101 protein-coding genes, 1 tRNA gene, 1 pseudogene and 1 riboswitch (1 of these 104 cut by a window edge) are annotated in these 113152 nt (G+C 65.6%); of the genes and pseudogenes, 41 read left to right on the top strand and 62 right to left on the bottom strand.

Going from position 1 to position 113152, the window contains the following annotated elements:
* Window positions 1–623: the 3' portion of a septum formation family protein gene (locus DFO58_RS00675; protein ID WP_147407163.1), read on the top strand. It extends 28 nt beyond the left edge of the window; only the last 623 of its 651 coding nucleotides appear in the window; the start codon falls outside the window, past its left edge; the stop codon is at window positions 621–623.
* A gap of 104 nt (window positions 624–727) precedes the next feature.
* Here the strand turns inward: DFO58_RS00675 and clpB are convergent, their stop codons facing one another.
* Window positions 728–3319 (bottom strand): ATP-dependent chaperone ClpB, encoded by a 2592-nt coding sequence (gene clpB / locus DFO58_RS00670; protein ID WP_120989083.1) that lies wholly within the window; start codon window positions 3317–3319, stop codon window positions 728–730.
* A gap of 147 nt (window positions 3320–3466) precedes the next feature.
* On the opposite strand from clpB, the gene DFO58_RS00665 reads away from it, so the two are divergent.
* Window positions 3467–3970 carry a DinB family protein gene (locus tag DFO58_RS00665; RefSeq protein ID WP_120989082.1) on the top strand — a complete coding sequence of 168 codons (504 nt, stop codon included), beginning with the start codon at window positions 3467–3469 and terminating at the stop codon, window positions 3968–3970.
* Between the two features lie 246 nt (window positions 3971–4216).
* On the top strand, window positions 4217–5401 hold the full coding sequence (locus DFO58_RS00660) for a TerC family protein (RefSeq protein ID WP_047119863.1): 1185 nt from the start codon (window positions 4217–4219) through the stop codon (window positions 5399–5401).
* Window positions 5402–5495: 94 nt separating this feature from the next.
* Here DFO58_RS00660 and DFO58_RS00655 read toward each other — a convergent pair whose 3' ends face one another.
* Window positions 5496–5894, bottom strand: coding sequence for a YccF domain-containing protein (locus DFO58_RS00655; RefSeq protein WP_181728127.1), 399 nt, complete (start codon window positions 5892–5894; stop codon window positions 5496–5498).
* A gap of 142 nt (window positions 5895–6036) precedes the next feature.
* Between DFO58_RS00655 and trmB the strand changes: the two genes are divergently transcribed.
* Together trmB and DFO58_RS00645 are read left to right on the top strand one after the other, a co-directional pair.
* Window positions 6037–6894, top strand: a complete 858-nt coding sequence (gene trmB / locus DFO58_RS00650) for a tRNA (guanosine(46)-N7)-methyltransferase TrmB (RefSeq protein ID WP_047120874.1) — start codon at window positions 6037–6039, stop codon at window positions 6892–6894.
* A 56-nt stretch (window positions 6895–6950) separates the two neighbouring features.
* Window positions 6951–7583 (top strand): GNAT family protein, encoded by a 633-nt coding sequence (locus DFO58_RS00645; protein ID WP_342352854.1) that lies wholly within the window; start codon window positions 6951–6953, stop codon window positions 7581–7583.
* A gap of 66 nt (window positions 7584–7649) precedes the next feature.
* Here DFO58_RS00645 and DFO58_RS00640 read toward each other — a convergent pair whose 3' ends face one another.
* From DFO58_RS00640 to dnaK, 4 genes are all read right to left on the bottom strand, one after another.
* Complete coding sequence (locus DFO58_RS00640; RefSeq protein WP_120989081.1) at window positions 7650–8078, bottom strand: helix-turn-helix transcriptional regulator; 429 nt, start codon at window positions 8076–8078, stop codon at window positions 7650–7652.
* A gap of 107 nt (window positions 8079–8185) precedes the next feature.
* Complete coding sequence (locus DFO58_RS00635) at window positions 8186–9154, bottom strand: DnaJ C-terminal domain-containing protein (protein WP_047119866.1); 969 nt, start codon at window positions 9152–9154, stop codon at window positions 8186–8188.
* Between the two features lie 86 nt (window positions 9155–9240).
* Window positions 9241–9813 (bottom strand): nucleotide exchange factor GrpE, encoded by a 573-nt coding sequence (locus DFO58_RS00630; RefSeq protein ID WP_047119867.1) that lies wholly within the window; start codon window positions 9811–9813, stop codon window positions 9241–9243.
* 13 nt (window positions 9814–9826) lie between these two features.
* Window positions 9827–11677, bottom strand: coding sequence for a molecular chaperone DnaK (gene dnaK / locus DFO58_RS00625; protein ID WP_113607499.1), 1851 nt, complete (start codon window positions 11675–11677; stop codon window positions 9827–9829).
* Between the two features lie 251 nt (window positions 11678–11928).
* Between dnaK and DFO58_RS00620 the strand changes: the two genes are divergently transcribed.
* Window positions 11929–12159, top strand: a complete 231-nt coding sequence (locus DFO58_RS00620; RefSeq protein ID WP_047119869.1) for a PLDc N-terminal domain-containing protein — start codon at window positions 11929–11931, stop codon at window positions 12157–12159.
* Between the two features lie 98 nt (window positions 12160–12257).
* Here DFO58_RS00620 and DFO58_RS00615 read toward each other — a convergent pair whose 3' ends face one another.
* The 3 genes from DFO58_RS00615 to DFO58_RS00605 form a co-directional block, all read right to left on the bottom strand.
* Window positions 12258–12728, bottom strand: a complete 471-nt coding sequence (locus DFO58_RS00615) for a small multi-drug export protein (protein ID WP_113607500.1) — start codon at window positions 12726–12728, stop codon at window positions 12258–12260.
* Window positions 12729–12944: 216 nt separating this feature from the next.
* Window positions 12945–14498, bottom strand: coding sequence for a DEAD/DEAH box helicase (locus tag DFO58_RS00610; RefSeq protein WP_120989080.1), 1554 nt, complete (start codon window positions 14496–14498; stop codon window positions 12945–12947).
* A gap of 313 nt (window positions 14499–14811) precedes the next feature.
* Complete coding sequence (locus DFO58_RS00605) at window positions 14812–16971, bottom strand: MMPL family transporter (protein ID WP_120989079.1); 2160 nt, start codon at window positions 16969–16971, stop codon at window positions 14812–14814.
* A 110-nt stretch (window positions 16972–17081) separates the two neighbouring features.
* Between DFO58_RS00605 and DFO58_RS00600 the strand changes: the two genes are divergently transcribed.
* The 5 genes from DFO58_RS00600 to DFO58_RS00575 all read left to right on the top strand — a co-directional run bounded on the left by DFO58_RS00600 (window position 17082) and on the right by DFO58_RS00575 (window position 23433).
* The gene (locus tag DFO58_RS00600) at window positions 17082–17552 is read left to right on the top strand and encodes a MarR family transcriptional regulator (RefSeq protein WP_047119873.1); all 471 of its coding nucleotides are present in this window, start codon (window positions 17082–17084) and stop codon (window positions 17550–17552) included.
* 74 nt (window positions 17553–17626) lie between these two features.
* The gene (locus DFO58_RS00595; protein WP_113607503.1) at window positions 17627–18250 is read left to right on the top strand and encodes a LysE family transporter; all 624 of its coding nucleotides are present in this window, start codon (window positions 17627–17629) and stop codon (window positions 18248–18250) included.
* Between the two features lie 163 nt (window positions 18251–18413).
* Entirely contained in the window at window positions 18414–18863 is a 450-nt protein-coding gene (locus DFO58_RS00590) for a low molecular weight phosphotyrosine protein phosphatase (protein WP_286163387.1), read from the top strand.
* The gene (locus DFO58_RS00585) at window positions 18850–20877 is read left to right on the top strand and encodes a chorismate-binding protein (protein ID WP_146956049.1); all 2028 of its coding nucleotides are present in this window, start codon (window positions 18850–18852) and stop codon (window positions 20875–20877) included. Before DFO58_RS00590 ends, DFO58_RS00585 begins: the two co-directional genes overlap by 14 nt.
* 792 nt (window positions 20878–21669) lie before the next feature.
* A complete protein-coding gene (locus DFO58_RS00575) occupies window positions 21670–23433 on the top strand; it encodes an alpha/beta hydrolase (RefSeq protein ID WP_286163386.1) in 1764 nt (587 codons plus the stop codon).
* A gap of 447 nt (window positions 23434–23880) precedes the next feature.
* Here the strand turns inward: DFO58_RS00575 and cls are convergent, their stop codons facing one another.
* Entirely contained in the window at window positions 23881–25377 is a 1497-nt protein-coding gene (cls, locus tag DFO58_RS00570; RefSeq protein WP_047119878.1) for a cardiolipin synthase, read from the bottom strand.
* A 192-nt stretch (window positions 25378–25569) separates the two neighbouring features.
* Here cls and DFO58_RS00565 point away from each other — a divergent pair, with 192 nt between their 5' ends.
* Window positions 25570–26445: an aminodeoxychorismate lyase gene (locus DFO58_RS00565; protein WP_047119879.1), complete on the top strand. Its 876-nt coding sequence runs from the start codon at window positions 25570–25572 to the stop codon at window positions 26443–26445.
* A gap of 6 nt (window positions 26446–26451) precedes the next feature.
* Here the strand turns inward: DFO58_RS00565 and DFO58_RS00560 are convergent, their stop codons facing one another.
* Window positions 26452–28776: an ATP-binding cassette domain-containing protein gene (locus DFO58_RS00560; protein WP_120989076.1), complete on the bottom strand. Its 2325-nt coding sequence runs from the start codon at window positions 28774–28776 to the stop codon at window positions 26452–26454.
* On the bottom strand, window positions 28773–29393 hold the full coding sequence (locus tag DFO58_RS00555) for an ECF transporter S component (RefSeq protein WP_053798630.1): 621 nt from the start codon (window positions 29391–29393) through the stop codon (window positions 28773–28775). The genes DFO58_RS00560 and DFO58_RS00555 overlap by 4 nt, the downstream gene beginning before the upstream one ends.
* A gap of 64 nt (window positions 29394–29457) precedes the next feature.
* Window positions 29458–29576: riboswitch (TPP riboswitch) on the bottom strand.
* 74 nt (window positions 29577–29650) lie between these two features.
* Here DFO58_RS00555 and DFO58_RS00550 point away from each other — a divergent pair.
* Window positions 29651–29902 (top strand): DUF4235 domain-containing protein, encoded by a 252-nt coding sequence (locus DFO58_RS00550; RefSeq protein WP_047119882.1) that lies wholly within the window; start codon window positions 29651–29653, stop codon window positions 29900–29902.
* Between the two features lie 65 nt (window positions 29903–29967).
* Here DFO58_RS00550 and mnhG read toward each other — a convergent pair whose 3' ends face one another.
* Genes mnhG through DFO58_RS00520 form a run of 6 tightly spaced genes read right to left on the bottom strand, consistent with a single transcriptional unit; the run spans window position 29968 to window position 36303 of the window.
* Window positions 29968–30375 (bottom strand): monovalent cation/H(+) antiporter subunit G, encoded by a 408-nt coding sequence (mnhG, locus tag DFO58_RS00545; RefSeq protein WP_047119883.1) that lies wholly within the window; start codon window positions 30373–30375, stop codon window positions 29968–29970.
* Window positions 30375–30641 carry a monovalent cation/H+ antiporter complex subunit F gene (locus DFO58_RS00540; RefSeq protein WP_047119884.1) on the bottom strand — a complete coding sequence of 89 codons (267 nt, stop codon included), beginning with the start codon at window positions 30639–30641 and terminating at the stop codon, window positions 30375–30377. Before DFO58_RS00540 ends, mnhG begins: the two co-directional genes overlap by 1 nt.
* A complete protein-coding gene (locus tag DFO58_RS00535) occupies window positions 30638–31270 on the bottom strand; it encodes a Na+/H+ antiporter subunit E (RefSeq protein ID WP_082123963.1) in 633 nt (210 codons plus the stop codon). The genes DFO58_RS00540 and DFO58_RS00535 overlap by 4 nt, the downstream gene beginning before the upstream one ends.
* Window positions 31271–31283: 13 nt before the next feature.
* The gene (locus DFO58_RS00530) at window positions 31284–32885 is read right to left on the bottom strand and encodes a Na+/H+ antiporter subunit D (RefSeq protein WP_047119885.1); all 1602 of its coding nucleotides are present in this window, start codon (window positions 32883–32885) and stop codon (window positions 31284–31286) included.
* Window positions 32882–33331, bottom strand: coding sequence for a Na(+)/H(+) antiporter subunit C (locus DFO58_RS00525; protein ID WP_047119886.1), 450 nt, complete (start codon window positions 33329–33331; stop codon window positions 32882–32884). Before DFO58_RS00525 ends, DFO58_RS00530 begins: the two co-directional genes overlap by 4 nt.
* Entirely contained in the window at window positions 33328–36303 is a 2976-nt protein-coding gene (locus DFO58_RS00520) for a Na+/H+ antiporter subunit A (RefSeq protein ID WP_120989075.1), read from the bottom strand. The genes DFO58_RS00525 and DFO58_RS00520 overlap by 4 nt, the downstream gene beginning before the upstream one ends.
* Window positions 36304–36527: 224 nt before the next feature.
* Here DFO58_RS00520 and DFO58_RS00515 point away from each other — a divergent pair, with 224 nt between their 5' ends.
* Window positions 36528–37865 carry an MFS transporter gene (locus DFO58_RS00515; protein ID WP_120989074.1) on the top strand — a complete coding sequence of 446 codons (1338 nt, stop codon included), beginning with the start codon at window positions 36528–36530 and terminating at the stop codon, window positions 37863–37865.
* 60 nt (window positions 37866–37925) lie between these two features.
* Here DFO58_RS00515 and dcd read toward each other — a convergent pair whose 3' ends face one another.
* Window positions 37926–38507 (bottom strand): dCTP deaminase, encoded by a 582-nt coding sequence (gene dcd / locus DFO58_RS00510; RefSeq protein ID WP_047119889.1) that lies wholly within the window; start codon window positions 38505–38507, stop codon window positions 37926–37928.
* 177 nt (window positions 38508–38684) lie between these two features.
* Between dcd and DFO58_RS00505 the strand changes: the two genes are divergently transcribed.
* A complete protein-coding gene (locus tag DFO58_RS00505; RefSeq protein ID WP_183043071.1) occupies window positions 38685–39554 on the top strand; it encodes a M15 family metallopeptidase in 870 nt (289 codons plus the stop codon).
* Window positions 39555–39557: 3 nt separating this feature from the next.
* Here DFO58_RS00505 and DFO58_RS00500 read toward each other — a convergent pair whose 3' ends face one another.
* Complete coding sequence (locus DFO58_RS00500; protein WP_120989072.1) at window positions 39558–39896, bottom strand: hypothetical protein; 339 nt, start codon at window positions 39894–39896, stop codon at window positions 39558–39560.
* 238 nt (window positions 39897–40134) lie between these two features.
* Window positions 40135–41841, bottom strand: a complete 1707-nt coding sequence (locus tag DFO58_RS00495) for a fumarate hydratase (protein WP_113607518.1) — start codon at window positions 41839–41841, stop codon at window positions 40135–40137.
* A 110-nt stretch (window positions 41842–41951) separates the two neighbouring features.
* Between DFO58_RS00495 and DFO58_RS00490 the strand changes: the two genes are divergently transcribed.
* The 8 genes from DFO58_RS00490 (at window position 41952) to DFO58_RS00455 (ending at window position 48899) form a co-directional block, all read left to right on the top strand.
* Window positions 41952–42437: an SseB family protein gene (locus DFO58_RS00490; protein ID WP_120989071.1), complete on the top strand. Its 486-nt coding sequence runs from the start codon at window positions 41952–41954 to the stop codon at window positions 42435–42437.
* A 92-nt stretch (window positions 42438–42529) separates the two neighbouring features.
* Window positions 42530–42600: transfer RNA gene (locus DFO58_RS00485), tRNA-Gly, on the top strand.
* 64 nt (window positions 42601–42664) lie between these two features.
* Window positions 42665–43594 (top strand): AEC family transporter, encoded by a 930-nt coding sequence (locus DFO58_RS00480; RefSeq protein ID WP_053798636.1) that lies wholly within the window; start codon window positions 42665–42667, stop codon window positions 43592–43594.
* Between the two features lie 130 nt (window positions 43595–43724).
* A complete protein-coding gene (locus DFO58_RS00475; protein ID WP_047119894.1) occupies window positions 43725–44531 on the top strand; it encodes an amino acid ABC transporter substrate-binding protein in 807 nt (268 codons plus the stop codon).
* A 75-nt stretch (window positions 44532–44606) separates the two neighbouring features.
* The gene (locus DFO58_RS00470; protein WP_120989070.1) at window positions 44607–45272 is read left to right on the top strand and encodes an ABC transporter permease subunit; all 666 of its coding nucleotides are present in this window, start codon (window positions 44607–44609) and stop codon (window positions 45270–45272) included.
* Entirely contained in the window at window positions 45259–46032 is a 774-nt protein-coding gene (locus tag DFO58_RS00465; protein ID WP_120989069.1) for an amino acid ABC transporter ATP-binding protein, read from the top strand. The genes DFO58_RS00470 and DFO58_RS00465 overlap by 14 nt, the downstream gene beginning before the upstream one ends.
* A gap of 46 nt (window positions 46033–46078) precedes the next feature.
* Window positions 46079–47815: a helicase HerA-like domain-containing protein gene (locus DFO58_RS00460; protein WP_120989068.1), complete on the top strand. Its 1737-nt coding sequence runs from the start codon at window positions 46079–46081 to the stop codon at window positions 47813–47815.
* 61 nt (window positions 47816–47876) lie between these two features.
* Window positions 47877–48899 (top strand): hypothetical protein, encoded by a 1023-nt coding sequence (locus tag DFO58_RS00455; protein ID WP_120989067.1) that lies wholly within the window; start codon window positions 47877–47879, stop codon window positions 48897–48899.
* A 33-nt stretch (window positions 48900–48932) separates the two neighbouring features.
* Here DFO58_RS00455 and DFO58_RS00450 read toward each other — a convergent pair whose 3' ends face one another.
* The 11 genes from DFO58_RS00450 to DFO58_RS00405 all read right to left on the bottom strand — a co-directional run bounded on the left by DFO58_RS00450 (window position 48933) and on the right by DFO58_RS00405 (window position 60596).
* Window positions 48933–50186, bottom strand: a complete 1254-nt coding sequence (locus DFO58_RS00450) for an MFS transporter (RefSeq protein ID WP_231735908.1) — start codon at window positions 50184–50186, stop codon at window positions 48933–48935.
* 197 nt (window positions 50187–50383) lie between these two features.
* Complete coding sequence (locus DFO58_RS00445; RefSeq protein WP_120989066.1) at window positions 50384–52291, bottom strand: NHL domain-containing thioredoxin family protein; 1908 nt, start codon at window positions 52289–52291, stop codon at window positions 50384–50386.
* A gap of 176 nt (window positions 52292–52467) precedes the next feature.
* Window positions 52468–53208, bottom strand: a complete 741-nt coding sequence (locus DFO58_RS00440) for a hypothetical protein (RefSeq protein ID WP_120989065.1) — start codon at window positions 53206–53208, stop codon at window positions 52468–52470.
* Window positions 53201–55285: a cytochrome c oxidase assembly protein gene (locus DFO58_RS00435; RefSeq protein ID WP_286163384.1), complete on the bottom strand. Its 2085-nt coding sequence runs from the start codon at window positions 55283–55285 to the stop codon at window positions 53201–53203. The genes DFO58_RS00440 and DFO58_RS00435 overlap by 8 nt, the downstream gene beginning before the upstream one ends.
* A 98-nt stretch (window positions 55286–55383) precedes the next feature.
* Entirely contained in the window at window positions 55384–56550 is a 1167-nt protein-coding gene (locus DFO58_RS00430; RefSeq protein WP_120989064.1) for a Dyp-type peroxidase, read from the bottom strand.
* Window positions 56543–57112, bottom strand: a complete 570-nt coding sequence (locus tag DFO58_RS00425; RefSeq protein ID WP_047119904.1) for a copper chaperone PCu(A)C — start codon at window positions 57110–57112, stop codon at window positions 56543–56545. The genes DFO58_RS00430 and DFO58_RS00425 overlap by 8 nt, the downstream gene beginning before the upstream one ends.
* Window positions 57113–57207: 95 nt before the next feature.
* Entirely contained in the window at window positions 57208–57792 is a 585-nt protein-coding gene (locus DFO58_RS18375; RefSeq protein ID WP_183043070.1) for a copper resistance CopC family protein, read from the bottom strand.
* Between the two features lie 50 nt (window positions 57793–57842).
* Window positions 57843–58451, bottom strand: coding sequence for a hypothetical protein (locus DFO58_RS18370; RefSeq protein WP_183043069.1), 609 nt, complete (start codon window positions 58449–58451; stop codon window positions 57843–57845).
* 141 nt (window positions 58452–58592) lie between these two features.
* Entirely contained in the window at window positions 58593–58877 is a 285-nt protein-coding gene (locus DFO58_RS00415) for an HU family DNA-binding protein (protein WP_047119907.1), read from the bottom strand.
* Between the two features lie 272 nt (window positions 58878–59149).
* Window positions 59150–59434, bottom strand: coding sequence for an HU family DNA-binding protein (locus DFO58_RS00410; protein WP_047119907.1), 285 nt, complete (start codon window positions 59432–59434; stop codon window positions 59150–59152).
* A gap of 169 nt (window positions 59435–59603) precedes the next feature.
* Window positions 59604–60596 carry an SDR family NAD(P)-dependent oxidoreductase gene (locus DFO58_RS00405; RefSeq protein WP_053798647.1) on the bottom strand — a complete coding sequence of 331 codons (993 nt, stop codon included), beginning with the start codon at window positions 60594–60596 and terminating at the stop codon, window positions 59604–59606.
* A 134-nt stretch (window positions 60597–60730) separates the two neighbouring features.
* Between DFO58_RS00405 and DFO58_RS00400 the strand changes: the two genes are divergently transcribed.
* The gene (locus DFO58_RS00400; RefSeq protein ID WP_047119908.1) at window positions 60731–61342 is read left to right on the top strand and encodes a DnaJ family domain-containing protein; all 612 of its coding nucleotides are present in this window, start codon (window positions 60731–60733) and stop codon (window positions 61340–61342) included.
* Window positions 61343–61402: 60 nt separating this feature from the next.
* Here the strand turns inward: DFO58_RS00400 and rpsN are convergent, their stop codons facing one another.
* From rpsN to DFO58_RS00355, 9 genes are all read right to left on the bottom strand, one after another.
* Entirely contained in the window at window positions 61403–61708 is a 306-nt protein-coding gene (gene rpsN / locus DFO58_RS00395; RefSeq protein ID WP_047119909.1) for a 30S ribosomal protein S14, read from the bottom strand.
* A gap of 3 nt (window positions 61709–61711) precedes the next feature.
* Window positions 61712–61882 (bottom strand): 50S ribosomal protein L33, encoded by a 171-nt coding sequence (gene rpmG, locus DFO58_RS00390; RefSeq protein WP_022874359.1) that lies wholly within the window; start codon window positions 61880–61882, stop codon window positions 61712–61714.
* Between the two features lie 2 nt (window positions 61883–61884).
* Window positions 61885–62121: a 50S ribosomal protein L28 gene (rpmB, locus tag DFO58_RS00385; protein ID WP_047119910.1), complete on the bottom strand. Its 237-nt coding sequence runs from the start codon at window positions 62119–62121 to the stop codon at window positions 61885–61887.
* Window positions 62122–62451: 330 nt separating this feature from the next.
* Entirely contained in the window at window positions 62452–62952 is a 501-nt protein-coding gene (locus DFO58_RS00380) for a MarR family transcriptional regulator (protein ID WP_053799457.1), read from the bottom strand.
* Between the two features lie 287 nt (window positions 62953–63239).
* On the bottom strand, window positions 63240–64031 hold the full coding sequence (locus tag DFO58_RS00375; protein ID WP_047119911.1) for an ABC transporter permease: 792 nt from the start codon (window positions 64029–64031) through the stop codon (window positions 63240–63242).
* Window positions 64032–64958 (bottom strand): ABC transporter permease, encoded by a 927-nt coding sequence (locus tag DFO58_RS00370; protein ID WP_047119912.1) that lies wholly within the window; start codon window positions 64956–64958, stop codon window positions 64032–64034.
* Window positions 64955–66094 carry an ABC transporter ATP-binding protein gene (locus DFO58_RS00365; protein WP_113607530.1) on the bottom strand — a complete coding sequence of 380 codons (1140 nt, stop codon included), beginning with the start codon at window positions 66092–66094 and terminating at the stop codon, window positions 64955–64957. The genes DFO58_RS00370 and DFO58_RS00365 overlap by 4 nt, the downstream gene beginning before the upstream one ends.
* Window positions 66091–67314 carry a spermidine/putrescine ABC transporter substrate-binding protein gene (locus DFO58_RS00360; RefSeq protein ID WP_113607531.1) on the bottom strand — a complete coding sequence of 408 codons (1224 nt, stop codon included), beginning with the start codon at window positions 67312–67314 and terminating at the stop codon, window positions 66091–66093. Before DFO58_RS00360 ends, DFO58_RS00365 begins: the two co-directional genes overlap by 4 nt.
* A gap of 16 nt (window positions 67315–67330) precedes the next feature.
* Window positions 67331–68560 carry a spermidine/putrescine ABC transporter substrate-binding protein gene (locus DFO58_RS00355; RefSeq protein ID WP_120989062.1) on the bottom strand — a complete coding sequence of 410 codons (1230 nt, stop codon included), beginning with the start codon at window positions 68558–68560 and terminating at the stop codon, window positions 67331–67333.
* A 220-nt stretch (window positions 68561–68780) separates the two neighbouring features.
* On the opposite strand from DFO58_RS00355, the gene DFO58_RS00350 reads away from it, so the two are divergent.
* From DFO58_RS00350 to DFO58_RS00335, 4 genes are all read left to right on the top strand, one after another.
* Entirely contained in the window at window positions 68781–69248 is a 468-nt protein-coding gene (locus DFO58_RS00350; protein ID WP_053799458.1) for an Lrp/AsnC family transcriptional regulator, read from the top strand.
* Complete coding sequence (locus DFO58_RS00345) at window positions 69245–70624, top strand: aspartate aminotransferase family protein (RefSeq protein WP_113607533.1); 1380 nt, start codon at window positions 69245–69247, stop codon at window positions 70622–70624. The genes DFO58_RS00350 and DFO58_RS00345 overlap by 4 nt, the downstream gene beginning before the upstream one ends.
* A 108-nt stretch (window positions 70625–70732) precedes the next feature.
* Window positions 70733–71785, top strand: coding sequence for an XRE family transcriptional regulator (locus DFO58_RS00340; protein WP_047119918.1), 1053 nt, complete (start codon window positions 70733–70735; stop codon window positions 71783–71785).
* A 91-nt stretch (window positions 71786–71876) separates the two neighbouring features.
* The gene (locus DFO58_RS00335) at window positions 71877–73805 is read left to right on the top strand and encodes an acyl-CoA dehydrogenase family protein (RefSeq protein ID WP_120989061.1); all 1929 of its coding nucleotides are present in this window, start codon (window positions 71877–71879) and stop codon (window positions 73803–73805) included.
* Window positions 73806–73824: 19 nt separating this feature from the next.
* Here the strand turns inward: DFO58_RS00335 and DFO58_RS00330 are convergent, their stop codons facing one another.
* Entirely contained in the window at window positions 73825–74565 is a 741-nt protein-coding gene (locus tag DFO58_RS00330) for a glucose 1-dehydrogenase (RefSeq protein WP_047119920.1), read from the bottom strand.
* A 234-nt stretch (window positions 74566–74799) separates the two neighbouring features.
* Here DFO58_RS00330 and DFO58_RS00325 point away from each other — a divergent pair, with 234 nt between their 5' ends.
* Window positions 74800–75438: a TetR/AcrR family transcriptional regulator gene (locus tag DFO58_RS00325; RefSeq protein ID WP_120989060.1), complete on the top strand. Its 639-nt coding sequence runs from the start codon at window positions 74800–74802 to the stop codon at window positions 75436–75438.
* A 746-nt stretch (window positions 75439–76184) separates the two neighbouring features.
* Here the strand turns inward: DFO58_RS00325 and DFO58_RS00320 are convergent.
* Together DFO58_RS00320 and DFO58_RS18090 are read right to left on the bottom strand one after the other, a co-directional pair.
* Complete coding sequence (locus tag DFO58_RS00320; protein WP_120989059.1) at window positions 76185–78041, bottom strand: HNH endonuclease signature motif containing protein; 1857 nt, start codon at window positions 78039–78041, stop codon at window positions 76185–76187.
* Window positions 78042–78167: 126 nt separating this feature from the next.
* Window positions 78168–79697, bottom strand: coding sequence for a PucR family transcriptional regulator (locus DFO58_RS18090; protein WP_053798656.1), 1530 nt, complete (start codon window positions 79695–79697; stop codon window positions 78168–78170).
* A gap of 122 nt (window positions 79698–79819) precedes the next feature.
* Between DFO58_RS18090 and DFO58_RS00305 the strand changes: the two genes are divergently transcribed.
* From DFO58_RS00305 to DFO58_RS00295, 3 genes are all read left to right on the top strand, one after another.
* Window positions 79820–81322 (top strand): CoA-acylating methylmalonate-semialdehyde dehydrogenase, encoded by a 1503-nt coding sequence (locus DFO58_RS00305; protein ID WP_047119922.1) that lies wholly within the window; start codon window positions 79820–79822, stop codon window positions 81320–81322.
* Window positions 81323–81327: 5 nt separating this feature from the next.
* Entirely contained in the window at window positions 81328–82692 is a 1365-nt protein-coding gene (locus DFO58_RS00300; protein WP_120989058.1) for an aspartate aminotransferase family protein, read from the top strand.
* Between the two features lie 148 nt (window positions 82693–82840).
* On the top strand, window positions 82841–83299 hold the full coding sequence (locus DFO58_RS00295; RefSeq protein ID WP_052772469.1) for an HtaA domain-containing protein: 459 nt from the start codon (window positions 82841–82843) through the stop codon (window positions 83297–83299).
* Window positions 83300–83357: 58 nt separating this feature from the next.
* On the opposite strand, the gene DFO58_RS00290 is transcribed toward DFO58_RS00295, so the two are convergent.
* The 4 genes from DFO58_RS00290 to DFO58_RS00275 form a co-directional block, all read right to left on the bottom strand.
* A complete protein-coding gene (locus tag DFO58_RS00290; RefSeq protein ID WP_120989057.1) occupies window positions 83358–84170 on the bottom strand; it encodes a shikimate 5-dehydrogenase in 813 nt (270 codons plus the stop codon).
* 156 nt (window positions 84171–84326) lie between these two features.
* Window positions 84327–84530 (bottom strand): CDGSH iron-sulfur domain-containing protein, encoded by a 204-nt coding sequence (locus DFO58_RS00285; RefSeq protein WP_047119925.1) that lies wholly within the window; start codon window positions 84528–84530, stop codon window positions 84327–84329.
* A complete protein-coding gene (locus DFO58_RS00280; protein WP_047119926.1) occupies window positions 84527–85555 on the bottom strand; it encodes an iron-containing redox enzyme family protein in 1029 nt (342 codons plus the stop codon). Before DFO58_RS00280 ends, DFO58_RS00285 begins: the two co-directional genes overlap by 4 nt.
* 136 nt (window positions 85556–85691) lie before the next feature.
* Window positions 85692–86804: a YbdK family carboxylate-amine ligase gene (locus DFO58_RS00275; RefSeq protein WP_053798658.1), complete on the bottom strand. Its 1113-nt coding sequence runs from the start codon at window positions 86802–86804 to the stop codon at window positions 85692–85694.
* A 304-nt stretch (window positions 86805–87108) separates the two neighbouring features.
* On the opposite strand from DFO58_RS00275, the gene DFO58_RS00270 reads away from it, so the two are divergent.
* Entirely contained in the window at window positions 87109–87600 is a 492-nt protein-coding gene (locus DFO58_RS00270; protein WP_047119927.1) for a hypothetical protein, read from the top strand.
* Window positions 87601–87633: 33 nt separating this feature from the next.
* Window positions 87634–89073, top strand: a complete 1440-nt coding sequence (locus tag DFO58_RS00265; protein WP_053798660.1) for an NAD(P)/FAD-dependent oxidoreductase — start codon at window positions 87634–87636, stop codon at window positions 89071–89073.
* A 7-nt stretch (window positions 89074–89080) separates the two neighbouring features.
* Here DFO58_RS00265 and DFO58_RS00260 read toward each other — a convergent pair whose 3' ends face one another.
* Both DFO58_RS00260 and DFO58_RS00255 read right to left on the bottom strand, forming a co-directional pair.
* The gene (locus tag DFO58_RS00260) at window positions 89081–90055 is read right to left on the bottom strand and encodes a cation diffusion facilitator family transporter (protein WP_120989056.1); all 975 of its coding nucleotides are present in this window, start codon (window positions 90053–90055) and stop codon (window positions 89081–89083) included.
* On the bottom strand, window positions 90052–90495 hold the full coding sequence (locus DFO58_RS00255; protein ID WP_053799459.1) for a transporter substrate-binding domain-containing protein: 444 nt from the start codon (window positions 90493–90495) through the stop codon (window positions 90052–90054). Before DFO58_RS00255 ends, DFO58_RS00260 begins: the two co-directional genes overlap by 4 nt.
* A gap of 328 nt (window positions 90496–90823) precedes the next feature.
* On the opposite strand from DFO58_RS00255, the gene DFO58_RS00250 reads away from it, so the two are divergent.
* Both DFO58_RS00250 and DFO58_RS00245 read left to right on the top strand, forming a co-directional pair.
* Complete coding sequence (locus tag DFO58_RS00250; protein ID WP_053798661.1) at window positions 90824–91042, top strand: DUF2188 domain-containing protein; 219 nt, start codon at window positions 90824–90826, stop codon at window positions 91040–91042.
* Window positions 91043–91209: 167 nt separating this feature from the next.
* Window positions 91210–91668 (top strand): hypothetical protein, encoded by a 459-nt coding sequence (locus DFO58_RS00245; RefSeq protein ID WP_053798662.1) that lies wholly within the window; start codon window positions 91210–91212, stop codon window positions 91666–91668.
* Between the two features lie 57 nt (window positions 91669–91725).
* On the opposite strand, the gene DFO58_RS00240 is transcribed toward DFO58_RS00245, so the two are convergent.
* The 4 genes from DFO58_RS00240 to DFO58_RS00225 all read right to left on the bottom strand — a co-directional run bounded on the left by DFO58_RS00240 (window position 91726) and on the right by DFO58_RS00225 (window position 96339).
* The gene (locus DFO58_RS00240; protein ID WP_120989055.1) at window positions 91726–93138 is read right to left on the bottom strand and encodes an aldehyde dehydrogenase family protein; all 1413 of its coding nucleotides are present in this window, start codon (window positions 93136–93138) and stop codon (window positions 91726–91728) included.
* A gap of 30 nt (window positions 93139–93168) precedes the next feature.
* Window positions 93169–94599 (bottom strand): APC family permease, encoded by a 1431-nt coding sequence (locus DFO58_RS00235; protein WP_047119933.1) that lies wholly within the window; start codon window positions 94597–94599, stop codon window positions 93169–93171.
* Window positions 94600–94710: 111 nt separating this feature from the next.
* On the bottom strand, window positions 94711–95640 hold the full coding sequence (locus tag DFO58_RS00230; protein ID WP_047119934.1) for a helix-turn-helix domain-containing protein: 930 nt from the start codon (window positions 95638–95640) through the stop codon (window positions 94711–94713).
* Window positions 95641–95745: 105 nt separating this feature from the next.
* Window positions 95746–96339, bottom strand: coding sequence for a TetR family transcriptional regulator C-terminal domain-containing protein (locus DFO58_RS00225; RefSeq protein ID WP_047119935.1), 594 nt, complete (start codon window positions 96337–96339; stop codon window positions 95746–95748).
* Window positions 96340–96469: 130 nt separating this feature from the next.
* On the opposite strand from DFO58_RS00225, the gene DFO58_RS00220 reads away from it, so the two are divergent.
* From DFO58_RS00220 to DFO58_RS00205, 4 genes are all read left to right on the top strand, one after another.
* Window positions 96470–98392 (top strand): primary-amine oxidase, encoded by a 1923-nt coding sequence (locus DFO58_RS00220; protein ID WP_120989054.1) that lies wholly within the window; start codon window positions 96470–96472, stop codon window positions 98390–98392.
* Entirely contained in the window at window positions 98367–98834 is a 468-nt protein-coding gene (locus tag DFO58_RS00215) for a hypothetical protein (RefSeq protein WP_147407162.1), read from the top strand. Before DFO58_RS00220 ends, DFO58_RS00215 begins: the two co-directional genes overlap by 26 nt.
* 358 nt (window positions 98835–99192) lie before the next feature.
* Window positions 99193–100638 (top strand): FAD-dependent oxidoreductase, encoded by a 1446-nt coding sequence (locus tag DFO58_RS00210; protein ID WP_047119938.1) that lies wholly within the window; start codon window positions 99193–99195, stop codon window positions 100636–100638.
* Between the two features lie 37 nt (window positions 100639–100675).
* Entirely contained in the window at window positions 100676–102166 is a 1491-nt protein-coding gene (locus tag DFO58_RS00205) for an aminobutyraldehyde dehydrogenase (protein WP_047119939.1), read from the top strand.
* Window positions 102167–102175: 9 nt separating this feature from the next.
* On the opposite strand, the gene DFO58_RS00200 is transcribed toward DFO58_RS00205, so the two are convergent.
* Genes DFO58_RS00200 through DFO58_RS00190 form a run of 3 tightly spaced genes read right to left on the bottom strand, consistent with a single transcriptional unit; the run spans window position 102176 to window position 105618 of the window.
* Complete coding sequence (locus DFO58_RS00200; protein WP_052772472.1) at window positions 102176–103294, bottom strand: CDP-glycerol glycerophosphotransferase family protein; 1119 nt, start codon at window positions 103292–103294, stop codon at window positions 102176–102178.
* A 20-nt stretch (window positions 103295–103314) separates the two neighbouring features.
* Window positions 103315–104295 carry a zinc ABC transporter substrate-binding protein gene (locus DFO58_RS00195; protein WP_183043068.1) on the bottom strand — a complete coding sequence of 327 codons (981 nt, stop codon included), beginning with the start codon at window positions 104293–104295 and terminating at the stop codon, window positions 103315–103317.
* A 45-nt stretch (window positions 104296–104340) separates the two neighbouring features.
* Window positions 104341–105618, bottom strand: coding sequence for a YibE/F family protein (locus tag DFO58_RS00190; RefSeq protein WP_120989051.1), 1278 nt, complete (start codon window positions 105616–105618; stop codon window positions 104341–104343).
* A 151-nt stretch (window positions 105619–105769) separates the two neighbouring features.
* Here DFO58_RS00190 and DFO58_RS00185 point away from each other — a divergent pair, with 151 nt between their 5' ends.
* Entirely contained in the window at window positions 105770–106948 is a 1179-nt protein-coding gene (locus DFO58_RS00185; RefSeq protein ID WP_183043067.1) for a CPBP family glutamic-type intramembrane protease, read from the top strand.
* Between the two features lie 86 nt (window positions 106949–107034).
* Here DFO58_RS00185 and DFO58_RS00180 read toward each other — a convergent pair whose 3' ends face one another.
* From DFO58_RS00180 to DFO58_RS00160, 5 genes and pseudogenes are all read right to left on the bottom strand, one after another.
* The gene (locus DFO58_RS00180; RefSeq protein ID WP_047119942.1) at window positions 107035–108165 is read right to left on the bottom strand and encodes a hypothetical protein; all 1131 of its coding nucleotides are present in this window, start codon (window positions 108163–108165) and stop codon (window positions 107035–107037) included.
* Window positions 108166–108304: 139 nt separating this feature from the next.
* Entirely contained in the window at window positions 108305–109414 is a 1110-nt protein-coding gene (locus DFO58_RS00175; RefSeq protein WP_113607540.1) for an NADH:flavin oxidoreductase/NADH oxidase, read from the bottom strand.
* Between the two features lie 82 nt (window positions 109415–109496).
* Window positions 109497–110852 (bottom strand): magnesium transporter, encoded by a 1356-nt coding sequence (gene mgtE / locus DFO58_RS00170; protein ID WP_120989049.1) that lies wholly within the window; start codon window positions 110850–110852, stop codon window positions 109497–109499.
* Between the two features lie 419 nt (window positions 110853–111271).
* Complete coding sequence (locus DFO58_RS00165; RefSeq protein ID WP_047119945.1) at window positions 111272–112681, bottom strand: L-serine ammonia-lyase; 1410 nt, start codon at window positions 112679–112681, stop codon at window positions 111272–111274.
* Between the two features lie 177 nt (window positions 112682–112858).
* Window positions 112859–113152: pseudogene (locus DFO58_RS00160) on the bottom strand (serine hydroxymethyltransferase); the annotation flags it as partial.

Below are 113152 nucleotides of genomic sequence, written 5' to 3'. Positions count from 1 at the left end.
CCGCACTGCCGCCGTTGCGCCCGGAACCGGAGAAACCCAAGCGTCAGATCGGGCAGTGGTTCCTGCTGGCCGCAGCCGTCATCGCCTTAGCAGCTGCCGTGGTTTTCGTAGTGCTCAGAATCATTGATCCGCCGCCTTCGCCAGAGGCGAACAACGTGCAGCGCAATGAGGCACCCGGCCTGGACGGCGTCATCGCCGAGGGCATGCCGCCGGAGCAGCTGGTGCTCGGCGACTGCTTGCGGGGTTTCACCACGCCGCTGGATCCGCAGACCGTAGTAACCTGCGATTCCTCCCATAACGCGCAGCTGATCGGCACCTTCGAGCTTGAGGGCGCCCCCGAGGCACCCTACCCCGGCGCGGACGAGCTGCTGACCCAGTCCGAGGACCTGTGCAAGTCGGTCTCCTTGGACCCAAGCGCGGGAATCGACTCCACCTGGACTTACCACTTCTCGCGGCCGTCGAAGGCCACGTGGGAAAAGGGTGACCGGTTGGTCTCCTGCTTCCTGAGCCTGACCGACGGCAACGTGCGCAGTTCGCTGCTGCCTGCCTCGGATGAGCCGGGAAGCTCCGCTTCGAACCCGTCCGAGGACAAGACCAGGGAAACGGAAAACGCCAACGCCTAAGTCGGCTCTCGGCGCTGCTGGGCCGATGCCGCAGGATACCGGAATGCGGTGTGAAGACCACGAGGTCTTCACACCGCATCCCTTTTGTTCACGGCCCGTGAAGGCTAGCTGTCGGCGCGTCCTACGGTCAGCCGGTCCTTGCCCTCGTCCAGCGTGACCGAAACGGTGTCCCCGTCCTGGACCTCGCCGGCAAGGATTTCCTTGGCCAGCCGGTCGCCAATCTCACGCTGCACCAGACGGCGCAGCGGGCGGGCACCGAAGGCCGGGTCGTACCCGGTCAAGGCGAGCCATTCGCTGGCGGCCGGATCCACGTCAAGGGTCAGTCGCCGTTCGGACAGGCGCTCGGAGAGCTGGTCGATCTGCAGCTTGACGATGTTGCCCAGCTCGTCGATGCTCAGCGGGTCGAACATGATGACCTCGTCCAGGCGGTTCAGGAACTCCGGCTTGAACGAAGCGTTGACCACGTTCATCACCGCCGCCTTCTTGGTCTCGGCATCCAGGGTCTGGTCCACCAGGAACTGGGAGCCCAGGTTGGAGGTCAGGATCAGGATGGTGTTCCTGAAGTCCACCGTACGTCCCTGCCCATCGGTCAGCCGTCCGTCGTCGAGCACCTGCAGCAGGATGTCGAAGACCTCGGGGTGGGCCTTCTCGACTTCGTCGAGCAGGATCACCGAGTACGGCCGGCGGCGCACCGCTTCGGTCAGCTGGCCGCCCTCTTCGTAGCCCACGTAGCCCGGAGGGGCACCGACCAGTCGCGAGACCGCGTGCTTCTCCGAGTACTCGGACATGTCGATGCGCACCATGGCGCGCGGGTCGTCGAAGAGGAAGTCGGCTAGGGACTTGGCCAGCTCCGTCTTGCCCACGCCGGTGGGGCCGAGGAACAGGAAGGAGCCGGTCGGACGGTTCGGGTCGGCGATGCCTGCACGGGTGCGGCGCACCGCATCCGAGACCGCGGCCACTGCCTGCTTCTGGCCCATCAGGCGCTGCCCGATGATCTCCTCCATGTCCAGCAGCTTCTGGCTTTCGCCCTGCAGCATGCGCCCGGCAGGGATGCCGGTCCAGGCGGAGATCACCTCGGCAATGTCATCCGCGGTGACCTCGTCGGCCACCATGGTGTGCTCCTTGGCGCCATGCGCTTCGGCGGCCGCGGCGGCGTCCAGTTCCTGCTGGAGCGTCGGGATCTCGCCGTAGAGCAGGCGCGAGGCCTTCTCCAGGTCGCCTTCGCGCTGGTACTTCTCTGCCTCGGAGCGCAGCTCATCCAGCTTGACCTTCAGGTCGCCGACCCGGTTCAGGCCTGCCTTTTCGGCTTCCCACTGCGAGTTCAGGGCGTCGAGCTTCTCCTTCTTGTCGGCCATGTCCTTGCGCAGGGCCTCCAAGCGTTCCACTGATGCGGGATCGGTTTCACCGCTCAGCGCCAGCTCCTCCATGGTGAGCCGGTCGACTTCGCGGCGCAGCTCGTCGATCTCCTCCGGGGCGGAGTCGATCTCCATGCGCAGGCGGCTGGCTGCCTCGTCGACCAGGTCGATGGCCTTGTCCGGCAGCTGGCGCCCGGAGATGTACCGATTGGACAGTGCGGCGGCGGCAACCAGCGCGGAGTCCGCGATGGACACCTTGTGGTGCGCTTCATAGCGTTCCTTCAGGCCGCGCAGGATGGCAATGGTGTCATCCACGCTCGGCTCCCCCACGTACACCTGAGCGAAGCGGCGCTCCAGCGCCGGGTCTTTCTCGATGTTCTCGCGGTACTCGTCCAGAGTGGTGGCGCCGATCAGGCGCAACTCGCCGCGGGCAAGCATCGGCTTGAGCATGTTGCCAGCATCCATGGCGCCTTCGGAGGCGCCAGCGCCGACCACGGTGTGGATCTCGTCGATGAACGTGACGATCTGCCCGTCAGAGGACTTGATCTCTTCCAGAACCGCCTTCAGGCGCTCCTCGAATTCGCCGCGATACTTGGCACCGGCAACCATGGCACCCAGGTCAAGGGAGATCAGGGTCTTGCCGCGCAGCGATTCCGGGACGTCCCCGGCAATCATGCGCTGGGCCAGGCCCTCGACCACGGCAGTCTTGCCGACACCGGGCTCGCCGATCAGTACCGGGTTGTTCTTGGTGCGGCGCGAAAGCACCTGCACCACACGGCGGATTTCACGGTCGCGTCCGATGACGGGGTCCAGCTTGCCCGCACGGGCCAGCGCCGTCATGTCGGTGCCGAACTTCTCCAGGGACTGGAAGGTCGCCTCGGGGTTCGGGTTGTCGACCTTGCGGTCGCCGCGGATGGTGGGCAGGGTTCCCACCAGCAGGTCGCGGGTAACTCCCATCTCGCGCAGCGCCTCGCCGGTCTTGGTCTGGTCGCTGGCCAGTGCGATCAGCAGGTGCTCGGTGGAGACGTAGGTGTCACCCATTTCCGTCGCAGTCTCCTGAGCGTTGTTCACCACCTGCAACAGCTGGCGGGAGAACTGGGCCTGGGCCACCGAGGAACCGGAGCTGGAAGGCAGCGCCTTGATCAGCGAGCTCGCCTTCACCGAAAGCGCGTCGACATCCAACCCTGCAGTCTTCAGCAGTGCCACCGCAACCGAGTCACGCTGGTCCAGCAGCGCCTTGAGCAGGTGCGCAGGTTCAATCTGGGGATTGCCTGCGGTCGATGCGTTCATCCCGGAGGCCGAGAGAGCCTCTTGGCTCTTGGTAGTGAGTTTGGTGTCCACGCGCTTCCTTTCGTTTGTGGGTGAACCTTTAAACTTGAGTGTACTTAACTCAACTCTTGTTTGACAGGGGTTATTCCGTTTTCGCCGAACAATTTCAAAAAAAGTTTTTCCTTGTATTCACCGAGCCGACCTGCGAACAATGGAGCTATGGCTAACCCGAACTCACCAGAGCTTTTCTTCGCCGAACACGATGAGCAGGTCAAGGCCTTCATCGACCAGCATCGGGCGATGCTGCTCGATTGCCTCGACGGCCTCACCGAAGAGGAGGCCAGAGTGCAGCTCGTGCCGTCGCGCACCACGCTGCTCGGGCTGGTCAAGCACGGAACATTCGTCGAGAAGGTCTGGTTCCGGGAGGCTCCCACCAGCAGTTCCCGCTCCATCTTGGGTATCGCCCCGAATCCCGATGAGTCGTTCAAGCTCGAAGAGGGCGACAACATTGCCAGCGTCATCGCCGAGTATCGCGAAGAAATAGCGCACACCCACCAGGTCCTGGAGGGGACGACCGGCGCAACGGTCTTCCACGGGAACAAGCGGGGGCCGCTGCCCCTGCGCTGGATCCAGCTTCACATGCTGCGTGAACTGGCGCAGCACTGCGGACACGCGGACATCCTGCGCGAACAAGTCCTAGCCGCGCGAAATGCCTCTCCCTAGGCCCGGCGATGGGCGGCTCCACCGGTCGAACAACCACCGCCGGTCAACGCACCGCACATGCCTGAACTTTCCCTGAGGGCAGAACTCAAGATAGAGTTGATCCCACGTAAGGGAGTATTCACAAGCGTTTGATCCGTCAGTACGTAAGACACAGGAGTCTTGCCGGGTTCTGCGGCCAACCATTTTCCGTTGGCGAAGAGACTTACTTGGATGGCTTGTACCCAACTTACGAAAGCAGGAATCCCCATGGGAGTTTCTCCTTTGATCTGGGGCATCACGATTGTCGTGATCCTCGCACTTTTGGCATTCGACTACTTCTTCCACATCCGCAAGGCGCACGTTCCGTCGTTGCGTGAAGCGGCCATCTGGTCGAGCATCTACGTCGGCCTCGCTTTAATCTTCGGCATCGTCGTATTCATTTTCGGCGGCGTGGACATGGGCGCTGAATACTTCGCCGGCTACATCACCGAAAAGGCCCTCTCGGTCGACAACCTGTTTGTCTTCCTGATCATCATGGCCAGCTTCAAGGTGCCACGCGAGGACCAGCAGAAGGTGCTGCTGTTCGGCATCGTGTTCTCGCTGATTGCCCGTACCGCATTCATCTTCGTCGGTGCGGCGCTGATCAACCAGTTCGCCTGGGTCTTCTACATCTTCGGCCTGATCCTGCTGCTGACCGCAGGCAACCTGCTCAAGAAGGACGACGAGTCCGACGAGGCGAACAACTTCATCATCCGTCTGGCCAAGAAGCTGTTCCACACCACCGACGAGTACGACGGCGATAAGCTGTTCACCAAGATCGACGGCAAGAAGGTCTTGACCCCGATGCTGCTGGTCATGGTGGCCATCGGCGGTACCGACATCCTCTTCGCCCTGGACTCGATCCCGGCAATCTTCGGCCTGACCCAGAACGTCTTCATCGTCTTCACCGCGACCGCATTCTCCCTGATGGGTCTGCGCCAGCTGTACTTCCTGCTTGACGGCCTGCTGGATCGACTGATCTACCTGTCCTACGGCCTGGCTGCGATCCTGGCGTTCATCGGCGTCAAGCTGATCCTGCACGCGCTGCATGAGAACAACCTGCCGTTCATCAACGGCGGCGAGCACGTATCGGTCATCGAGATCACCACCGGCCTGTCGCTGAGCGTGATCATCGGCGTCCTGGTAGTCACGGTCCTCGCCTCCCTGTTCAGCAAGGCCGGCAAGGCGCAGACCGCCGTGAACAACGTACGCCGCCATGCGAACAACTACACCGACCTCTCCTACACCGCGGACCAGGCCGAGCGCGAGCGGATCTACACCGAGCTGCTGGAAGAGGAAGCCTACGTGAAGTCCATGGACAAGAAGTACCGCGACAAGGTCAAGGACATCGACAAGATCCGCGACGAAATCACCGAGGCGCACCGCCAGCACGACGAGTACCTCAAGAGCTAGCAACGGCATCTACCGCCAATACGGACCGGGGCTGCCCTTCCACGTGGAAGGGCAGCCCCGGTCCGTTTAATCCGTGCGAGCCGAACGGCAGGCGCTAGCGGCGCATGGTCCCGATGTAGTAGTCCGAAGCGACCACCACCTTGCCCAGCGGCATCAGGGACACCGGGATCATCTTCAGGTTCGCGATGCCCAGCGGGATGCCGATGATCGACACGAACATCGGGATGGCGGTAAGCACGTGGCCGATGGCGATCCAGATGCCGGCAAAAACCAGCCAGATCACGTTACCCAGCGTGGAGAAGGCTCCCACAGCGCCGCGATCCACGACGGTGCGGCCGAAGGGCCACAGCGCGTAACCCGCGATGCGGAATGAAGCGATGCCGAACGGAATGGTCACGATCAGCAGGCAGCAGATGATGCCAGCCAGGACATACCCCAGTGCCAGCCACAGGCCGCCGAAGAGCAGCCAGATGATATTCAGGATTCCCCGCAATAGATCAGTCATGGATCCAGTCTTCCCCATCGACTCCCCCGGGCGCCATGGGTGACAGCCCGGATTTTCCCCTGAAACCGTGGCCAATCCCCTACTCTCCCGGGAAGAATCGATGCGGTGCGCTCGGCTAGGATTAATGATCATGAGCGATTCGAGCGAAGAACAGCGTCAGGCCGCGGCCCCGACCCCCAAAGACCCAGCACTTTTCCGGGCCGAACCGGTCTCTTTTGTCCGCCGCGGCAACCGCCTGCAGGGCCGCCGAGCCAGCGCCTGGGAGCGCAATGCCGAGCAGTACGTCATCGAGCCTCCCCGCAAGATCGCCGACACCTCGGTAGCCGATGATTTCACCCTCGACCCGGATCAGGCATTCGGCCGCGTGGCGCCGCTGATCGTGGAGATCGGCACCGGATTGGGCGAATGCATCGCCAACGCCGCCAAGGACGACCCCGAGCGCAACTACCTCGCCGTGGAGGTCTACCGCCCCGGGCTGGCCCAGCTGATGCTCAAGGTCGAGTCCTTCGGTATCGAGAATGTCCGCGCCGTCCAGGCCAATGCCCCCGAGGTGCTGGACGTGATGCTCGAAGAGAACAGCGCCGACGAAATCTGGATCTTCTTCTCCGACCCCTGGCACAAACCGCGCCACCACAAGCGCCGCCTGATCAAGGCATCGTTCCTGGACAAGGTTTCCCGGGTGCTCAAGCCCGGCGGAACCCTGCGCCTGGCCACCGACTGGTCCAACTACGCCGAGCAGATGCGTGACGCGCTCACCGCCCACCCGGATTTCGAGAACCAGTTCCCGGGCAACCTTGCCGGCGAGGAAAGCAACCTGACCAAGGTCCGCCGCGAGGGCATGGAAGGCTTCGAGAAGGAACCAGAGTTCACCGACGAGCTCGGCGGCTGGGCCCCGCGCTTCGAACGCCGCATCCTGACCAGCTTCGAGGGCAAGGCGCTGAAGGCAGGCCGATTGGTCTTCGACTTGGCGTACACTCGCGTCGGCTAGTGCACGACCTGACATAAAGTCCGGCAATGGCTCATGTCCACCCTAAACTGGTGGCCATGAGCCATTCGTCATTAATCCCGGCCTCCGAGTTCTCCACCGCGCCCGCCATGGAATTCGCCGGGGTGAGGCTGGAACAGCTCGCCGCCTCGCACGCGCCGGACTTGGCCGAGGTAGTGGCCGCCGGACGCCTCGACGAGGACTGGTTCGCGACAACTCCCCCGGCACAGCAGGTGGAAGCCAATATCGCCCAGCGGCTGGACTCCCAGGCAGCCGGAACCATGGCCCCCTTCGCCATCATCGACACCTCCGCCGGCAAAGCCGTCGGCGCCACCGCCTACCTGAACATCGATGCCGCAAACCGCCGGGTGGAGATCGGATCGACCTTCCTGGCCGTTGCGGCGCAGGGCACCGGCATCAATCCGGCAGCGAAATACCTGCTGCTGCGCAGGGCATTCGAAGTGCTCGGATGCTACTCGGTCGCGTTTTGCACGCATTGGCACAATGAGGCTTCCCGCGCCGCCATTGCGCGGCTGGGCGCCAAGCAAGACGGCGTGCTGCGCAACCACAAGTACGATCCGGCGACCGGAACCCTGCGAGACACCGTCGTCTTCTCGATCCTGCCCCACGAATGGCCGGCGGTGCGCACCCAGCTGGAAGCCCGGCTGCGCCGCCACGGCCGGCTCGGATAGAGACAGAAAATCCAGCCGCGCCGGGATCTGGCGGGCTGGATTTCTAATGTCTTTCAGGCGGCAGGCCTACCTGCCGATAGCGCGGCGCACCGGGAACAGCGATACCGCCGGTTCGGGCCGCGAGGGGCGCATGCCGCGGGCCAGCGACACCACGTCGCCTGCGACGGTGCCGGCGGCGAAGATGCGCGATTGGCCTTGGCGCACGTAGTCCAGTTCCGCGCGCAACTGGGTCACTTGGCCCTTAAGGCTAGCCACTTGGTTTTCCAACTCAAGGATCCGCTTGATGCCTTCCAGCGACACGCCATCCTTGCTCAGCGCCTGAACCTGGCGCAGCAGGGACACGTCGTGCTGGGAATAGCGGCGCTGCTTGCCCGACTGCCGGCTGGGCGAAACCAGGCCGATGCGGTCGTACTGGCGCAGCGTCTGGGGGTGCATGTCGGCAAGCTGTGCGGCGACGGAAATGACGAAGACAGGTCGCAGGTACTCCCCGTTCACGGTACTTCAACCACCTTTCTGCCTTGGTTGTATCTTGAGTCTATCGACGGGGCCGGAGGATGTTGGCTCCTCCGGCGCCGGCGACGGGTGATCGGCGGGTGCCGATCCTAGAGCTTGGCCTTCGAGGCCAGGTCCGCCCGCGGGTCCTCGCCCTCGGTGGCTGCGGCGAAGTCCTCAACCGCCTTCTTCGCGGCATCCGAGAGGTTCTGCGGAATGACCACGTCGAGCACGATCAGCAGGTCGCCGGTGGCCTTGGAAGTCTTCACGCCGCGGCCCTTCAGGCGCAGCGTGCGGCCCGAGTTGGAACCTGCCGGAACCTTCACCGCGACCTGTTCCCCGTCGAGGGTCGGGACGTGGATCTTCGCGCCCAGTGCGGCCTCGTCGAAGGTCACCGGGACGTGCACGCGGATGTTGTTGTCCTCGCGCTTGAAGAATGGGTGCTCAGCGACCTTGACCTTGACGATCAGGTCTCCGTTGCCGGCGGCGCCGGCTTGGCCGCGTCCGCGCACGCGCACCGACTGGCCGTCCTTGATGCCGGCCGGGATGCGCACGTCGATGACCTCGCCGCTCGGCTCGCGCAGCCCGATCTTCGTGCCGTTGATCGAGCCGGCGAAGGAGATCGAGGTGTTCGCGGTGCGGTCCGCGCCCTTGCGCGGCGGAGCGGCCTGGCCGCCGAAACCGCCGAAGCCGCCCGCTCCCCCGAACAGGTCGGAGAAGTCCGGCTGCCCGCCACGCTGGCGTGCCCCGCCTCCCCCGCCGAACAGGTTGGAGAAGATGTCCTCGAACCCTGCGCCGCCGCCCGGAGCTCCGCCCGGACCTCCTGCTGAGAAACGTGCTCCCGAGCCCATGGCACGGATGGCGTCGTACTGCTCGCGCTCTTCCTTGTCGGAGAGGACCGAGTTGGCTTCGGTAATGTCCTTGAACTTCTGTTCGGCGGTTGCATCACCGGCGTTGGTGTCAGGGTGGTACTTGCGCGCAAGCTTGCGGTACGCCTTCTTGATATCCGCGTCCGAGGCGTCCTTGGAGACGCCGAGGATCGCGTAAAAATCTTTGTCTATCCAGTCCTGACTTGCCATCAGGGCCTCATCCTTTCTATGACAATTCGAAACTGCCCACTGGCGAATACTCGACAGTGGGCAGTTTCAGTTGTGCTAGCTAGTTGCTATTCGCCGGTGGCGACCAGTACCTGGGCAGCGCGCAGGATGTTGCTTCCCTTGCGGTAGCCGGTACGCAGCACCTGTCCCACATGATCGGCCGGGACCTCCGGCACCGCCTGGCGCAGCAGCGCTTCGTGGACGTTCGGGTCGAATTCGACCCCCGCCTCGTTGATGCGCTCCAAGCCATGCTGGGCCAGGATCGAGTCCAGCTTGTTGGCGATCGATGCGAAGGGGCCATCGGCCAAGTCGCCGTGGGCGCGTGCCGCGTCGATGTCGTCAAGCACGGGCAACAAGGTGGAAAGCATGCCCTGCACGGCGTTTTCACGCGCCACTGCACGGTCGCGCTCCACGCGCTTGCGGTAGTTGACGTACTCGGCCTGGAGGCGCAGCAGGTCGTTGCGCAGCTCGGTGACGACCTCGCTGACCTCGTCCTGCTCCGCGTCCACGGAGTCGCCGGCCTCGTTCAGGATCGCCTCGGCCTGGCCCAAAGCGTCAGCAGTTGGCTGCTGGTCAGCGGCCTCTGGCTGGTTCTCCGGCTCCTGGCCGGAGTTTTCGTTCTGGTTGTTTGCCTCGGACATATTCCTAAACTCCCTACTTCTTGTCGGCTTCGTCTTCGTCGATGACCTCGGCGTCGACGATGTCTTCATCAGCGTTCGGCGCATCCTGCTCGCCGGCAGCCGCGCCTTCGGCCTGGGTGTTGGCGTAGATTGCCTCGCCCAGCTTGGACTGCGAAGCCTGCAGCTTCTCGAACGCGGCCTTGACCTCGTCGTCGTTGTCCTGCTTCTCCAAGGCGGCCTTCAAGGCGTCGACGTCGGCCTGGACCTCGGACTTGACCTCTTCAGGCAGCTTGTCCTCGTTGTCCTTGATCAGCTTGTCCACCGAGTAGGCGGCCTGCTCGGCAGCGTTGCGGGTCTCGGCTGCCTCGCGGCGTGCCTTGTCCTCTTCCGCATGCGCTTCGGCTTCCTGCACCATGCGCTCGATGTCTTCCTTCGACAGCGAGGAGCCGCCGGTGATGGTCATCGACTGCTCGGTGCCGGTGCCCTTGTCCTTGGCGGACACGTGCACGATGCCGTTGGCATCGATGTCGAAGGTGACCTCGACCTGCGGGATGCCGCGAGGAGCCGGAGCGATGCCGGTCAGCTCGAAGGTGCCCAGTGCCTTATTGTCGCGGGTGAACTCGCGCTCGCCCTGGAAGACCTGGATCGATACCGAAGGCTGGTTGTCCTCGGCGGTGGTGAAGGTCTCCGAACGCTTGGTCGGGATCGCGGTGTTGCGCTCGATCAGCTTGGTCATCACGCCGCCCTTGGTCTCAATGCCCAGGGACAGTGGGGTGACGTCGATCAGCAGCACGTCCTTGCGCTCGCCCTTCAGCACGCCGGCCTGCAGGGCTGCGCCTACGGCGACAACCTCATCCGGGTTCACGCCCTTGTTGGCTTCCTTGCCGGCCAGGTCCTTGACCAGTTCGGCAACGGCTGGCATACGGGTCGAACCGCCAACGAGGATCACGTGGGCGATGTCGGAGATCTTCACGCCGGCTTCGGCGATGACGTCCTTGAATGGCTTCTTGGTGCGCTCCAGCAGATCTGCGGTCAGTTCCTGGAACTTCGCACGCGAGAGGTGCTCGTCCAGGTGTACCGGGCCCTCAGGGGTGACCGACAGGTACTGCAGCGAGATGTTGGTGCTGGTAGCCGAGGACAGTTCCTTCTTGGCCTGCTCTGCGGCTTCCTTCAGGCGCTGCAGTGCGATCTTGTCCTTGGACAGGTCTGCGCCCTTGGCCTTGGCCTGGGCCAGCAGCCAGTCGACAACACGCTGATCCCAGTCGTCGCCGCCCAGACGGTTGTCACCGGCGGTCGCGCGGACCTGGATGGTCGAGAAGCCGTCGTCATCCTTGCCAACTTCCAGCAGGGAGACGTCGAAGGTACCGCCACCGAGGTCGAAGACCAGGATGAGCTCGTCCTCGTTGCCCTTCTCCAGGCCGTAGGCCAGAGCAGCAGCAGTTGGCTCGTTGACGATGCGCAGCACGTTCAGGCCCGCGATCTCGCCGGCCTCCTTGGTGGCCTGGCGCTCGGCGTCGTTGAAGTATGCAGGAACGGTGATCACCGCGTCGGTGACCTTCTCGCCCAGGTACGACTCAGCGTCGTTCTTCAGCTTCATCAGGGTACGCGCCGAGATTTCCTGGGCGGTGTACTTCTTGTCATCGATGGCAACGGACCAGTCGGTGCCCATGTGGCGCTTGACCGATGCGATGGTGCGATCGATGTTGTTGACTGCCTGACGCTTGGCGATATCGCCGACCAGGACTTCGCCGCCCTTCGAGAAAGCAACGATGGACGGGGTCGTGCGGTTGCCTTCCGCGTTAGCGATGACGGTTGGCTCACCACCTTCGAGCACGGATACGACAGAGTTGGTGGTTCCAAGGTCAATACCTACGGCACGCGACATAATGGCTCTCCTTTGCCTTGTCTGAAAAAAATCCCAACGCTGGGGGCTTGGGCCCCCATTGAGCGCTTCGGACTCAAGTTTACTCAGCCGGTTTCGACTGTCAAATTAACTTGAGTGAACTCGACTCAACTTTGCGCTCTGTCTTATTCAACGGGCGGGGTGGCAGAATAATTCCCATCAACCGAAAACTTTTTCAGACCACTCCTGACAGTCCGGTCACGAAGCGAAAACTACAGATCAAAGGCGGAAGAATGGCACGAACCAAAAAGAAATTCTCCGAGCTGTCCCCCATTGCACGGGCAGCTGCCATCGTTGCGGGCGTGATCGAGGTTGCCTTATTCGCCGCCGCGCAGATCGACATCTACCGACGCAGGCCCGAGCAGATTCACGGAAGCAAGGGATTGTGGGTGGGGTTGTGCTTCATCAACATTCTCGGTCCGCTGAGCTATTTCAGGTTCGGCCGCAAGAAGCCGCAGGACTAATCTCCGCCTCCAAGATGGCACAAGCCGGAAGGAGCCCACGCACTACTGGTGCGCGGGCTCCTTCCGGCTTTGCTTTGCAGCGTGCCGAGGGGAACGAATTATTTGGTCAGCAGCGGCATGCCGAGCCCTGCCAGGACTCCGAAGATCACTCCCCACAAGATGATGGAAATGACCTGCCAGAAAATCACTTTCTGCTTCGATGCGCCGAAGGACACCAGCGCCGCCGAGGTGATCTGCGAGGGAAGCATGGTCTGGCCAACCAGGCTGACCCCTGCAATGCCGAACTTGTCGAAAGCCCTGCGGATCTTTTCGTATTTCGGCTTCTTGCCCTCCTTGCCTTGGCGCACCTTGGAGCGTACGGCATGGGCGCTGTTGACGAACAAGAGCATGGAAATGCCGTTGCCGAGCACCGCAACAAGAATCCCGACCGCCGGCGGCAGGCCCATCAGCACTCCGATGACGGACCCGAAGTAGGACTCGACGAAGGGAATAGCCGAAACCAGCGCGACCGCCAGCCACTGCAGCGGCTCGGGGCAAGCAGCGACAAAATTCTGCAGTGATTCAATCATGGTCAGGTGCTCCTGGCTAGGCGAAATAGATATTTCCTCTACTTCAAGACTAGGTTGGAGGACTTCACCGACCGGTCATCCGCCGGGGCTAAACTTTCGGTCTAGTCAGTGCGCTCGACGCTCACCGGGCGCAGGGTGGCAAAAGAAATCCTCCGCTCGGCGTACGAGCGGAGGATTCCTAGGTTGGCAGCCGTTGTTCCGGCTGGCCCGAAATGCCTAGCGGCTGCGGGTGGCAGGGCTGGTGGCGCGGCGCGGACCACGCGAGCGGCCCCCGGTCGAGGCGCCTTGGGCGGCGCGGCCACCCTGGCGCGAGCCGCGGCCTGCACCCGATGGGCGTTCCGAGTTCGCACCACGGCCTGCACCGGCCGGACGCTCGGATCCTGCGCCGCGGCCAGCGCGTGCTGGACGCTCGCCCGAGGCCTTCGGACTGCGTTCATTGCGGCGGCCCGACTCGCTGCGCTGCTGGTTCTGGCCCTCGCCGGCCGAACGGCCGCCGCGTGAACCGCGCCCGCCGCGCCCGCCGCGCGAACCGCCGGATTCGCCGGCAGGCTTGCGCTTGGCAGGGTTGCTCTGCTGCTTCACCGGGGCGGTGTACGGCACCAGTTCGGCCACTTCGCCCACGACTTCCTTGACGACCTGCGAGTCCAGGGAGACCTTTTCGAATGGGACCTTCTTCAGGCCTGCCTGCTTCATCAGGGTCGCGACGTCGCCCTGCTGGTCCGGGGTGCAGATGGTCACCACGGTTCCGCTGGAGCCGGCGCGGGCCGTGCGGCCTGACCGGTGGGTGTAGGCCTTGTGCTCTGCCGGCGGATCGATGTGGACCACCAGTTCCACGCCGTCGACGTGCACGCCGCGGGCTGCTACGTCGGTGGCGACCAGGACCTTTGCCTCGCCCGAGGCGAAGGCGGCCAGGTTGCGGTCGCGGGCGTTCTGCGACAGGTTGCCGTGCAGGTCAACGGTTGGCACGCCGGCCTTGGACAGCACTACAGCCATCTTCTTGGCGTGGTGCTTGGTGCGCATGAACATGATGCGGCGCGAGGTGCCCTGCGCCAGCACACGGACCAGGTCCTTCTTGTCGTCGTTGCTGACCACGAAGACGTGGTGCTCCATGGTGTTCACTGCGGCCTCGGGCGCATCCACCGAATGGATGGTCGGGCTGCTCAGGTAGCGCTTGACGACCTTGTCCACGCCGTTGTCCAGGGTGGCGGAGAACAGCATGTGCTGGATGCCGGTCGGCATGCGGTCCATGATGCGGCGCACGACCGGGAGGAAACCCATGTCTGCCATGTGGTCGGCTTCATCCAGCACCGAGATCTCAAGCTGCGACAGGTCAACGATCTTCTGCTTGATCAGGTCGTCGAGGCGGCCGGGGCAGGCGATGACGATGTCGACGCCCTCGTTCATGGCCTTTTCCTGTCGACTCTGCGCGACGCCGCCGTAGATCACGGTGGTGCGCAGGCCGGAGGCGGCGGCCAGCGGATCAACGGTCTTGGCGATCTGGGTCGCCAGTTCGCGGGTCGGCGCCATGATCAGTGCGCGCGGGAAACGGGCCTTGCGGCGCTGCGGGCGCTCGCTCAGGCGGGCCACCAGCGGCAGCGAGAAGGCCAGGGTCTTGCCCGAGCCGGTCTGGCCGCGCCCCAGCACGTCTCCGCCGGCAAGGGTGGAGGGAAGGGTTGCTTCCTGGATCGGGAACGGGGTGTCGATGCCGCGCTCGGTCAGCACGTCAACCAGGTTTGCGGGCACGCCAAGGGCGCTAAAAGTAGAAGTCAATGCTCAAACTTTCTCTCTGAATTCGCGCGTCGTTTTCGACGCTCGGGTTCGCCGATCCAGGAGGAAGTCCGATGCGGGGCGGCAAGAAAAGTGCCCGACGCCCGCGCGAAAACACCGGGAATCCGGGAGTTTCCGCTCGAAGGAAATCAAGTCTGTCGACGACTACGCACCGAGGCGGGCCGGGTGTTTCAGGCGTTGAACCATCGATGCGTACAGATTTCAATTCTACAGGCAGGCTCCGGGACTTAGCAGTCCCGGAGCCTGCCAACGGGGCGAATCACAGGAGATTTCCGCCACGTCTGAAGCCTGGCGCTCAGGCCCGGTGCACACCCGCCGACGTCTTTTCCTGCGCCAATTTCGAGGGCCACCACACCGCAGGGCCGATGTCCTCGACCAGCGCCGGCACCAGCAGGCTTCGCACGATAAAGGTATCGAGCAGCACGCCGAAGGCCACGATGAAGCCCAGCTGCCCCAGGAACATGATCGGCACGACCCCCAGCGCGGCGAAGGTCGCCGCCAGCACGATGCCGGCAGAGGTGATCACGCCGCCGGTGACGGTCAGGCCGCGGCGCATCCCGTCCCGCGTGCCGTGCAGCAGCGTCTCCTCGCGCACCCGGGTCATCAGGAAGATGTTGTAGTCCACGCCAAGGGCCACCAGGAACACGAATCCGAACAGCGGCACCGAGGGGTCGGCGCCCACGTAGTCCAGGACGTGGTTGAACACCAGCGCGCTGACGCCCATCGCCGTGCCGTAGGAGAGCACCGTGGTCAGAATCAGCAGGACCGGAGCCAGGATCGAGCGCAGCAGAAGCATAAGGATGACCAGGATCGCGACCAGGGTGATCGGAATGATCTTGAACAGGTCGGCCTCGGCGGTGGAGTTCTTGTCCATCTGGGTCGCGGTTGTTCCGCCGACCAGGGTCGTCGCATCGATCTCGTGCACCGTCTCGCGCAGCTGCGTGACAGTGTTCGCGGCCGCATCCGAGTCCGCCGCATCGCTCAGGGTGACGGAAATCAGGTTCCGTCCTTCGACGGTGTACGCCGGGGCGCCGCGCTGGGCCATGGCCGGACCGCCGTCTTCGGCCTGCAGGTAGGCGGAGTCGACACCGGGCACGTCAAGGACCGCGTCCAGGGTGGTGTTCGCCTCGGCCTCGTTGACGAGCACGGTGGCCGGCGAGCCGCTGCCGCCCGGGAAGTGCTCGCCGAGCGCCACCTGCCCGTCGCGGGCCTCGGAGCCGCCGATCACCAGTTCGCTTTGCGGCACGCCGCTGGCCTTGAGCTGCAGCGAGAACGCCGCGCCGACGGCCAGCACCAGTGCCGTCACCATCCAGATCGGGCGGGGGTGGGAAGCGACGAAGGCGGCGATGCGGGCCCACAGTCCAGGCTTGGCCGCCGCCTGCGTTTCCGCGTCCTGCGTTTTGGGCATGAACGGCCAGTAGGCGGCCCGGCCCAGCAGTCCGAGCACGGCCGGCAGGAAGGAGAGGGCGGCAATGATCGAGAAGACGATGCCCGCCGCGCCGATCGGGCCCAGCGCCTTGTTGGAGTTCAGGTCGGAGAAGAGCAGGCACAGCAGGCCCACGGTCACGGTGCCGCCGGAGGCGATGATCGGCTCCAGCGAGCGCTTCCAGGCCTTGGCCACTGCCTGCCAGCGGTTCAGCCCCGTGGACAGGGCTTCCTTGTGGCGGGCAACGAACAGCAGCGAGTAGTCGGTGGCCGCACCGATCACCAGGATCGAGAGAATGCCCTGGGCCTGGCCGTCCAGCCGGATGATCCCCTCCTTTGCCATGAAGTAGACCACCAGGATGGCGGCGCACAGCGCCACCATGGAGGTCATCAGCACGGTCAGCGGAAGCAGCAGCGAACGGTAGACCAGCAGCAGGATCACCAGCACCGCGACCAGCGCGACACCTAGCAGCACCCCGTCGATGCCGCCGAATGCCTCGATCAGGTCCGCGGAGAACCCGGCGGGACCGGTGACATAGCTGCTCATGCCCTCCGGCTGGATGTCTGCCAGCAGGGCGCGCAGCGCGGTCACGCCCTCATCGGCCTTGACGGTCGAGGAGATCGGCATGATGAATTCGGCAGCCTTGCCATCCTCGGCCAAAAACGGCCCCGTCACCTGCCCGTCGAGGAACTCGAAATCGGAAAGCTTCTCGGCGAGCGCGGCGGCCTGCTTCTGGTCGACGCCGCTTTCGGAGGTCACCAGCACCACCGCGGGAATTGCGTCGCTCGTGCGGAACTTGTTCTGCCATTCAAGGGCCTGCGTCGCTTCCGCGCTGGCCGGGAGGAAAGCTGTCTGGTCGTTGGTCTGCACGTCCGAGAGTTTGCCGAAGGTTGGTCCGCCGGCCCCCGCGATGCCGATCCAGAGCACGATCAGCAGGGAATACACCACCGCCCGGATGGCGATGCCCTTTCCGCTGACTGAGCGCGCGGCGGGGTCGGCGGGCTCATCGACTTTCGCTATGTGCGACATGGGGCTGTCCTCACGTTGATTCGAATAGTTGCGACCGCTGTGGCCTACCGCTACAGCGTACCAACATTTAGTTTGATGATGGAAATGTTTACTTAGTTTATAATTGTGTTATGGACGCGAGCACACACCACCGGCTGTTGCAGCTGCTGCAGGATTTCGGGCAGGCCTCGGACCGCTACGTGGAATCCACCGGCGGGCACTACGGCACGCACCGGACCGACATGAACGGCCTGACAGTGATCATGAAATACCAGCGCGCCGGAACCTCGCCCTCGCCCCGGGACTTGAGCAGGGAACTGCAGCTCAGCTCCCCCGCCACCACGGCCATGCTCGACCGGCTGGACCGGCTGGGCTACATCATCCGCCAGCGAAGCGAGCAGGACCGCCGCAGCGTGCACATCGCCCTGACCGAGAAGGCCATGGCCGAGGCGCGGGAGATGTTCCGACCGCTCGGAGCGAAAATGATGGAGCTGATCTCCTCCTACGACGAGCAGCAGGTCGCACTGCTCAGCGACTTCATGGCCCGGGCCGTCGCCGGCGTGGATGAAGCCCGGCTGGAAGTCCTCGCGCCGCCGAACTAAGCCTCCTGCCGAACGCCCCGTCATGACCAGTCTTCGAGTCAAGAGAACTCCTGCAGTGCCACTACCCTAGACAGGTGGCACTTTCTCTCTGGCTTTCACTTCTCGGCGCAACCATCGTCATCAGCTTCACCCCGGGCGCCGGGGCCATCAACACGATGAACAACTCGATGCGCCAAGGCTGGCGCGCTTCCATCTGGGGAGTGATCGGCCAGCAGATCGCCCTGCTGATCCACGTGGTCATCGTCGCCGCCGGAGTGGGCCTGCTGGTCTCCAGCTCCCCGCTGCTCTTCGCGGGCATCCGCTATGCCGGCGCCGCCTATCTGGTCTACCTGGGCATCCGGATGATGCTGTCCAAACCGGATGTCGCCTCGGACGGAACCAGCACCGGCGGCACGCTCACCCGTGGCGCCATGCTGCGCCGCGGCATCCTGGTCAATCTGCTGAACCCGAAGGCGATTGTCTTCTTCCTGGCATTCACCCCGCAGTTCATCCGCACCGACCAGCCGCTGTTGCCGCAATACCTGATCTATATCGGCACCATCGTCGCAGTCGACGTGCTGGTGATGTTCTTCTTCTTCGCAGGCACCGCGCGCAGCTTCCAGCGCTTCACCACCACCGTGCGCGGGGCCAAGCTGCTCAATATCGTCTTCGGCGTCCTGTTCATTCTCGTCGCCGCGATGATGCTCCTAATCCACTAATCACCCCGTGATTTTGGGGTTGCTCTAAATCGTTGCCGTATTGTTGCTGATTATCTTGCGCGTAGCTCTCGATCGAAATGTGATGTGGCCATAGACTGATGCCATGTTCCGGATAATGATCGTGTGCACGGGAAATATATGCCGCTCACCTATGGCCGAGTACATGCTGAAAAACGCCTTGCGTGAGGCAGACGTCACCGAGGTCGAGGTCTGCTCCCGGGCCATCAGCTACGGCGAAGTCGGCAACGGGATCGACCCGCGCGCCGCAAGTGCCCTGCGCGCCCACGGACTGGACGCCTCGAACCACGTCGCAACGCAGGTTAAGGCCGACGAACTGGGTTCCATGGACCTGGTGCTGGCCATGGACACCGATCATTTCGAAGACCTCGTTCCTGCACTCACGGAGATCGATCCCAGCGAGCGCCCCATGCTGCGCATGTTCAGGTCCTTCGACCCCGTCGCCGCCAGCGAGCCGCACGACCGCCAGGGTGTCTACGATCCCTGGTACGGTGACGCAGGAGATTTCCGCGAAACCTGGAAGCTCGTCTCCGCAGCCCTGCCTGCGCTCGTTGACTACGTCCGGAGTAATATAGCCTCTCGTGGAAACCGCTAGACCCTACCTCATTGCTCTCGACGGACGCTCCGGCTCGGGAAAGAGCAGCCTCGCAGCGTTGCTAGCGAACCAGATGTCGAAAACCGCCTCGGTGGCTGTCCTGCGTCTGGAAGATCTCTACCACGGCTGGGACGGGCTGCAGGCCGCCCAGGACCTCTATTCCGGCCTGCTCGAACAGCTCGCCCACGGCCGCACCGCCAGCTGGCCGCTGTGGGACTGGGACGCCGATGCGCCAGGCGACACTGCCAGCCTCGACCCGGCGCAGGTCGTCATCGTGGAGGGCGTGGGCGCCGCGCACCGCCAGGTCCGCGGCCTGCTCGATCTGAGCATCTGGCTCCAAGCTCCAGCCGGGGTCCGCAAGCAGCGCGCCCTGCAGCGCGACGGCCAGACCTACGCCCCGCACTGGGAGCGCTGGGCCGCCCAGGAAGACGCGTACCTGTCCAGAGACGACGTGCCCCGCGCCGCGGACGTGGTCCTCGACGCCGACAGCCAGCGCTCGCCGTTCGAGCAGCTGCTGGGGCTCAGCGCTTTCCTGCCAGCCGGCCTGCGCGACCTGCTGCCAGCGACCACGCCTGCCTCTGCCGCGCCGCCGCTGGCCGGACACCATGCAGCCCCCGCGGATGCCGCCACCTTGTTCGAAGCGCTGGCCGAAGGCCTGGAGCATGCAGCCCTGCTGGAGTCCACCAGCCACCACCTCACCGACCCGCTGGATCGGAACAAGTACTCGCTGATCGCCCTGGCCGTCGGCGATGCCTATCCCCTGTTGCAGGCAAGCGCTTCCGGCGCCACCGTGCAGCGCGGCGGGGCCAGCCTGCGCCTGCAGCCAGGATTCTTCGAATCCTTGCAGGGCTTGTGGCCCGCGGCCGGGACCGAGCCGGACAACTACCCGCTGCCTGCCTGGGTCGGCTACCTGGGCTACGAGCTCAAGCGGGAGGTCTCAGCCGGAACCGCATCCGGAGCCGAGGCAGCGCGCCCCGATGCGGGGTTCTTCTCCCCTAATATCGTGCTGGTCATCAACCACCGCACCGGTCAGATGGCAATCCACGCGCCCGCGCGCCTGCGCCAATGGATCACCGAGCATCTGGCCGAAGCCGGCGTTCAGCACCGCACCGCGCTGGACCTGCCGCCGGTGGAATTCGTTTGCGCCGACACCGAGCAGGGCTACAAGGACAAGATCACCCGCGCCCAGCGCCAGATTTACGAAGGCAACACCTACGAGGTCTGCCTGACCACCGAGCTGACCGCAACCGCCGCGCAGTACAGCCCCTTCGAGGCCTACTGCCGAATGCGCACCTCCAGCCCGGCACCGTTCGCCCACTACCTGCGTATGGGCGGCACCGAAGTCGCCAGCATTTCCCCCGAACGCTTCCTGAGCCTCGGGGCCACCGGGGTGCTGCGCGCCGAACCGATCAAGGGCACTCGCCCGCGCGGGACCAGCGTGCAGGAGGACCAGGCGCTGAAGCAGGATTTGGCCACCAGCCCCAAGGACCGCGCGGAAAACATCATGATCGTCGACCTGCTGCGCAACGACCTCTCGCACCATGCGGTCCCCGGCTCGGTGCGCGTGGCCCGACTGTGCGCGGTGGAAAGCTACGCCACCGTGCATCAGATGGTCTCCACCATCGACGCGCAGCTTCGCGATCCGGCATTGTCGGCGCAGGCGCTGCGCGAGGCATTCCCTCCGGGCTCCATGACCGGCGCGCCCAAGCTGTCGACCATGCAGATCCTGGACGAGCTGGAAGACCGGCGTGAGCGCGGACTGTATTCCGGAGCCGTGGGCTATCTGGGCGCAGACGGGTCCGCCGATTTTTCGGTGGTCATCCGCACTTTGGTCTGCGACCGCACCCCGGACGGCGGATGGAAGCTGTGCCTGGGTCTGGGCGGTGCGATCACCGCCGATTCGGTGGCGCAGGATGAATGGGACGAGGTCATTACCAAGTCCGTGGGCGTGCTCTCCGCGTTGGGCTCGAAGTTCCCGCACCCTGCCGTCACCGCCGGCAAACAGCGGCGCTAGAAGCACTCAGTGCCCCAGTCGTTCGCCACGGCTCGACGGCGGCCATCCTCCGAGCGTGCAATGCGCGCGTGGCTGCTCTGAAAGACCATGACGGCGCTGCCCGCGTCTGAGCATGTTTCCCGGTTCGGCGCACATCTCTGGTCCATGACGAGCAGCATAGCCCGGACGCCGGCCTCGTAATGACCCGAAATATCGAAAACCACAGGTGGGGAATTCGTCGTGGGCATGCTGGCATGAAAAGGTCGACCGCGGTAAGTGCGGCTTCGCTGTCGCCCAGCGAGGCCCTCATGGGGCAGACGACACTTCCCGATCCGCAACGTGCGGTGGAAACGACGTAACACAAGCACCGTACCTGCATTCAGGGACTGTCGGTGCAACTCTGCTCACGCGGGATGCGGCATCGTGCGGGGAAGCCTGCGCCACAACGTGAATTCACCTAGCCGGAGCGTGGAAGCAGTGCACGGGAACTTGAAGCATCAGCCGAAGGACCCCCGAAGTTGCTCCCTTTTTTCCAGTGTTTGGAACAGTCTTCTCCAAATCGTTAGAATTCAAACGCTTGATTTATCCATCCGGGCCAAGATAATTCAATAATGGCCAGGTGACCGACCGTCCAAGACGCCATGCAGAGTACCTACTTGGGAAAGAACTGACATGACAAACAAACGATGGGGTCGTGCCCTGGGCATGGCGATGGCGGTGGGACTCTCGGCAGGACTGGGCTTAGCCTCTCCTGCCAATTCAGCACCTCCGCAAACCAGGGAAAATGCCACATTAGGCGCATCTACGATGCAAATGGCTGCGAAGAACACCTACGACCAAACGAGCAAGGCCGAACGCAAACGTGTCGACGGGATCAAGACACCGCGACCGAAATGGTTCAACTGCAAGGAGCTGGCTTTTGGCGCCCAATGCACGACGGTGAACTTGCCCTTGGATTATGACAAGCCGCGCGGGGCCACCACCGAGGTCGCGTTGCTGCGTATCAAGGCGACAAACCAGTCGAAGCGCATTGGAACCCTGTTTGTGAATCCCGGCGGACCGGGTGGTTCAGGGATTCAGATTGCCGCAGCGGCCCCTGAGTTCCTTTCTCCAAGTGTCCTTGAGCGTTTCGACATCGTCGGGTTTGATCCACGCGGCACGAACTTCAGCGACAACGTGCGTTGCTGGAAGAATTTCGGCGCCCAGAGCGAAGCCTTGGAAGCAATGTACGTCCCCTATCCGGTCACATCCAAGGAAATACGTGCCTATGTGAATTCCTCCAAGGCCTTCGGCAAGGCTTGCTCCACGACCGGCAAACCCCTCTCCACGTCGATGTCCACCGCGGAGGTCGCACGTGACATGGATGTCTTGCGTCGCATGGTAGGCGACAAGCAGCTGAGCTACCTGGGTTTCTCTTATGGCAGCTACCTTGGCACTGTCTATGCAAACATGTTCCCCGACCGGGTCCGCGCGGTGGCCATCGACGGAGTACTCGATCCGGTGGCCTGGGCCGGAACCTTAGCCAACATGTGGATGCCGCAGACCCAACGCATCAAATCAGGCGAAGGCGCCGAAAAGGCCATGCGCGGCATTCTGAGCCGCTGTAAGACCGCCGGTCCGGAGTACTGCATGCTGGCTGAACAAGGGGATCCGCAGAAGCTCTATCGCGAGATCATGGCCGAGTTGAAGCGCTCCCCCTTGGTGTTCTCAGATCCCGAGTACCCTGACTTCGACTATTCCGTCACCGCGGCGATGATGTGGTCGATCCTGCTTGACTACCTGTATGACCCGCAGGGCTCCTCCATGGTGGACTCCGAGCTGACCTATACCTTGCTGGCGCTTCAGGACCGTGCCGCGTCGAACGGAACCACGTTCCCGACGTCGGCTGGCAAGGACAAGGCTCCGACCAAGGCCAAGATGAAGGTGGCCAATAAGGCGCTGGCCCAAAGCCTACGTGCGATCGAGGCCGAGCAAAATGCCGCAGCGAAGGACATCGCCGGCAAGGCCGCAGCCACCGGTTTCGCCTTCCCGTATGACAATTCCTTCGAGGCTTTCCAGACCGTGCTGTGCACCGACTCGCGCAACCCGGCCAAGGCCGAAAACTGGGCCCGCTACGCGGAGAACGCAGGCAGGAGCGCTCCGGGATTCGGTCAGCTGTGGACCTGGAGCTCAGCTCCGTGCGCCAGCACCACTTGGAAGGCCAAGGACGAGGACACCTATAGGGGACCGTTCACCAAACGAACCGTGAACCCGATGCTGGTGGTTGGAAACTTCTATGACCCGGCCACGAACTACGCCGGGGCCCAAAAAGTCTCGAAGTTGATGCCCAAGGCCCGGCTTCTGAGCAGCAACAGTTGGGGCCACACTGCGTACGGCACCTCGAAGTGTGTCACCAATGCCATGGACCGCTACCTGCTCACCGTGCAGTTGCCTGCCACCGGAACGCTCTGCACCGGAGACGCGCAACCGTTCACCGAAAAATTGGAGGACCTGAACAGCCAACGCCGCAAGGCCGCTCCGGAACGCCAGCTGCCTCCGGTGGTGCCACCGCTTCCAGGCGCACTTCCACGAAGCTGAGTAGCAAATAGGCCGAAGAGTATGGGCGGTGGAACCGGGCTTCCGGTTCTACCGCCCATACGGTTGTCAACCCCGAAATCCTGCTTCGCGCACAGAGCACCGACGCAGTAAGCCAAGGTGGCTCGCCAGTGCTTTGGCGTCCGCGATGCCGTCCATGACAGCCACATCTGGCTTGCTGCATGGATATGGCCAGCGGTAATTTCTGGCAGCCTGCTTGAGGGCCGGCGCGCATCGGGCCATCTCGGAACCCATGCGATGGCCAATCCCTTCCCAGAGCCGATCAAGCGTGTTTGCAGCTCATCACCACTCGCGCTGGAGCCTCCCGCGGTCATCGCGGGAGGTTCCTATGGTGAGCCCGGCCAATGGGTGCACGAAAGGCGGGCGAGGGAATCAAGGAAAAGACATCCAGCATCCAGGGCGCCCAGGCATGGTGCGCCGGAGCCATTGCTATTGCAGCGTGGCGGTCAGACGTGCCACGTTGTCGATCCAGCGCTGCATGCGCGGACGGCGTCGCCACTGGGCCAGAGTGATCTCCGAGGAGATCTCCAGATAGTCGTTCTGCACCTTGTTCACTGCATCGACCATTTCTTGCCCAAGCAGCATGACCGAGATCTCCATGTTCAGGCTGAACGAGCGCATGTCCATGTTGGAGGATCCGACCACCGCGACCTCGTTGTCCACGGTGAAGCACTTGGTGTGCAGCACCATCGGCGCCGGGTAGCGGTGGATCCGCACCCCGGCCTCCAGCAGCTGCTGATAGTAGGACTGCTGCGCGTGGTGCACCAGGAACTGGTCCCCCTCCTCGCAGACGAACAGGTGCACTTCCACCCCGCGTTGGGCGGCGGTGGTGATGGCGTAGAGCAACGAGTCGTCCGGCACGAAGTAGGGGCTGGTGATCATCAGCCGTTCGGAGGCGGAATAGATTAGGGTGTTGAACAGGCGCAGGTTGTTCTCCCCGCCGAAACCGGGGCCGCTGGGCAGCAGCTGGGCCAGCGTGCTGCCGGGCCGGTCGTCGTAGGGCAGCGGGTGCCTGGCCTCGGTGATGTCCATCAGCACCTCTTGGCCGTCATCCTCCTGCCACCAGTCGGTGGCGAAGGTGACATCCAGGCTGCGCACCAGCGGGCCTTCCACGCGGAGCATCATCTCCACCCATTCGCGCCCCACCTTGTGCGCGGATTCGCGCTTGTAGCCGGGCTCGATGAGGTTCTGGCTTCCGGTGAACGCGACTTCGCCGTCGACCACCAGGATCTTGCGGTGGTTGCGCAGGTCCGGGCGGCGCCAGCGGCGGCCGATCAGGTCGATGGGCAGCATCGGGCGCCAGATGATGCCGGAGCTTTTCAGGCGCTTCTTGAAGTTGCGGTAGCCTTTCACGCGCAGCGTGCCCAGATGGTCGAAGAGCAGGCGCACATTGACCCCGCGCTGCACGGCCGCTTCCAGGGAATCCAGCACCGGATCCACGTAGTCCGGGTCGTCGCCCATGATGTAGAACTGGATGTGCACGTAGCGCTTGGCCTTGTCGATCTCCTCGCGCATGGCTTCCAGCGAGCCGCGGTAGTCGGAGAGCACCTGCACGGTGTTCCCGCCTTCCAGCGGCATGGCGCCGAGGTTGCGGTTGAGGATGACCGCCGATTCGACCCATTCCTCCGTGGAGTGGAATTCCTCGGGCAGCTGCATGTGGGCCGTGCCGCGCATGATCTCGTCGTGCGCCCGCTTCTGCTTCTCCAGCCGGCGGCGCGAGAGCCTCGGGTTGGCGAACAGCCAGTAGGCGACCAGGCCGACCACCGGGAGGAAGAAGATGGCCAGCAGCCAGGCCATGGCCGTGGTGGGACGCCGGTTTCCGGGGACGATGCCGATCATGAAGTAGCGCACCACCAGTTCGGCCGCGACAAGGATGCTCCACACGACGCCGCCGATCTGCAGCATCACTTCGTTACTCGGCCACATCGCGGCACCCCCCTCACGTCAGCGCCCGTGGGCGTCTGCGGCGTGTGCGCCGCATCCCGCAGTTAGAGAAGCGGGAAAAACATCTTTGCCTAGCCTATCGAATCCCCTGCCTCTTCTAGGAATGCAGTCCACGAAGAGCCTCCGCAGGGGCTTCGCGCGCGGACTTGGCGGGAAATTCGATAACCTTGGAGAATGAGCTCTCTTGTATTCCTCGATCCGGCCTATCCCGCCGGACGCCTTGCCGACATCAACGCGCCCCAGCTCCCGGTCACCTTGCAGGGCGTGAACCGCGGCGACGGGGTCTTCGAGTCGATGCTGTACACCCAGCAGGCAGTCCGCAAGATCGAGGCACACCTGGCTCGCCTGGCGGTCTCCGCCGAGGCCTCCGACCTGCCGGTCCCGGACGAGCGCAGCTGGCGTGCAGCGGTCGACACCGCTGTCGCCGACTTCGACGCCACCGGCGGCGCCGAGGAAGCAGTAGTCAAGCTGGTGGCCATGCGCGGCGAACTGGACCAGGACCCGGCCGTGTGCTGGGTGACCGTCACCCCCGCCCCGCGCGTGGGCATGGAGCAGCGGGAAACCGGCGTGGATGTGCTCTTCCTGGACCGCGGCTACGATTCGAAGCTCGCCGAACGCGCACCGTGGCTGCTGATGGGCGCCAAGACCCTGTCCTACGCGGTGAACATGGCGGCGCTGCGCTACGCCCGCAAGCACGGCGCCCACGAGGTCATCTTCACCTCCGCCGACGGCGTGGTGCTCGAAGCACCCACCGCCACCGTGCTGCTGGCCCAACGCGACGGAGAAACCCGCCGCCTGCTGACCCCGATGCTGGAAACCGGTATCCTGCCCGGCACCACCCAGAGCGCCATCTTCGACGCCGCGCAGCAGGACGGCTGGGAGCTGGGCTACGGCCCGCTGCGCCCGGAGGACCTGTACCAGGCCGACGGCGTGTGGCTGGTGTCCTCGGTCCGCCTGCTCACCCCGGTGCGCACCCTGGATGCCAAGCCGATCCGGATGGACGCCGAGCTGCACGAACAGCTGTCCGCCCTGGCCGATTCGATCCGCTAGCCCCGGCTACCAGATCAGGTTGTAGGTCCCGGCCCAGATGGCGGCCGCGATGGCCGCGGCGCCCAGCAGGACGCCGGCGGCCAGCACCGCACCGTCGCGCCGGGTGAAGGTGGCGGTGCGGATCCAGGTGCGCTGCCCGGTGCCGAAGCCCTTGGCCTCCATGGTCGTGGCCAGGCGCCCGGCCCGGCGGATCGCCTGCACCAGCAGCGCCAGCAGCTGGCCGAGCTTCGCACCCACGCGCTGGCGCACGGTGCCCAGGTTGCCGATGCCGCGGGCCCGCCGCGCCAGTGTCAGCGTGGTGAATTCCTCCACCATCAAGCCCAGCAGACGCATGCCCGCCAAGGCACCGAGCACAAAACGGTGCGGCACCTTCAGCTGCTGGGACAGCGCGCCGCCCAGGTCGCTGGGGTTCGTGGTGGACAGCAGCAGCACCATCGGCACCGCCATGGCCAACGCGCGCAGCCCCGTGGCGACGCCTCCGGCCACCGAGCCCTCGGTGATGTCGAAGATCCCCAGATCCAGCAGCACCCGTCCCGAATCCTGGCCCACCAGGGCGATGCCCCAGGCCGCCAGAACGCCGGCCGCCAGCAGCGGCCAGCCGCGGCGGAAGAACCCGCCGATGCCCAGCCCCGCCAGCGGCAGCATCAGCAGCGTGGCCGCGATGACCACCGCCGCCGAAACCCAGTCCACCGTGCTGATCAGCGGCAAGGTGGCCCCGGCGATCGCGCCGAACTTGGCCAGCGGATTGATCTTCGCCAGCCAGCTGTCCCCCACCGGGGCGTCCAGCATCGGCCCCGACGAGGTCCTCGCGGCGGCCACCTCGGCCGGCGCCAGCACCAGCTCGTCGGCCCCCAGCGCCGCGGCGAAATGCTCGTCATGGGTCACCGCGATGATCGCGGTGGATTCGGCGAGTTCCTCGATGAGCAGTTGCGCCAGCTCGCGCCAGGTGTTCGCGTCCTGCCCGAAGGTCGGCTCGTCAAGGATCACCACGTCCGGCGAGGCGGCCAGCACTGTGGCCACCGACAACCGGCGCTTCTCCCCTCCGGAAAGCGTGAACGGGTTGGCTTCGGCCAAGTCCTGCAGGCCAAGCCGCTCCAGCAACTCCTGCACCCGGGCCTCGACCTGCCGCGGATCGTACTTCTGCTCCTCGGCCGCGCCGTGCCTGGCGCGCAGCGGCGCGAAAGCCAGCTCCTCGCGCACGGACTGGGTGACGAACTGGTGCTCGGGTTCCTGGAACACCGAGCCGATGCGGGCGACCAGCGCTCCGGCCTTCCAGCTGAACGGCGAGGGCGGCAACCCGTCGGCCAGCTGGGGGCTGGCGGCGAACTGGCCTGACACAGGTTGCAGCAGCCCGCCCAGGGTCAGTGCCAGCGTGGACTTCCCTGCCCCGTTCTCCCCGCGGATCACCAGGGCCCTGCCGCCGGTGACCTCGAAGCTGGCCGGGGCGGTGCGCACAGCATGCTCGCCCCGCGCGCAAACCAGCTCCTCGGCGTGCAGCATCGGGGCGCCGCCGGCCCTCGGCGCCGGCGAGGTCTGCGGAACATAGCCCGGAATCCAGACCCCTGCCTGCGCCAATTCGGCGCGCACCGCCGCGTCCCCGGCCAGCGCCTCGGGGTGCAGGTCGTGGGCGATCCCCCCGCCGGGGGCCAGCACCAGCACCCGATCCACCTGCCGGGCCCACGCCTCCAGCCGGTGCTCCACCACGATCAGCGTCGCCCCGGTGGACTCCACGGCACCGATCACCGCATCGCGCAGCGGCGGGATGCTGCCCGGGTCGATATTCGCGGTCGGCTCGTCAAGCAGCATCAGCCCGGGGCGCATGGCCAGGATCCCGGCCAGGGCCAGGCGCTGCTTCTGCCCGCCGGACAGTTCCTGCGTCCGATGTTCGTAGCCCAGTGCGCCGAGCCCCACGGCGTCAAGCGCCTGCGGGATCCGCTCGCGGATCTCCTGCGGGTCGACGCCCAGGTTCTCGGCGCCGAAAGCGACGTCGTCACCCACCCGGCTCTGCACCACCTGGGTTTCCGGATCCTGCTGCATCAGGCCCACCGGGAAGCTGCGCGCGAACGCGTCCTGCCCGCCGACCAGCAGCTCGCCGGCGGGACCGGCGTCCTGGTCGACTTCGAGCACGCCGGCCAGCGCATGCAGGAAGGTGGATTTGCCGGCCCCCGACGGGCCCAGCAGGAGCACCTTCTGACCTGCAGGGATCTGCACGTCAAGTCCGGCGATGGCCGGGCGGTCGCGCTCGGCATGCTGCCAGGTGAAGCCGCGCGCGCTGATCTCCACACCCTGCCGGGTCAGCGGGGCCGTACGCCCGTTGGCGGCGGCGCTCATTTGCGCACCGCAAGCGCCGGTTCCAGGTGAGCGCGGCGGCTGGCGAGGTTGCTCAGCGCGCCGGTGCGGGCCAGCGCCCGGGTAATCCACCAGGACAGCAGGCCGGCGACAACCAGGCCAGACACGGCGGTGGCTCCCACGTGGAACAGCTTCATGGACTCGGTGTATTCGGCCACGCTGCCCACGACGTAGGCTTCGCTGAGGCCGGCAAACAGGCCCGAGCCCAGGCCTGCAAGCAACGCCACCGGCAGGTTCCAGCGGCGGTAGCGGAACAGCGCGAACACCAGCTCGGCGCCCAGGCCCTGGACCAGGCCGGAAATCAGCACCGGCATGCCCCAGTGCGTGCCCAGCAGCGCCTCAACCACGGCGGCCAGCACCTCGCAGAACAGTGCGGCGCCGGGCTTGCGGATGATCAGCGCGCCGAGCACCGCCGGGAACAGCCACAGGCCGGTAAGCAGGGCAGTGCCGGGTGGGAAGGCGGTGAAGGCCAGCGAGAACAGGCCGTAGCTCGCGGACCAGGCCCAGAAGACCACGCCGGAAGCGACGGCGATGACCGAGGCGATGACGATATCGACTACGCGCCAGGTGCTGCGCTGCGTCGTGCGGGTTGTGCTCATGAGGTGTCCTCCTTGATCAGGAGGGGGGATGAACGGAATCGGGGCGCTGTCCAGCGCCGGTCCGCATCCGAGATGCTCGACTTCCTTCGCCGGTACTAACCGGAGCAGGTTCGAGGGTCTGCGATCTATCGCACTCTCAGCGCCTTTCGCCGCGAACGGCTTGACGCTCCCCTGTCGGAATAATTACTGCCCACCCACCATACCGCAGGTAAGCTGGCAACGGAACGATAAGTCACAACGTTGAACGTGAGGTCCACATGAACGCAGTACAAAAGCTCATCGCAACCGGCATTTCCCTGGGTGCGGGCTTCCTCGGCAGCAAGCTGGTCGATCAGGTCTGGAAGGGTTTCACCGGCAACACCGCCCCGCGCAAGGGCAGCGAGGAAGCCGCCGAGGCTTCCATGCGCCAGGCGCTGGGCTTCGCCGTGTTCTCCGCCGTGGTCGCAGCGGTCATCCAAGTGCTGGCTGATCGCGGCACCACCAAGGCCATCGCCAAGTTCACCAAGTAGCACTCCAGCGCAACAGCAGCGGGGCATTGCCTGCTCAGGGAATGGCCCGCTGCTGTTGGTTGAAGTTATTTCGCGTCCGGCCCGGTCTCCTGCGGATCAATTTCCGGCACGGTCCCGGTGTGCGGGGCGGAGGTCACCTTCTCCACGACCTGGCGCAGCTCGTCGGAGTACAGGGTCTCCTTGGCCGCGTGCTTGGTGCGGTAGCCGGCGCGGCCGATCATGTGCGCAGACACCGGGGCGGTCAGCAGCTGCATCGCCCAGGCAAGGACGAGGACCGGGATGACGGTCCAGCTGCGCAGGTGGATGGCCAGTCCGGCGAAGATCAGCAGGAAGCCCAGCACCTGGGGTTTGGTGGCCGCATGCATGCGGGTGAGCATGTCGGGAAAGGTCAGCAGGCCGATGCCGGCAATCAGGGACATCAGGCAGCCCAGAATCAGCAGCACGGCGACGAGGATGTCGAGGAAAAGGTCCATTACGCGTTCCTCTGATCCGAGACATAGCGCGAGACGGTCACCGAGCCGATGAACCCGATGGTGCAGGCGGCGACCACGAACAGCACGTAGTCGGTATGCCTGTTCAACGCCATCTCCAGGCACAGGGCCGCGGAGATGATCAGCAGCATGACATCCAGGGCCAGCACCCGGTCGAGGATCGAGGGGCCTTTCGCCACACGGACTAGGCAGGCGATGGCGCCCAGCCCGAGCAGGCTGCCGCAGATCCAGACGACAACTTCGATCATGGCTTCTCCTTTGTCCTTCTCACGCGGGGGCTGCATTCGTTCTTGATGGCTTCGTACTCGTCCTGGCTGCCGATGGCCATGATCAGGCGGCGTTCGATGTCGCGGATGTTCTCCCGCGCCTTCGCGACCTCCTGGGCCGAGTCGACGTCGATGTAGTGCAGATACAGGGTCGAGGAGCTGCGGTCCACGTCGAGCACGAAGGACCCGGGAATCAGCGTCAGCACATGGCCCACGGTCATCACGATCAGGTCCGAGTCGGTGCGCAGCGGCACCGCGATCACCGAGCTGCGCGTCTTCTTCCCGCGCACCACCGCCAGCCAGGCGACGTGCACGCTGGCGGCGACGACCTGGCCCAGGAACCATCCGAACAGCTTGACGCAGTACCAGAGGTTCAGCCGCCCGGAGAGCACCACCGGCGGCAGCGGGAACAGGTTCACGATGACCAGCGCGATGACGGCGCCAAAGATCAGGTTGCCCGGGGAGAAGTCCTGCCAGAGCGCTCCCCAGACGAAAACCAGCAGGAGCAGCAGCGGCCACTCCTGCTTAAGCGTGGCGCGGTGGCGGACGCCGGCGGTGTCCAGCGCGTCGTCGATGCGCTGGTCGCGCGGGGCCAGGTTCTTGTTCGGCATGTTGTCCCTCCGCTCAGTAACTCAGGATGGCGTTGATGTACGGTTCGTGGGCGATCAGCTGCGCCGCCACTCGCTGGCAGAACTCGAAGATCGGCCCGGCGAACACCGTCAGCGCGATGCCCGCCACCACCAGCGAGCCGGTGGCGTAGCGCATGCCCCAGGGCAGCGCCTCGGATTCGAGTTCGCGGGCCAGCTTCAGGCCCAGGTGCGGCGCCTGGGCGCCGCCGGCGGCGGTCTGGTCCGCGACCTTCGCCGCCTCGTCCACCAGGTCCGGGTTGGGGATCTCGGCGTCCGCCGCGCGGCGCCAGAACATGCGGGCCCACACGCGGATGATCGCCAGCAGGGTCAGCAGGCTGGTCAGCAGGCCGGCGGCGATGACCACCCAGGTCAACGCGTCTGCATCCTGCGCGGCCGCATGCAGCAGCCCGAACTTGCCCAGGAAGCCGGAGAACGGCGGGATGCCGCCCAAATTGATGGCCGGGATGAAGAACAGCAGCGACAGCGCCGGGGACAGCTTGGCCAGCGAGCCCAGCCGGGTCACGTTCGCGCTGCCGGCGCGGCGCTCGATCAGCCCCGCCACCATGAACAGCGAGGTCTGCACGATGATGTGGTGGCCGACGTAGTAGATGGTCGCCGCGATGGCCAGCTCGCCGCCCACGGCCACGCCGAAGATCAGGTAGCCGATGTGGCTGGTCAGCGTGAAGGACAGCATACGCTTGAAGTCGGTCTGCGCGATCGCGCCGAGGATACCGATGACCATGGTCAGCGCCGCGACCACCAGCAGCCCGGCGTTCACCGCGCCTCCCGGGAACAGCAGCGTCTCGGTGCGCACGATCGCGTACACCCCCACCTTGGTCAGCAGGCCGGCGAACACCGCGGTCACCGGGGCCGGGGCCGTCGGATAGGAGTCCGGAAGCCACAGCGACAGCGGGAAGACCGCCGCCTTGATGCCGAAGGCGATCAGCAGCAGCACATGCAGGATCAGCTGCGGTCCCTGGTCAAGCTGCGGCAGCTTCACTGCCAGGTCCGCCATGTTCACGGTGCCGGTCGCCGCGTAGGTCATCGCGATGCCCATCAGGAAGATCACCGAGGAGACCACGGAGACCACCACATAGGTGGTGCCCGCGCGGATGCGCTCGGCAGTGGCGCCCAGGGTCAGCAGCACGTAGCTGGCGGTCAGCAGGATCTCGAAGCCGACATACAGGTTGAACAGGTCAGCTGCCAGGAACGCGTTGGACACGCCGGCCAGCAGGATCAGGTAGGCCGGGTGGAACACCGACACCGGCCCGGGTTCGTCCCCGTCGGCCAGGCCCTGGCTGGTCGCGTAGAACAGCACCGCCAGCGACACCAGGGTGGAGATCAGCAGCATGAAGGCGCTGAAGCCGTCGACCATCAGCGAGATGCCCCACGGCGACTGCCAGCCGCCGATATGCACCGCGTAGCTCTCCCCGCCCCACACGGCGGCCAGCATACCGGCCTCCAGGAGCAGGGTCACGCACAGGATGCCGATGGTGATCAGGCGCTGCAGCTTGATGCGGCGGCGGACCAGGAAGGCGGCGCCGGCGCCGAAGATCGGCAGCACCACCGCCAGCGGAGCAAGATCCAGGAAATTCACTCTTCCCCCTCGCGAATCGGTCGGCCTTCTTCGTCAACGAACTCGGTCGTGTCCTCGGCCACCGGCGAATCTTCCTCTTCGTCATAGGCGGTGGACTGCGACACCTTGATGTCTTCGGTGTCGTCGGCCAGCACGTCGGCGCTGGTCAGCGTCCAGGAGCGGTAGATCATCGCGAGCAGGAACGCGGTCACCGCGAAGGTGATCACGATCGCGGTCAGGATCAGCGCCTGCGGCAGCGGGTCGGAGTACTGGTCCGCGGGCAGGTCGGGCTTGAACAGCGGCGCCGCGCCCTTGCGCCCGCCGGCCGTCAGGATCAGCAGGTTCACCCCGTTGCCCAGCAGCATGATGCCCAGCAGCACGCGGGTCAGGGTGCGTTCGAGCACCAGGTAGAACCCGGTGGCCAGCAGCACCCCGGTGATGACCAGGAAAGTGATGTTCACGCTCATCGGCCGACTCCCGTCTGCGACGCTTGGATTGGGTCATGCTGTTCGATGGGGCTGCGGCCCTCGGATAGCAGGTCGATCTCGCTGCCCAGCGAGCGCAGCACGTCCTGCACCAGGCCGAGCACCACCAGGTACACGCCGATGTCGAAGATCGTGGAGGTCACGAACTTGTGCTCGCCGAAGACCGGAAGCCAGAACTCCCACGCGTAGGTCGTGAAGATCTCGTCCCCCGCGAACAGCGGCATGATCCCGGACAGCCCTGCCAGCGCGATGCCGCCGCCGATCAGCATGCCCGGGGCGATGCGCATTGACTCCGACAGCTCGATGCGCCCGCCGGCCAGGTAGCGGATGGTCAGCGCCAGGCCGGCGATCAGGCCGCCGGCAAACCCGCCGCCGGGGGTGTTGTGCCCGGCCAGCAGCGTGTAAACGGACATGATCAGCACCGAGTGGAACATCAGGCGGGTGACCACTTCGAAGATGATCGAGCGGCGTTCGGCCACCAGGGTGTTGCCGGCCATCAGCCAGTCCTGGTTGGAACTGGCGGCGAAGCGCCGGGCGATGCGCAGCTCGACCTCCTTCTCCGCCTGGGAGCCCATGGCCTCGGAGCCGGAGTCGATGCTGCCCGGGGCCACCTGGTGGGCGCGCACCCTTCGGCCGAAGCCGCGGCCGGCGAAGATCAGCGAGGCCACGCCGGTGGCCGCAGCGGCCAGCACGGTGATTTCCCCGAAGGTGTCCCATACGCGCATGTCCACCAGGGCCACGTTCACGACGTTTTTGCCGAAGCCCTCGTAATAGGCAAGTTCCGGCCATTCCAGGGAGATCGGCGCCTGCCCGCGGGCTGCCATCATCGCGATCGCGATGTACACGACCATGATCGACAGCGCGATCGCCAGGATCGCGCGGCCCCACTTGATGCGGGTCAGCCCAACCCACAGGCGCTTGGGCAGCGCGCGCAGCGCCAGCACGAAAGAGACCAGCACGATGGTTTCCACCAGCAGCTGGGTCAGCGCCAGGTCCGGGGCGCCCTGCAGGGCGAAGATCGCGACCATGCCGTAGCCGGTCACCGAGACCATCAGCACCGCCATGAAGCGCTTGGGCGCGGCGATCGCGATCACGCAGCCGGCGATGATGATCGCCCCGATGATCAGCTGCGCCGGATGGTCGGCAATGACCCAATTGGTCGGCCACGGGGTTTCCACCGCCAGCGCGATGCCCAGCGGCAGGACCAGCACCACTGACAGGATCACGCCCAGGTAGAAGGACAGCGAACCGCGCTGGGTACGGCCGGTGATCCAGATGGCCGCCATGTCCAGCACGTTCACCGACATGCGGTACAGCTCCTCGGCGGAGGTGACCATGCGGCGCAGCGGCGCGCCGGTATCGGTGCGCCGGCGGATCCAGTAGAAGAACAGGCCAAGCCCCACCGAGATCGCGCTCAAGCCCAGGGCCGCGTTGAACCCGGCGAAGGCCGCCAGGTGCATGTCCGGGGCCCCGCCCTGCAGCGCGGACCAGTGCTTGGAGAGCAGCTCCACCGGGTACGGGAACAGCCCGAACACCAGGGTCAGGGTGCTCAGCACCAGCAGCGGGGTCAGGAAGATCAGCGTCGGCGGCTTGCAGACCAGCGGGTCGACCTTGTACTTCTTCACGCCGAACGCGCCGAAGAAGAAACGCAAGGAGTAGGCCATGGTCAGCGCGGCGCCCAGCACCATGCCGATCAGCGCGTACGGGCCCCACCTGGTGTCCAGGTGCAGCGCCGATTCGTAGACAGCTTCCTTGGCCACGAAGCCGAGCAGCAGTGGCAGCCCCGCCATGGAGGCCGCGGCGATGCCGGCCGCGGTGGTCAGGATCGGCATCGCATGGCGCAGCCCGGTGAGCTTGCGGATGTCGCGGGTACCGGTGTTGTGGTCGATGATGCCCACCGACAGGAACAAGGTGGCCTTGAACAGGCCGTGGGCCAGGGTCAGCGCCAGCGCCGCGAAGGCGGCGTCCGGGGTGCCCAGGCCGAAGACGGCGATGATGAAACCCAGCTGGGAGACGGTGCCGAAAGCCAGGATCAGCTTCAGGTCGTACTGCTTCAGCGCGCGGAACCCGCCGATCAGCATGGTGAGCAGGCCGATGCCGACGGTCATCGGCACCCACAGGCCGGTTTCGGCGAATCCGGGAGCCAGTCGGGCGATCAGGTAGACGCCTGCCTTGACCATCGCGGCGGCGTGCAGGTAGGCGGAGACCGGGGTGGGCGCCGCCATCGCCCCGGGAAGCCAGAAGTGGAAGGGCACCAGTGCGGACTTGGACAGCGCGCCGACGATGATCAGCGCCACTGCCACGTCGGTGTAGGTTCCCAGCGCGACCAGTTCGCCGGAGGCTGCGATGATCTCGGAGAGCTGGTAGCTGCCGGTCTGGGTGCCCAGCATCAGGATGCCGGCGAGCATCACCAGGCCGCCGAAGGTCGTAATGATCAGCGCGTTCATGGCCGAGCGGCGCGCGGTGATCAGGGCCTGGCTGAAGCCGATCAGCAGGTAGGACAGCACGCTGGTGATTTCCCAGAAGATGAACATGATGATCACGTCATCTGCGGTCACCAAACCGGTCATGGCGCCGGCGAACGCGACCATCTTGGCTGCGAAGCCGCCGATCTGCGGGTCGTCGTTCTTGAAGTAGCGCGCGCAGTAGAACAGCACCAGCGCGCCGACGCCCAGGATCAGCAGCAGGATCGTGGCGGACAGGGTGTCCATGCGGAAGTTCAGCCCGATGTTCAGCCCGGGGATCCAGTCGATGCGGATCGAGGGCGGGGCGTTCGGGGCCCCGGAGGCCAGCGACTGGTCGGAGGCCAGCACGGCGGGCAGCTTGGTGAGCAGCCAGATGAATCCCGCGGCAGGAACCGTCGCGACGACGTAGAACGCGTTGCGCTTCAGCACCCGGAAAAGCAGTGGGCACAGCAGTGCTGTGGCAAACAGTGCACTGAGAATGATGAGCACGCGTCTCCTCTGTCGACTGGAAATGGGGCAGAGTTCGACGACCAAAAATAGCCGGCACTTGTAATTTTATCAGTCTGGGCTCAGACTTCCTTCATGTCAGAGCGTTTCCATGCCGTCATCTCGGCGGTTCGGACGGCACATCTATCGCGCCCGGCCCTACGCCAGCCCTCCGCCGCTTCTCTCGAATTCATCTGCTGATTACCGCAAACGGGTACTATGCGAGCATGAGTTTCAATCAGCGAACGCAGCCGGTTCCTCCAGCAGAGAAATGGCTGACCAAGTACACCTGGGCGTGGGCCAGCTGGGACTGGGGCCAGGCCGCGATCAACGCGGTGATGATCACCTTCGTGTTCACTGTGTACCTGACCAGCGAACTTTTCGGCGACAAGGACCATGCTTCGCTCGTGCTCTCGCAGGCGCTGGCCATCGGCGGGGTACTCATCGCCCTGCTGGTACCGGTCACCGGCATGCGCGCCGACGCCGCCGGGCGCCGCAAGCTGTGGATCATGGTCAACACCATCGCGCTGGTGCTCATCTGCGCCGCCGGCTTCTTCGTCTACCCCGATCCCGGTTTCCTGTGGTTCGGCGCGCTGCTGATCGCGGCGATGTCGGTGGCCAGCGAGTTCGCCGGGGTGAACTACAACGCGGTGCTCAACCAGATCTCCACCCCCGCCACGGTCGGCAAGGTCTCGGGCTTCGGCTGGGGCATGGGCTACGTGGGCGGCATCCTGGCGCTGGCCCTGGTGCTCTTCGGCTTCGTGGATCCGATCTTCCAATGGCCCGGAGCCTCCACGGAGAACTCACTGAACCTGCGGCTGGTCGCGGTGTTCTCCGCGCTGTGGTGCCTGGTGTTCGCGCTGCCGCTGTTCTTCATCATCCCCGAATCCCCCGGCGCGATGAACGAGAAGATCCCGCTGCGCAGCTCCTACGCGGTGCTGTTCCGGCGCATCGCAAGCCTGTGGCGCGAGGACAAGAACCTGATCTTCTTCCTGCTCTCCTCCGCGGTGTTCCGCGACGGCCTGGCGGCGATCTTCACCTTCGGCGGCGTCATCGCCGCCGGCACCTTCGGGTTCGCATTGAGCGAGGTCATCATCTTCGCCATCGTGGGCAACGTGGTGGCTGCGGTCGGCGCGATCATCGGCGGACGGCTTGACGACGTACTCGGCCCCAAAGCCGTGATCACCGGCTCTCTGGTCGGCCTGCTGCTGGCCGGGGCCGGGGTGTTCTTCTCCCCCGCCGCCACCGGATTCTGGATCTTCGGCCTGCTGCTGTGCCTATTCGTCGGCCCGGCCCAGGCCGCCGCCCGCTCCTACCTGGCCCGGCTCATTCCCGCCGGCCGCGAGGGCGAGATATTCGGGCTGTACGCGACCACCGGCCGCGCGGTGTCCTTCCTGGCTCCGGCGTTGTTCGGCGCCGCGATTGCGGTTGCCACCCCGTTGGTGGCCGCCGGCGAGGCCCAGCGCTACGGCATTCTGGGCATCCTGGTGGTCTTGGCGGTCGGCTTGGCCCTGCTGCTTCCGATCCGCGCGCCGAAGAAGTCCTCCAACGAAGCCTCTGCTTAAGCGCCTCGTCCCGGCAGCCGTTCGGGCTGCCGGGACGAGGCGAAGCGATTCGCGAGGGTGCTAGTTCTCGATGATGGTGCGGTGGAAGTTCAGGTGGCTGCGTGAGGCCGTCGGGCCGCGCTGGCCCTGGTAGCGGTTGCCGTAGCGGCCCGAACCGTAGGGGTTCTCGGTTTCCGAGGTCAGCTTGAAGAAGCACAGCTGGCCGATCTTGGAGCCGGGCCACAGCTTGATCGGCAAGGTGGCCATGTTCGACAGCTCCAGGGTTACGTGGCCGGAGAAGCCAGGGTCGATGAAGCCGGCGGTCGAGTGGGTCAGCAGGCCCAGGCGCCCCAGGGAGCTCTTGCCCTCCAGGCGCGCGGCGATGGAGTTGCCCAGGGTGACCACTTCATAGGTGGAGCCGAGCACGAACTCTCCCGGATGCAGGATGAACGGTTCCTCGGGATCGACCTCGACCAGACGGGTCAATTCGCTCTGGTCCTGGGCCGGGTCGATGTGCGCGTACTTGTGGTTGTCGAACAGCCGGAAGAACCGGTCGATTCGAACGTCCACCGATGCGGGCTGGATCATCTCGGCATTAAACGGCTCCAGGCCGATCTCTCCGGACTCAATTTCTCTGCGAATATCACCATCTGAATACAACACGCCTTTAAATTTATCGTGTCTGCGGCGCAACGGTGAATACCGCACCCCTATATGTACGCGCGATTCGCGCTTCCGGAGGGTTCGAAGTGGGCGGATTCGCATGTGCTGTCCAGAAAATCCGGATATTCTGGGAGCGGGACGCCGTGTCCCCATCGCACCACCGAGGGATTTTCATTCATGCGCTTGGCTTCCGCCCTGACCAGCTCCGTACTCGTCGGAGCGCTCGTCTTCTCCGGCACGGCCGCCGTTGCCGCGCCCGAGGATATTCCGGCCGTCGAGGCCGCGGAGCTGGCTTCTGCGTCGAGCCTGCTGGCGCTGATCAACCCGAGCACCAAGCTCTCCCCCGAGGACTACACCCCGAAGGACCTGGTCACCGTATCCGGGACCTCCTTCCAGCTGCGCAAGCAGGCCGCCGACGCGGTGGAGGACTTGGTCGCAGACGCCCGCGCCGCGGGCCACAGCATCAAGGTACTCAGTGCCTTCCGCTCCTACCAGCGCCAAGCCGCCCTGTTCAACAAGTACCAGGCGCAGTACGGCACCGAGTACGCCGAGCGCATCTCGGCCCGTCCGGGAACCAGCGAGCACCAGCTGGGCTTGGCCGCCGATCTCGGCTATACCAACAGCCGCGCCGAGTTGAAGGAAGCCTTCGGGCAGACCCCGGCAGGCCAGTGGATCGCCGAGCACGCGGTCGACTACGGGCTGATCGTGCGCTATCCGGTGGGCAAGGAAGAGATCACCGGCTACAAGTACGAGCCGTGGCATGTGCGCTATATCGGCAAGGAGCAGGCCAAGGCCATGCAGGAATCCGGCGCCGAGACCTTCGAGGAATACTTCGGCATGCTGCAGGACGCGTCCATGCAGGCCCAAGCCACCCCGGCGGCGAAGCCGAGTGATGAACCGGGCTCCGTGCCGTCCACGCCCGTTGAGCCAACCACCGAGAAGGAGAACCAGAAGGTCGAAGGCTCCGGCGTGCTGCGCGAGGACGACCTCATGGTGCTGCGTTTCCTGCCGCCCTACCGCGACTGGAGCTTCGGCTTCACCAAGTAGCGGCTAGAAGATCGCCGCCACCGAAAGCAGCACCATCGGCGGCACCAGGGTCGAACCCAAGGCTGTGAGCCAGTGCGCGGTCTTGCCGGTGGCGTTCTGGCAGGCTCCGCTGCGCTTGCGGCGGCTCACCAGATACACGTTTACCAGGATCCAGACGATCGCTCCGATGGCCAGCGGCGGCCCGAGCACGAGGTTGGACGAGAAGTAGCCCTCCACGTTGTGGGCGAGGGACTCTGCGCCCAGGGAGATCATCGGCCCTTGGCTGACGTACATGTACAGCATCCAGAAATAGATGATGCCGGGGATTCCAAGCAGGACATTGACGACAAAAAGCCGACTCATGCGGTTGCCTCCAAGCGGTGCCCGGATGCGCTGTGCACCGCAGGCGACAGGCGATGCCTGCGTATCGGTTGCTCCGAGTCTACCCCCGCCTCCTGGGAATTCCGGGGCTTTTCGCGCACCCGGCCGGTGTGCATCAGCTGTGAAAATCCGCGGTTAAACAAACTGTCCGCCGCCGCTCCCCTGAGGGGAACGGCGACGGAGCGCAGGTGTTTGCGCCGGTCAGCGACGCTATCCGGGACTACTTGGAGCGTACCGGGATGCCGGTGAAGGTCGGCTTCATGGTGGAGGCGAAAAAGTCGTTGCCCTTGTCATCCACGACGATGAATGCCGGGAAGTCCTCAACCTCGATCTTCCAGATGGCTTCCATGCCGAGTTCTTCGTACTCGATGACGTCGACCTTCTTGATGCAGTCAAGCGCCAGGCGGGCGGCAGGGCCGCCGATGGAGCCCAGATAGAAGCCGCCGTGGGTGTCGCACGCATCGGTGACCTGCTGCGAGCGGTTGCCCTTGGCCAGCATCACCATGGAGCCGCCGGCTGCCTGGAACTGGTCCACGTAGGAGTCCATGCGGCCTGCGGTGGTCGGGCCGAAGGAGCCCGAAGCCATGCCCTCAGGGGTCTTGGCAGGACCTGCGTAGTAGACCGGGTGGTCCTTCAGGTACTGCGGCATCTCTTCGCCGGCGTCCAGGCGTTCCTTGATCTTGGCGTGCGCGATATCGCGGGCCACGACCAGCGGGCCGGTCAGCGACAGGCGGGTCTTGACCGGGAACTTGGTCAGCTCGGCCAGGATCTCGTCCATCGGCTTGTTCAGGTCGATCTTGACCACCGAGGAGCCGCCGGTGCCGGAGACGCCCGAGGTCTCGTCGTCGTGGGCGGCGATGGCCGGGTGGGACTCGTCCGGCATGAAGCGCGCCGGATCGGTTTCCAGCTGCTCGACGAACAGGCCTTCTTCGGTAATCTTCGCCAGCATCTGGCGGTCGGCCGAGCAGGACACGGCGATGGCCACCGGCAGCGAGGCGCCGTGGCGCGGCAGGCGCACCACGCGCACGTCGTGGCAGAAGTACTTGCCGCCGAACTGCGCGCCGATGCCGAAGTGGCGGGTCAGCTCGAGGACCTTCTCTTCCAGATCGGTGTCGCGGAAGCCGCGGCCGGTCATGGCACCCTCGGTCGGCAGCGAGTCCAGGTACTTGGCGGAACCGTACTTGGCGGTCTTCAGCGCCATTTCGGCGCTGGTGCCGCCGATGACGATGGACAGGTGGTACGGAGGGCACGCGGCGGTGCCCAGCGAGCGCAGCTTCTCATCAAGGAAGGTCAGCATGGCGTTCTCGTTCAGGATCGCCTTGGTCTCCTGGTACAGGAAGGACTTGTTGGCCGATCCGCCGCCCTTGGCCATGAACAGGAACTTGTAGCTGGTGTCCGCGCCCGGCTTGGTGTTGGCGTACAGGTCGATCTGGGCCGGGAGGTTGTTTCCAGTGGCCTTCTCTTCCCAGGTGGTGATCGGGGCCAGCTGCGAGTAGCGCAGGTTCAGGCGGGTGTAGGCGTCATAGATGCCGCGGGAGAGCGAGATCTCGTCCTGCTCCTCGGTGAGCACACGCTGGCCGCGCTTGCCCATCACGATCGCGGTGCCGGTGTCCTGGCACATCGGCAGGATGCCGCCGGCGGCGATGTTCGCGTTCTTCAGCAGGTCCAGCGCCACGAACTTGTCGTTCGGGCTGGCGTCCTCGTCGTCGAGGATGTTGCGCAGCTGCTGCAGGTGTGCCGGGCGCAGGTAGTGCGAGATGTCGTGCAGGGCGGTCTCTGCCAGAAGCTCCAGTGCTTCGGGGGCGACCTTCAGGAAGTTCTTGCCATCGGGACCGGCGACAACCTCGACGCCCTCGGTGGAAATCTTGCGATATTCGGTGGTGTCTTCGCCGATGGGCAGAAGATCCTCATAACGAAATTCAGGCATGCTCGTTCCTTGAATCTATGGTGGGTGCTCGCTATCCAGTTTAGGCCTTGTAACCGGATTTGGCTTATTCGGCGTTTGCGCCCGGGCGGTGATCGCGACATGCTTGGGGTATGAGCACCGAGAACACCTCCGCCCCGCTGGACGGACAAGATCCTGACGAGCGCCCGGATATGATCATCGAAACCCCGATGGACAAGGAACGGGCCAGGCCGAAAACCCACTTCGAAATGATGCTGCAGGCAGGGCTTAACAAACCGGAGCTTTCCGGTTCGGTGCTCAGCGCGTTCATGAGCGCGGAGGTCTTCTTCCTCTCCCGCGAAGAGGTCACCGGCGAGAACAAGAACGCCCAGCCGCTGCTGCTGACCAACCCGGCCGGCGCTCCGATGGTCGCCGTGTTCACCTCCGTCGAGCGCATCCCCTCCAGCTACATCGACCAGGCAGGCTACGGCGTGAAGGTGCAGGGCGCGACGATCGTGCGCGCGCTGCAGGGTACCGGTTTCGTAGTGAACCCCGGCGACGAGCTGAGCTTCGAGATTCCCGCGGAGGGCGTGGACATTCTCAAGGAGCAGATGCTCAAGCAGGATCCCGAAGCCTAGCAATCCACCGCAGCGGGACCTGGATTTTTCCGGAGCCTGATCGTGCGATATGCTGTTTTTCGCCCGGGCCGTCATTAGGCCGCTCGGAGCATGCGGGCGTAGCTCAATGGTAGAGCGCTAGCTTCCCAAGCTCGATACGCGGGTTCGATTCCCGTCGCCCGCTCGCACAGATTGCCGGGACACCCATGGGTGCCCCGGCAATTTTTTGTTCCACCGCGAGGAGTTTCATGACCGGAGTTCTTGAAGGCTTCTCGATCATCTGGGTGGTCATCGCCGTGGGCTACCTGGTGGGGCGCACCGGGGTGCTCGGGGAGCAGGCCCGCTACGTGCTCAACCGCGTCACGTTTTTCGTCGCCAGCCCGGCGCTGCTGTTCACCACCCTGGCCGATTCCGACCCCGTCGCCGTGCTCGGCCCGCTGCTCTGGGTGGCAGGCCTGTCCGCGGTGCTCACCGCCGTCGTCTACCATCTGGCCACTGCCCGCTGGTTCAAGCGCCCAGCCTCGGAACGGATCGTCGCGGCCATGGCCGCCTCCACGGTGAACTCCGCCAATCTGGGGCTTCCCATCGCGCTGTACGTGCTCGGCGACATGTCCTACGCGGCGCCGATCATCCTGTTCCAGCTGGCCCTGTACCAGCCGGTGAACCTGGCGATGCTCGACGCCACCACCTCCAAGCACCGCACGACCCCCATGGCCATGGTCCTGGCCACCGCGAAGAACCCGATGATCATCGGCTCGCTGCTGGGCCTGGTCGTCGCGCTGACCGGTGTCCAGGTCCCGCAGATCGTGCTCGAACCGGTAAACCTGATCGCCGGCGCCTCGATCCCCGCCATGCTGCTGGCCTTCGGCATCTCGCTGGTTGGCTCCAAGCCGCTGGAGAAAGCTTCCGGCCGCCGGGCCGACGTGCTCATCGGCTCGGTCGCCAAGCTGGTGGTCCATCCGCTGCTGGCCTGGGTGCTGGCCTACTACCTGTTCGACCTGCGCGGCGAGCTGCTGGTCGCCTCGGTCATCATGGCCGGGCTTCCCACCGCGCAGAACATCTTCGTCACCGCCTCGCGCTACGAGCACGGGGTCGTGATCGCCAAGGACACCGTGCTGATGACCACCATCTGCGCCATCCCGCTGATGATGGCGCTGGCGCTGCTGCTGGGCATCTGAACCGTCGTATTTCTTTACATGACTTGGGTACAGAAAAGACCCGGCACCCGGGTCTATGATCAGGGAATAGCCCGCGGCCGCCGGCCGTTGTGTACGGTTATCCGTTCCCTAGCATCCTTGTGAGGTCATCGTGAAACGCATCGCTCCCCTGCTGGCCACCGCCGCCGCCCTTGCCCTGACGCTGAGCGCATGCGGCGGATCCCCGGACAGCGGCGGCACCCCCGATGAAGCAGGCGCCTCCGCGCTGCAGAAGGTCAAGGACGCCGGCGTGCTGACCGTGGGCACCGAAGGCACCTATCGCCCCTTCTCCTACAACGAGGGCTCCGAGCTGACCGGCTACGACGTGGAGGTCATCAAGGCGGTCGGCGAGAAGATGGGTGTCGAGGTCAAGTTCCAGCAGACCCAGTGGGATGCGATCTTCGCCGGGCTGGACGCCGGGCGCTTCGACGTGATCGCCAACCAGGTCGCCATCAATCCCGAACGCGAAGCCAAGTACCTGTTCTCCGAGCCCTACACGGTCTCCACTGGCGTGATCGTCACCAAGAGCGACAACACGGACATCACCTCCTTCGAGTCGCTCAAGGGCAAGAAGACCGCGCAGTCGCTGACCAGCAACTACTACGAGACCGCGAAGGCCGCCGGCGCCACCGTGGAACCGGTGGAGGGCTGGGCCCAGGCGGTCACCCTGCTCAAGCAGGGCCGCGTGGATGCCACCGTCAACGACAAGCTGACCTTCCTGGACGCGCAGAAGACGCACCCGGATGACAGCATCAAGATCGCCGCCGAGGCCGAGGACAAGACCGATTCGGCCGTCGCGCTGCGCAAGGACGCCACCGACCTGCAGGAGGCCATCAACACGGCTCTGGACTCCCTGCGCGCCGACGGCGAACTGGCGAAGATCTCCGAGAAATACTTCGGCGAGGACGTCAGCAAGTAGCGACCGGCTTCCCAGTAGACTGGCTCCACACGTAGCACGCGTGGAGCCGGTTTCATTTTGCGCAAAAGGTGACCCATGGACTCGAATTGGCAGTTGTTCCTCGACTCGCTCTGGCCGCTGACCCAGGCCGCGATCACCGCCAGCATTCCGCTGGCCGTCATCAGCTTCGCCATCGGCCTGGCCGTGGCGCTGCTCATGGCGCTGATGCGGATCAGCGGCAGCAAGGTGCTCTCCTCGATCGCCCGAGTCTACATCTCGATCATCCGCGGCACTCCCCTGCTGGTGCAGCTGTTCGTGATCTTCTACGGCATGCCCTCGATCGGGCTGACCATCGACCCGTGGCCCAGCGCCATCATCGTGTTCAGCCTGAACACCGGCGGCTACTGCGCCGAGATCCTGCGCGCCGCAATCCTCTCGGTCCCGGCCGGGCAGTGGGAGGCAGGCTACACCGTCGGCATGTCACGCACCCGCACGCTGTACCGCATCATCCTGCCCCAGGCCGCCCGCGTCGCGGTGCCGCCGCTATCCAACTCGTTCATCTCCCTGGTCAAGGACACCTCGCTGGCCTCGATCATCCTAGTCGGCGAGATGTTCCGCAAGGCGCAGGAAATCACCGCAGTGACCTTCGAATTCATGCTGCTGTACTGCACCGCGGCCGGCATCTACTGGGTCATCTGCCTGCTGCTCTCCGCCCTGCAGAATTCACTGGAAGGAAGGCTTGAAAAGCATGTCGCCAAGTAACCAGGCCGCCAGCCTGCTGACCGTCACCGGCCTGCACAAGTCCTTCGGGGCGAACCAGGTGCTCAAGGGCATCGACTTCACGGTGCACCCCGGCGAGGTGGTGGCGTTGATCGGGCCCTCGGGATCCGGCAAGACCACCGCGCTACGCTGCCTGAACGGACTGGAGATCCCGGATGCCGGCACCGTCGCCTTCGCCGGCGGCCCCGAGGTCGCCTTCAGCGCGGGCTTCAAGCCGAAGCGGGCGCAGATCCTGCGCCAGCGCTCGGCCATGGTTTTCCAGGGCCACCATCTCTTCCCGCACCTGAGCGTGCTGCAGAACGTGACCGTCGGCCCGCTGGAGGTGCAGAAGCGCCCGCGCGCCGAGGTCATGGAGCAAGCCACGGCGCTGCTGGCCCGCGTCGGGCTGGCGGACAAGGCCCAGGCCTATCCGAATTCCCTCTCCGGCGGCCAGCAGCAGCGCGTGGGCATCGTGCGCGCGCTGATGCTCAAGCCGGATCTGCTGCTCTTCGACGAGCCGACCAGCGCGCTGGACCCGGAGCTGGTCGGCGAGGTGCTGGTGGTCATCAAGGAGCTGGCCCAGGAAGGCTGGTCGATGGTGCTGGTGACCCACGAGCTGGCCTTCGCCCGGGACGTCGCGGACACCGTGGTGTTCATGGACGGCGGGGTCGTGGTGGAAACCGGGCCCGCCTCCCAGGTGCTTGCCGCGCCGCAGAACCCGCGCACCCAGGCCTTCGTCCAGCGTCTGCTGCACCCCTTCTAGAGGCTCACCGGTTCCCATGCCAGCCGCGGAATTTCTGCATTAGGCTATGGCTATGGAATCCGCGCTGCTGACAAACCTGATCAACGGGTACGCCTTCACCACCGACTGCCTGGAGCTGGGCGCTGCGATCGTCGACGGGGCCGCGCGCCCCGAGGCGCAGGTCCGCGTGCCGCTGTCGATGCTCAACCGCCACGGCCTGATCACCGGAGCCACCGGCACCGGCAAGACCGTGACCCTGCAGGTGATGGCCGAGCAGCTGGCGGTTGCCGGCGTACCGGTGTTCCTGGCCGACCTCAAGGGCGACCTCAGCGGCCTGGCCCAGCCGGCCGAACCCAGCGCGAAGCTCGACGAGCGCCTGGCCGGCATCGGGCACCGCTTCACCGCCCGGTCCAACAAGGTCGAATTCCTGGTCCTGGGCCAAGGCCCCGGCGGCATCCCGGTGCGCGCCACTGTGGACTCCTTCGGCCCCATCCTGCTGGCCCGCGTGCTGGAGCTGAACGAGACCCAGGAGCAGGTCCTGCAACTGGTGTTCCACTACGCCGACACCCGCAAGCTGCCGCTGGATGACCTCAAGGACCTGAAGTCGGTGCTGGAATTCCTGCTCGGTCCCGAAGGCAAGGAAGACCTGCGCTCGCTGGGCGGGGTCTCCCCAGCCAGCGCCTCGGTGATCCTGCGCGGGCTGACCATCCTGCAGGCCCAGGGCATGGACCCGTTTTTCGGGCAGCCCGAATTCGACACCGCAGACCTGCTGCGCAGCGAGGGCACCGGGATCATCAGCGTGCTGGAGCTTCCCGCGCTGAACCGCCAGCCGCTGCTGTTCTCCACCTTCCTCATGTGGCTGCTCGCTGACCTGTTCGACGAGCTGCCCGAAGCCGGGGACCTGGACAAACCCAAGCTGGTGTTCTTCCTGGACGAGGCGCACCTGCTGTTCAAGGGAGCGTCCAAGGCCTTCACCGAGGCAATCATCTCCACCGTCCGGCTGATCCGTTCCAAGGGCGTGGGCCTGTTCTTCATCTCGCAGTCCCCCGCCGACCTGCCCGACGAGGTGCTGGCGCAGCTGGGTACCCGGGTGCAGCACGCGGTGCGCGTGTTCACTCCCAAGGACGCCGAAGCGCTCAAGGAGGTCATGGGCACCTTCCCGGCCGGCGAACTGGACTTGAAGACCGCGCTCACCCAGGCAGGCGTGGGCGAGGCAGTGATCACGGTGCTCGGCGAGAAGGGCGTGCCGACCCCCGCCGCGTGGACGCGGCTGTCTTCCCCGGGCTCGCGCATCGGCCCGGCCGACGCCTCGGTGGTCTCCGGCATCATCGCCGCTTCCGCCCTGGCGGCCAGGTACTCCACCGCGCTGGACCGCGATTCGGCCCATGAAATGCTCACCGGGCAGCCCGCTGCCGCCCAACCGGCCCAAGCGCAGCCTGCCGCGCAGCCCGCCAACCAGCCCGGCACCCCGGAGCCGGCGTCCGCGAGCTCGCAGGGCGGGCCGGCGACCAGCGCTGACATCGACGAGGAAGCCCGGCGCATCGCCGAGTCCATCCTGGGCAAACCCACCACGGTACCGGCCAGCGACTTCCCGATGCCGGACTACCAGCAGGGCCCGGAGCCCGAACCTGCCCCGCGCTCCCGCCGCAAGGATTCGACACCGCAGGACTCGACCTCCTCGCGGCGCCCTGCCGAGCGCACGCAGAGCAGCGAGCTGATGGATTTCGCGTTGGATGCGGCGAACATGCTCGGGCGCGAGGTGCTGCGCGGCATGTTCGGCACCCGCAAGCGCAAACGGCGGTGAAACACCGCAATAAGTAGCCCGGTTTCAGGGTCGGCGGTGAAAACCGATAGCCTGAGACGTGATGAATTCTCGTACCTCAGCGCCCGTCACCGCTTCGCGCATCGCCGTGCGGTGGGCCATTGCCGCCGTTGTCGTCATAGCCCTGCTGGTCGGCGGCGCGCTGGCCGCCAACCGCCTGCTCTTCTCCCCGCAAAAGCAGGTCGCCTCGCTGCAGCAGTATCTGGCCGCGGGCGACGGCGCTCATGCGCTGGGCCTCATGCAGGCCACGGTGCCCCAGGGCGACGCGGTCGCGCTGGACGGCGAGGTGCTCAAGCGCACCCAGGAAGGCATCACCGACTTCACCGTCGACGCCGCCGTGCCCAGCGAGCATGATCCGGATCTGCGCCAGGTCACCGCGCACTACAAGGCCGCCGGGGTGGAGAAGGAGTCCACCTACACACTGCGCCACACCGGCAAGAACTGGCTGTTCTTCGACACCTGGGCCTTCGAGCCATCCACGCTGCCGACGGTGCAGATCAAGGCGAACACTGTCAACGAGGTCAACGTCAACCAGCAGGCCATCCCGCTGAAGGCCGGCACCAGCACGCTGCCGGTGTTCTACCCGGCGGTGCTCGACGCCAGCTTCAGCACCAAGAACTTCGAGGCCGACACCCGCGGCGTGGTGGTCACCGGGGTCGGCAAGCAGCCGGTGCAGATCGCGCTGAAGACCCAGCCGACCAAGGAATTCATCGCCTCCATCAGCGCCAAGGTCAAGAAGTACCTCGACGGCTGCGCCACGCAGCAGGTGCTCATGCCCTCGGGCTGCCCGTTCGCCTACAACACCACCGCCCGGGTGGATTCCTCCTCGATCAAGTGGTCCATCGACAAATACCCGACCATCGATGTCAGCTACTACAACGGCGCCTGGATCCTGGCCCCGCTGGAGGTCAAGGCCAGCGTGAATCTGGTGGAGCAGGACCTGCGCACCGGCGCCAAGGAAGCGAAGAAGGTCACCGAGAAGTTCTCCTTCACCGCGCACCTGACCACCAGCACCACCGAGGTCTCCGTGGCCCCGGTGGCCGGCGGCGAGCAGGCCGCCCGCTAGCCTGCGGCCCGGCCGGCGGCCAGCACGCGGCAGCTAGCGCAGGTTCAGCATTTCGCGGATCTGCGCGCGCAGCGGCACCGCGTCGTGGCGGAACTTCTGCCAGGCAACCAGCGCCGCGATGCTCGCGGCCAGCGACAGCCCGGCACCGATGGACACCGCCACCCGCACCCCCAGCTCCTCGGCCAGCCAGCCGATCAGCGGCGAGCCGATCGGGGTGCCGCCCATGACCACCATCAGGTACAGCGCCAGCACGCGCGCCCGGTATTGGGCTGGCACCGAGGTCTGCACCATGGTGTTGCAGCTGTTCAGGAAGGTCAGCGACGCCAGCCCCACCGGCACCAGCATGATGCCGAAGAGCACGTAGTTCGGCATCCAGGCGCTGGCCAGCGCGGAAATGCCGAAGGCGATGCCACCGCCGATCAGGTAGCGCCAGCGCGGGCTGGAGCGCCGGGCGGCCAGCAGCGCGCCGCCGAAGGTGCCCACCGCCATGATGCTGCCCAGGATGCCGAATTCGCCGGCGCCCACCCCGAAGGCCTCGGTGGCCATCATCGCGTTAGTCATCTGGAAGTTCAGCCCGAAGGTGCCGATCACGAACGCGAGCCCGAAGATCAGCAGCAGGTCGCGCCGGCCCTTCACGTAGCGGAATCCCTCGCGCACCTGCCCGCGCTCGCGCTTGACCGGCTTGGCCGGGTGCAGCTGGCCCTTGCGCATGAACACCAGCGAGGAGATCACCGCCAGGAACGAGGCGCCGTTGACTAAGAACGCCGGGCCGGTGCCGAAGGCGGCGATCACCGCGCCGGCCACGCCGGGGCCGGCAAGCCGGGCCAGGTTGAAGTTCGCGCTGTTCAGCGCCACCGCGTTGGCCAGATGGGTGCCCGGGACGATCTCGGAGACGAAGGCCTGGCGGGCCGGGGCGTCGAACGCTGAACCGATGCCCAGCAGGGTGGCCAGGATGTACACGTGCCACAGCGCCGCGGTCTCGGTGACCACCAGCAGGCCCAGCACGATCGCGCACAGGCCCATGAACGCCTGGGTCATGATCAGCAGCCGGCGCTTGTTGAAGCGGTCGGCGACCAGCCCCGCATAGGGACCGAGCAGCAGGATCGGCAGGAACTGCAGGCCGGTGGTGATGCCGGTGGCAGTGCCGTCGTTGTCGGTGAGGACCGTGAGCACCAGCCAGTCCTGCGCCACGCGCTGCATCCAGGTGCCGATGTTGGAGACCAGCGCGCCCGCCACCCAGTTGCGGTAGTTGGGTATTTCCAGAGCCCGGAACATTTGCGATGCCATCAGTATCTGCCGGATCCCTCCGGCGCCTCCCGCATCCAGTCTAGCCATGCGTGCGCCGGACTTGCTGAGGTTTCCTCATATTTCTCTTCCGGGGCGCTTGCGGGGCAACCACCGGGACCCCGTTGAATGCCCGATGCCGGCCCCGCTCGCGGTGAGCGGGGCCGGCATCGGGACGGGCCTGGGAGCCTGGCGGCAGGCTAGTTCACGCCGCGCAGGTCAAGCTGCAGCTCGTTCTCGCCCTCGGCGTCCAGCAGCACCGGGATGCCCCAGTCCTGCTGGTACAGGTGGCAGGCCGCGTGGTCCGGGATCTCGCCGCCTGGCTCGCCGTCGCAGGCGGCCGCGCGGGCGGTGATGTGCAGGACGCCCTCGGCAACCTGCGGGTTCAGGCTCAGCGTGCGGGTCAGGCCGGTGGAGGTGCCCGCGCCGTCGAGGATCAGCTCCTCGGGGCTGGCGGAGATCTTCAACTGGGTCGGATCTCCCCAGCGGTCATCGAGCTTCTGGCCCTTCGGCGCGGCGAAGCGTACCTGGATCGCGTGGGCCCCTGCCTGCACCCGGGTCTTGGGGCGCTGGGTCTGGCTGGCGCCCTCGTCGATGACCAGCGCCTCGGCGGGGATCGGGATGCGCACCAGCTGGTGGGTGTTGGTCTCCACCACCAGCAGCACCGGGTCGCCGTCCACGGAAGCGTCCACCAGCACGTCGGCCGGCTCCTTCAAGCCCTTGGCCAGGGTGGAGACGGTGTTGGTCGACGGGTCGAAGCGGCGCACCGCGCCGTTGTAGGAGTCGGCGATCGCGATCGAGCCATCCGGCAGCACCGCCACGCCCAGCGGGTGCTGCAAGCGCGCCTGCTCGGCTGCGCCGTCGCGGAAGCCGAAGTCGAACAGACCCGCGCCGATCGCGGTGTGCACGGCCACGGCGTGCCCTTCGGAAATCTCGATGCGGCGCAGCGCGCTGGTCTCCGAGTCGGCCACCCACACGTCCGCCCCTGCCAGGGCCAGGCCCGAAGGCTGGGCGAACCACGCCTCGGTGGGCTCGCCGTCGGCCAGGCCCTCCAGGCCGCTGCCGGCGAAGACCGACACGGCGCACGTGCGCGGGTCGAAGGCGAAGATCTGGTGGGTGCCGGCCATCGCGATGACCACCAGGCCCGATGGGTGGTAGAGCACGTCCCACGGGGAGGAGAGCGAAATGTTCAGCGCGTCGGTGCCCAGCTGCGTGGGCTGCTGCGCGCTGCGCGCGGTGTCCGCATCCAGCAGGCGCTGCACGCCGTTGCCGGCCAGCGTGCCCACCGCGCCGGTGGACAGGTTGACCGAGCGCAGGCGGTGGTTGACGGTGTCGGCGACGATCACGTCGTAGCCAACTTCTGCGGCAAGCTCCGCCGGCAGCGCGGTCAGCCCCTGCAGCTCGTTGAACTGCGCGGTGTCCGCGTCGCCGTCCGCGTAGCCCTTCACGCCGGCGCCGATGGTGCGCACCAGCTGCAGGTCGGCGGTCAGCTCCACCAGGCGGTGGTGGCCCGAATCGCCCACCAGGAAGTTGCCGTTGCCCAGCGCGATGGCCTTGCCCGGGAAGCGCAGGTCGCCTTCGCGGGCCTCGGGCGCCACGTAGGGTCCGTCGCCGCGGTGCAGGGTGCCCTTGGCCTCGTGCTCGGCGATCAGTTCCTCGATCAGCGAGCCCAGGCCTTGGGCGTGGCCCTCGCCGGAAAGGTGCGCGACGATGTAGCCCTCGGGATCCAGCACCACCAGGGTCGGCCAAGCGCGCGCGCCGTAGGCCTGCCAGGTCACCAGCTCCGGGTCGTCCAGCACCGGGTGGTGGATCTCGTAGCGCTCGACGGCGGCCGCCAGCGCCTCCGGGTCGGCTTCGTGCTCGAACTTCGGGGAGTGCACACCCACGGTGACCAGCACGTCGGAATACTGCGTCTCCAGCGGTCGCAGCTCGTCGAGCACGTGCAGGCAGTTGATGCAGCAGAAGGTCCAGAAGTCCAGGATCACGATCTTTCCGCGCAGGGCTTCGAGGTCCAGCTGCTTGCCGCCGGTATTCAGCCAGTTGCGGCCCAGCAGTTCGCTGGCGCGGACCTTGTAGTTGGCTCGGACCGAATCGGAAGTGGCGCTCATGGGCATCCTTTCGCAGTTGCCTGGGTGTGGCAGATTGTCTTCAATTATCCGCCACCGCACCGGTGGGGACTAAAGGTGTTAAGCAACGTTGAGTGCCGCCCCGGCAGGCGCCGGATTCGACTCCTGCGCAGTGCAACCAGCGCGCGCCCGGCGGTATTCCCCGCGCGCCTTCGGCGCTACTGCACCTGGGTCATCGCGGTGTCCAGGATGCTGGTGGCCACTTGGTTGAAGGTCTTGTCGTCCAGCGGCTGGGAGGAGACGAAGGAGACCATGGCGGCGTAGTTCCCGGTGGCGGAGATCAGCACCAGCGAATCCTGCGGGTACTTCCCGTTGCGCGTGTAGTACAGCGCCGAATCCACCGAGTCCACCTTCGGGTCGGAGAACTTCAGGGTCTCGGAGTAGTCAAGCCCGTTGATCTTCACGCTCCGGCAGTCAGCCAGGATGGCCGACACGTTCGCGAAGTGCTTCTTGAGCTCCTGGCGGTCCTGGTCGTTCTCCAGCTTGGCGACCTCGATGGAACCGGTGATGTTCTGCGACTCGTTGGTGAAGTCGGTGCGGGCCGCCTCGGTGCCCAGCTGCACCGGGGACCAGTTCAAGTCGTCGACCAGGGCCGCGCAGCTGCCCGGCAGCACCACGATGTCCTTGAGCGTATCGGTCGGCTTTTCGGCCAGCGCCTTGAGGTCCTTGCCCTGGATCTTCGCGGAGTTCGGGAAGCCCAGCTTGGCGGCGATCACGGCGCCTGCGGTGGCGGCGACCTCGGCGGTGCTCAGGTCCTGCACCTCCGGGGTCTGGGTGGCCGACTCCCCCGAAGCGATCTTGTGCGTCTGGTCCTGCGGCATCTCGGCCGGTTCGGCCGCGCAGGCGCTGAGGGTGAGCAGCAGGCCCGCTGCCATCAGTGCGGTGAACTTCTTAGCCACGGGTTTCCTTCTCGTCGATCTTCTTGTAGCGCTCGAACATCTGGTTGTAGGCTTCCAGCTCGGCATCGCCGTCGCGGTCGGCCTTGCGGTCGTAGCGTTTGGTGTCCTTGTTGTCCTGGCGCAGCCAGGAGACCGCGACCATGATGGCAAGCACCAGGGTCGGGACCTCGCCGATCGCCCACATGTAGCCGGCGCCCAGCTCCTGGTCGGCGATGGCGCTGCCGCCCCAGGTGCGGCCCATGTTGCCGAAGTAGTCCGGGGCCAGCAACTGGGTGGTGCTCATCAGCGCGACGCCCACGAAGGCGTGGAAGGCGACGGTGGCCAGCAGCGCCACCAAGCGGATCGGGTACGGGTAGCGCTTCGGGACCGGGTCCGCATCGATCAGCGAGAGCGCGAACAGGTAGCCGGTGAGCAGGAAGTGCAGGTTCATCAGCTCGTGGCCTGCGTGGTAGACCATGGCAGGTTCCAGCACCGGGGAAAAGTAGAAGATCACGATCGACCCGGCGAAGTTCACCGCAGCGAAGATCGGGTGGGTGATCACCTTCGAGTAGCGCGAGTGGATGACGTAGTTGATCCATTCGCGCGGCCCGCGGGTGCCGTCGGTGCGCGGGGTGAGCGCCTGCAGCAGCAGCGTCACCGGCATGCCCAGCACCAGGAAGATCGGCACGATCATGGTCAGCGACATGTGGTCGATCATGTGCGTGGAGAACTGCACCTTGCCGTAGACCGCGACGGCGCCGCTGGTCACGTAGAACAGCGCGGCCAAGCCGACGATCCAGCTGGCCAGGCGCAGGATGCTCGGCTTGTCGCCGCGGCGGCGCAGCGTGATGAACGCCCAGAGGTAGAAGGCCAGGCCGAACAGGCACACCGCCACCCAGATCCAGTCCATGCGCCAGACGGTGAACCAGCTGGACATGGTCGGCGCCTCGGGCAGGTCGTACCCGGTCAGCAGCCGCGCCGGGGACACCACCGGTGGGGCCTCGTCGCTGGTCGGCGGCGCGGTGCGGGCCAGCACGGTGGCCAGTGACATCACCGCGGCCATGATGGCGACCTCGACGGCGATCACGCTCCAGGCGGCCTTCAGGACGCTGTAGTCGCCCGCCAGCAGCTTCGGGATCACCCGGCTGCGGTGCATCAGGCCCAGCGCGCCGAGCATCAGCGTGAGCAGCGCCTTGCCCATCAGCAGGAAGCCGTAGGTGGAAAACAGCTGGCCGACCTCGGTCACGCGGATGACCGCGGAGGCCACGCCGGAGCCGATCATCAGGAAGATCGCGCCGGTGGCGACCGCAGAGAAGCGCTTGAGCACCACGCCAGCCAGCAGCTGGCCGCGCTGCCGGCCCGGGGCTTCGCCACCCATGGCAGGGGCAAGCAGGCCGAGCATCATGATGCCGCCGAACCACAGGACCACGGCCAGCAGGTGCAGGCCGATGGAGTTCACCGCGGCGAAGTGGTCGTCGCCCCCGGAGGCGTGGCCGATGAACGCCAGCGGGATGATGCCGGACATCGAGAAGACCGCGGCGAGCCCCACCCCGGTCTTGGAGCGCACTGCCAGCGCCAGCGAGGTGGTGATCGCGGAAATCACGACCATCCACGCCCAGGCGCGGCCGGTGGTGATGCCCATGATGTAGTCCAGCATCGCCACGGAGTACTCCGGGCGCAAGTTGATCGGGATGCCGGCCAGGTCCCAGAAGGTCAGCATCAGCACCCCGGCGGCGGACAGCGTCCACACCACGCCGGCGCCCGCGGCGATGTTCATGCAGCGGGTGAAGGCCGGGTGGTCGTGGGTCTGGTCCTCGGCCTCGCCGGCGGCCGCGCGCTTGGTCTTCACCGCGCGCGGCACAATGGCCGCCGCGAAGACCAGCGCCGCCACGGCCAGCGCCATGGAGGTGTGGTGGATGGCTCGGGTGGCGGGCAGCGCCCAACGCACGAACGGCCCGGGGTCTCCCAGCAGGCTCGGCGCGGCGATTCCGGCGAGGAGCACCGCCACCACGAAGGTGAGTGCCATCGCCAGGATCCCCGGCAGGATGAAGCGGGTGACTTTTGGCGCGCTCTCGCGCTGTGCAGTATCTATGGCCATAACCTTTCCATCATCTCACTTGCCCGCGCCGGAGCGGAGGCCGCTGGGCGGTTTTCTGCCGGTCGGCGGTGCATCTCACACCGCCGGCCGGCAGCGGCCTAGCCCAGCAGCTGCTGGCCCAGGTACATGCCCGGTTCGATGCCCGGCAGGATCGCGTACAGCGCCGATCCTCTCGGGGTCAGCCAGGTGTTCAGCAAGTCCGCCTCGGCCAGCCGACGCTGCAGCGGGATGAAGCTGGTCGCCGGGTCACGCTGGTAGCTGGCGAACAGCAGCCCGGAGGCCTCGCCGTCGACGAAGTTATAGCCGCGGCGGTGGATCGCCTCCTGCGCGCTGCGCGGCATCGCGAGCGCCACGTGGGAGTTCGCACCGATCACCGGCAGCCCCACCTCGTTCACGGCATCCAGGTCCACCGGATCCTCCGGCACGCTGCCGGTCAACGGCGAGCCGTCGGACTGCCGGCGCCCCAGCGCGAAGTCGCGCCCCGAGGTGGCGACCTCGTCCCAGCCTTCCAGGTCCATCTCGAACCGGCGCAGCGCCAGCGTGGTGCCATTGGCGATCCAGCTGGGCTGATCCGGCGTGCCGAACACTGCCAGCTCGCGGGTCTCCCCCTGGGGGTTGTTGACCCCGTCGACCTGTCCGAACAGGTTGCGGAAGGTGTCGCCGGAGCCGCGCTGGTGCATGAATCCGCGCTGGATGAACTGCTTGTCCGCCAGCCCGCGCAGGTTCTTGGACACCGCGCGCACCGCGTGGGCCAGCACCGTGGGGTCCTGGCCGCAGAACTGGATGAGCAGATCGCTCTGCCCGTACCGCTTGTGCAGCTTGTCCCCCGCGAAGCCCGGCAGCGTGCCGACCTTTGCGCCGCCCATGACATCCAGCAGGCTCTGGCCGACCCCGACCGTGAGGGTCAGGTCGCTGGGGCCGGCTGCCATTTCGGCCTCGGTGTCAGCCAGCACTCCGCGCCCGGCGGTCAGCCGCTGCGCGTCGTCGGTGATCATCTTCAGCAGCGAGCGCAGCTGGTCCTTCTTGCCGCCGTCTCGCCAGTTGAGGTTCCAGCCGACGAAGACCGCGTGGGCCTGCGGCGCGTCCAGGATCCCGGACTGGTACTTCCCGTGGAACGGGAGGTACTGCGGGCCCTGCTGCGCGGGCGCCGCGGCAGTGGCTGGCCCGGCCACGGCCTGCGAGGTGCCGAAGCCGGCGAGCACGCCGCCCAGCGCCGCGGCCGCCGAGGTGCCCAGCAGCATCCGGCGGGTTGGTGCATTAGCCATCGTGGTTCATCGATTCATGATCCATGGAGCCGTGGTCCATGCCGCCGTGATTCTCGTAGCTCTCCTTGGCGCCGGTGAAGTTGCGGACTTCGAACGGCACCTCGGTGCTCGATCCGTCGCTGAAGCTCAGGGTCAGCGACGCGGTTTCCGAGGCGACCAGCGGGGCCTTCAAGTCCATGTACATCAGGTGGGTTCCGCCGGGCTCAAGGACTGCGTCCTTGCCGGCTTCGATCTTCAGCGCGCCGTCCAGCTGCGACATCTTCGCGTCGGTGCCGGTACCGGTAGTTTCGTGGATCTGGATGACGTTGCCTGCCTGATCCTCGACCTTGGCCAGTTCGATGTCGGTGCTGCCGGCGTTGTGCAGCACGCCGAAGGCGGCGGTCATGCCCGTCTGGGCTGCCTTGGCCCAGGTTTCGCTGGCCTGCAGGGAGGATGCCTGGGTGGCCGGGCTTTCGGAAGCCGCCGCCCCGGTGGCGTTCGCGCCGTCCTGGGCGCAGCCGGTGAGCAGCAGTCCCAGTCCGAGCAGGGCGGCGGTGGTCTTCAGGGTGTTCTTGGTGTTCATGGGTTTCTCAAGCTTTCGGTGTGCAACCGGCGGCACGATTTTCCGGCGTGCGCAATCAACGGCACGTCGGGCGCGCCGGTTAGGAATGGGGAAGATTATTTGGTGTTGCGCATGAACTTGACCAGTACGGCGATGACGCCGCCCAGCACCACGACGCCAGCAATGATCCAGACGACCGGGTTCATCCCGGCGCCCAGGTCCTGCACCGGCTGGACCGGCTGTACGGTGGGCTGATCCGCGCTCGGCGACGCTGGAGCGCTTTCCGAAGCGGTTGCGCTCGGCACGGCAGAGGCAGGTGCGTCGACGGTGAAGTTGATGGAGTCCTCCACCGGGTGCCCATCGGAGGAGATCACCCGCACGGCCAGGGTGTATTCGCCGGAGGCAAGCTCGGCGTCCGGCACCACGGTGACGGTGGTGCCCTTGGTGCTGGCGGTGCTCGCGACCTTCTTGCCCGCTTGGCTCAAGGCGACGACGGTCGAGTCGGTGCCCGAGAGCTGCTGCAGTTCCGCGGAGAAGGTCATCGTGATTTCCTTCGGCGAGCTCTTCACGCTAGCGCCGTTCTCCGGGCTGGAGCCGGTGAGGAAGTCGTGGGCGTTGGCCGCCCCGACGGTTCCCAAGGCCGCCAGCAGTGCGACCGCCGCGCCGGCGATCAGTCGGGAGATGTTGTTACGCAGTTTCACAGTGGTCCTTCCAGGTCCCCGGGGTCCGGGGGAGTACGTATTGATGGGGTTCAGGCGCTCAATACGAAGGAAGGCGGTCCGCGCCGTTCGGGCAACCTGCCCAGCTGCGCAAGCTTGAGTTGGAAACGCAGCGGGTAGTAGCCGGGAATCGGGCGCAGTTCCGGGACCGGAATGCGGATCAAGGACAGGAGCAGTCGGGCTGATCCCAGGGTAAGCACCCCGCGCAGCGGAACGAGCAACCGCTCGGCGCCGTTCAGCACGAGGATGCTGGTTGCGGCGGCCAGCACGTGGGCGTAGAGCATCGATTCGCTCTGCACCTGGGCGTATTGTTCGACGATCTGGCCCGAGAGATCCACGGGACCGTGATGGGCCGCGTGTTCCATTGCGGCCAGCGGCCCGGTCTCGCCATGGCTCATCACCGACAGCGACAAGTGGAACAGCCCTTGGCTGAGCACAACCACCAGGCTGGTGGCCCACAGCGAGAATTTGCGTCCCAGCATGGCCATGGCGATCACGGCCGAGACGCAGGTGATCAGCAGCATTACCATCAGCGACATCTTGGTCGGTGCCTGGTGCGCGTGGGCGGCGAACGCGGTCCAGGTGCACACTGAAGCCGCGAGCCAACCGCGCACAACGCGGATCGCTGGGTTCTTGGGCACGTGGTTCAGCCGTTCGTCGACGGGTAGGTGATCACCGCTGATTCTACGCGAAGTAGAAGATTGCCTCAAAGTCCGGGGCATGCCAAAGGCCCGGGTCCGCGACATCGCGTGGAACCGGGCCTTCAGGAAAGCTTGCGGTGCTTACTTCTTGGCGACAGCGGCCTTCAGCTTCGAACCAGCGGTCAGCTTCACCGAGTGGCCGGCAGGAATCTCGATGGCTTCGCCGGTCTGCGGGTTGCGGCCGGTGCGAGCTGCACGGTCGGTGCGCTCCACTGCCAGCCAGCCTGGGATCGAAACCTTCTCGCCCTGCGAGATCTGCTCAACGAAAACGTCGAAAACAGCATCCAGAACACCGTTGACGGCAACCTGGGAGTTTTCGGTCTTCGCTGCAACAGCGGCAACAAGTTCGCTACGGTTCATAGCCAATGTATGTCCTCCTGGACTAGTGGTCCAAGGCCCGGTTCAGACCTCGAACGCCGCGCGGTCGCACGGACTTATCAGTCAAGAACATACCAAACCTGAGGGAGAGAAACGCCCGAAAACAGCGTATTCTCCGGGATTTTTTCAGCTATTGCCCATTTTTTGGGCCCAAAGGCGGCAATTCTTGACCCGAACGGCGTTAAAACGCTTAACGAAGCCGCCCGCCGGGCCGAAGCGGAGCTTCGTTCCGGCGGGCGGCTGCGGGAAGGATCGGGGTACTACTTCTTGGCGACAGCGGCCTTCAGCTTCGAACCAGCGGTCAGCTTCACCGAGTGGCCGGCAGGAATCTCGATGGCTTCGCCGGTCTGCGGGTTGCGGCCGGTGCGAGCTGCACGGTCGGTGCGCTCCACTGCCAGCCAGCCTGGGATCGAAACCTTCTCGCCCTGCGAGATCTGCTCAACGAAAACGTCGAAAACAGCATCCAGAACACCGTTGACGGCAACCTGGGAGTTTTCGGTCTTCGCTGCAACAGCGGCAACAAGTTCGCTACGGTTCATAGCCAATGTATGTCCTCCTGGACTAGTGGTCCAAGGCCCGGTTCAGACCTCGAACGCCGCGCGGTCGCACGGACTTATCAGAGATGAACTTACCAGCAATAACCGTCAATTCCTGCATCAATCCGCGGATTGCATGGAGTTTCTCCTGCCATTCGAGGTGTGAAAGTTCACGAAATCAGCCATGTGCGAACGGGTCGAATCCGTCGTTAGCCGCCGTGAACAGTTGCCAGGCGCGCTGCTGCAGTTGCTTGCTGCGGGTGCTCTTTGCGGGGCTGGCCAGTGTAATCGGGCCCTTCGAGACGTATTTGGGCCCCAGGTACACGCCGGTCGGTGCGGAGCCGAGGTCCGGGTTCAGCGCCGCCTCGACGATGGCGACCGCGCCTTCGTGTTTGCCCTGCGCGAAACCGGCCTGCAGCTGCCCCTGCAGGCGTTTGGCGTAGCCGGGCTCGTTGACGCCGGCGATCTGCGGAGTCAGCCCGGACACCGAATAACCTGGGTGCACGGTGATGGAGCGTGCCGGCCAGGACAGCTGGCGCAGGCGCCGGTCCAGAGCCAAGCCGAACCCCTGCAGCACGGCCTTGGACTGCGCATAGGCCCGGTAGGGGTGGTAGTCCTGCTCGAGTTTCAGGTTCTGCGGGTCGGCCTGCAGCATCAGGGTGGACATCGAGCCCAGCGCGATGAAGCGCAGCGGGTGGGACGCGAAAGTTGCGGCGAGCTCCCCCACGAGCCGCGCATGGCCGAGCACGTTGGTCGTCATCACCTGCTCGTAGCCGAGCAGCCCGGGCTGCCGCGTGCGCGGGGTGTGGATGATGCCGGCGTTGGCGACCAGCACGTCGATGGTGCGGCCGCGCAGTTCGGCGGCCAGACCCACCGCGGAGGCCATGGAGTCCGCGTCGAACTGCATGAATTCGAGTTGCGCCTGCGGCACGCGTCGGCGGATCTGCGCGGCGGCGTGTTCGGCCCGCGCCTGGTTGCGGCAGGCCATGAGCACGGTGGCCCCGCTCTCGGCCAGGGCCAGCGCGGTGAAGAAGCCCAGCCCGGCGTTGGCCCCGGTGACTACCGCGGTCCTGCCTCGGCCCAGGCCGGCCCAGCGGCCGCGGTTTGCATGGACGTCGCCCAGCGGTTGCGTGTACTGGGGTGCTGAATGTCTACCGGTGGCTTGCTGCATGGCTTCCACGCTACTATGCGCCCGCTGCGGGTTCCGGAAGGCTCGGGCCGGTTCGGCTGCGAATACGCCATGCCCGCCCGCACGGCGCAGGGGTCATCCTTGAACACGCGGTGGCACGGTGGGAAAATAGAGCCATGGGTGCCCCGAAACCTGACGAGAATGCGGCACTGAACGCCGCCCGTTACAAGTTGAGCCAATCGGCTGGCGAACAGTTGCCGGTGGACGAATACGCCGAGGCCACCGGCATGGCCCCAGTGGACAAGGCTCCGAGCACTCCCCTGCAGTTCTACGCCGAGGACGAGGCCTGGGAGGTCGCGAACTCCGTGCTGGACGAGGCCTTTGCTCGCGGCGACTTCGACAACCTCGCCTTGGCGGGAAAGAATATCGACCACATCACCAACACCACCGATCCGGACTGGTGGCTGAAGTCGATGATGCACCGCGAGAAGATCTCCGGTCTCGGCCCGCCGGCGCTGACGCTACGAGTGGAGGACGAGCATATGGACCAGACGCTGGACCAGCTGCCTACCGAGGCGGCGGTGCGCGAACATATCGAGGACTTCAACCAGCGTGTTATCGAGGCCCGGCGCCAGCTGCTGGGCGGCCCTCCGGTGATCACCGCCCTGCGCGATGCCACCGCCGAGGTCCTTGCCTGGCAGCAGCGACGTCGCGCCGCCGCCCCGGCCCATGAGGAACAGCCCGACCAGGCCACGCGCCGCTGGTGGCAACGCAGGAAGCGGGCTTAACGGCGAAAGCCGCCCTCCCGAAGGAGTGCGGCTTTCGCTAAGTCAGAAGACTTGCAGGTCTTACCAGGAAGACTTGGTGATGCCCGGGAGCTCACCACGGTGTGCCATGTCGCGGAAGCGAACACGGGAGATACCGAACTTCTGGAAGGTACCGCGTGGGCGGCCGTCAATGGCGTCGCGGTTGCGAACGCGCACTGGGGAAGCGTTGCGTGGCAGCTTCTGCAGGCCAACGCGGGCTGCTTCGCGAGCCTCGTCGGTGGCGTTTGGATCGATCAGGGTCTTCTTCAGTTCGAGGCGCTTTTCAGCGTAACGCTCGACGATGACCTTGCGCTGTTCGTTCTTTGCGATCTTGGACTTCTTGGCCATGTCTTAGCGCTCCTCTCGGAATTCTACGTGCTTGCGGACTACCGGGTCGTACTTCTTCAGAACCATGCGGTCTGGGTCGTTACGACGGTTCTTACGGGTTACGTAAGTGAAACCGGTGCCGGCGGTGGACTTCAGCTTGATGATCGGACGTACGTCCTTATCCTTCTTTGCCATTTTTAGAGCTTCACACCCTTCGCAATCAGGTCTGCAACAACAGCGTCGATACCGCGGGCATCGATGACCTTGATGCCCTTGACCGACAGGGTCAGGGTCACCTTACGGCGCAGCGAAGGCACGTAGTAGGTCTTCTTCTGGATGTTCGGATCGAAACGACGCTTGTTGCGACGGTGCGAGTGGGAGATGCTATGTCCGAAGGCCGGAGTAGTACCGGTTACCTGGCAAACAGCTGCCATGATCACTCCTCAGTTAGTTAGTAGTAAAAATTCGACGGTACTCGCGCGTGCTGCCCATAAGTGAATATCGACAGCACATCTGCGTTATGAGTCCCGCCAACCAGTGAAACACCGTTATTACTGCACACTAGGAAGAAACCAGGCTGGGTGAGAACCAACCGAAGAGCCTTAAAGTATGTAAGACGGTGAACTTCGCAGCCGATCGAGCATTTTCCCCGTACTCAGTGGGTTGCGACATTCGGTATTACGGGCTATTCGTGCATGCCAAGATCCCAAAAGATGGCATTACGGCATGCGCGATTAACGCCAGATAAGCTTATCGAGAATTTCTCAGGGTTCCAAATCCTTGGAAGGGTCCTGCAGGATCCAATGCTCCGGGTCCATCCCCGCGGTCAACTTGCGGGTAATTCGTCGAAGATCGTTAATGTCCTTGTCACTCAGGGATTCGAAGAGCAGCGCACGGACAGTTGCCACATGGTGGGGTGCCATGCGCACCACAGCCTGCCAACCAGCGTCGGTTAATGAGGCGATTTTCACACGGGCGTCTTCTTCGGACTGCTCGCGTGCCACCCAACCGCGGACCTCCAGTTTCTTCACCACGTGCGACAGGCGCGAGAGCGAAGCGCTGGTGCGCGATGCCAGCTTGGTCATGCTCATCTTTCGCCCCGTGGACTCCGAGAGCATCGCGAGCATGTGGTAGTCGAAAAGGGTAATGCCATCCAGAACCTGCAGGTCCGAATCGAGGGCGGCAGGCAGCAGCGTCAACACCGCATTCAGCCCCAGCCATGCTTCGCGCTCCTGCTCCGAAAGCCAAACCGGTGTCTCGCCCATGAAGTTGTCCCCTCTGTGGTCGTGCATCGCTCCCGCAGCATCAGCGGTGCGACGGTATTAATTTGCGGGCCGCAAGCGACCCACAGCAGCCCTTTCAACATTCCAAGGATGCGAAGCACCTCGCACTAAGGGGGAAGCATTTTGTCACTCTCTTGGAAAGAACGGTGCTGAGGGCTCCATAGTATGCGAATTTCTCCTCGGGTGACAGCGCAGAACAACGACAGATTCTCGCCGGGACGCCACAGAGGGAACCCGGGCGTGCCAGGTTCCCTCTGTAGCAGGCGTGTTTAGACCTTTTCCAGTTGCTTCTTCTTGCGGTAGCTGATGATCTGCCCGATGATCACCACCAGCAGGGCGACGATGAACATCGCCGAGCCGATCACGTTGGCCTGGGCGGGGATGCCGCGGGTGGCCGAAACGTAGATGAACTTCGGGAAGGTCTGGAAGTTGCCGGAGTTGAAGTTCGTGATGATGAAGTCGTCGAAGCTCATCGCGAAGCTCAGCAGCGCGGCGGCCACGATGCCCGGAAGCAGCAGCGGGAAGGTCACCTTCCAGAACGCCAGCCGCGGCGAGGCGTAGAGGTCGGCGGCGGCTTCCTCAAGCCGCGGATCCAGCGAGGACACCCGGGCGCGGACCGTGACGATCACGAAGGACATGCAGAACACGGTATGCGCGATCACGATGGTCCAGTAGCCCAGCTCCCATCCAAGGTTCAGGAACTGCGCCAGCAGCGAGGCGCCGAGCACTACTTCCGGGGTGGCCAGCGGCAGGATGATCAGCACGTCGGTCAGCTTGCGGAAGCGGAACTTGTAGCGCACCAGGCCCAGCGCGATGCAGGTGCCCAGCGCGGTGGCGATCAGGGTGGCGACGATGCCGACCTGCAGCGAATTGGCCAGCGACTCGCACACCGCCGGGGCGCCGCACGGGTTCGCCCAATTATCCCAGGTGAAACCGCGCCATTCGAGGTTGGTGCGGCCCGCATCGTTGAACGAGAACACGAAGATGTAGACGATCGGCACCAGCAGGTAGACGAAGGCCAGGCCTCCGACGACGGGAACAAACCAGCGTCCCAATTTCATTTACATCAGCTCCTTGGTGCCGAAACGCCGGATATAGATCGTGACCAGGATCAGGATGGAGACCATGAGCACGAAGCTCAGCGCCGCCGCCCCGGGGTAGTCGATGACCTTGAAGAACCTGGAATCGATCACCTGGCCGATCATCGTCGTATTGCGGTTGTTGCCCAGCAGTGCGGAGTTCACGTAGTCGCCGGCCGCCGGGATGAAGGTCAGCAGCGTGCCGGCGAAGATGCCCGGGGCGCTCATCGGCAGCGTGATCCTGAAGAAGGAGTTCATCGGGCTGGCGTACAGGTCGCCCGCGGCCTCCAGCAATCGGGTGTCCAACCGGCCCAGGTTCGCGTAGATCGGCAGCACCATGAACGGCAGGAAGTTGTAGGTCAGGCCGGCGACGACGGCGAAGGGCGTCGCGGTCAGGTGCCCGTCGGCTGGCAGGATCGCCACGAACTTCAGCGCCTGGGCGATGAAGCCCTCGTCAGCCAGGATCTGCTTCCACGCCTGCGTGCGCAGGATGAAGCTGGAGAAGAACGGGGCGATCAGCAGCACCAGCAGGATGCCCTGCAGCAGCGGCTTCTCGCGCAGCCGCACCGCCACCAGGTAGGCCATCGGGAAGCCGATCAGCAGCGCCAGCACGGTGGCGATCAGCGCGAACCAGAAGGAGCGCAGCAGCTCGGGCCAGTAGGCCGAGAGCACCGTCATGTAGTTGCCGATCTCGAAGCCCGGCACGAATTCGCCGATCTCAGCTCCCGGCGGCTTCACGTACAGGCTCATCGCCAGCAGCACCACCACCGGCAGCGCGAAGAACAGCGCCAGCACCAGCAGCCCCGGGGCCACCAGGTAGATGCCGGTGCGCCCCTTGCGGCGCTCGGCGCGGATCTCATCCTTGCTGCGCAGGTCGCTCAGGCCCGACTTGCTGATGGTCTGCGTCATTGCTCCACCCCCGCGTCCATGCGCTCGTCGCCGGCCAGGCCGAACGAGTAGTCGGCCTCCCAGTACAGGTAGACGGTGTCCCCCACGGCCGCCGGCTGCTGCCCGCGGTTCTGCGAGAAGGTGCCGATGCGCCCGATGCCCGGCACGTCCACCAGGTATTCGGTGGTGGTGCCGGTGAAGGACACGTCGATCACGGTGCCCGACAGCTCGTTGTGCGCCGCCCCGGAGGAGGTGCGGTCGATGGTGATCTTCTCCGGGCGCACGCCCACGACCACCTGCCCGCTGGTCTGCACCGCGCGGTCCTCGGGCAGCAGCACGCTGTGCCCGGCGACGTCGACCTCCAGCAGCCCGGCGCGCTTGCCGGTGACCTCGCCGCGCATCAGGTTCGACTTGCCCAGGAAGTTCGCGACGAACGCGGTGCGCGGCAGCTCGTAGAGCTCGCGCGGCGGGCCCATCTGCTCGATCCGCCCCTCGTTCATGACCGCGACGGTGTCGGCCATGGTCATGGCCTCCTCTTGGTCGTGGGTCACGTGGATGAAGGTCAGGCCCACCTCGGTCTGGATGGTCTTCAGCTCCAGCTGCATCTGCCGGCGCAGCTTCATGTCCAGCGCGCCCAGCGGCTCGTCGAGCAGCAGCACCTGCGGGCGGTTGACCAGCGCGCGGGCCAGGGCCACTCGCTGCTGCTGGCCGCCGGAGAGCTGGGCCGGCTTGCGGTTGGCAAGATGCGCCAGCTCCACCATTTCCAGCCCGGCCTGCGCCTTGGCCATCGCTTCGGGGTCCTTCTTGCGCTTCAGCCCGAACGCGACGTTCTCCAGCACGCTCATGTGCGGGAACAGCGCGTAGGACTGGAAGACGGTATTCACCGGCCGCTTGTGGCTGGGCAGCGAGGTGACGTCCTCGCCGCCGATCGAGATGCTGCCCTCGCTGGGTGCCTCCAGGCCGGCGATCATGCGCAGCGTGGTGGACTTGCCGCAGCCCGAGGGGCCCAGCAGCGCGAAGAACGTGCCTGAAGGGACCAGCAGGTCCAGGTCCTTGACGGCGACGAACTCGGCGAAGCGCTTCGTGATGCCGCGCAGCTCAAGGTCCGCCCCCGAGGTGCGGGTTTCTGGCAGGGTGGGTGCAAGATTGGCGTTCATACCCCGATCACTTCCTGGAATTGGTTCTGGAAATCTGTTTCTTCCTCCACCGACAGCTCGCGCTCGGAGCTGGTATTGGAAAGGAATTCTTCGGTCGGGAAGATCAACGGATCCTCCACGAGCTCGGGATCGAACTTCTCCATCTCCTCTTGGGCACCGAGAACCGGGCAGAGGTAGTTCACGTAGGCGGCGACCTCCGCGGCCACGTCGGGCTGGTAGTAGAAGTCCATGAGCCTCTCCGCGTTCTTCTTGTGCGGCGAGCCCATGGGCACCTGGAAGTTGTCGCTCCACAGCAGGCCGCCGCTCTCGGGCAGCGCGAACTCCCACTTGCCGCCCTCCTCGAAGTTCAGCTGCGTGATATCCCCCGAATAGGCCAGGCCGGCGATCGCGTCGCCGCTGATCAAATCCTGCTTGTAGGCATTGCCCTTGACCTGGCGGATCTGCCCGTTCCGGATATTACGGTCAAGCACTTCCAGGCTGCGGCCGAACTCGACCTGTCCCCAGGACCCGGCGATGTCCACGCCGTCGTCGAGCATCAGCATCGGCATCGTGTCGCGCATCTCGTCGAGCATGAAGATGCGTCCCTTGAGCTCCGGATCCCACAGGTCCTCGACGTTGCGCAGCCCCTTGGGGAACGCCTCCTTGTTCCAGACCAGGCCGGTGTAGCCGGACTGCCAGGTCAGGGACTTTTTGCGCCCCGGATCGAAGCGCACCTCCTGCAGCGCCGGCAGCAGGTTCTTGATGTTCGGGATGTTGTTGTGGTCCAGCTCCTGGGCGTAGCCCTGGCGGATGATGCGTTCGGTCATCCAGTCGCTGAAGACCATCAGGTCCTGGCCGATGTCCTGCCCGGCGGCCAGCTGGGCCTGCACCTTGCCGTAGTAGGAGTCGTTCGAATCGATGTCCTCCGCGTACTTTGCTTTCAGCCCGCTTTCCTTCATGAAGCGCTGCAGCGTCGGGTAGTTCTTGGCCTTCTCGTCGTAGTCAAGGTACAGGGTCCAGTTGGCCCAGTTCACCACGGCTTCGCTGTCCGACAGGTCGGTGGCCGGGGCCAGCGCCGCGGCGTTGCCCGAGCTGGTGCCCTTGGTCCCGCAGGCGGACAGCAGCCCGGCCAGGGCCAGGCCCGCCGCTCCTGCCAACACCGAGCGGCGCGAAGCCTGCGCCTGCTCGATGCCCTGCAACAGCCGTCGGCGCTGGTTATTGATAGCGCGTTGGCGCGTCATGCCATGCTCCTATGAATCATGCGCCGATGGCACTTTGGAAATCTGCGGCGAAACTCGATTCCTCGTCCGCCTCCAGCGACCGGAAGACGTGGGCCTTGGCCAGATCCTCCTCGGCCGGGAAGATGAGCGGGTTCTCCATCAGCGACGGATCGATCTTCTCCATCGCCTCCTTGGCCCCGGTGACCGGGCAGATGAAGTTCACATAGGCCGCCACCTGGGCGGCGACCTCCGGCTGGAAGTAGTAGTCCATCAGCTTCTCCGCGTTCGCCTTGCGCGGGGAGCCGATGGGAACCATCAGGTTGTCGCTCCACAGCGTGCCGCCGGCCTCGGGGATCACGAATTCCCACTGGTCGTCGTTCTCGAAGTTCATCTGGACCAGATCCCCTGACCATACGATGCCGGCGATGGCGTCTCCTGAGATGAAGTCCTCCTTGTAGGAGTTGCCCTTGACCTGTCGGATCTGGCCGCTGTCGATGTTCCCGCGCAGCACCTCCAGCGCCTTCTGGAACTCGTCCTGGCCCCACTGGCCGGAGATGTCCACGCCGTCTTGCAGCATCAGCAGGCCCATGGTGTCGCGCATTTCGTCGAGCACCGTGATCCGGCCTTTCAGCGCCGGATCCCACAGATCCGAGACGCTCTTCAGTCCCTTGGGGTACTTCGCTTTGTTCCAGGCGATGCCCGCGTAGCCGGACTGCCAGGTCAGCGAGTGCTCGCGGCCCGGGTCGAAGTCCACGTCCTGCAGGCTCGGCAACAGGTTGGAGCTGTTGGGGATGTTCGCCAGATCCAGCGCCTGAGTGTAGCCCTGGCGGATCACGCGCCCGGCCATCCAGTCGGTCAACGTGAAGATGTCCTGGCCGATGTCCTGCCCCGCCTTCAGCTGGGCCTGCACCTTGCCGTAGTAGGTGTCGTTGCCGTCGACGTCCTCGGAGTAGTTCACCGTAATGCCGCTCTGCTTGCTGAAGGCTTCGAGCGTCGGATAGGTCTTGGATTTGTCGTCGTAGTCCAGATAGAGCGTCCAGTTGGCCCAGTTCAGCGTCGGATCCGATGCGGATACGTCGGTCACGGCCGGAGCAGGGCCCGCCGTGGCACCTCCGCCGCCACCGGTGCCGCAGGCGGCAAGCAGCCCGCCCAGGCCCAGTGCGCCGGCGGCGCCGAGCACCGAACGGCGGCTGAGGCTGCGCTGGCTCATGGCGTTGACCAGTGCTCGAATTTGTGGATCCTGCGGCGTCTTGTGCGAGTGCGACATCGGACCATCTCCCCCATTTCTCATCGCTGCATGTGCGATCGATCACACGATTCGTGTTGAGGAACATCCTGTCAGGTCGAGGTGGCGCTGACAAGACTCCGGCAAAAGATTCCACATTAAAATCCTCCCCATAGCGTCGAAAACTTTATTGATAAACCCCTTTCGCAACTGATTCGGTGGCGGTAGTGTCGTGGCTAACGCTGTTGAGACGAGGATGATCATGACACTGCCGCCACCGGCGAGCGCCGGCATCGACGAGATTTCCAAGGAGATCATCGAGCAGCTGCAGGAAGACGGGCGCCGCTCCTACGCCGCCATCGGCAAGGCCGTGGGCCTGAGCGAGGCGGCCGTCCGCCAGCGTGTGCAGAAGCTCGCCGACAGCCAGATCATGCAGATCGTGGCCGTCACCAACCCGCTGGAGCTGGGTTTCACCCGGCAGGCGATGATCAGCATCGTCGCCGCATCGGACATCAGCTCCACCGCCGACAGGATCGCCGAACTGCCCGAGGTCGACTACTGCGTGGTCACCGCCGGCAATGCGGACATCCTGGCCGAGGTGATCTGCTCCAGCGACGAAGACCTTCTGCGGGTTATCAGCACCATCCGCGGCATCGAGGGTGTGCTCAGCACCAACACCTTCACCTACCTTTCACTCAAAAAACAGGAATACAACTGGGGAACACGATGAATACTCCACTTGGCACCGACCGCCAGCAAGCCGCCCGCGACCACCTCTGGATGCACATGGCCCGGCACTCCGGCCTGCACAACGGGGGCAAGGTGCCGATCATTTCGCGCGGCGAGGGACACATGATCTACGACGACGCCGGCCGCGGCTACATCGACGGCCTGGCAGGGCTGTTCGTCGTCAACGCGGGCCACGGCCGCGCCGAGCTGGCCGAGGTCATGGCCAAGCAGGCGGAGAAGCTGGCGTTCATGCCGCTGTGGTCCTACGCCCACGAGCCGGCCATCGACCTGGCCGAGCGCCTGGCAGGCTACGCCCCGGGCGATTTGAACCGCGTCTTCTTCACCACCGGCGGCGGCGAGGCGGTGGAATCCGCGTTCAAGCTAGCCAAGCAGTACTTCAAGCTCAAGGGCCAGCCGGGCAAGACCAAGGTCATCTCCCGCGCGCTGGCCTACCACGGCACCCCGCAAGGCGCGCTGGCGATCACCTCGCTGCCGGGGATGAAGACCCCGTTCGAGCCGCTGGTTCCCGGCACCTTCCGCGTGCCGAACACCAACTTCTACCGCGCGCCGGAGATGTTCTCCGAGAACGAGAAGGACTTCGGGCTGTGGGCCGCCGAGCGCATCCGCGAGGCCATCGAATTCGAGGGCGCCGACTCGGTCGCCGCGGTCTTCCTGGAGCCGGTGCAGAACTCCGGCGGCTGCTTCCCGCCTCCCCCGGGCTACTTCGACCGGGTGCGCGAGATCTGCGACGAGTACGACGTGCTGCTGGTCTCCGATGAGACCATCTGCGCCTTCGGCCGCATCGGGGACATGTTCGCCTGCAACGACTTCGGCTACACCCCTGACATCATCACCTCCGCCAAGGCGCTGACCAGCGGCTACGTCCCGCTGGGCGTGATGATCGCCTCCGAGAAGCTGTTCGAGCCGTTCACCAAGGGCGACACCACCTTCTACCACGGCTACACCTTCGGCGGTCACCCGGTGGCCGCGGCGGTGGCGATGGCGAACCTCGACATCTTCGAACGCGAGGACCTGAACGGCAACGTGCATCGCAACGCCGACGCCTTCAAGTCCACCTTGGAGAAGCTCAAGGACATCGACATCGTGGGCGACGTGCGCGGCGCCGGCTACTTCTACGGCATCGAGCTGGTGAAGGACAAGTCCACCAAGGAAACCTTCAACGACGAGGAATCCGAGCGGCTGCTGCGCGACTACCTCACCCCGGCGCTGTGGGAGGCAGGCCTGTACTGCCGCGCCGACGACCGCGGCGACCCGGTCATCCAGCTCGCGCCGCCGATCACCATCGGCCAGCCCGAGTTCGACCAGATCGAGTCGATCCTGCGCTCGGTGCTCTCCGAGGCGTCCAGCAAGATCTAGTTTCCACACCCTTCGGGCGCGGCCGGTGTAACCTGGCTGCGCCCGATTGGTGCTTTGTGGCCTGTGACACTACTGTGTGGATTAAGCAGCCATGGAAGCAGGAACGTCATGCTGGAACCGACCCGAATCACGCTCGCCCGCCACGCGGCGGGGTATAGCACCCTGGATCTCGCCCGCCTGGTTCAGGTCGGCGAATCCACCGTCCGCCGCTACGAAACCTGCGGCGCCCCCGAGGCCCTGGCCGGGCAGCTGGCCGGCGCGCTGGGCTGCGCCCCGGGCTACTTCCACCGCCCGCCGGCTGCCGGGATCGATGTCGAACGCATCTTCTTCCGCACCCCGCGGCGCATCAGCCGGGCGCAGAAAACCGCCTGCTCGGCGCTGGGCCGCACCGGGGTCGAACTCTACAACCTGATCACCGCCGACTACACGCTGCCGGACACCGAGGTGCCCGACTACACCGGGTTCGACCCGGAGGCCGCCGCCGCGCAGTTGCGCCTGGACTGGAACCTGGGCTGCGGGCCGGTGCCCGACCTGATCTACGTGCTCGAATCGCGCGGCGTGCGGGTGCTCAGCCTGGCATCCGGGACCAGCTTCAGCTTCTGGGAAGAGGGGCAGGCGTTCATCTTCCTGGCCGCCGGGGACCGCGCCGAACAGCGCCACCAGCTGGCGCACGAGCTGGGCCACCTGCTGCTGCATTCCGCGCTGGGAGCCGACGGGCATGCGGCGGCCGAAGCCGAGGCGGAGCAGTTCGCCGCGCGCCTGCTGCTGCCGGCGCTATCGCTGCAGGCGCGCATGGGCGACACCCTGCAACTGCCGCAGCTGCTTGACCTGCAGGAGCTGTTCGGCGTCCCGGCCCGGATCATCCTGTCCCACGCCCGCGAATGCGGCATGCTCGGCGACGCCAGCTACAGCTGGCTGGTGCAGGAACTGGCGCTGGAACCGGCGCCGCGCCGCGCCCCGCTGGCCTCGCGGGTGTTCTCCCTGGTGTTCCCGTCGCTGCGCGGCGAAGACCGGCTGGATACCGCGCGGATCGCCGACACCCTGGGGGTGCCTGCCCGCACCCTGCACGAGCTGACTTTCGGACACGCCTTCATGGTGCTGCCGGGGCTGCGGGACGCCGCGCCGCGGGGCATGCCCGGTCACCTGCGCGCGCTGTCCTAGCGCGGGCGCCACCCTAGCGGTGCACGCCTGCCCGGACTAGGCTGGGCATTCCAGGCGGTGGCCTGCCGCCCGGTCTCGAAAGGGTACTGCCATGGACATCAACGCCGCCAAGGCCCGCGAACTGGCCGAAGAATCCCGCGAACAGGGCTGGCAGCGGCCGAGCTTCGCCAAGGGCATCTACATGGGCGAGGTCGACTTCTCGCTCATCGAACCGCTGCCCGCCCCCGATCCGGAAGCCGCCGCCCGCGGCGCGGCCTTCATCGCCGAGCTGGAGACGGTGCTGGACGGGTTCGACCCCGGGCGCATCGAGGCGGATTCCCGGGTGCCCGACGAATACATCGCCCAGCTGCGCGAGGTGGGCGCGTTCGGCATGAAGATCCCCACCGAGTACGGCGGGCTGGGGCTGAGCCTGCTGGACTACGGCCGCGCACTGATGCGGGTGGGCTCGGTCAGCCCCGCGATCGGCGCCCTGCTCTCCGCCCACCAGTCCATCGGCGTGCCCGAGCCAGTCAAGTCCTTCGGCACCGAGGCGCAGAAGCGCGAGTACCTGCCGCGCTGCGCCGCCGGGGCGATCAGCGCCTTCCTGCTCACCGAGAACGACGTGGGCTCGGACCCCGCGCGGCTGGGCACGCGTGCGACGCTGAGCGAGGACGGCGCCTACTACACCCTGGAGGGCGCGAAGCTGTGGACCACCAACGGGGTGGTCGCCGAGCTGCTGGTGGTGATGGCCGCCGTCGAACCCCACGAGGCCTGCGGCGAGGTCCCGGCCGGCAAGGGCGGGATCACCGCATTCATCGTGGAGGCCGACGCGCCGGGCATCACCGTGGAGAACCGCAACGCGTTCATGGGCCTGCGCGGGATCGAGAACGGCGTGACCCGCTTCGCGCAGGTGCGCGTGCCGGCCGCCAACCGGCTCTCGCGCGAGGGCACTGGCCTGAAAATCGCGCTGAGCACCCTGAACACCGGGCGCCTGTCCATCCCCGCGATGTGCGCCGGCGCCGGCAAGTGGGCGACGAAGATCGCGCGCGAATGGTCCGCCGCCCGCGTGCAGTGGGGCCACCCGATCGGCGAGCACCAGGCCGTCTCCTCCAAACTCGCCTACATCGCCGCCAGCACCTACGCGCTGGAGGCGGTGTTCGAGGTCAGCGCGCTGCTGGCGGACGCGGGCATGAAGGACGTGCGCATCGAGGCGGCGCTGGCCAAGCTGTACTCCTCCGAGGTCTCCTGCCGGATCGCCGACGAGCTCGTGCAGATCCGCGGCGGGCGCGGCTACGAGACCGCCGCCTCCCAGGCCGCCCGCGGGGAGCGCGCGGTCCCGGTCGAGCAGCTGCTGCGCGATCTGCGCATCAACCGCATCTTCGAGGGCTCCACCGAGATCATGCACCTGCTGATCGCCCGCGAAGCCGTCGACGCGCACCTGCAGGCCGCCGGGGCGCTGGCGGTGGCCGACTCCACGCTGGCGGAAAAGGCCGCCGCGGCGCGCGAGGCCTCCGGATTCTACGCCCGCTGGCTGCCCAAGCTCGTCGCCGGCGCCGGCAGCCTGCCCGGCACCTACTCGGAGCACGGCCCGCTGGCCAAGCATCTGCGCTACATCGAGCGCACCAGCCGCAAGCTGGCCCGGCAGACCTTCGCCGGCATGGCGCGCTGGCAGGCAGGGCTGGAGAAGCAGCAGGTGTTCCTGGGGCACATCGTGGACATCGGAGCCGAGCTGTTCGCCATGGCAGCGGTGATCGCCAAGACCTCAGCTCTGCTGGATTCCACCGCCCCCGAGCGCTTCTCCGCCGAGACCCTGGCGCAGGCGTTCTGCGAACAGGCCACCCGGCGCTGCGAGGACCATTTCGAGCACCTGTGGGACGGCACCTCGCACGACGACAAGGTCGCCGAGGACCTGCTCGACGGGGCCTACCTCTGGCTTGAGGAGGGTGTGCGCGACGTGTCCGAGGGCACCGGCCCATGGATTGCGCCGTGGTCCGAGTCCGGGCGCGCGGACGTCCGCCGTCTCTACGGAACGGCGGACTAGCTGCCACGCCCCTGGCCGGCTAGTACCTGGTCCCGGCGGAGATGCCTCCGTCGACCGCGTACTCTCCGCCGGTGCAGAAGCTCGATTCGTCGCTGGCCAAAAAGAGGATCAGGCCGCTGACCTCTTCCGGCCGGGCGAAGCGCTCCAGCGAGTTGCCGGCCAGGTCCTCCTCGGTGAGCGGGCGCAGCGCCTGGGTCAGCGCCGTCGCGACCGCGCCGGGGTGCACCGAGTTGACCCGGATACCGAAGTCGGCCAGTTCCAGCGCCGCGGACTTGGTCAGCCCGCGCAGGCCCCACTTCGACGCGCAGTAGGCGTGCCGGTTCGGGTAGCCTTCCAGTCCGGCGGTGGATGACACGTTCACGATCGAGGAAGCTCCTGACTTCTTCAGCTCGCGAACCGCCGCGCGCATGCCCAGGAAGGCGCCGGTCAGGTTGATGTCCATGACCCGGTTCCAGCTTTCCAGCGTGGTGTCTTCCAGCGGCGCGTCGTCGTGGATACCGGCGTTGTTCACCAGCACGTCCAGCCCGCCGAATTCCGCCACGGCTTGCGCAACCGCGGCCTCCCAGTCCCCGGCGTCCGCCACGTTCAGGTGCGCGTAGCTGGCGCGGTCTCCGAGCTCGGCCGCCAGCGCACGTCCTGCTTCGTCGTTGATGTCAGCGAGCAGCACGGTGGCGCCTTCCGCGATGAAGGCGCGTGCGTGCGCGGCACCCATCCCCGAAGCCGCTCCGGTAATCAGCGCGCGTTTCCCTGCAAGTCTCATGTGTTGCTTCTTTCCGTGTGGAGTTGCCGTCGTTCCGGCGGGAAGGCCCGGCGCCCGTCCGGTCCTTGGCGGCACCGGAATACCCTGCGGCGGGAAGGACGCCCGCCGTCTTCCGTTTCCGCACGTCCGGGCACGTGGTGTGTTCCACCAAACCATCCACCTGAGACACGGTCAATCCACCCGGCGCGGCGTCGAGTGACTAGACGAAAACCGGAATTTGTCTAGCATGGGGTCATGCCACCGTACCGAAATGCCGTTGCGACTCCATCCCTGCGCGCACGCCAGAAGGCAGCGACCCGTGAGCTGATCATCGACGCGGCAGTGGTGGTTTTCGCTGCCAGGGGCTATGAGAACAGCCGGATCGACGAGGTGGCTTCCTGCGCCGGAACAAGCCGGGCGACTTTCTACCTGCACTTCCGCCGCAAGAGCGATCTGCTTTTCGAGCTGAGACACCGAGCGGAACAAGATTTCGAACCTGACTACCGGAAACTTGTTTCGCTGCTGCGCGATCCCCGGGTTGAAGAAATCCAGCAGTGGCTGCTCCGGGGATTGTCCCGCTGGGCCGAAGCAGCGGTGCTGATGCGCCCGGTCTTCGACGCCGCAGACCAGGACCGGATGCTGGCCAAACAGCTGCTGCCGGAGACTCTTCCCGGCTCGAAGCCGCTGGCCCGGGCCCTGGTCGATGCCGAGGTGTGCCCCGACGAATCGACCGCCGACGCCATGGCCATGGTTTTCATGGCGCCGCTGTTCATGGCTTTCCGGCGTCGGGCGTTCGGCATGCCGGTCAACGAGGAACGGCTGGCGGTTCTCACCGCTCAAAGCTGGACCGCCATGGCCGTGGAACATCTTCGGCCGGGCTCGGCGAACCACTAACGAATGCCTTGGCCACTGCCTGGGACGCGGTCACCCCGTAGTTCTAACCAGCCGCCATCTGATCGGAATAGTGAACTTTTCAGAAAAACAAGATAGTGGGTCGGTGTCCGTTTGTGCGAGCTACCGGCGGGAATAGGCAGGTTAGCGGTTCTCCGCTCGCGCGACTTTCCTTGATCGTCATTGCTTCGCTGGATGATTCGGTTCTCGCCAGAGTTGTCACGTTCTCCCGGGGGCGCCTCGGATCACTGCCATCGTCCCGTCTTCAGGAGCATATGCCCGTGTCCGGCAATCGAGCGATCTATTCGGGATGCCCGCTCCGTAGCAAGGTTTGCACTGACTGAGAGCGTCTTGCGGCCGACTAGCACCGCACTCACCGAATCGGCAGCTTCTACCGCTTCGGGCTTCCAGACGGCGTTTAGGGTCGCACCGTCGATGGTATCCACACCCACTGCCATGCGGGCTGTTGTGCCCTTCGAAGCCGGTCAAGCTTTGCGCCTTCGACTTTGCTCGGCCGGGGCGGTAGCTGGGCGCGATGTGTTCGTGCACCGATTCACTGCCGCGACGTCGGACCAATTTACCCCCGGACGACGTGCACGGGCATTCCCCCGAATGGCTGGACGGGTTCGAGGGCACCGGCATGACCACGAGCGCCGGGTCCCTTCTGAAAAGTTGATCCGGGATTTTCCGAGTCCGGCCGTGCAACCCCGGTTCCGTTGCGGGGCCAACGTCAGCGATCCTTTCAGGACCTACGGGTCAGCGATGCTGGCGTCCAGTCTGCCCGCCCGCCACAGCACCGTGGCCTGCCGCGCCCACTCGGCCAACCGCAGGGCTTCAGAGGGCGAAAAGAAGTAGGTATTGAACTGCAGGCGCTGCTCTGGGTCCAGCTCCCTGGGCAGCAGCACCATGGGACGCGAGCCCTTGACCTTCACCGCGTGGAACAGCCCGCAATGCCGGGCGATATGGTGGATTTCGCAATACAGGTCGCTGGTCTCGATGTCGGTGCGGCCGCCGAGCTCCCACTTGTCCAGATGGTCCAGCTCGCAGCGGTGCGCCGGCATGCTGCACCCCGGATAGGCGCAGCCGCGGTAGGCGGCGCGGATCGCCCGGGCCTGGGATTTGGAAAACAGCCTTTGGGTGCGCCCGAGATCCAGGATGCGGCTCTTGCCGTTGAGCACCACCGGGTACAGCCCGGCGTTGCACACCATGGCGCGTGCCTGGCCCGCCGGAATCGGGATGCCTGAGGTGCTGACCGCGAAGTCCCGGCCGGTTTCGAGCATCTTGTCGTAGTCCAGTAGCACACCGATCTGCGGGGTGATCACCGCGTGGCCGTCGGCCGCCAGGGCGCCCGGTCCGTTGGCCTGCAGCACCGCCATCAGACCCAGCAGATGCCGCAATTCAGGGCGCAGATCCTCGAAGAGACCGGTAACCGCCGCGTCATTCGCAGCCGTTCGCGCCGTGCCGCCAACTGCGCCGGGCGGGGTTCCGGAAGGTGCCTCGGCGTCCGTGCCGGGTTCGCGGTCTGCTTCCCGGCGGTTTCCGCACTCGTTGTCGTCATCCTCGGGGCAGATATCCGCATCGAAGCCGCTGGGGCAGTCGTCGTCGGGCGTTTCGTCTCCGGTGCCGTCGGTGGAGTGGTCGCCGGCGGAGTGGTCGCCGGTGGGGTCGTCGTCAGCGGAGTCGTCGGCTGCGGAGCCGGCCTTGGCCCAGTCCGGCATGGTGGACTCGTCGTCCCAGCCGGGGGCGGAGTCGTCGTCGGTGAGCGCGGCGGCCTGCTCGGCGAGCGCGTCGCGGTTGCCGGCCATGGTTTTCGGGTTGTCGACGGCGCGGAAGATGGCGTGCATGGTTTCGCCCTGCGAGGGCAGCAGCTTGACCAGGAAGCGCTCCAGCCCGTTGCGGATGCCCAGCGGGTAGACACCGATCTGCGAGAGCACGGCCTCGGGCGGGCGCCGCTCCCCCACCGCCTGGGCGACCAGCGCGGAGATGTGCTTGCGCGCGGTGGCCGGCTGGCTGCGGATGAGTTCCAGCGAGAGCTCCTGGAGTTCGGCCCGGGTCTGCTCCGCCTCGGGCCCGGTCCCCAGGTCCTTGTCCGCGGCCCTGATCTTGCGGGCAGCGGAGATGACCAGGCGTGGGTCGGTGTCCGGATCGTCGAAGGCTGCGGCCAGCACCGGCAGCGCGGGGCCGGCCGGCTCGCCGGCGTCGGTGACCTGTGCGATCAGGCTGTCGGCGGCGGCCAAGCGGTCGCGGGCGGTGGAGACCGGCACGTTCAGCCAGCCGGCCAGCAGGTCCAGCGCCTTCTTGAAGTGGGTGCGTGCGACGGTGGTGCGGCCGGCGGCGGCCTCGACGTCCTGGGGCGTGGGCTCCAGGCCCCCGTCGGCGATGGCCTGCAGCGAGTCCGTGTCGAGCTTGTGGGCGCCGGTGCGGCGCACGGCTTCCGCGGCGCGCAGCTGGGCGCGGCTGAGCTGCTGCGCGAGGTGCTCGATGAGCAGCGCCGCATAGGCGGCGTGCCCAGCGGGGACGTCGGGGTCGGACAGGGCGCTCACCGCCGATCCGAGCAGCCTGTCCGCCTGGGACAGGTTCATCAGTGCTTCGCTGCTGGTGCTCATGGATCCAGCGTGCCCGGGCGGCGGCAGGCTCGGGGCGACAGTACTGCACGGTGGGGATAACCCGGTGCGCGGTGATTTCCGGCGTGCCTCGCCCTGTAACAGGCGTGCAGGCTTGGCCACGTACGCTTAGCCGTGCATGCGGTACCAGAGCAGCGCCACCTGCAAGCTGGCGCGGGACTCGGCGGATTCCAGCGAGACCCCGAGCTTGTCCTCCAGCTTGGCCAGCCGGGCGTAGAGCGTGGGGCGCGAGAAATAGCCGGCCTTGGCCAGGGCGGACTTGTTGCCGCCGTGGGCCAGGTAGAGCTCCAGCAGCTGCAGCCCGTCCTCGTCGAGCGGGGAAAGCAGGCCGTCCAGCTCGGTGTGCGCGAAGGCGCGCAGCCTGGCATCGGCGCCCATCGCGGAGAGCACCCCGCGCAGGCGCAGGTCGGCGAAGCGGTAGTAGGGCTGGGCGCGGGTGGGCAGGTGCGGGACGATGTGCGCGACATGGGCGGCCTCGTCCAGCCGGGCCAGGCAGGCGGCCAGCGGTCCCTCGGCGGCGACGCCGATCGCCACCGGCTCGGCCAGCTGCTCGGCCAGCCGGCGGGTGAAGCCCTGCAACGCGGAATCCACCAGCTCGCGGGCGCGCACCGGCAGGATGACCGCCAGGTAGCCGGGTTTCAGCGACCCGGCGAGCACCCCCAGGTGCAGGGTGTCGGCCAGCTGCTCGATGACTTCCAGCGCGGCGCGCTCGGCCAGCTGGGTCTCCGTGGGGGTGCGCTCCCCGGCAGCCAGCGAGAGCACCAGCGGAACGTAGTAGGGCGCGGCGTCCAAGCCCAGGGACTGGGCGCGCACCGCGATCTCCTTGTCGCCGTAGCCGTGCGCGGCCTGCAGCTCGTGCAGCATCGAGGTTCGCGCCTGGTAGAGCAGTTCGCGGTCGTCGCGCCCGGAAAGCCGGGCGATGGTCAGCGCCTGGCCGGCGCGCTCCAGCACCAGCGCGGCGTTGGCATCGTCCTCCAGCGCGGCCGGGACGATGAGCCGGCCCCAGCGGCGGCGGGCCGCCCCCACCGGGGTTTGCAGCCAGTTCTCGGCGCCCGCCGAGCGCCCGGTGTGCTCCAGGTAGCCGACGAAGCGGGAGCGGGAAATCCAGTCGTCGAGATCCGCGTTCGCGTGGGCGAGGACCAGGTGGCGCACGTCCTCGAGCACCACCGGAGCGTCAAGCAGCCCGGCGGTGCGCTCGACGATGGCCTGCTCGTCGGCCTCTGAGAGCGAGAGTTCGGTGTAGATCTCGTGCACGCTGCGCGAGAACTGCAGGTCTGCCAGCTGCTGGGCGACCAGCTTCTGGTGGATGACCTCGGTGATGGCCACGAAACGGACCTTGCGGCGCAGCCTGATGACGGGGAACCCGAGCCCTGCCACCTGCAGTTCCGCTTCGCCCGGTGCCTCGATGATCACGCCCGCCGCGCCGGCGTCGCGCAGTTGTTCCAAAAAGCCGCGAACGTCGGTCACGTTGCGCAGCGTGGTGAGCACCAGCTCGCGGCCGAAGAGCAGGTCAACGTTGGATTCCGACTCGGTGACGTGCACCCAGCGCAGCTCCGCGTCCAGCCCGTCGGCGCACAGCAGCTGCGGATCGGCCTCCTGCACCACCGGCAGGGCCAGCACGTCGTTGACAGTCAGCATCCTCGCACCTTTACACATCGTCGCAGCGTCACGATAAATCATTACATACTGCCTGTGTCGCAGGCCATGTTCGTGCCCGATGATGAATTCAGGAATCCATTCGAGGACAACAAGGAGCCACGATGAACACGACGCTGACATCAACCCTGCAGCACTGGATCGACAACGCCAACTACGTTGCAGACGACCGCACCGGCAAGGTCTACAACCCTGCCACCGGCGAGGTCGCCCGCGAGGTGGCACTGGCCTCCAAGGCAACCACCGAGGCAGCGATCGCCTCCGCGCACGCAGCCTTCCCGGGCTGGCGCGACACCTCCCTGGCACGGCGCACCGCCATCATGTTCCGCTACCGCGAGCTGCTCACCGAGCGCAAGGGCGAGCTGGCGGCGATCATCACCGCCGAGCACGGCAAGGTGCTCGACGACGCGCTGGGCGAGGTCGCCCGCGGCCTGGAGGTCGTGGAGCTCGCCTGCAACGCGCCGTACCTGCTCAAGGGCGAGTACTCGGAGAACGCCTCGACCGGCGTCGACGTGCAGTCCATGCGCCAGCCGCTGGGCGTCTCGGCCATCATCTCCCCGTTCAACTTCCCGGCCATGGTGCCGCTGTGGTTCTTCCCGGTGGCCATCGCCTCGGGCAACACCGTGGTGCTCAAGCCTTCGGAGAAGGACCCGTCGGCCGCCAACTGGATGGCCGAGCTGTTCGCCGAGGCAGGCCTGCCTGCCGGCGTGCTGAACGTCGTGCACGGCGACAAGGAGTCGGTCGACACCCTGCTGAACGACGAGCGCATTTCCTCGGTCTCCTTCGTGGGCTCGACCCCGATCGCCCAGTACGTCTACTCCACCGGCACTGCCAACGGCAAGCGCGTGCAGGCCTTCGGCGGAGCGAAGAACCACATGCTGGTGCTTCCCGACGCAGACCTTGACCTGGCAGCCGACATGGCGGTGAACGCCGGCTTCGGCGCCGCCGGCGAGCGCTGCATGGCGATCTCCGTGGTCGTTGCGCTGGAGGGCATCGCCGATCAGCTGGTCGCCAAGATCGCCGAGCGCGCCAAGACCCTGCGCGTGGGCGATGGCACCCGCGGCTGCGACATGGGCCCGCTGATCACCGGCGAGCACCGCGACAAGGTCGCAGGCTACATCGACGCCGGCATCGCCGCCGGCGCCACCCTGGCCCTGGACGGCCGCACCGGTACAGTGGACGCCGACGGCGAAGGCTTCTTCCTGCACCCGACCATGTTCGACAACGTCACCACCGACATGAGCATCTACACCGACGAGATCTTCGGCCCGGTCCTGTCCGTGGTCCGCGTGGAGTCATTCGACGAGGGCGTCGAGCTGATCAACTCCTCGAAGTACGGCAACGGCACCGCGATCTTCACCAACGACGGCGGCGCCGCCCGCCGCTTCGAGAACCGCATCCAGGTGGGCATGGTCGGCGTCAATGTGCCGATCCCGGTACCGGTGGGCTACCACTCCTTCGGCGGCTGGAAGGCCTCGCTGTTCGGCGACCAGCACGCCTACGGCCCGGAGGGCTTCAAGTTCTTCACCCGCAACAAGGTTGTCACCAAGCGCTGGCTGGACCCGAGCCACGGCGGCATCAACCTCGGCTTCCCACAGAACGACTAGGACCAATGACTACCGAAATCAGCGACATCACCAGCGAGCAGATCGCAGCCGGCCAGCGTGCCCACGAACTTGACCGCGAGCACGTTTTCCACTCCTGGCAGGCGCAGGGCCCGTTCAACCCGATGACGATCCTGAAGACCGAGGGTTCGTACGTGTGGGACGGCGAGGGCAACAAGCTCATCGACCTCTCCAGCCAGCTGGTGAACACGAACGTCGGCCACCAGCACCCGAAGGTCGTCGCGGCGATCATCGAGCAGGCGGGCAAGATCGCCACGATCGCCCCGCAGCACGTGAACCACGCTCGCTCCGAGGCGGCGCGGCTGATCGCCTCGCACACCCCGGGCGACCTGGACAAGATCTTCTTCACCAACGGCGGCGCCGACGCCAACGAGCACGCCATCCGCATGGCCCGCGTGCACACCGGCAAGCACAAGGTGCTCTCCGCGTACCGCAGCTACCACGGCGGCACCCACTTGGCGGTGAACGTCACCGGCGATCCACGCCGCGTGGCCTCGGACAACGCCTCCGACGGCGTCGTGCATTTCTTCCCCGCCTACCCGTACCGCTCCTACTTCAACTCCACCACGGAGGCCGAAGAGACCCAGCGCGCGCTGAAGCACCTGGAAGACACGATCATCCTCGAGGGTGCATCGAACATCGCCGCCTTGGTCCTGGAGTCGATCCCGGGCAGCGCAGGCATCTACGTGCCGCCGGCAGGCTACATGGAAGGCGTGCGCGAGCTGACCCGCAAGTACGGCATCGTGTTCATCGCCGATGAGGTCATGGCGGGCTTCGGCCGTTCGGGCGAATGGTTCGCGGTGAACCACTGGAACGTTGTTCCGGATCTGATGACCTTTGCCAAGGGCGTGAACTCCGGCTACGTGCCGCTGGGCGGCGTGGCGATCTCCCCGCAGATCTTCGAGACCTTCCGCGAGCGCGTCTACCCGGGCGGGCTGACCTACTCGGGCCACCCGCTGGCTTGCGCGGCGGCGGTTGCCACCATCGAAGCGATGGAGGAAGAGGACCTGGTTGCCAATGCCAAGCGCTTGGGCGATGAGATCATCGGCCCGCGCCTGGCGCAGTTCAAGGCCGACCACCCGTCGGTGGGCGACGTGCGCGGAACCGGCGTGTTCTGGGCGATCGAACTGGTCACCAACCGCGAAACCCGCGAACCGCTGGCCGCCTACGGCGGCAGCTCGCCGGAAATGAACCAGGTCATCGCCGCGGCCCGCGCCGCAGGCCTGCTGCCGTTCGCGAACTTCAACCGCCTGCACGTGGTGCCGGCGCTGAACATCCCGGACGACGTGCTCATCGAGGCGCTGGACAAGCTGGAACAGGCGCTCGTCGTCGCCGACGGCTTCGTCAAGTAGCCGACCCCGCACAGCTGGCAGGAATCCCCCTGCCAGCTGTGCTTTTTAATATTCGGTATTAACAATTCGCTGGCAGATGAATGGGCCGCAGGCTCCCGCTGGTGCTGTGAAATACTGGGGTCAACCGCAAATCTTTATGGAGGAACTCATGGCAGGCGACGCTTTCCAGCCGCATCTTCAGTGGGGTGTCAAGGCCTCGTTCGTTGGATACATTGCATCGCTGGCTGACGGCCGCATCGAGGCCTCGAATGGCGTGTGGCAGGTCGGCAACGCGCTGGCCTTCCCCGTGCACCCGGCGGTGGACGTTCCCGACAACGAGATCTGGTTCAACGGGCGCGTGTCTTTCTCGGGCCACGGCGGGATGATGAAGCTCGAGCTGAACGAACCGCGCATCGAGAACCAGGGCGAGTCGATCTTCCTGACCATCGACACCCCCGAGGGCCGCACCGCCATCGCGGAACTGACCGAGACCGGAGTTTCGCACGCCATGGGCATGACCCGAACCCGGTTCTCGGCCGTGGTGACTGAAGACGGCTCCAAGATGTTCAACGGGCAGTACCCTGCCGGGCAGGCGATGGAAGAAGTCGAAGTCACCCTGCGCGGCTAGAAAACGCCTATTACAGGGAAACCCTGCACCGCACGCGCGGTGCAGGGTTTTTCAGTTCCTACTGTCGGGAGAACTCGGAGGCACGGACGACCTGATCCTCGCTGAGCCCATGTCCCGTGTACTTCTCGAACTGCGCGGCGGCCTGCAGGGCAATCACCTCGGCCCCGGTGATGACCTGCTTTCCGTGCTCCCGTGCGGCGGCGACCAGCGGGGTCTCGCTGGGGAACGCGACCACGTCGAACACCGTTTCCGCCGCGGCGATCTGCGCATCGCTGAATGACTGGATAGCGGCCTGTTCTCCGTCCATGCCCAGCGGCGTGACGTTGACCAGCACCTGGTGGCCCGGTTCCGGATCGGCATCGATGAATGCGTAGCCGTACTTCTGCGCCAGCGCCCCTCCCGCGGCGATGTTGCGCGCGAGCACCGTGAGGTTCTCGAAGCCGGCATCGCGGAATGCCGCGACCACCGCCTTGGCCATGCCCCCGGAACCGCGGACCAGCACGTTCGCCGACGGGTCCAGCTCGTGGCGCCCGATCAGCGTGGCGATCGCATCGAAGTCGGTGTTGGAGGCGCTGAGGTGGCCGTCGGTGTTCACGATGGTATTCACCGAGTCGATGGCCGCCGCCGAAGGCTCGATGGTGTCCACCAGCGCCATGACGTCCTCCTTGAAAGGCATGGACACCGAGCAGCCGCGGATGCCCAGGGCGCGGACGCCGGCAATCGCACCGGCCAAGTCGTCGGTGGAGAACGCCTTGTAGATGAAGTTCAGCCCCAGTTCCTCGTACAGGTAGTTGTGGAAGCGGGTGCCGATATTCGACGGCCGGCCGGACAGCGAGATGCACAGGGTCATGTCTTTATTCAGGATGGGCATGCAGAGCTCTTCCGGAGTCGGGGGGACGAGGTCTTCACCTAATATACGGCGGCTGCAAGCGACCCCGGGGCATTAAAGATGTTTTTTGCGCTCCGAGTCCTCCGGCTCCATCGATCTGGCCGCATCAGCTCCGTCGGGCTTGGAGGGGACTCGCCGTCAGTCACGTGGCATTTCGAACTTCTTGAGTTTGTGCGTGCCGTCGCAGAACGGTTTGATGGCCGAGCTTCCGCAACGGCACAACGCCACGGTTTCACGGCTTGTCGGAACAGCTTCGCCCTCCGCGTCGAGAATCTCGAAGTCGCCACGGAGAATCAGCGGCCCCTGCGGGCAGACCACGATCTGCGCTCCCTCCGCGCTCATGCCTCGACCTTTACTTTCGGCTGGCGCAGGGACGAACGGCCCCGGCCCCACGCCTCAAGCTGGTGGGCTCCCACCAGCGCGTCGATGGCGCAAGCCGCCTGCGCGCCGAAGAACACCGCTTCGGCGATGCTGGGATCCTGCTCGATCAATCCGCCCGCCAGATCGCGACCGGCGATCTGCTCGTGGACCGCATCGGCTTCCACATGCTCATCGAAGTAGTCTGTCACCGGGGAGTCGAAGCCCAGGCGCCGGAATCCGCGTGCATACCTGGCATTGGGGATCGACGATGTCATCTCGTAGATGGCAAGGTGGCCGGCGATGCTGCCGCGCAATCGACGATGCAGGCCGAAGAACGACATCATGTTGACCGACGCCAGCGTGATGGCAGGCAGCGACTCGATATAGGCTCCGAACTCGGAGTCGAGCCCCAGCCCCCGCATGGTGGTCTCGAACAGCTCGGAGTGCATGGCGCCGGGCCTGCCTGCCCCGTACTCGTCGAACTGGATCTCCATCAATGCGGACTTTCCGCGCCCTGTCAGGCGTGGAATCGCCCACGAATGCGGGTCGGCTTCCTTGAGCTGGTAGATGGACTTGTGCATCAGGAATTCACGCGCCTGCTCAACCGTCGCATGCCGGGATATGTAGGTCGAGACCGATGGTCCGTCGTCCGCGCTGGCAAGGGCGAAAAGTTGTCGAGCCGTATCCTGGGCAGATCCGAGCGAGAAACTTGGATCCCCGGCGATCTGCCGCAATCGTGCCTCAAACTGTTCTTCGATCTTTGCCCGAAGGCCCAGCAGAGGCGGGTTCCATTCCCAGCGTGCATCGATGCCATCGAACCCGCGGTAGTGCAGTTCGTAGAGGACGAATAGGACAATCTGGATGTCCTCGCTATGGAGGATGTCTTCCGAGTCCAGGACTTTGAAGGCCTCATGTTCCAAACCTGACAGATCGACATCGGGGTCGTAGGTTCTCAGCACCTCGAAAAGAGATTCGCTGATCCGGCCGCGATCTTCTGGAAGCTCCACTTCTCCACCTGCTCCTTAATGCACACATACTGAAAAAACGACTATAGGCAATGGCCAACCGGTTGACCGGGCCGGGGTACGGATTACCAGAGAATTCACACGAGGCATTCGAGCCAGCTCGAAACGCGCCAGCCAGTCATGGGTTGCTGCGGAGTTCCGAAATCGTTTCCCGGGCGAATTCCTGCTGGGCGTCGTGGACGAGTGCCGTGCCTCCCCCGCGTGCCCAGCTTGCGCGCTGCCGTTGCGCGCCGTTCCCGACAGAGGTGATCCGCGCGAAGTAGTTCTGCACGAAATCGAGATCGCCGTTGTCCGCCAGATGTTCGCCGGCATAGTCGAGCAATTGCCCCAGCACTTGCTCCGGCTCCAGTCTGGTTTCGGTTCCCGCATCGAATAGCGGTCCTGACAGGCCCATTTTGGAGGCATGCCACAGACCGAGATCCAGCAGCCGGTCCTCCACGGTCTTGGCCACGCCTCCCTGCGCGAGACCGGTATCCACCAGAGCCCTAACCAGCATGGCTATGGCCACCGATTCGTCGGCCGTCAACTGCCCGTCGGCCGTGCGCACCTCTATGGTGGGGTTGCGCTCAGACAGGCGCACGGCCCAGCCGATATGTCCAGCGTCGAGCAGGGCGCCGGAATCGAGCATTATCCGGCGCATCCGCTGGTAGTGCTCCATGGAGTCGAACGCCGGAGGAACGCCTATCACGGACCAACGGCGGTAATGCACCATCCTCCAGGACTCAAATCCGGAAAGCTCACCGTTCCAGACCGGCGAGTTCGCCCCAATGGCAGTCAGTGCTGGAAGCCACGGGCGCAGCACGTTCATGGCCTGCAGCCCGGTTGGGGCGTCAGGGATATGCACATGGATATGCAGCCCGTTGATGTAATGCTCGCGCACGATCCCCGGCACGAACTGGCGGATATCCTCGTAACGCTGCCCTTCGGACACCTCCGTCGCTCCGGGAAGGAAGGGCGGCGTGCCAGTTGCTACTGCCGCCAGGCCTGCACCCGCACACGCTTCCTGCAGCTTCTGTCGACCCAACAGCAAGCTTTCCAAGGCATCGGATGCCCTGGTGCAAATTCCGGATACAAGTTCCACCTGGGGACGGAGGAGCTCCGGGACAAGCGTTGCCCCAGCCAGGTTCTCGCCCTGCAGATCCCCCAGTAAGCCGGGCGGGACCGTGGCCAAAGTCGCGGTCTGGGGATTCACGAGGAAAAACTCTTCCTCGATCCCGAAAGTTCTGGGCATGCACTATCCTTCCGGGATGTCGATTCTGCTTCAGCTGGAGTTTATGCGGGCTTGCGGCTCGGCTCGGCATGCCGGCTCCGAATCACAGGAAACGCAAAGAAGAACGCAACATTTCCGCGAACTGCGTCTTCCTCCACATCGCCCGAATTCCACCAGAGCTGCCACGGGTTTCTGGTGATTTCCCATGAGTTCGCGTCGCATGCATAACATCGCCACCGGACTCTCCCTACGCTGGTGCACAAGGGACCGGATTAAAAGCTTTCCGGGTGGATGAAATCGCCTAGTTTCTTGAGGATGCCACGTAGTGAAGAAGCCAATTGATCACGAGAAATTGCATAAATACCTCAGTGAACACCATTTGGGTTCCGCTGCCGGGCTGGAACATTTCGCCAGCGCCAAACGGATGTGGGCCGATACTCAACATGCGGACGTCTTCCACTCCCTCTGGTTGCAGGTTAAGGAAGACCAGCAGGATCTCGAGCGCATCTTGCAAAAGCTGGGCCGTGAGCCCCACGGCCTTGCATTGCTTGCCGAGCCATGGGCTAAGCTTCTGGGCAAGATCAACTTGCTCAATCCCCTGCGGCAGCGCCGCAAGACGCTGGCTCAGACACAGCTCGATGTGCTGACCGGCCTGCTGAATGCCAAGCACAGCATGTGGCGCACCCTGCTGCTCATGGTTGGTGAAGAGCCGACGCTGGACCAAGCCTTGCTGAGCGATCTGAAGTTGCGTGCCGAATCGCAGATTCGCCAACTATCGGAGTTCAGCGACAGTTCATGGGCCGAGCGCTTTCGCTGAGTTTGACCGAACTGAGATACGGAAACAAGTTATATGACACTGCGCGCCCATGTTATCGGCTCCGGCCCCAATGGCCTGACCGCCGCTGCGATCCTTGCCGAAAACGGAATCGAAGTGGATGTCTACGAACGGAACGAGGAGATCGGGGGTGCCGCCGCAAGCGCCCGGGCATTTGATGGCGAGGCCTTGATCGATCTGGGTGCGGCGGCCCATCCTTTTGCCTACGGCAGCAAGGCGTTCCGGCACTTGGACTTGCAAAGCCACGGCCTGAGCTGGGATTTCCACGACATGCCGCTGGCTCATCCGCTCGATGACGCACCGAGCGTGCTCCTGCACCAAACGCTCGCGGCTACCACCGCCCAATTCGCAGCGGATCGGAAAATCTGGACGGCCCTGCACGGCCCCTTCGTCAAGCGTGCGCAGCAGCTGCTGGACAACGTGACCGGCCCGCTGTTGCGCGTGCCACCGAACCCTGTGCTGATGGCACGCTTCGGTCTGCGCTCACTACCTCCAACGGCCGTCATGGCCTCCAGCGTCTTGCGCAGCCGACAAGCCCGGGCCCTCTTCTCCGGAACCAGTGCGCACTCCATGCTTCCCCAATCCCATCCATTCACCTCGGGGTTCGGGATCATCTTCGGGTCGCTGGGCTCAAGTTGGGGCTGGCCGGTAGCGCATGGCGGCACCGGATCGATTATCCAAGCCCTGGGCCGCGCCGCGAAATCCCGCTCGGTACGCATCCATACCGGTCATGAAGTCAGGAGCCTCGGCGAGCTTCCGCCCGCGGACATCACGATCATGGACCTGACACCGCGACAGATCCTGTCGATCGCACGCGACAGGTTGCCGGCGCGTTATGCCCAACAGTTGTCCCGATGGCGATACGGAACTGCCGTATACAAGGTCGACTATCTGCTGGACGGACCAATTCCGTGGACCGATCAGCGCACACAACAAGCCTGCACGGTGCACGTCGGCGGCGATGCACCCGAGATCGCCCGGGCGGAGGGAGAGGTCAACCGGGGACGCATGCCGGACAAGCCGTTCGTGATGGTTGTCCAGCCTTCCAGCGCGGATGCCACCCGCGCTCCCGAGGGCAAGCACGTCATCTGGTCGTACGCGCACGTGCCCAATGGCTATGCAGGCCGTGCCGGTGCTCTTATCGATGCGCAGATCGAACGCTTCGCCCCGGGATTTACCGACCGCGTCATTTCGCGCCGCGAGAGCAGCCCAGCGGATTTGGAGCGCTGGAATCCGAACCTCGTCGGCGGCGATATCGGCGGAGGCTCGCTGCGCGGACTGCAGCAGTTCCTGCGCCCTACCGTCTCCCTCAATCCCTATCGACTGGCCCCGGACGGCTTGTATCTTTGTTCCTCGTCCACGCCCCCAGGAGGGGGCGTTCACGGCATGGGCGGTTGGCATGCCGCGTTCGCCGCCCTGCAGGACCACGGCATTCGTGCCACGGGTGCCCATTAGCAGGGCTTCACACCCTGGCCGGAACCTTGCTTAAATAGTCCGGGATCGAACTCACGGGGATCATTACTACGTCGTAGGCCGGCCAATCGAGCTCCTCCAGCTCAGCACAGGCCTCAGCGACCTGCTTGACACCGACCTGCCCCGAATGCGGAACCACGAAAACCTCGATGTGCTGAACCTGGCCTAGTTCACGAGCCCTGACCGCTGATTCCTCGACCCAATTCATTCGGGCCAGCTGCTCCTCGATCCTCGACACCAGCGGATGCGGATCGGTGCCGTCAAGGTCGGATGCTCGGCTGTCGAGCAGGTCGGAGGTCGCTGAGCGTGTGCTGTCCCAGCCGTCCTTGAGAATTCCGAGCGAGATGACCAATGCGGCCACGGCATCCAGCCACCAGATTCCCAGACCAATTCCGGCAACACCCACGATGGAAGCTGCGTTGGTCTGCCAGTCGGCCTTGGCCATCTTTGAATCTGCGTACAGCAGCTTGTTGTGCAGTGGCTTGGCGACCTTGATCTTCAGCCGACCGAGGATGAGCGCGGGGATGACAATAACCGTCATCACCGCAATCATCGGCCACCCCTGCCAGATTGTGTGGCCGAACAGATTGACCGTTCCGATGGTGGGATGTTCCGTCTTAACCAACGCGGTAATCGATTCGTAGGCCAGCATGGCGCCTACCACCAGCAACGCCACGCCTGCGACGAGATGTCCGGCACCCATGGAACGGTGATAGCCGTACGGCTGGCGTGGCCTGCGTGGCTTGCGCGTCCAGCGCAGAGCGATGAGGAAGGCAAGCTGCGGAAGCACCGAGAGCATGTCCTCAACCCAAGCCGTCCTCATAGCCTGCGAATTCCCAACAACCAGGGCGACGACTGTGATCGTGCAAACCGCGTATCCAACGCTGATCCACTCCAGCTTGGCGGCGCGGCGCATCAGTCGCTTCTGTTCCTCGGGCAAATGGGTTCCGGGCGAGCTATTCATGGCATCTGTGTCCGGTCGAGAAAGCGTTCCACTTCAAAGAGGAAAGCATTCTCGCCGGGCGGCACCAGCATCACGATTTTGCTTTCCTTGCCATCAACATCCACGTGAGTCGTATAGGGCCGTGTCATCCCGACTTGTTCGGCCCACGGAGTCTTGGAACTGATCCCTCCGGCCACGAGGTCAAGATCACCGTTTTCCAAAGCCGAGACGAGTTGTTCCTCGCCTCCCACCGTCCATTCCACCTCAGCATCGAGATTTTCGGCGAAATTCTGGATGATCTGGATTTCGGAACCTTGCAACGGCCCGTTCGAAACCTCCACGAAGTCCGCATTCGGTGATACTCCGACGCTGATGGTCCCCGATCTGACGTCCTCAAGCGTTCCCTCGGGATCCACGGGAATCTGTGCGCCGCAGCCGGCCAGCAAGGGCAGCACGGCCATGCCCGGTAGGAGTTTCTGCAATGTCCTTGTCTTAACCCGCACTACTTTCTCTCCTTCTCGTGCCGTCCAGTGGCGACCGAACGGTGATGTGCTCAATGTAGGACGGAAAGCGAGACAGTTCATGCCCGATCTGGATATCAGAGGAAATATCCAGAATCCTCGATCATCGCGCGAGGGGTCTACTCTGGATATTCCCTGAACCATCTGGAAGCCCGGAAATCAGCATGGAATGGTGGAGGCAAGGCCGATCTTTTCCGGCGTCCCACCCAGTGACCAGATCTCATATCGAAGCAAACGCTTCCCCATGGCCCCCGAGAAAGGAAAGAGCATGAGCGCCAACCACTTCCAAATTCTGGCCAACAGCGAGGCCTGGGTCGTGACTCTCAGCGGGAAGCATCTGGCAACTTGCCGCTCACGAGCCGAAGCCTATGACATTGCCTGCAAAAAAGCCGAGGAGCTCGGTTCGGGCGAAATCTTCGTCCATGACGCGACCGGGGAACTCGAATTCCGTGAGAACATCCATACCCCACGGCGCGAAGACCGATAACCCGGATGCTGCTCGGCTGTCTGCGCCTGGCACCGAGAAACGGCAGCTCTTCGGCATGCTCGGCACGCGCCGGAAAGGTCCGATCGCCTCCGGGCACTTTCGATGCCAGCGGAGAAATCATCCGAAATGAGGTCGCACAAGGGAAAGTACCGTCATAACGTGGGGTTATGGAGGAGCAATACCTGAACGTGGATTTCAGCACCCCGGTGCTGGGCTTCGGGGTGGCCGCCGTGCTGCTCATCGGAGGCGTGCCGCTGCTGCTGCACGGCTGGTACCGTCGGAAGAAGTTCGAGCAGCTGGCAGATGGCTACCAGACCTACAAGTTGCGCTCTTCCATCCGTGCCGAACTAGTCGCTGGCGGGTTGGTGCTGTCACTGATGGCGGCACTCGGCATTTTTGCGGTGCTCGGCTACACCTCATCGGCCCGGAATCTGCAGTCGAACATCGAGCAGCTCTACAATCCGGCGAAACTCGAGCTCGGCACGTTCAACGGCTCGTGGATGAGTGCGGACATCACGCTGGATGACGGCACGAGCTTCAGCAATGCGCGGGTGGACGTCCGCGCAGGCAACGAGCCATTCATCGAGGACCTCTGGTACCACTACCACCCGAAGCCTCGGGGATGACGCGTTAAAAAATGCCAGGGCGCCGAACCTTGCGGTGCGGCGCCCTGGCAGCGGTTGCTAGCCCTTGATGACCTGCGGCTGGGCCAGGGACTTCAGGCCGTCGAGACCGAATTCGAGGCCGTAGCCGGACTGCTTCGCACCGCCGAACGGGATGCGCGGGTCGATGGTGCCGTGGGAGTTGATCCACACGGTGCCTGCCTGCAGCTGGGCGGCAACTTCCAACGCCTTGGCACGGTCCGAGCCCCAGACCGAGGCTCCCAGGCCGACCTCCAGGGCATTGGCGTGCTTGATGGCCTCGGCGCTGTCCTTGACCTTGATGATCGGCAGCGCCGGGCCGAACTGCTCCTCGGTGACCAGGCGGTTGCCCGGGTCGATGTCGGAGATCAGGGTGGTCGGGTAGAAGTAGCCGGCCGCCGAATCATCCGGGTTGGCGCCGAGCAGCACGGTGGCGCCGGAGTCCACGGCGTCCTTCACTAGGTCGGCGACGATGTCGTACTGCGCCTTGTTCTGCAGCGGGCCGAGCACGTTGTTCTCGTCCAGTCCCACGCCCATCGGCATGGCCTTGGCGACCTCGGTCAACGCGGAGCAGACCTGGTCGTAGATGGATTCCGGCACGTAGAGGCGCTTGAGGGCGGCGCAGGTCTGGCCGGTGTTGATGAAGGCGCCCCAGAACAGGTCCTGGGCGATGGCCTGCGGATCGGCGTCCTCCATGACCACGCCGGCGTCGTTGCCACCGAGCTCAAGGGTCAGGCGCTTCACGGTGTCGGCCGAGGAGCGGATGATCGCCTTGCCGGTGCGGGTGGAGCCGGTGAACATGATCTTGTCGATGTCCGGGTGGGCGGAGAGCTTCTCGCCGACCTCGCGCCCGCCGGCCACCACGTGCAGCACGTCGGCCGGCAGGACCTCGTTGAGGATGCGGCCCAGGGCGATAACCGACAGCGGAGTGTATTCGCTGGGCTTCATCACCACGGTGTTGCCCATGCGCAGGGACGGGGCCAGCTGCCAGATCGAGATCATCATCGGCCAGTTCCACGGGCCGATGGCGCCGACCACGCCCAGGGCGCGGTAGTGCTTGGCGGCGTAGGTTTCACCGTCGTCGACCACGACTTCCGGGTCCACGTCGTAGGCGGTGGCGGCGCGCAGCCAGGCGGCTGCTCCCCCGACCTCGAAGCGGGCGTTCGGGCCGTTCAACGGCTTGCCCTGCTCGCGGGAGAGCAGTTCGGCCAGGGCCTCGGCGTTGGCCTCGATGTTGTCCGCGGCGGCGTTCAGCAGGCGCTTGCGCTCATCGTGCCCCAGCGCGTCCCAGGCCGGCTGGGCGGCGCGGGCCGCGGCGACGGCGGAGTCCAGGTCGGCGACGGACTTCTCCGCCACGCGGCCGACAAGCTCGCCGGTGGCCGGGTCGAGGACTTCGGTGCCGCCGGTCGCCGGCGAGATTGCCGCGAGCAGTTCCCGGGCATTTGCGTAGGCCATTGATTTGGCTCCTTTACGTGGGTGGTGTGGTTAGAGGACTGGGACTTGGTCGGCGTCGGTCTTGATGACGGCCTTGGATCGGGCCGCGGTGGTCACCAGGAATCCGATGATGCCCGGCACGATGACGATGGCCATCAGGATGTACCCCAGCATGCCCGGTTCTTCCATGCCGAGCAAAACGTCGAAGTTGATGACGATCTGGATGAAGATAAAGACCAGTGCGGCTCCGGAGAGCAGCGGGGCGATGACCCGGGTGAGCAGCGAATCGCTGGTGCGGTGCGTGGCGAAGTATCCGATGATCGCGAAGGAGGTCAGCGCCATGAGCAGCACCAGGCCGAAGGCCGCGGAATTGGTCAGCCAGGTGAACATGGTGAACACGATGAACATCGGGTCTTCGCCGGTGGAGATGACAGCGAAGACCGCGATCACGATCAGCGCCAGCATCGACTGGGCCAGCGAGCCGGCGACCGGGGCGTGGGTGCGGCGGGAGGTGCCGGCCAGGAAGGCGGGCAGTGCGCCGCCGCGGCCCATGGAGTAGAAGTAGCGGGCAACCACGTTATGGAACGCCAGCAGCGCGGCGAACAGGCTGGTGATGAACAGCAGGTTGGCCAGGTCCACGAACCAGGCCGGGCCGTGGGTGGCGAAGAAGACGAAGATCAGATCCGGGCCGAATTCGGCCGAGGCGCCGAGCACGTTCGAGGCGCCCTCGCCCACGGAGATCGCGAATGCGGAGAAGGCGTAGAAGCAGGCGATCACGATGACTGCGATGATCGTGGCGGTGCGGGCGGTGCGCTTGGGGTCCTTGACTTCTTCGTTGTAGATGGTGCCGGATTCGAAGCCCATGAACGCGGCGATGGTGAACGCCATGACAGCGCCCATGCCGGGTGCGATCGCGTCCGAGAGGTCGAAGGCGGCACCCGGGGCCGGGGCCTCCGGGGAGATGACGAAGGCCATCACGTTGTAGATGACAACCACCAGGAACTCGGCGGCCACCACGATGCCCAGCACCTTGACCGAGAAGTCCACGCGGTTCACGCCCAGCAGGCCGACCAGCACCCAGGCCGCCAAGGCCATGACCCACCAGGGGATCTGCGTGCCCATCATGGAATTCGCGAAGGAGGAAGCGGCAAAGCCGAACATGCCGTAGATGCCGATCTGCATCAGGTTGTAGCTGACAACCGCGATCATCGCGGCGCCCACGCCGGAGGCCCGGCCCAGGCCCTGGGCGATGTAGGCATAGAACGCGCCGGCGTTGGGAATGTGGCGGCTCATGGCGGTGTAGCCGATGCTGAAGACCAACAGGATCGCGCCGACCACGAGGAATGACAGCGGCACGGACTGCATGCCGGTGACCGCATAGTTGGTGGTGACGCCGCCGGCGACGGCGGTGAGCGGTGCACTGGCCGCGATGATCATCACGACCAGGGCCGGCACGCCCAGTTTGCGTTGTTCGAGTCCCATTGGATCCCCCATTACGAGTAGGTAACTCTAGGATCCCCCGGTATGGCGTGGATCACCTTGGCATTGCGTGCAGCGCTCTTGCGCTTGGGCGCAGGTTCGCCGCCTGTGCGTTCAGGCGGCCTGCTGCTGGCGGAAGCGGCCCGGGGTGAGGCCGAATTCACGGGAGAACATGCGGCTGAAGCCCGCCGCGTCGGGGATGCCCACCTTCGCGCCGATGCGCTGCACGGAGACCTGCCCGAGCAGCGGATCGCGCAGCAGCGTGCGTGCCTGCTGCAGCCGGCGGTGCCGGATCAGCGCGGCGACGGTACGCGGCTCGTGCTCGAACAGCGCGTGCAGCGAACGCACCGAAATGAAATGCGCGGCGGCGATGCGCGCCGGATCCAGTTCGGGTTCGTCCAGGTGCGCGTCGATGTAGGCGGTGATGCGCTGGCGCTGCGCGGCCTTGGAGTCGGCCTGGTTTTCCCCGCCCAGCGCGCCGGCCAGGGCGGTGGCAATCAGGTCAACGGTGTTGCGGGCCAGCGAGTAGCCGCCGAATTCGTCCCAGGCGGCCAGGTTGTTGCCCAGGTGGCGCAGCAGCGGGGTGACGGTGCCGGCCAGCGGGTGCTCGTGCTTCAGCGCGACAGCGGTGATCTGCCCGACCTGCTGCGGGGACAGCCTGAACTGGTCGTGCGGCACCAGCGCCACCATGACGGAGGCAGGCTTGTCGAAGGACAGGGTGTAGGGGCGCTGGGTGTCGTAGATGGCCAGATCCCCCGGGGACAGCACGGTTTCGCGCCCGTCCTGGATGAGCAGGCCGTGCCCGTCGAGCTGGTAGGAGACCTTGTAGTAGTCCCCGTCCCCGCTGGTGCTCAAGTCCTCGGTGCGCAGCACGGCGTGCGGCTTGGCGGTGATGCGCATCAGGCCGATGTCCCCAAGCATGTTGGCCCCGAGCGTGGCGGCGAAGTGGCCGCGGGAGACCTGTTCGCTGCGCAGCTGCACGAAGGCGTCGGAGATCAGCGCCGACCATGCGGAAAACGAGTCAACATGCTGCACCTGATACATCCACGCCCCCTGTGCTCTGCGCCCGCGACTGTGCCGGGCGACACGTTCGAGGGTAGCCCACAAAGACCGAAAAGTCACGGTTTTTCTTCCTACGTAGAGGAAAGATCAGCGGGCTTCGGCTAGCCGCGACAGCCCGGCCAGATGGTGCTCGAGCTGTTCAAGCAGCGATTGCACGGTATTGGCCTGCTCGTCGAGCACGCTTCCGGCCTGGGCGCCCATCAGGAAGTTGATCAGCGCATCGCGCGCCGCCGAAGCCTCCGGGTGCCCGGCGCCCAGCAGCTGCTCCAGCCAGGCATCCAGAGCGTCGCGCCAGCCCTGCATGGTTCGGGCATTGGCCTCGGCCAGCGCCGGATCACCCAGCGCCAGGTGCCAGAAGTGCACGGCAACCCGGGCCTCGTCGCGGCGCAGCTCGTCCAGCGGCAGCACCTCGTGGGCGAAGGCCTCGATGGCCGCCAGCCCTTCCAGCGAGCCGGCGCTGCGCTCGATCCGCGCATCGGTGGACTCGGCGACGTAGGTGAAGGTGGCCGCGAGAATCGCATCCTTGGTCGGGAAATAGATTTTCAGCCCGCCGTTGGCGTAACCGGCGGCCGCGGCCAGGTCGCGCAAATTCAGCTTCGCGATGCCCTCGCGGGCGATGAATCTCCACGTGACTTCTACGATCTCGCGACGGCGCTGGTCATGGTCGACGATTTTCGGCATGGCTTAAGCCTAGGCGAAATGACGCGTTTCACCGCAGGGCTTGCGTCGTGGGTCACAGCACCGTATTCTCTACACCCAGAGAACAAAAAATGTTGTGGATCACATCCCATCACCGAAGGGCTCCAGCATCATGACTGAAACCACCTCCGTGGCCACCAACTTCACCCTGCTCGCCGAGCAGGAAATCGCCGCAGCCAAGGCGCTGCTGGTCGAGAACCGGCTGTTCACCGAGCACACCCGCATCGCCTACATGGGCCTTGAGGACCCGAGCGAGCAGAACGCCGACCGCCTGGTGCGCGTCATGCTCATGGACAAGCTGCGCAACGAACCCAAGGACGTGGTGCTGGACTTGACCCGGGGCGAGGTCGCTTCGGTCATCAACCTCGACCCGGCCGCGGTGGGACAGCTGCCGGTGCTGGTCGAGGAATTCGAGATGGTGGAAGCGATCCTGGCCGAGGACGAGCAGTGGGCCGCCGCGCTGGCCAAGCGCGGGCTGCGCACCGACCAGGTGCGCGTCGCCCCGCTGTCCGCCGGCGTGTTCGAGTACCCGGAGGAATCCGGGCGCCGCATCCTGCGCGGCCTGGCCTTCCGCCAGGACTTCGCCGAGGACTCCGCCTGGGCGCACCCGATCGACGGCCTGGTCGTCTACATCGACACCATCGCCGCGAAGGTCGACCAGCTGCTGGACTTCGGCAATGTCGAGATCCCTGCCACCCACGGCAACTACACCGATCCCGAGCTGACCGGCCCGGTCCGCACCTCCCAGAAGCCGATCGAGATCACCCAGCCGCAGGGCGCCAGCTTCACCGTGACCGAGGGCAACCACGTCGAGTGGGAGAAGTGGTCGCTGGACATCGGCTTCGACATGCGCGAAGGCCTGGTGCTCTACAACATCGGCTTCGACGATGCGGGCGAGCGCCGCCGCATCCTTGACCGCGCGTCCATCGCCGAGATGGTGGTCCCCTACGGCGATCCGTCGCCGGTGCGCAGCTGGCAGAACTACTTCGACACCGGCGAGTACCTGGTCGGCCGCTTCGCCAACTCCCTGGAACTGGGCTGCGACTGCCTGGGCGAGATCCACTACATCTCCCCGGTGATCACCGACGCCGACGGCAACGCGCAGAGAATCACCAACGGCATCTGCATGCACGAGGAAGACGCCTCGATCCTCTCCAAGCACTCGGACGACTGGTCGGGCGTGAAGTACACCCGCCGCAACCGCCGCCTGGTGATCAGCTTCTTCACTACCGTGGGCAACTACGACTACGGCTTCTACTGGTACCTGTACCTGGACGGCACCATCGAGTTCGAGGCCAAGGCCACCGGCATCGTGTTCACCTCCGCGATGCGCGACGAGCGCTTCGCCTCGGAGATGGCCCCGGGCCTGGGTGCGCCGTTCCACCAGCACCTGTTCGGCGCCCGCCTCGACTTTTCGCTGGACGGCGGGCCGAGCCAGGTCATCGAGGAAGAAGCGGTACGCCTGCCGATCAGCGAGGAGAACCCGCGCGGCAACGCCTTCACCCGCAGCCACACCGTGCTAGCCACCGAGAAGCAGGCGGTGCGCGACGCGAATCAGGCCGCCGGGCGCACCTGGGTGGTCACCAACCCGGAGAAGAAGAACTACCTGGGCAAGCCGGTGGGCTTCAAGCTGCTGCCCCAGGGCCTGCCGACCCTGCTGACCGCCGAAGGCTCCTCGGTGCATCAGCGCGCGCAGTTCGCCTCCAAGGCCCTGTGGGTCACCCAGCGCAACGCCGCCCACCGCTACCCGACCGGCGACTTCGTGAACCAGAACCCGGGCGTGGACGGCATCGGCTCCTGGATCGAGGACGACAAGAGCATCGACGGCGAGAAGATCAGCCTGTGGCACACCTTCGCGCTGACCCACTTCCCGCGCACCGAGGACTGGCCGATCATGCCGGTGGACACCGTCGGCTTCAAGATCCGCCCCGAGGGCTTCTTCGACCGCTCGCCGGTGCTGGATGTCCCGGAGCCTGCCAAGCACGGCTGCTGCGCCACCACCGAAGCCGATGGCTGCTGCGGTTCTAACGGCTAGCGCCGCCCCGGCAGCACCGGCCCGGGTGCAGCTCGGGAACCGCGTGCTGGGCGCGGCCGTGCTCGGCTCGGCCGTAGTGCATCTGGCGGTACTGGCGCTCATCCCGCACGCGCCGCTGTGGACGGCGCTGTTGCTGGCCATGACCGCCTGGTGCCTTAAGTGCGCCTGGTGCGTGCTGCGCGGCGGGAACGCGCTGGAACTGCTGGGCATGTGCGCGGCCATGGGAGCGGCGCATATCGCGATGGTTGTCGGGATGCCTTGGTTCACCGGGCATCACGATGGGCACTCGGGGCACCTAGGAAGCCATGCGGTCCCGATGCTGCTGATCGCGCTCATGGAGTTCGCGCTCATGTTCGCCTCGGCGCTAGTGGTCCGCCGCCGGCATGCCGGGGCGGCCAACGCGGCGAATCTTCCGGTTCCCGCCGCGCTCAGCCGACCTTGATACCCAAGCCCCCGAGCTGTTTCATTCGAAACAGCCCGGGGGCTTTTGCCTGCCTGCAACAGGGCACATCTGAAGTCGCTAAAAGACTGGCTCGTCACAAACCGACCAGTTGGTCGGGTTTGGCTTGACACCGCTACCGCGGAACGATTGAATATGTAATGAATCACATTCTATTCGTGATCTTGACCTTGAGAAGAGGGATACCCTTGACTGCCCCTTGGCAATCTTCCGAGATCACCCGCGCTCAGTTCACCGCGAAGGCCCAAGGTCCCCTGGTCGTACCACTGGAATGCGCCACGCACCGCGCCTGAACCCGCATTCCTTCCCGACCCCATACCTTTCAGACCAAGGACCATCCATGGCTATCACCAACCCGATTTCATTCGACCGCCACGAGGCCAAGGCCTCGCGCGCGCACATCTCCGCCTCGCTGGCCGACGCCAAGCACACCAGCTACTGGCTGGACACGGACAAGCGCCCGGCGCCGAAGTCCGCGCTGCACGGCAGCGTCGACACCGACCTGCTGGTGGTCGGAGGCGGCTACACCGGCCTGTGGACTGCGCTGCAGGCCAAGGAGCGCGACCCGCAACGCGAGGTCGTGCTGCTCGAGGGCCAGCGCATCGGCTGGGCCGCCTCAGGACGCAACGGCGGCTTCTGCGAAGCCTCGCTGGTCCACGGCGAAACCAACGGCGAGAACCACCTGCCCAGGGAGAACGCGCTGCTGGCAAAGCTTGGCGCGCAGAACCTCGACGAGCTGCAGGCAACCGTCGAACGCTACACCATGGACGTTGACTTCACCCGCGACGGCGTGCTGAACGTTGCCACCGAACCCCACCAGATCGAATGGGTCACCGAGGAAGCCGGATCCGAGGGCGTCGAGGTCCTGGATGCCGCCGGTACCCGCACGCTCATCAACTCCCCCGATTTCCTGGCCGGCGCCTGGGACAAGGACAGCTCCGCGCTGGTCCACCCCGCCAAGCTGGTCTGGGAACTTGCCCGGGTTTGCACCGAGCTTGGCGTGAAGATCTACGAGCACACCCAAGTCACCGAGCTGGTCGAGGACGGCGCCACCATGCGCGCGCTTACTGCCGACGGACAGGTGACCGCGAAGCACGTCGCACTGGCCACCAACGTCTTCCCCTCGCTGCTCAAGCGCCACCGCGCCCACGTCATCCCGGTCTACGACTACGCATTGATGACCGAGCCGCTGACCGAAGAACAGCGTGCCGCCATCGGCTGGGATCCGATGGTGGGACTGGCTGACATGAACAACCGTTTCCACTACTCCCGCCCGACCATCGACGAGCAGGGCGGATTCCGCATCCTGTACGGCGGCTACGACGCGGTTTACCACTTCGGCGGCAAGGTGCGTTCCAGCTACGACACCAACCAGGAAACCTTCGAGAAGCTCGCCTCGCACTTCTTCGGCAGCTTCCCTCAGCTGCGCGAGGTGAAGTTCTCCCACGCCTGGGGCGGGGCAATCGACACCTGCTCGCGCTTCTTCTCCTTCTTCGACCTGGCCTACGGCGGCAAGGTCGCCTACTGCGCCGGCTTCACCGGGCTGGGCGTGGGCGCCACCCGCTTCGGCGGCAAGGTCATGCTGGACCTGCTCTCCGGCGCGAAGACCGAGCTGACCGAGCTGGAACTGGTGCGCACCAAGCCGATCCCGTTCCCGCCGGAGCCTGCCGCCTGGGTCGGCGTGAAGCTGATGACCAGCCACCTGGTGAAGGCCGACCGCAACGAAGGCAAGCGCTCGCCCTTCCTGAAGCTCATGGACAAGATCGGCATGGGCTTCGATTCCTGAGCCCGCCGCCAGCCACTACCTATCCAAGGAACCACCTATGACTACCTTTGAATTCACCGAGGGCCACCAGTTCATCAACGGCGCGTTCGTGCGCGGCGAAGGCCCTGCCATCACCCGCACCAGCCCTGCCACCGGCCAGAAGCTGATGGACGTGGACACCGCCACCGCCGCCCAGGTCGACCAGGCAGTGCAGGCAGCGGCCGCCGCGTTCTCCAGCTGGTCCAAGCTCACCCCGGGCGAGCGCTCCGACCACCTGCTGGCCCTGGCCCGCGAGCTGCAGGGCAAGGCCGACCTGCTGGCACAGGTGGAAACCGCGCAGACCGGCAAGACCATCCGCATGTCCACCGAATTCGATGTGCCGGGCTCGATCGACAACGTGAACTTCTTCGCCGGAGCGGCCCGCAACCTGCAGGGCCTGGCCGCCGGGGACTACGCCGGAAACACCACCTCGATGGTGCGCCGCGAGGCCATCGGCGTGATCGGCTCGATCAGCCCGTGGAACTACCCGCTGCAGATGGCCGCATGGAAGGTGCTGCCGGCGATCGCCGCGGGCAACACCATCGTGCTCAAGCCCAGCGAGCTCACCCCTGGCACCACCTTGCTGTTCGCGCAGGCCGCCAAGGACGCGGGACTGCCCGACGGCGTCATCAACGTGGTGGTCGGCGGCGGCGTGGAGGTCGGCGAGCCGCTGGTGCGCCACCGGTTGGTGAAGATGACCTCCTTCACCGGGTCCACCGCGGTGGGCCTGAAGATCATGTCCATGGCCGCCGAGAGCGGCAAGCGCGTGCATCTGGAACTGGGCGGCAAGGCGCCGTTCGTGGTTTTCGACGACGCGGATATCGAGGCAGCAGCTCACGGCGCGGTGGCCGGTTCCACCATCAACGCAGGCCAGGACTGCACCGCCGCCACTCGCGCCTACGTGCACTCCTCGGTGTTCGAGAAGTTCACCTCCCGCGTGGCCGAGCTGATGGACGCCATGGTGGTCGGGGATCCGACCGACGAGGACACCGACATGGGCGCGCTGATCAGCGAGCAGCATGCGGCCAAGGTCGCGGCCATGGTCGAGCGCGCCGTCGCCGCCGGGGCCACCGCCCTGGCCGGAGGCGTGCGCGTTGACCGTCCGGGCAACTTCTACCGCCCGACCCTGATCACCGGAGCGGCGCAGGATTCGGAGATCGTGCAGGACGAGGTGTTCGGCCCGGTGCTGGTGGCGCTGCCGTTCGACACCGACGAGCAGGCCATCGAGCTGGCCAACGACACCCCCTACGGCCTGGCCGCCAGCGCCTGGACCAAGGACGTGAACCGCGCCATGCGCGCCAGCGCCGAGATCCAGGCCGGCTGCGTGTGGATCAACGAGCACATCATCATCGTCTCGGACATGCCGCACGGCGGCTACAAGGCCTCGGGCATGGGCAAGGACATGAGTCAGTACTCCTTCGACGAGTACACGAACGTCAAACACGTGCTGATCGCCCATGACACCGCGGCCCACCGCGAATGGCAGGACACGGTGTTCAAGCAGCGCTAGCCCGAAGCGTCAGACACTGCGCAGCAGCTGGCCCAGTTTTTCCGTCGCGCCCCCCGGTTCGGTGGTGGCGAAGAAATACTGGGCCAGCTGCTTTTGCCGTCCGGACACCCCGGAGGCCGCCAGCGCGGCCACGCGGTCGGCCAGCCCGTTGGCGTGGCCGAGCAATTGGTCCGCCGGCAGGCCCTGGCGCAGCTTGCAGTCCCGGTCCCCGGCCAGCAGCAGCGGCACATTCAGTGCCACCGCGTCGTAGGACATGGCCGAGATGTCGCAAATCGCCACGTCGGCCCAGACCAGCGACTGGCCGGCGTCCGCGGTGGGATCCAGCAGCGAGGTGTAGTTGGACTTCAATGCGGTGATGGACTTGCGGGCTTCGCCCGACACGTCACCGGTCTTGGGGTGCGGGCGGAAGCGGACCTCGAAGCGGTCGTCGGCCTGCAGTTGGGCGAGGATCCGCTCCCCCAGCGCGGTGATGGAGGAATAGGCCATGGCCTGGGAATCGCCTTCCCAGGTCGGCGCATAGAGCACCCGGATCCTGGCGCTCGGGCCGCTGGGCGTCAGCGCATCAAGCTGCGGGCGGCCGATCTGCACCAGGTGGGCGAGGTCGAAGCGCGGGATGGCCTCGCGGATGCGCTCGACCGCCGCCGGGCCGGCGACGCAGGCGTAGTCGTAGGCCTTGAGCTGGTTGGAGACCATGGAGGCCTTTTCGCTCTCGCCGTGGTTCAGGTGGATGTGCGCCGGGCCGTTGAAGCGCAGCATGGTGAAGTTGCGCTGCGAATTGTTCACGTAGCAGATGGCCTTGGTGCCCATCGCGGCCAGCTGCTTCTCGATCTGCTCCATGGAGCGGGTGAACAGCAGCGGCAGGCTGGTCGAGTCCAGCGCCTGCCGCGCGCTGAGCGCGTCCATGAGCACCACCCCGGTGCTCATCCCCTGGTCGGCCAGCCGTTCGAAGGTCTCCAGCCAGGTGTCCAGCTGGTAGATCTGGCCCGGGCCTTCAGCGAAGAACAGGACCACATCCGCCTGTTCCAGTCCACGGGAGGCTTCGGCGATCTGGGCTCGCACCGAGCGCTCGGCCAGCAGGGACTTGGCTTTTCCAGCGGCTTGATTGATTGGGGATGGAATCAACGGCATGCGTTAAGTCTACGTAAGCGCTAGCCCTTCAGCGCGGAGGCAAGGGATTCGATGTTTCCCTGCATCCATTCCAGGTAGGTCGAGCCGTCGGTGATCGTCTCGGTCAGTTCCACCACGGGCACCCCGGCGTCTTTCGCCACCGAGCTCAGGGCCTTGGTTTCGGTGCCTTCGGTCTGCACGTTGTAGACCATCACGTCCGCGCCCTTGCCGGCCAGCAGGTCCTCGGCGTTCTTGAGGGTCAGCGGGGCGATGCCCTCGCCTTCCTCGATGGCTTCGCTCAGCCCGGCGGGGGTCTTGTTGACCATGCCGGCGTCCTCCAGCAGGTGGAACGGCACCGGTTCGGTCATCAGGTAGCTCTTGCCCTCCAGCCCGGCGGCGGACAGCTCGCCAGCCAGTTGCTCGATGTCGGCGTCGAATTCCCGGGCGTTGCGCGTGTAGTCTGCGGCGTTGGCGGCGTCCTGCTTGCCCAGCTCGGCGGCGAGGGCATCGGCCAGCGCGCTCATGGAGTCCAGGTCGTACCAGACATGCTCGTTGTACTCGGCGTGCTCGTGCCCGTGCTCCCCGCCCTCGTCGTGGGCGTGCTCATCGGCTTCGTCCCCGTGGCCCTGGGCTTCCTCGGCGGCGACCGGCGAGGAGTCGACCACATGCAGCAGCGAGAGGTTGTCGCGCTGCTCCTGGGGCAGCGACTGGACCAGGGTGTCCATGAAGGAGTCGTATCCCCCGCCGTTGGCCAGCACGATGCTGGCCTGGGAGACGGCGAGCTTGTCGCGGGCCGTCGGCTCGTAGGAATGCGGGTCCTGCGCGGTGGAGGCGATGATCTCGCTGACCTCCGCATGCTCGCCGGCTACCGTCTGGGCGATTTGCGCGTAGACGTTCGTGGTGGCCACGATGCTCACACCCGAGTCTCCCGGCGCGCTCTGCGCATCGGAGGAGCATCCCGACAGCAGCAGGCCGGCGACGGGAACGAGGGCAAGTGAGGCGAGAATTGAGCGGTTTTTCACGAGGAAGCTTTCTAGTTCAGGTTCGCTATTGAGAACTATTCTACATTACTCGTGAGAATGATTCGCACTTAGCGCCGCCCGGCGGCCGCTGCCGCCCAGCGATTTGCCGTGTGCTCCCCCGGTTCCGGTGGCCTTGACCACCAGCACCGCGATGGAGGTCGTCACCGGAATCGCCAGCACCAGGCCGATGGAGCCGATCAGGATCCGGATGACTTCCTCGGCCATTTCCCCGGAGCTGAGCGTGGTGCCGAAGCCCTGGTTGCTCAGCGCGGCGATGGCCAGCACCGGCAGCGCCGCGCCGGCATAGGCGAAGGCGATGGTGTAGACCGTGGAGGCGATGTGGTCGCGCCCGATGCGCATGCCGCGCAGGAAGAGCTCGGTGGCGCTGGCCTTCGGCGCGGACTCTGCCAGCTCCCAGACCGTGGCCGACTGGGTGATGGTCACGTCGTTGAGCACACCCATGCCGCCGATCAGCACGCCGCAGATCAGCAGGCCCGGCAGCGAGATCTGCGGAGCCACGGTGGACAGCGTCATGGCGGCCTCATCGTGCGCCCCGGTCAGCGCCGCCGCGTCGGTCAGCCACAGCGCCAGTCCGGCCGTCACCCCCAAGCCGAACAGCGTGCCCAGCAGCGCGGTGGAGGTCTTGGCATTCAGCCCGTGCGCGAAATACAACGCCACGAACATGATGGCAGTCGAACCGGTCAGGCCCACCACAATCGGATTGCCGCCTTCCAGCAGCGCCGGGACCATGAACACGATCATGAAGGCGATGCCGCCGACCAGCCCGATCATGGCGCGGGCCCCGCGCCATCCTGCCACGAGCACGACCACCAGGCCGTAGGCGATCGCCAGCAGGGCCATCGGGAAGGTGCGCACGAAGTCAACGAACACGAAATCCGTCCCGGAGTTGGAGCCCACCTTGGACAGGTCCAGGTAGCGCAGCGAATCCCCCGCCCGCGCTTCGCGCGACTGCAGCGTCTCCTGCGGGATCTCCAGCTGGATCTCGGCGCCGCCGTCATCGGGCATCACGTAGGTGACGGTGCATTCGAGCACCTTGCCGCCCACGTCCTCCAGGCCCTGCGAAGAAGGGCAGTCCTGGAACACCGAACGGGTCACGGTGCCGGTGGCCATCACCGCGCCGCCGGTGGTGTCAGTGGATCCCGACAGGGCGAACTTGTCGTAGTTCCCCTGCGGCCACAGCGCGATGACCATGACCAGCGCCAGGGCGCCGACCGGTGCGAGCAGGGCCCAGAGGATGATCGAGGCACGGCGGCGCCGCTTGGGGTCCTGCAGGATGGGTTCGTCGTGATGGTGGTGGCCCACGGGTGCGTTCTCCGCATCGCTCGAGTCGAAGTTGTCGTCCCCAAGTCTAATCAGCCAGTGGCAAGCCCGGATGCCTGCCCCTTCGGAATGAGCGCAGAGATCCTCCGGAAGGTTCATGCGTTTGGGTGGGCCTCACCGGGAGAATGGAAGCATGAGCATGACATCAAATGCGGGGCTTCCCGCCCCGACGGAAAACGTTGATGAACCGCGCTACGAGTTCCACAGGCTCCTGCGGCGCGACGAGAACTACCGCTGGTGGCGTCCGCTGGCGCTGCTGGGCACTGCCTCCGGATTCTTCGCGGTGCTCTCCATCGTGGTTGGCGTCATCGCCTTCGTGATGATGATGTCCAATCCGGCGTTCTGGAGCGGCGACACCGCGGCGCTGGAGCAGCTCACGGTGATGAACATGGCTGACCCGATGATGTTCTCCATCGTGATGATCTCGCTGATCGTGATGATCCCCTCGGTGTGGTTCGCCTACCTGCTGCTCGGAGCCAAGCCGGTCTGCCTGCTGGTCTCGGTCGCCGGGAAGATCCGCTGGGGCTGGATGGGCACTGCGTTCGCGGTCAGCGGCATCGTGTACGCCGCCTACTTCGCGCTGACGTTCATCCTGGACGCCCTGGATGCGGGCGGCGGCGTCGAGGTGCCTGCCAGCAGCATCCCGCCAAGCCCCTTATTCTACGCCCTGCTGGTCATCCTGCTCACCCCGCTGCAGTGCGCAGCCGAGGAACTTGTTTTCCGCGGGGCGTTCATGCAGGTCATCGGCAGCTGGCTCAAGCACCCGCTCTTCGCGATCCTGCTGCCGGTGCCGCTGTTCACCGCCGGGCACCTGTACGACGTCTACGGCCTGCTGGACGTGGCGATCTTCGCCATCGCCGCCGGCTACCTGACCTGGCGCACTGGCGGCCTGGAAGCCGCGATCGCGATCCACGTCGTGAACAACACCTCGCTGTTCCTGCTCGGTTCGGTCGGCCTGGTGGACCTGAACGCCGAGGGCTCGGACCTGGTTTCGCTGCTCATCTCCGGCGCGATGACCGCAATCCTGACGGTCCTGCTGGTCAAGCTCGCGCAGAAGAAGGACATCCAGCGCAGCGTCGGGCCGGCGCCGCGCCGCCGCGCCGAGCAGCACCTGCTGCAGCCGTGGCCCATCGCCTACCCGATGGGCCCGCAGCAGCAGGCCTACTGGGCGCCGCAGGAGAACGGGAACTTCGCCGGACAGCACCAGCCCGGGCCGGATGGATTCCCGCAGACGCCGATGGAACCGGGGCAGCCCGGAGCGCAGGGGCCGGACGGACCAGCCGGACAGGACCCGGACCGGAACTACCGGTAGCCGCCCCGCATACGCGACGGCAGGCATAGGCAAGCGTGGGATCGCCGAGGCGTTCCCACGCTTGGTTGGTTAAGTGCGGTTGGCTCCTAGGACTTGGCCCACCGAAGCAGCGCGGCGATGCCGGCACCGTCGGGCATGGCCATGTCCGGGACGTAGCGGATCGTTGCGTCGGTCAGGGCAGTGGCCCGCAGCAGGACTTCCGGGGCCGGCCATTCGCCGACTACCAGGTCTGCGTGATCATCTCCTTCTTGGTGTGCGACCCATGGCTCGGCGCTCAGCGCGCGCAGGGTGTGCTCGTCCTGGTACTGGCCGACCAGCACCACTTCGGCCTGGGCCGACTGCAGCGCGGTGACGACTTCGTCCAGCCCCACGGCCAGCAGCGACCTCCCGTTGCCTGCCTGCGCCGTGACCTTGGCCTCCAGGTCCGCGACGGCCGCCGATTTCACCTCGTCCACGAGTTTCGAAATATGCTGCTGCACCTGCTTGGTATCCGCGCCGCCGGTGCGCGTGTGGGCGTCGATGACTTCCACATAGTCCTGCAGGTTGGCCGGCAGCGCGCTGGCGACCGCTTCGCGGGCCTTGATGTCCCCGGAGAGGACGATCAGCCGTACGTAGTTGTCGCGGCACATGTCCTCAATCAGCTCGGCGACTTCCTCCGTGTTCCGCCGAATCATTTCATCCGCAGCGGCCTGGGCCTTGGGCTGGTCGTATTCCCCGGGCACCTTGCGCGCGTGGCGGACTTCCTCCGGTGCGCCGACGATGCCGCGGCTGGCGATGCGTTCGGGTGAAGTGGTGTTGTAGAGATGGACTTCTCCGCCGTCGCGTCCGACCTCTGCCACGAGGTAGGAGAACGAGCCGCCGCGGGATCGCGCCAGCGCAGTGAAGTTCGGGAACGGTCCGACGTCGACCGACGGCGATTCAACCTTCAGCCCGGGGAGCAGTTCGTTCAACAGCACCTCGCCGTCATGCACTGCGATGAAACGGGCTACCGGTGCGCGCATTCCCTGCGCTGGCTCAAGTGCACCGGTGACGGCGCTGATATCCCCAGCGCTTGCCTGCTGGCTTTTGAGCAGCTTCGCCACCTTGTCGGGAAGATTATCTGCTGCCTCTTGGGCGGATGTGTTTCCCAGCGAAGCATCGACCAGTGCGGTGCTCCACGGGCCGGGCTTTCGGTAGAGCGAAGCGTCGATTCCATTAGAATCCGCGCGTAGTGCCATGCTGACTCCCTTCCGCACGCGACTCTCGCCGCGATGCGACTTGATCCGTGGCACTAACCTAACATCACTATTCAGATGCAGGAAGAGGTAAGCGCAAAGTAAGCCGCGGATCCGCGCAAATCAGCATGGCCCCCTGAATCTACCAGCGGCCGCGCCAGTACTGCGCCGGGGATGCCGTGGCCGCGCCCAGCTTCTTGGCAGCCCGGTTAGGCCACTGCGGGTCGCCCAGGGCGGCGCGTCCCACGCTCACGCCGTCGGCCTGGCCGGTCACCAGGATCTGCTCGGCCTGCACTGGATCGGTGATCCCGCCGACGGCCGTGACGAACGCGTCCTCGGGAAGCGCCTGCTTGACAGCTTGGGCCAGCGGCACCTGGTATCCCGGTCCGCTGGGACCGCGGAAGGGCCCGATCCCCGCGCTGGACAGGTCGAAGGCCCGCACGCCCGCCGCGTAGAGTTCCGTGGCCAGCCGCACCGTGTCATCGATGCGCCAGCCGCCCTCGACCCAGTCGTCTCCGGAGAACCTGATGCCCAGGGCCTTCTCCTGCGGCCACACGGCTGCGACTGCCTGCACGATCTCACGCAGGTAGCGGGTGCGGTTCTCCCAGCTGCCGCCGTATTGGTCGGTGCGCTGGTTCACCAGCGGGGAGAGGAACTGGTGGATCAGGTAGCCATGCGCTGCATGGATCTGGATCAGGTCGAATCCAGCTTGGTCCGCGCGCTTCGCGGCCTCGGCCCAGTCCTGCACCGAGTCGGCGATCTGCTGCCCGGACATCTGGGCTGCCGGAGCCAGTCCGTGCAGGTCGCTCGGGGTCGAGGTCAGGGTCTGCCAGCCGCCGTCCTCCGGGGCGAGGCTTCCGGTCTTCCCGGCGTCCTCGTATTCCTTGAGCCAGCCGTAGGTTGAGGCCTTGGCTCCGGCGTGGGCCAGCTGCACGCCGGCGGCGGCCCCCTGGGAATGGATGAACTCGGTGACCGGCTTCCAGGCTTCGGCCTGCTGCTCGTTCCACAAACCGACGTCCAAGTCGGAGATCCTGCCTTCGGGCGCCACCGCCGTGGCCTCGGCGATGACCAGCCCGAATCCGCCCTGGGCGTGGGCGCCCAGATGGACCAGCTGCCAGGCGGTCGGGATCCCGTCGCGCTGCTCGATGGAGTACTGGCACATCGGCGGCAGCACCGCGCGGTTGCGCAGCGCCAGGCCTTCTCCGGCGCGGGTAGGGATGGTCGTGGGAGCGAAGAGTTTACTTTGAGGCATGCTAGGTATGACGTTCCGGCCCGGCCGCTTATTCCGCCGCCGAGATGCGGCGTAACATTTCGCCCCGGCGCGGGCCGGAGCCTCAGCCCAGGACCAGCACCGCGATGCTCAGGTAGACAACCAGCCCCGCGGCGTCGACGAAGGTCGAGATGAACGGGTTGGAGAACACCGCCGGATCGGCCTTGATCGACTTGCCGATGATCGGCATGATGCCGCCGACCCCTGCCGCCACGGTGCACAGCACCATCAGGGTCAGGCCAATCACCCAGGCGACCTGTTCATCAAAGATCACCCGCGTCAGCAGGAAGCCAAGCAGCCCGAGGCTGAGCCCCAGCACGAAGCCCACGCGGACCTCGCGCAGCAGCACGCGGCCGATGTCGGAGATCCGCACCTCCCCCATGGCCAGGGCGCGGGTGACGGTGGTCGCCGCCTGGTTGCCGGTGTTGCCGCCGATACCCACGATCAGCGGAATGAACAGGCTGAGCACCACCATGGATTCGAGGGTTTCCTCGAAGCTGGAAAGCACCTGCACGGTCAGCGTGGCGCCGATGGCCAGCACAAGCAGCCAGAGGATGCGCGAGCGGACCATGCCGCCGATCGGGGTGCTCAGGTACGGCCGGTTCAGCGGTTCGGAACCGGCGGTGCGTGCGGTCCGCGCCTCGTCGGCGTCGTCCAGGATCTCCAGCGCCTGAGCCCAGCTCAGGACCCCGACCAGCTTTTCCTCCTGGTCGAGCACCGCGCCGATTTCGAGCTGGCGGTTGACCACGCGGCGCGCGGTCTGCACCGCGGGATCCGCGACCGTCGCGGTGAACATCGGGGTGAGCAGGTCCCCGACGGGGCTCTGCGGATCAGCGGCGATGAGCTGGCTGAGCTCCACTCCGCCGAGCAGGCGGCGCTCGTGGTCCACCACGAGCACCAGGTTTGCGCTGGTGCGCTCGGCCACCTGCTGGCGGACGCGCTCAAGGGTCTGCTCTGCGGTCAGCTCCGGGTAGGTCTTGATGTAGCGCGTCGAGACGAAGCGTCCCGTGGAGGCCGCGGAGTAGCCAAGGAGCACGCGGGTTTCTTCGCGGGTCGTGGAGTCCAGTGCCTGCAGCAGGCTGGAAGCCACCGTGGCAGGAAGCTCGTCGAGCAGCGCCGCCCGCTCGGTGGCTCCGATACCGGCCAGCGTCTGGGCAACCGCGTCCTGCTGGAGGCCCTTGATGAGGTCGGCCTGCAGCGGGGCGTCGAGCTTTTCGAACACCCTCAACGCCCGCGGCTTGTCCAGCAGGCGGAAGGCGATGGCGGCTTCGGAGAGGCTGAGCGTGTCCAGGTGTTCGATGATTTCCGCCGGTTCCAGCCGGCGAAGCTGCGCGGCCAATGCGCCGAGCTCCTCCGCTTTCAAGGCTGCGTGCAGTTCCCGAGAATTAGTTGAGAAGTCTACTTTTGGAGTGGTGTACATGGCAAGTCGTCCAAACGTGTTGTTTGGCGCGGAAACATCAGCATTCTGCCCCGTAAACCGAAGGCCGGAAGCAACAAAAAAGAGGAGATAAATCTCCTGATTTAGCTGGTGTTCTGCGCACGTGAATGAGAGCCGGTCGCGAACTCGCAGACGTGCACGCAGGGAAGCCGAAAGAGGCTTGGGCGCTACGAATCGTCCCGGAGAGATCGCGTGAACATAGATCGGCTAGGGCCGTCGTCCATGTGATCACCTCCTTGCGGACAGGGTGGCGCGTGGGCCACCGTCTATCTCCAGTTCTATCATCCTTGCCTGCTGATGTCCCGCCATGGTGCCTGAGCTCATAGGGTCCGGAAGCCCGGCAGGGCGGAGCTTCGATGAAGCTCCGCCCTGCCGGCGCATGGTGCACGATTGTCAGTGCGTCAGCATTCGACGACGTTGACGGCCAGTCCGCCCATCGCGGTTTCCTTGTACTTGTCGCTCATGTCCTTGCCGGTTTCCCGCATGGTGATGATGACTTCGTCGAGGGTGACGTGGTGTTCGCCGTCGCCCATCAGCGCCATCTTCGCGGCGTTCACTGCCTTGGAAGCGGCGATCGCGTTGCGTTCGATGCATGGGATCTGCACCAGTCCTCCGATGGGGTCGCAGGTCAGTCCGAGGTTGTGTTCCATGGCGATCTCCGCGGCGTTCTCCACCTGTGCAGGGGTTCCGCCCAGGATTTCGGCCAGCCCGCCGGCGGCCATGGAGGAGGCCGAACCGACTTCGCCCTGGCATCCGACCTCGGCGCCGGAGATCGAGGCCTGTTCCTTGTAGAGCACGCCGACCGCGCCGGCGGTGAGCAGGAAGTTCACGACGGCGTCGTGCTTTTCTTCCGCGTTCCAGTACTTGGCCCCCGGGGCGTAGTGGGTTGCGTAGAACAGCACGGCGGGGATGATGCCGGCGGCGCCGTTGGTCGGGGCGGTCACCACCCGGCCGCCCGAAGCGTTTTCCTCGTTGACGGCCAGGGCCACGAGGTTGATCCACTCCTGCCAGAACACCGGATCGCGGTCCTTGTCTTCCTTGCGCAGGCGCTTGTGCCATTCAGGCGCGCGTCGGCGGACCTTCAGGCCGCCGGGCAGCACGCCGGTTCGCTCGAGGGCGGAGTTCTTGCACTCCTCCATGACCTCGTAGATGTGGATCAGGCCGGAGCGGATTTCTTCGCGGGTGCGGTAGGTTTCCTCGTTGGCCATCATGATTTCAGCGATCGACTTGCCCGTTTCGCGGCAGTGCTCCAGCAGCTTGGACGCAGTGGTGAACGGATAGGGCTGCTGCTTGAGCTTCTTTTCCAGGCTCTTTTCGATGCGTTCCTCGGCGCCTTCACGCACAATGAAGCCGCCTCCGACGGAGAAGAAGGTCTCATTGGAAAGTTCGGCGCCCTGGGCGTCGAAGGCGATGAACTTCACGCCGTTGGTATGGCGGGGCAGCACGGTCAGCGGGTGCTGGATCATGTCCTCGACCCGGTAGTCCAGGTCCTTGCGGTGCCCCAGCTGCTCGGCCAGGCGTAGCACGCCGCTCGCGTCCATGTCCGCCAGGCGGGAATCAACCTGGGTCGGCAGGATGCTTTCCGGCTCGAAGCCTTCCAGCCCCAGCATGATGGCGGTGAAGGTTCCGTGCCCGCGGCCGGTGGCGGCCAGCGAACCGTAGACGTCAACGCGGATGCTCTCCACCGCGGGGAGCTGCCCCTCGCGCACCAGATGCGCAATGAAAGCGTGGGCCGCACGCATTGGTCCCACGGTGTGGCTGGACGATGGTCCGATGCCTACCGAGAAGAGATCGAATACGCTTACCGCCATAGCGGATCACATCCTTAGATCTTGGGATCCGGGTGAAACCCGGATCGGCTTGTCTGTCATGCAGGGTTCTTCCCCCTGCCGTCCTTCTTGTGCCGCGTATTTTTGGCAGTAGAGAGACTGAGGGCCCGAAAAGCGCTTTTTCGCCGCTTTCCAGGCCCTCATCTTCGTTTGAAGATGCTACTCGGAAACCTTGGCCAGCTCCGGGTACAGTGGGTGGGCTGCGGCCAGCTCCAGAACCCGGGCCTTCAACTCCGGCAACACCCCGGTGTTGCCCTCGGCCCCGGCAATCAGGGTCTGCGCAATGATCTCCGCAACCTCGGCAAACGCCTCCTCGGAGAACCCGCGGGTCGCCAACGCCGGGGTGCCGATCCGCAGACCGCTGGTAGTCATCGGCGGACGCGGATCAAACGGCACCGAATTGCGGTTCACCGTGATCTCCACCTGCGCCAGCAGATCCTCGGCCTGCTGCCC

The organism is Arthrobacter sp. AG1021 (assembly GCF_003633665.1).
In the GTDB taxonomy this organism is placed as follows: domain Bacteria; phylum Actinomycetota; class Actinomycetes; order Actinomycetales; family Micrococcaceae; genus Glutamicibacter; species Glutamicibacter soli.
This window is presented reverse-complemented; position numbering and strand designations above follow the sequence as displayed.

Bases quoted from the DNA above. Each gene is read 5' to 3' on its own strand.
- DFO58_RS00665 (WP_120989082.1), top strand. From the start codon at position 3,467: ATGGCTAACCCGAACTCACCAGAGCTTTTCTTCGCCGAACACGATGAG.
- DFO58_RS00660 (WP_047119863.1), top strand. From the start codon at position 4,217: ATGGGAGTTTCTCCTTTGATCTGGGGCATCACGATTGTCGTGATCCTC.
- trmB (WP_047120874.1), top strand. From the start codon at position 6,037: ATGAGCGATTCGAGCGAAGAACAGCGTCAGGCCGCGGCCCCGACCCCC.
- DFO58_RS00645 (WP_342352854.1), top strand. From the start codon at position 6,951: ATGAGCCATTCGTCATTAATCCCGGCCTCCGAGTTCTCCACCGCGCCC.
- DFO58_RS00635 (WP_047119866.1), bottom strand. From the start codon at position 9,154: ATGGCAAGTCAGGACTGGATAGACAAAGATTTTTACGCGATCCTCGGC.
- DFO58_RS00630 (WP_047119867.1), bottom strand. From the start codon at position 9,813: ATGTCCGAGGCAAACAACCAGAACGAAAACTCCGGCCAGGAGCCGGAG.
- dnaK (WP_113607499.1), bottom strand. From the start codon at position 11,677: ATGTCGCGTGCCGTAGGTATTGACCTTGGAACCACCAACTCTGTCGTA.
- DFO58_RS00620 (WP_047119869.1), top strand. From the start codon at position 11,929: ATGGCACGAACCAAAAAGAAATTCTCCGAGCTGTCCCCCATTGCACGG.
- DFO58_RS00615 (WP_113607500.1), bottom strand. From the start codon at position 12,728: ATGATTGAATCACTGCAGAATTTTGTCGCTGCTTGCCCCGAGCCGCTG.
- DFO58_RS00605 (WP_120989079.1), bottom strand. From the start codon at position 16,971: ATGTCGCACATAGCGAAAGTCGATGAGCCCGCCGACCCCGCCGCGCGC.
- DFO58_RS00600 (WP_047119873.1), top strand. From the start codon at position 17,082: ATGGACGCGAGCACACACCACCGGCTGTTGCAGCTGCTGCAGGATTTC.
- DFO58_RS00590 (WP_286163387.1), top strand. From the start codon at position 18,414: ATGCTGAAAAACGCCTTGCGTGAGGCAGACGTCACCGAGGTCGAGGTC.
- DFO58_RS00575 (WP_286163386.1), top strand. From the start codon at position 21,670: ATGGCTGCGAAGAACACCTACGACCAAACGAGCAAGGCCGAACGCAAA.
- cls (WP_047119878.1), bottom strand. From the start codon at position 25,377: ATGTGGCCGAGTAACGAAGTGATGCTGCAGATCGGCGGCGTCGTGTGG.
- DFO58_RS00565 (WP_047119879.1), top strand. From the start codon at position 25,570: ATGAGCTCTCTTGTATTCCTCGATCCGGCCTATCCCGCCGGACGCCTT.
- DFO58_RS00560 (WP_120989076.1), bottom strand. From the start codon at position 28,776: ATGAGCGCCGCCGCCAACGGGCGTACGGCCCCGCTGACCCGGCAGGGT.
- DFO58_RS00555 (WP_053798630.1), bottom strand. From the start codon at position 29,393: ATGAGCACAACCCGCACGACGCAGCGCAGCACCTGGCGCGTAGTCGAT.
- DFO58_RS00550 (WP_047119882.1), top strand. From the start codon at position 29,651: ATGAACGCAGTACAAAAGCTCATCGCAACCGGCATTTCCCTGGGTGCG.
- mnhG (WP_047119883.1), bottom strand. From the start codon at position 30,375: ATGGACCTTTTCCTCGACATCCTCGTCGCCGTGCTGCTGATTCTGGGC.
- DFO58_RS00540 (WP_047119884.1), bottom strand. From the start codon at position 30,641: ATGATCGAAGTTGTCGTCTGGATCTGCGGCAGCCTGCTCGGGCTGGGC.
- DFO58_RS00535 (WP_082123963.1), bottom strand. From the start codon at position 31,270: ATGCCGAACAAGAACCTGGCCCCGCGCGACCAGCGCATCGACGACGCG.
- DFO58_RS00525 (WP_047119886.1), bottom strand. From the start codon at position 33,331: ATGAGCGTGAACATCACTTTCCTGGTCATCACCGGGGTGCTGCTGGCC.
- DFO58_RS00515 (WP_120989074.1), top strand. From the start codon at position 36,528: ATGAGTTTCAATCAGCGAACGCAGCCGGTTCCTCCAGCAGAGAAATGG.
- DFO58_RS00505 (WP_183043071.1), top strand. From the start codon at position 38,685: ATGCGCTTGGCTTCCGCCCTGACCAGCTCCGTACTCGTCGGAGCGCTC.
- DFO58_RS00500 (WP_120989072.1), bottom strand. From the start codon at position 39,896: ATGAGTCGGCTTTTTGTCGTCAATGTCCTGCTTGGAATCCCCGGCATC.
- DFO58_RS00495 (WP_113607518.1), bottom strand. From the start codon at position 41,841: ATGCCTGAATTTCGTTATGAGGATCTTCTGCCCATCGGCGAAGACACC.
- DFO58_RS00490 (WP_120989071.1), top strand. From the start codon at position 41,952: ATGAGCACCGAGAACACCTCCGCCCCGCTGGACGGACAAGATCCTGAC.
- DFO58_RS00480 (WP_053798636.1), top strand. From the start codon at position 42,665: ATGACCGGAGTTCTTGAAGGCTTCTCGATCATCTGGGTGGTCATCGCC.
- DFO58_RS00470 (WP_120989070.1), top strand. From the start codon at position 44,607: ATGGACTCGAATTGGCAGTTGTTCCTCGACTCGCTCTGGCCGCTGACC.
- DFO58_RS00465 (WP_120989069.1), top strand. From the start codon at position 45,259: ATGTCGCCAAGTAACCAGGCCGCCAGCCTGCTGACCGTCACCGGCCTG.
- DFO58_RS00460 (WP_120989068.1), top strand. From the start codon at position 46,079: ATGGCTATGGAATCCGCGCTGCTGACAAACCTGATCAACGGGTACGCC.
- DFO58_RS00455 (WP_120989067.1), top strand. From the start codon at position 47,877: ATGAATTCTCGTACCTCAGCGCCCGTCACCGCTTCGCGCATCGCCGTG.
- DFO58_RS00450 (WP_231735908.1), bottom strand. From the start codon at position 50,186: ATGGCATCGCAAATGTTCCGGGCTCTGGAAATACCCAACTACCGCAAC.
- DFO58_RS00445 (WP_120989066.1), bottom strand. From the start codon at position 52,291: ATGAGCGCCACTTCCGATTCGGTCCGAGCCAACTACAAGGTCCGCGCC.
- DFO58_RS00435 (WP_286163384.1), bottom strand. From the start codon at position 55,285: ATGGCCATAGATACTGCACAGCGCGAGAGCGCGCCAAAAGTCACCCGC.
- DFO58_RS00430 (WP_120989064.1), bottom strand. From the start codon at position 56,550: ATGGCTAATGCACCAACCCGCCGGATGCTGCTGGGCACCTCGGCGGCC.
- DFO58_RS00425 (WP_047119904.1), bottom strand. From the start codon at position 57,112: ATGAACACCAAGAACACCCTGAAGACCACCGCCGCCCTGCTCGGACTG.
- DFO58_RS00405 (WP_053798647.1), bottom strand. From the start codon at position 60,596: ATGCAGCAAGCCACCGGTAGACATTCAGCACCCCAGTACACGCAACCG.
- DFO58_RS00400 (WP_047119908.1), top strand. From the start codon at position 60,731: ATGGGTGCCCCGAAACCTGACGAGAATGCGGCACTGAACGCCGCCCGT.
- rpsN (WP_047119909.1), bottom strand. From the start codon at position 61,708: ATGGCCAAGAAGTCCAAGATCGCAAAGAACGAACAGCGCAAGGTCATC.
- rpmG (WP_022874359.1), bottom strand. From the start codon at position 61,882: ATGGCAAAGAAGGATAAGGACGTACGTCCGATCATCAAGCTGAAGTCC.
- rpmB (WP_047119910.1), bottom strand. From the start codon at position 62,121: ATGGCAGCTGTTTGCCAGGTAACCGGTACTACTCCGGCCTTCGGACAT.
- DFO58_RS00380 (WP_053799457.1), bottom strand. From the start codon at position 62,952: ATGGGCGAGACACCGGTTTGGCTTTCGGAGCAGGAGCGCGAAGCATGG.
- DFO58_RS00375 (WP_047119911.1), bottom strand. From the start codon at position 64,031: ATGAAATTGGGACGCTGGTTTGTTCCCGTCGTCGGAGGCCTGGCCTTC.
- DFO58_RS00370 (WP_047119912.1), bottom strand. From the start codon at position 64,958: ATGACGCAGACCATCAGCAAGTCGGGCCTGAGCGACCTGCGCAGCAAG.
- DFO58_RS00365 (WP_113607530.1), bottom strand. From the start codon at position 66,094: ATGAACGCCAATCTTGCACCCACCCTGCCAGAAACCCGCACCTCGGGG.
- DFO58_RS00360 (WP_113607531.1), bottom strand. From the start codon at position 67,314: ATGACGCGCCAACGCGCTATCAATAACCAGCGCCGACGGCTGTTGCAG.
- DFO58_RS00355 (WP_120989062.1), bottom strand. From the start codon at position 68,560: ATGTCGCACTCGCACAAGACGCCGCAGGATCCACAAATTCGAGCACTG.
- DFO58_RS00350 (WP_053799458.1), top strand. From the start codon at position 68,781: ATGACACTGCCGCCACCGGCGAGCGCCGGCATCGACGAGATTTCCAAG.
- DFO58_RS00345 (WP_113607533.1), top strand. From the start codon at position 69,245: ATGAATACTCCACTTGGCACCGACCGCCAGCAAGCCGCCCGCGACCAC.
- DFO58_RS00340 (WP_047119918.1), top strand. From the start codon at position 70,733: ATGCTGGAACCGACCCGAATCACGCTCGCCCGCCACGCGGCGGGGTAT.
- DFO58_RS00335 (WP_120989061.1), top strand. From the start codon at position 71,877: ATGGACATCAACGCCGCCAAGGCCCGCGAACTGGCCGAAGAATCCCGC.
- DFO58_RS00330 (WP_047119920.1), bottom strand. From the start codon at position 74,565: ATGAGACTTGCAGGGAAACGCGCGCTGATTACCGGAGCGGCTTCGGGG.
- DFO58_RS00325 (WP_120989060.1), top strand. From the start codon at position 74,800: ATGCCACCGTACCGAAATGCCGTTGCGACTCCATCCCTGCGCGCACGC.
- DFO58_RS00320 (WP_120989059.1), bottom strand. From the start codon at position 78,041: ATGAGCACCAGCAGCGAAGCACTGATGAACCTGTCCCAGGCGGACAGG.
- DFO58_RS18090 (WP_053798656.1), bottom strand. From the start codon at position 79,697: ATGCTGACTGTCAACGACGTGCTGGCCCTGCCGGTGGTGCAGGAGGCC.
- DFO58_RS00305 (WP_047119922.1), top strand. From the start codon at position 79,820: ATGAACACGACGCTGACATCAACCCTGCAGCACTGGATCGACAACGCC.
- DFO58_RS00300 (WP_120989058.1), top strand. From the start codon at position 81,328: ATGACTACCGAAATCAGCGACATCACCAGCGAGCAGATCGCAGCCGGC.
- DFO58_RS00295 (WP_052772469.1), top strand. From the start codon at position 82,841: ATGGCAGGCGACGCTTTCCAGCCGCATCTTCAGTGGGGTGTCAAGGCC.
- DFO58_RS00290 (WP_120989057.1), bottom strand. From the start codon at position 84,170: ATGCCCATCCTGAATAAAGACATGACCCTGTGCATCTCGCTGTCCGGC.
- DFO58_RS00285 (WP_047119925.1), bottom strand. From the start codon at position 84,530: ATGAGCGCGGAGGGAGCGCAGATCGTGGTCTGCCCGCAGGGGCCGCTG.
- DFO58_RS00275 (WP_053798658.1), bottom strand. From the start codon at position 86,804: ATGCCCAGAACTTTCGGGATCGAGGAAGAGTTTTTCCTCGTGAATCCC.
- DFO58_RS00265 (WP_053798660.1), top strand. From the start codon at position 87,634: ATGACACTGCGCGCCCATGTTATCGGCTCCGGCCCCAATGGCCTGACC.
- DFO58_RS00260 (WP_120989056.1), bottom strand. From the start codon at position 90,055: ATGAATAGCTCGCCCGGAACCCATTTGCCCGAGGAACAGAAGCGACTG.
- DFO58_RS00255 (WP_053799459.1), bottom strand. From the start codon at position 90,495: ATGGCCGTGCTGCCCTTGCTGGCCGGCTGCGGCGCACAGATTCCCGTG.
- DFO58_RS00250 (WP_053798661.1), top strand. From the start codon at position 90,824: ATGAGCGCCAACCACTTCCAAATTCTGGCCAACAGCGAGGCCTGGGTC.
- DFO58_RS00245 (WP_053798662.1), top strand. From the start codon at position 91,210: ATGGAGGAGCAATACCTGAACGTGGATTTCAGCACCCCGGTGCTGGGC.
- DFO58_RS00240 (WP_120989055.1), bottom strand. From the start codon at position 93,138: ATGGCCTACGCAAATGCCCGGGAACTGCTCGCGGCAATCTCGCCGGCG.
- DFO58_RS00235 (WP_047119933.1), bottom strand. From the start codon at position 94,599: ATGGGACTCGAACAACGCAAACTGGGCGTGCCGGCCCTGGTCGTGATG.
- DFO58_RS00230 (WP_047119934.1), bottom strand. From the start codon at position 95,640: ATGTATCAGGTGCAGCATGTTGACTCGTTTTCCGCATGGTCGGCGCTG.
- DFO58_RS00225 (WP_047119935.1), bottom strand. From the start codon at position 96,339: ATGCCGAAAATCGTCGACCATGACCAGCGCCGTCGCGAGATCGTAGAA.
- DFO58_RS00220 (WP_120989054.1), top strand. From the start codon at position 96,470: ATGACTGAAACCACCTCCGTGGCCACCAACTTCACCCTGCTCGCCGAG.
- DFO58_RS00215 (WP_147407162.1), top strand. From the start codon at position 98,367: ATGGCTGCTGCGGTTCTAACGGCTAGCGCCGCCCCGGCAGCACCGGCC.
- DFO58_RS00210 (WP_047119938.1), top strand. From the start codon at position 99,193: ATGGCTATCACCAACCCGATTTCATTCGACCGCCACGAGGCCAAGGCC.
- DFO58_RS00205 (WP_047119939.1), top strand. From the start codon at position 100,676: ATGACTACCTTTGAATTCACCGAGGGCCACCAGTTCATCAACGGCGCG.
- DFO58_RS00200 (WP_052772472.1), bottom strand. From the start codon at position 103,294: ATGCCGTTGATTCCATCCCCAATCAATCAAGCCGCTGGAAAAGCCAAG.
- DFO58_RS00185 (WP_183043067.1), top strand. From the start codon at position 105,770: ATGAGCATGACATCAAATGCGGGGCTTCCCGCCCCGACGGAAAACGTT.
- DFO58_RS00180 (WP_047119942.1), bottom strand. From the start codon at position 108,165: ATGGCACTACGCGCGGATTCTAATGGAATCGACGCTTCGCTCTACCGA.
- DFO58_RS00175 (WP_113607540.1), bottom strand. From the start codon at position 109,414: ATGCCTCAAAGTAAACTCTTCGCTCCCACGACCATCCCTACCCGCGCC.
- mgtE (WP_120989049.1), bottom strand. From the start codon at position 110,852: ATGTACACCACTCCAAAAGTAGACTTCTCAACTAATTCTCGGGAACTG.
- DFO58_RS00165 (WP_047119945.1), bottom strand. From the start codon at position 112,681: ATGGCGGTAAGCGTATTCGATCTCTTCTCGGTAGGCATCGGACCATCG.